The organism is Flavobacterium sp. GL_143, assembly GCF_057834355.1.
Genome location: NZ_CM174401.1, coordinates 5,075,092 through 5,190,434, shown reverse-complemented (window position 1 = coordinate 5,190,434; position 115,343 = coordinate 5,075,092). Strand labels below are relative to the sequence as shown.

The following is a 115,343-nucleotide window of genomic DNA, read 5'->3' as shown; positions in this document are numbered from 1 at the left end:
TTTGATCAATTAGGTGAAAATGAAGATTTACATATTGCTCCATCTGCAGCGCTAGCTGGTAAAATATACAAAACATTAATGTCTCAGGTTACTGCTGGTAAAAAATTCGGTGGTATCAATGAAGTTGATGGAGTAAAATTTGACCTTAAGAAAAGTGAAATTGCAAATCTTGAAAACTTAGGATTAGTTCCTATGGTAAATGAGTATGGCAAAGTGATGGCTTTCTCAGCTAAAACATTATTTAGCGGAGACAATTTAGGATTACAAACGTATTCAGTAGTTCGTGTTTTTGATTACGTAACAAAAGTATTAATGGATTTTCTTAATCGTCGTGCTTTCGAAAACTTTACAGCCAAAACTCGTAAAGAAATAATGAATCAAATTGTTGCTTTCCTTGATGGTATAACAGGACCAGACAAATTGATTGAGAACTTCGAGATTCGCAGATTCGAACAAGATCCAATTCAAAAAGACAGAATATATATGGATATCCATATGAAACCATATTTTCCAGCCAAAAATTTCCTTATAAAAATGGATGGCCAAAAAGGAGATGATGGAACAGAGTGGGATACAGATTACGAACAAAAATAGTAGCTGTATAGAAAATTATAAAAAGGAAACACATTCTTTGTGTTTCCTTTTTTAAACAAAACATTGATCTTTTGAATGGTCAAACCAAATAATTCAAATTCATGAATGCACTTAAAATTTTATTTTTAATCGTATTGTTTTCAATTTCATATTCGATTAAAGCCCAAAAAGTTAATCCGATAGATACTTTAAATTGCTCTATTTCGCAAAATGAATTATTGCTTTCAGGGAAACTTTTTGCAAGTGCACCAGCAATTTTATTACGTGTTTTTAATGAGGATTATGAATATGCCGTATTTCAATTAGGAAAAAGAAAAAGTAAGATTTTTTTATATTTTAAAATTTTTACAGATAATGTTTGTGTAAAGCAGCAACAACCTCTGGTACTTTATTTTAAAAGTGGAGAAAAGTATGTCTTGAAAAATTCTTTTGCAGTTAATTGTGATGGGACTGCTGCATTAGAACTTACAAGAAGAGATAGGAAAAAGCTAATGGCTAATAATATTAACACTATAAAGTTTTTTACACTCAAAAGAGATTATGAATTTAGCCCAAGTGCTGTAGATAATGAAAATATAAAAGAATACTTAAGTTGTTTGAAGTTGTATAGAGTTAAGAAAAAATAAGGGGAATTTATCTTTGGTCTCGAAGAGTAAATTATAAATATTTTGACCAATCTATGTCATTTTAGAAATAAAGTTAAAAAACAATTTATTAAAAAAATATAATATGCCAATTCCAGAATTAAATCTTTCACTAGGACTCACAGATAATGATGGTTCTGTTTTTTATGCAGGAAGTGGCGAAGGTAAAGTTATCGTTCGAACAGATTCTGCCTTGAAGAAGCATACTATTAGTATAACAATCTCTGAGCAGCAAGTAGGATCGGTGAATTTAAAAACGCATTTTAAAGGTGCTGAAATTCCTGCTGAAATTGAGATTCCAACCTATCAGATGATAGTTACAGATGATAAAACTGAAGAAAAAGAAATATATAAAGTTACACGAGATACTTATTTCTTTAAAGAACAAACAACAAAGAAAGGGCTATGGAGTTTCTTGGGATTAAAATTTTTGGCGACAAAAAACTTTCTTTTCGAGAATATACCTTTTGAACCTTTAAAAGAAGAAATTGAAACATTTGATATTTCTAAATATAGAAAATTGAATCATGATGTGCTTACCTATACTTTTCAGAACGAGGATAAAAATATACAAATTTTTGCAGGAGACATAAATACGTTTAAGGCCGAAAAAGGAACGAGTTATTTTATTATTGTTGATGAAAAAAAAGGACAACGCTTTATAGGGGACATTTTATATCGCGAGAAGTTTTTGAAGCTTACACCAAAAGTAAAACTTCATGTTATTAAGAGAAAACAGGTTTCGAAAGGAATGGAAACAAATAAGCAGGGACAAGCAGATAAGCTAATTTACATTTAAAAAGTAAAAGATATGAAAGGAGCTTTTTATAAACTGCCAATAGATTTTAATGCAATAATTCAGAAAAAAGAGTTAGAAAAGACATCGATTGAACATTCTATTGCTCAACAAGTAATATTGTTAGCAACAACAACTTTTGGAGAGTGTAAATTTGATGAAACCTTTGGGTCTAAAATTTGGGAAATAGACTTTGATTTATTAATGAATGAAAACACTTTAAAAGAGATAATTTCAAAGACCATGAGACAGTCTTTACTTTTTCATGAGGTTAGGATTAATGTAAATGAACTTAAAGTAGAATTGTCTGAGACAAAATATTTTGTAGATGATGTGAGTAGAGCCAAAAAAAGAGTAGATATTATTATCGAAGCAACGATAAAAAGTACCAATAGGAATTTTGATTTTAGAGGATACTTTTTTGTAGGGCCATTATCTTATAAATAAAAGTTATTTGCCTGAGTACTAAATATAAGGGTTTAGCTGTGTTTTTGAATACTGAAATCTTAAAATATTGATAATGTAAAAGAAATTTTATTAAAAAATATATTATAATAAGATTTTTTTTATATATATTTACAGGATAAATAAATAAATTAATAATTAAAAAATTTTTATTATGTCGTTTTTAACATCGTTGTCAGTAGCCGGAAAGGACTACAAAGTATTAAATGTAAGTTATGATTTAGCTCAAGAAACAGATGCTTCTGGGCGTCCATCTACAGTAACACGTGGTGGTAGAATCATGATCGAAGTAGAATCAACTGGTAGCACAGAATTGTTCGAATGGATGACCAATAATTTCGAAAGAAAAGATGGGTCAGTAAAATTCATCAAACGTGATTCGAATGCTACATTAAAAGAGTTGAAGTTTACAGAAGCTTACATGGTTAAGTACAAGGAGAACTTTGATCATAACAGTGCTACTCCGTTAACGGAAACTTTTATGATCTCAGCTCGTAGAATTTCGATGGGCGGAGGAGAATTTGATAATGCTTGGGTTTAATCCTTTGGACTTTATCAAACTTAATTAAGCTTGAATCTATTAAAGGAAGTCCATTAACTGGACTTCCTTTTTTTGTTTAATCTTTAAGATTTTGGCTTAATTCTTTCAGACTTGTTAAACTAGATTTTATATACACATAATTAAAAAATAATAAACATGAGTTTTTTAGCAAAATTAGAATTAGATAATGAAGTTTTTAATGTTTTAGAATTTGATGTAACCTTTGACCAAGGGACAGATAATAACGGAAAACCTGCAAATAAAACCAAAGGTGGACAAATTAGGCTGGTTGTTGAGAGCACACATACCGATTTATTTTCGGATTGGATGGTTTCGCACACTAGTATAAAAGATGGTAAAGTTATTTTTTACCGTAGAGACGCCATGAGTACCATGAAAAATGTAACTTTTAAGAAAGCGTATTGTATCTCTTTCCATGAAAGTTTTCGTAGCGAGGGTGCTAACCCTATGACTACAAAAATTCTTATTACATCCAATGAAATAAAAATTGGTAATACTGTATTTGAGAATAATTGGAAAAATTCTTAAAAATATACTTGTTTACTATGGCAGTTTAAAAAGTGCTAATAGAAAAAAATAGCTATCATACTTATTGGCAGATTGCCGTTTTAGATATGTATATCTGAATAAAAACAAGTATAAAATTTAGGTTATGAAAATAAACAAGGTACAATGGTTTGAGAAATTAGCTTTCTTATTGCTTCTTTTGGCATCTATTGGATGTAAAAAAGAACCAAAGCAATGGAAAGAAAAATGTATCATATATAAAGATAGTTTATATAAAATTCCTTTGGATACAATCCTTTTATTCGAAAAAGATAGCAATTACGTAAAAAAGGATGGCTATTATAGGGTGTTTTCCGGCTATAATACGGGTAATTATTCTGAGGGTAAAATTAAAAATCACAAAAAGGCTGGTTCATGGAAATTATACTTTGACGAGGCTTTGCGAAGCAAAGAAAATTATAATGATAAGGGAGAATTGGATGGTTATGTAATAGATTATGATCAGTCTAATGGTGATTTTGTTTCGGTTTACCATTTTGTAAATGGAGAGCAAGAAGGAGTCCAAAAGGAATATCATTCAAGTAACATTTTAGCCAGGGTTTACACATTACATAAGAGTTATAATTATAGAGATGAATATGTGTGTTACGACGAAAAAGGAAAAATTATTTATAAGGAGAATTTTGGAAAAGAAGGTACGGGCTATTATAAAGAATTTAAAAATGATACGATAATTAAAGAAGGAACAATACTAAAAGATAAGTATGTGGGAATGTATATTAATCGTGAATATTTATATGATGGCTCAGTAGCAATAGAACAAACTTTTTATAATAAAAATGGAGGTATGTATAAGGCAAAAAAATCTGGGAATTTAGAGTTTTATAAGTCGAAAGGAGATTCTATCGTTTATTATTATTTAAATAATAAAACCAGAATAACTACTTTTTTAAAAGGGAAAATTATTAAAAATGAGATATATAATGATACTCTTTTGTAATAAACTCTTAAAGAGTTAAGATTTGTTAATTGAATAAATAATATGATTTTATAGTAAAATAATATAGAATTATGGCAATAGAAAAAATAGCTAGTGCTGCTGAGAGGTTAGGTAATAATCCTGATATTATGAATAGTTATAGAGATTTTTATAATCTAAAAGAATATATTTTAACAAAAAATAAGGATTTGGGAGGATATCTTAAGCCATCTAAATTTCCTGCTGCCACATATTTTATTGAAGAATGGAAGAAGTATAGCCAAGCTCAGATGAAGTATTTACTTTATTTGGCAGATTTGAATGATAAAGAGATTAATCTAAAAAATTATTCAAAGTTTAAGAATGCTTATGAAAAGTGGCCTAATGGATATTACGTAATTTATTATGGTAAAAATGCGAAATGGGCCTGTAATTTATTTGTAGGTGAGGCATTACATATGGCTGGATATGAGCTGAGAAATGGAAACAAATACTATTCGGCAAAAGACATTTGGGAAGCTAAAGGGATTCTTAAAATAGTTGATAAAAAAGATGTAGAGAGAGGAGATATTGCGGTATTTGGAGGTAGTCATGTAGAGATTGTCACGAAAGTTAACAGAGGGCAAACATTCTTTGATGATGATTTTTGTTCTAGAGGTGCAGGTCGCGGGTCTTCGGATTTTGGCACAGAAAAATGTGAAGGTTTTGCTGGAAATACTAGAGAAATTGATAATGAAAACATTCGATTTTTAACTATTAGAAAATAAAACTTGATAATACTTTATTAGAAAATAATTAGAAAAACTCTTAGAAAGATAAGTTATGGGATATCGAACTCCTTTTATATTAATGCCTGACGAAGAATGTATCGATTACGAAACAGATGTAAGAGCAGGGGAACTATCTGTAAAAGATGCGTATGATTTATATCTTATAGCAAAAGGAAAAGAACCAAAGAATTATACTTTAGTGTGTTACATGAAGGTGCAGTTTTTTTTTCAGGACTCAAAGACACTTATTTGGACAAGTCAAGAAAAAAAGGATTTTGTAAGTAAATGGGAAAAGAGTATTCAATCGGTTTGGTCGCACAAAATTTTAAAGTATCTAAAAAATGGAAAAAAAATAGTTTTAGATTTTAAATTCGGAACTCAAATAGAATGGTTTGGCATATCAGAACATTGGGAAGGATATGTTATAAAAACAGATGAATATTTTGCAAGAAGTTCTGTGACTACAGACAAAAAGATAACAAGTTTAGATGATAAAGATTTAGCATTTGCGGAAAAGGATATTTATTCCCAAAGAGGAGCTGTACACGAGTTTGGCCATATGTTAGGGATAGATGACGAATACAATAAAGGTAATATTTGGATAAAAGATAAAAATTCAGTTATGCATAGTGGAGAAGTTATAAAAGCAAGACATCTAACATTTTTTGCAATATGGTTGAATAAAAAATTAACTAAATATAAAATTCAATGATAAAAAAAGTAGGCCTAGGTTTAATTATCTTATTATTGCTTTCGTGCGAAAATAAAGAGCGCCAAGTTGATGTCATTTGGCAAAATGTTATTAAAAGTAAAAATTCTTTAGAAGAAAAAGATGCTTTAGAAGAATTATGGAAGATTTTTCCTGATGAAAGAGTCGCATTTGCAGTTTCTTATAGAAATGAGAATGGAAAAATAGAAAAATTAGAAAATAAGCAAAGTAAAGATGTTGTTAAAGAAATACAAGTGAAAATTTGGATTATTGATGATAATATTAAGATAGTTAAAGAAAATAAAAAGCCTATAAATCCAGAAAATTATTATTTGTTATTTAAGAATAAATGATATTAATTACTCTAAAACAAGAACTATATAGACAATATTGAGTTATTTAGAATTAAACAACATAAATTTTAAGAAATGAGATATATTATAATTTCCGATTTGGGAGGATTGCTTTGGTAGTTGTTAATTAGATTTTGTCGAACAAATCTAAAAGATGAGCAAGATGGGGATAAATGGGCTAGAAATGTTTTTTTTACATTCGTACTATTAGTTGTAATAATGTTTATTGTAATAATGTTTTTTTTAAGATAAGCTATGAGATATCGTATACTTTTTATTTGGTTAAATAAAACGCTGGTTAAACATAGAATACAATGAAAAAATCGAGTCTAATAATACTAAGTGCGTTTTTATTATTCTCTTGTGGGTATTATAAAAATAAAGTTCTCTCTGATCATTTGGAAAGTGTTAAAAATAGTTCTTCTAGTGAAAAAGAAGCGGAAGAAATTGCTTTGCTACATGAGTTTATTGTAGAAAATGCAATCTCCTTTGAATCTGTTGTTCATACATCTTCTAAAAAAAGTATTTATTATCCTGATTTTTTTCAGGTTAAAGATATTGAAAGTATAGATATTGATTTTTATGTTTCGGAGAATGATACTGTACATTTCAAAAAATGGAAGCCAAAGGATATTGAAAATTTCTTTTATTTATATAATGAGTAAAAAAATGGCTATAGTTTCATAGTATCATAAGAACAAGAAAATACGTAGATAATGATATTTTTTTATAACAAGTCGTTCATAAATATAATAAGCTTAATTTAAACAGAATACAAATTTCGACTTATCATTATGAGAAAAATATATTTAGTATTAATCTTTTGCTTGATTGCATTGGTATGTTGTAAAGAGAAACATGAAGATTATATCGTCGATAAAAAGAGTATGGTCACAAAGGAATATGTTTCAAAAATCTCTTATGAAGAGGCGTTAAGTTACTACGGAGAACCATCTGAGACAACTGTTTTTGAGAATGCTAAACAAAATGAAATTTTCCCAGGTATAAGAGCAGGAATAGGAAAATATTATAAAGGTGGAGTCAAAATAAGTATAAAAGAAGCTATATGGAATAAAAACGATTCTATACAAATTGCGGTATGGTACACTAAAAAACAAAATCAATGGATGCCTTTTGATAGCTTAGAATACAATAGGTATACTGATTTTTAGAGAATAATAAGGTAAATTTTAATTCAACCTAGTTTTTAATAGAATATTAAAATTTAATAAATAAACATCCAAAATATTTGAAAAGCATTTTGATTTCCGATTAATTTTTGATTTTAATTCATAACTAGAATAAACTAAAAAAAAGAAATAATGGCATTACAAACAATCACAATAATAAAAATAGGCGAAACAATAATTAAGAATTTTAGCCATTTGCAGATAAATCAGGAAATTCATGACCATCATACTTTTTCGGTAGAAGTACGTCATGATATATTGGTAAACCAATTACAAAGCGTAATGCCTATTTCTCAAAAATTGATAGGAGAAAAAATAAGCATTGAGATAAAAGCAATACCAGATTTAGACGATCTTATGGTTGTAACAAATCCTAAGGACTATATCATGCAGTTTTATGGAATTGTTACCGAGATTAGTATGCAAAAATCCCGTGTTAGGGATATGGAAGAAACTATAATGATACAAGGAAAAAGTGTCTCTATAGGTATGGATTGTGGTCCCGAATCGAATTCATTTACAAAGATGACGATTGAGGATATTGTTAATAAGGTAAAATCAGATTATGAAATCGATATGGATGTAAGCCCATATCATAAAGATAATTTGGCTTATACAGTGCAGTATAACGAAAGTGATTTTGATTTTCTAAATCGTTTGGCAATGCGTTACGGGCAATGGTTTTATTACAACGGCCGTACAATGGTTTTTGGAAGTCCGGGAAGCCCTGGAGGAGAACCAAAACTTGTTTATGGAGTTAATATGCAAAACTTTAGTTATGACATAAAGTTAGCTCCTACCTTGTTTAAAACCATAGAAAATGACAATCGTAAAGGAGATCATTTCCCTGATAGTACAGCTAAATTTGGAAATGAAGTAGATGGGTTTCATCAAAATTTTATAAATAAATCCAATCAGGTTTTTAATAAAGAGACCGTGATACAACTTAACCAAAATGGAGTAGGTGGAGATGGTAAAAATGCTTCTGAAGAGTATGCTAAAAACAAGATGCGTTCTGCTTTGGGTGGGATGATGAAGATAGAAGCTTCTAGTGAGGTTCCAGGAATTACATTAGGGAATACGGTAAGAATAAGTGGTGTCGATGTACAACTTGAGAGTTCTTATAGAGTGACTCAAATAACACATACTTGTGATGACGGAGGAGGGTATGAAAATTATTTTACTGCAATAAATTTTAGTGGAGCTGTATTCTCACCAAGAACTGATCCGGATTTAATCCCACGTTGTGAGAGTCAGTCGGCAATAATCATATCTAATGACGATCCCGATGGACTTGGTGGTGTAAAAATACAAATGCCGTGGCAAGAAGCCAAAGGAGAAACAACTCCTTTTATCCCTATGATTCAACCACACGGAGGTAGTGATAAAGGCTTTTATTTTATTCCCGAAGTAGGCGAAAAAGTCTTTGTAGATTTTCAGGCTAGTAACGCCGAAATGCCTGTGGTGGTAGGAACAATGTCTAACAGAAGTGCCAAAAGCGGTTATAGTACTCCAAATAACGATATGAAAGTGATGCATAGTCGCTCTGGGACAAAAATGGCCTTTAATGATGCAGAGGGAAGTATTTTAATCGAAGACCCAAGCGGAAATACTTATGTTATGGATGGAAAAGGGAACATTAATGTAACTGCACCAAAGAACATGACTTTTAATGTAGGAGAAGATTTTACTATTAATGTAGGTAAAAATATGACAACCCAAGTAGGCGAAGATAAAACTACAGACATAGGTAAAAATAAATCGACAACTGTAACAGAAAAAATAAGTTTACAAGCTCAAGAGTATATTCAAGACATTGATAAAAATAAAACTATTACAATTGGTGGGGATTTAAAAGAAACTACATCAACAACAACCCATAATGCAACAGGTGGGGACATATTAATTAAGAGTGCTGGAGTTTCTAAATTATTAGGAGCTACTGATGCAAAAGTAAATATAGGGTAGAATGTTTAGAGGAAATATAAAAAAGCTTTTAGACACTTATATGAAAATTTGGCAATCTATTTTTGATTATAACCACTTATTATCTCGAAGTCACTTTTGGTTATTTATTACTGTCAATTTTATGAGCTCCTTTGTTATTCTAGAAATATGCAAATTTGTAGAAAACAATGATTTGACAGGATTATTTTATTGGTTGTTTATATTATCAACAATTAATGCAGGAATACAAAGAATGAATGATATAAAGAAACCGAGATACTATTTATTTGTACCATTTTACAATATTTTTTTATTGTTACAAAAGGGAGTCGTCAATGAGGAAGAACCTAAAACTCATGTAAATGGGTTTAATCTTATAAAATTACTTTTATATTCAATCCTCATTTGGGTGTTAAATGTAATTTTGGTTGTTGCTTTATATGATTCACATTCAATGAATGATATTGTATTAGTACCAATGTTTTCAGGTTTTTGGACGCTATTATTTTTAATAATTTTTGTGATACAAGTTGATCACTTTAAAAAAGAGATTTCAAATAAAAACTTATTTACTTACTTTCTTCAATTTATTCTTTCTAGTTCAATTATTACATTATTAATTATTAAGCAAAGTTGGAATAGAAATTAAAAAAATATTATTTGTATAGAATTGACTTAATCTTTAATTATTTGAGAAATATTAGAATATGAAAATATTAAAAAATCTGCAACATCAATATTCTGTTTACTAATTATAGTAGTATTGTTAACAACATTAACAAAAGCATATTAAAAAAGGTTTAAAATTTTGGAAAAGAAGAGGAGTAACAATACAAATATAAAATCATTAATAACGGCACTTATTGTATCGTTTATTATTGTTAATTATGTTTATTCAAGAAGAGGAGGATTTATAAGTTTTGGAGCTGCTATTATAGGAGGAGTTATGGCAATTGTGTTTTTTCTATTGTGTTTTATAATAGCAAAAATAATAGCTTATTTTATAGTAAGAGAAATAATTTATCCCAAAATAATATTTCGGATTTTGTTACCTTTTTTTTCAATTTTGTTTGTTTCGTTTATTGTATATGGATATATTTATTTTGAACCATTTGGAGTTTTAAAAGATTTCATCAGAATATTAAAAAACTATGCGACAGAGATTTTACCTTTTATAGCAATTTCTACTATTATTATAGGTTTGATTTTTTCTACTTTCAATGAAGAAAATGAAATTAGAAATATGGCTCTCTTTCGTAAGAATCTAATATTTTTAGTAGGTATTGGAGTCTTAAATATCCTTAGTATATATATGTTTTATTGCATTAATAAAATTAATCAACCAGAGCTAGGTGTAAAATATTCATATTATAAGAATCTAAATGAAACTATTACCTCTGAGAACTATGAAATAGAATTATTATTTTCAGACTTAGAATATCAATTTGGTAGTAAGCCTAATGTTAGTAAGCCTTATTTTCTTGTAGATAAAAATGAATTGGTAATATACTCTTCATTTGATGACATGACAAATGCCAAAAGACCAGTTAGATTCTTAGTATGCTATAAAATAAATAAAGATGGAGTTATTATAGATAAAATTAAGGACAGTGAATTAACTACTTATTATGGGGGGTATTTATTTCAAGACGGATATTTGAGAAACTCTGATTCGACTAAAGTGGTTACATGGGTTTTTGATGGTCAAAAAGATTCACTTGAGTATAGAGATTTAAAAATAAAAAAAGATTGGAAAATTGAAACACTTTTAGAAGATAAAAAAAGTTTAGAAATGATCCATTTTTTTAAAAACAATAAGTTTCATTGTAATGACATTCAAAGTGTCCAATATAATGGGACTAAATACTATAATCTTTTAAAAGAAAAAGATATTTTAAAAATTAAAATTGACAGTGTTTATTCTCATATTGATAGAATAGAGAATTGTGAAGAAAAAAAACTAGTTTACTATGATTGTAAAAGCATGAACTTTAGTTTGTTGTGTTACAATGAGCAAAAGTATTATATAATAAGAGCTAGAAAAAATGAACCAAAATGATAAAACTAATAAAAATGCTAATTTTTGGCATGTTAATAAGCTTAACCATAGCCTGTCAAAACAAACCACAAAATACAATGTTGCAAAATCATACAAAATTACCAGAATTTGAATGGGTCGAAAATCTAAACTGTCCAACAGGTTACCCTATAGCAGTATACAGAGGAGGACTGGAAGGAAATGGATTTGTGAGTTTAAGCGATAGATTCTCGGCAGGTAAGAGAGGTTGGGGCTCAAGCGGTAATGGTACCAGTTACGGAGTAAAACCCTTGCCAAGTCGTATTAATTGTATCTGGGTTTCGTATGCCGAGAATTGTACTTATTCTATAGATAGCGATATAGATTACGAAAAAATGGTGCAACTTTTTAAGGAAGGATATCAAGATAGTAGTTTCTTTTTTAATGGAGGCGGAGAGTATAAAAAAACGACCTTTAATACTGTTCTTGTTGGTTTTGCACCAGGAGGTGTAGTGGTAATTTGGGCTATGGGAGCAGGAAGAACTGTAGAGGTAGGGCGTTATAAAGGCGAAAAATATACTGTTCCGCAAGCAGAGATAGATAAATTAGATAATCATGAGCGATTATTGTTTGATGCTACCGATCGTAAAAATATTATGGACAATACCAAAGTTATCCCTCTAGAGGTACGTGAAGCCAATGCTGGCAAACCCATTCCTTATGGCTTATGGGATAATTATAGAGCAAGATATACCTGGCGACCTACTTATGTAATACGTGAAGAGGGTGGGAAAGTGCATGAAGTAAGAATAGAATGTTTTAATGGAGAAGCTGAAAATTTATTCGATGGAGAACTGGCTGAAAATAAATATAAAAAACGAGCTATTCCTATAGGCTTTGGCTTTGGCTGGAGAGATAAAAAGGGGCAAAGATATGGAGGTTCTGTTGATTTTGATGAGCAGGAAATATTCATAGCCTTTCAGGAAATATACAAAGAGGATAAAGAGGGACAAGCGGAGTTGCAATTTAGTATAAACTACGCCAACGATTATGTTACGGTATTGCTTAAACAAGGAGAGAAAGAAATACGATTGTCAAAAACTAAAGTAACCACTTATAAATCAAGTTTAGAATAATTATGGGAAAAGCATTTGTTTATAATACAGGATTGGCTGACGATGATAAAAAAGAAGATGAATTGCGTCTTACTTTCGGAATTTTTATTGATGGTACGCTTAACAATAAAAAAAACACACAATTGCGTCGTTTTTCTCGTAAGGAGACAGCAAATAGCACGATAACCGAAGAGAAAAAAAAGGATGATATAAAGAGGGAACAGGAAGATTATGAAAAAATAACAGATGGAGAACCTGTTACTATTCCTAGTGGTTTTGAAAACCTGGAGGAGTACAAAAAGTATCTGGTAGGTGTTAATCGTACTTTTTTGGACAGGCAGGGAACGGATAATAGTTACAGCAACGACGATACCAATGTGGCTCGTATGTGGAGTTGTTGCGATGAGGATTACGCCATTTATGTAGAAGGAATGGGAACAAGCGATAATAAACAAGACAGCCAGGATGGTTTTGCTTTTGGCTCTGGAACTACTGGTGTACGCGCCCGAGTACGACTCGCTTGCGAGAGAGTAGTAGAACATGTTCAGAAAAGAAAAAGTATTAGGGCAGATTCTGATAAAAAAGTAACCCAAATTACGTTTGATGTATTTGGTTTTAGTCGTGGTGCAACATCGGCACGTAATTTTGTACACGAGGTAAATACCAAAAAAGCTTATCCTGTGAAACCTATAGAAATTCCCGATGGTTATGACAGTTATACTGTTCGTGGGGAACCAAGAATGATAAAAAGACCACCAAGAAAAGCACAGGGAGACTATGATGGCCTCGAGATAGACCCAAAAGGATTAATAGATGGAAAACTACCTAAATTTGGACATTTGGGATATAGCTTGCTTAAAAGTAAAGTTGTAACTCCAAAAGAGTTTGAGGGCATTAGTATTGTTGTACGTTTTGTTGGGGTTTATGATACGGTTTCTTCTTATTACGAAAGAGGAGCGCTTGGAGCTTATAATTCTTTTGGAGAATTGGAGGACGATAATAATTTTTTAAAATTGACAACTTTTTCAGATGAAGATTTCCAAAATGATGAAAAAGAATTGGGACTTCACGAGCTGGGAGACGTGACCAAATTTGAGAAAATGGTTCATTTTACTGCTCAGGATGAACATCGAAAAAACTTTGTTCTTACCCGAATCAATCAAATCCCCGATAAAGCAATTGAAAAAAATCTGCCAGGGGTACATTGCGATATAGGTGGCGCTTATGAAAATGAGGATTATGAGATTATTAAGGAAATAGGTACTTCACTTAAAGACAGTAAGTATACTAGTAAGGTGTTTAAATGGAAAAAACCGGTTCCTTTTCCGTATTCATTGCTGCCTGAGCCTGAAGATTTGGTGGGTTTGGATGCATTAAAACAAGATTTAGTAGATCAATATTGGTATGTAGATGATGAGTTAAAAATAAGAGGCGATTGGGCAGGTTATAGTAAATTAACAGGTAAGAGAAAAGTCAAAAAAGAGTATAGTTATATAGCCCTACATTTTATGGAGGAGTATTGTAATCAAACTACTATGTGTAAGTATATTACATTACCCGTTGCGCCAAAATACCCGCTTGGTAGTTTTTTTCTTGAGGAAGTAAAAGAGCACTTGCATATGTATGTTTTCGGGAATGCTCCCGAATGGAAGTTTAAAAGCGATGGACAGCTAGCAAAAGATGCTTACGAACTTAAAGAGAAAGAAGAAGAAGAGAAAAGAGAAAATATCAGAAAAGCTTTAATAAAGCAAATTGATGATGATATTAAAAGTGGTAAATTCTTAAAGGAAGAAATGACGATGAAGACAGATAATCTTGATCCAAGTATTTATAGGCCTAAAATTTTGGAAAAAGAAATTAAAGAACAAGAACTAAAACTAGATACAGAAGTTAAACCTACCATGCTTGAGGAGGTTGTAATTTACGGCTATAGTAGGCAAAAAGCACTTAGAACATTGCGTCACGAGTATTTGCATTGGTCTTCTAATAGAAAGTGGTTTGGTATGGAACCACCTAATGATAATAGACAAAGAGAGTTTTTTCCTAGAAAATAATTTGTTATGATATTGCTAATACATTTTTTACCAGAGCATTATTTACAATCTGTTTTAAACAAAATACAGCCTTATAGGTTTGCAACAAGAACAATCGATTCTTCTAATAATAAGCGTATTATCGAGAAAAAAGTTATTAGCGAAGTAGAAGCTTACTTATTTAGGAAAAAGAAAAAAGTTGTTTGTTTCAAGTATAGCTGAAAAACTCATTAGTTAAAGAAGACGGAGTGAAAAATTATTAAATTGTATGGCTTGAAATAGTATAAGCCATGAGAAATTTAAAATAAATGAATAATAAAAGTAAAATGTATTTCGTAATTATATTATTCGGTTTATTTATCGCCTATAAATATTTGGGTTTAGATGTTTTAATAATAAATATTTTACCAAAAGGAAAATTACCCACTGAATTTGTAAGTTATCAAGATTTATCGAAAATAAAAAGTTTTAATAATCATACTGTAGAGCTTCTTAGTAAAAATGAAAAATATGGTAGAACTTTTGAAATATTTGAAGTTCCTGAAAATAAAATTGTCGTTCAAGTGGTTACAGGAAGTAAATATATCAATCATGGAGCGGGTTATGATGAGACTATTTTTACTAACGTTTTATTTAAATTAGATCAAATTGGGAATATTATTGATACAATACATTATAAAACGTCATCTTCAAATCAATCAGACTTAGGAAATATGATTTTCATTAATAATCAATTGGTAAATAAAGACTTATTATATTATTACAAAAGTTCACCATTTGAGAGAGATACTACTAAAATGAAGTTTATTCCAATAAACAAAAGTTTAGAATGGGATAATGAAAAAATAATTACTTATTTACAGAGTGTAGTGAATGATAGTAAATATATGGAATACTGTTCTTACTGGAGAGACCATTCTATACCTGCTGATAAAAGGAGTAGTATAATATTTTTATTGAAAGATCAGTGGCATATTTTATATGGAATGACTTATGATTTTTATAAAGATTCTATAAAGGATGTATTTAATATTAATAATGGAAATAGTAGTGATGCCGTGTCTTTTTATAAATTTCCAAACAACAATATAGAATTCAGATATTTCCAAAAAGTAAAATATAGCTCGACTCCGATAGGCAGTCATAATGGAAGTTCCTCGTATAACTATTATTCATGGCGCGGAATAGTTTTTTTTGATTTCATAACGGGAAAAGATACATTAAAATTTAAAAAAGAAGACGTTTCTATACCTGATTATGATACTAGTAGTAAGACAAAATATGATACAATTAGAGATAAACAAACAATTTTAAGAGAATTAGCTGAGCCATATGATTTTTACACAAATTCAAATATTAAATTTAGCTTAATCGTCGATCAAAATGATTTATACATCATTAAGGATAAAAAATAATTTGCTATGATATCATTAATACATTTTTTACCAGAGCATTATTTAGAATCTGTTTTAAATAAAATACAGCCTTATAGGTTTGCAACAAGAACAATCGATTGTTCTAATAAGCGTATTATCGAGAAAAAAATTATTCGCGAAGTAGAATTTACTTATTTAGGAAAAAGAAAAGATTTGTTTGTTTTTCATGTACTTACAACTAAAGTTATTATAGATTCTAGTAAAGCCATGCGCAATGAAAAATTATTAAAAGATGACATTTTTGCATTTGGTATTTTAGTAATAGGTGTAAACGAAAAAGGAGAAATTGTAAAAGTTTATAATCTCAAAGAAATGGAAAACAGATGGAATAAAAGAACGCGAGAATTAAGAGAGGATAATTTTGGATACGAATTTGATGCTTTTGCTAATGATATTTTAAATGTTTTGAGAGATGAAGAGAAAACACTTTTTTTCTTGAATTCTCAGAATATGTTTGGCTTGTATTTTTACAGATGGTTTGGAAAGAATGATATAAACGAAGTGCCCACAATAAGAACAGCAACTATTCTGGAATTTGATGACGTTACTGTTACCGAAGAAATTCGGGTAGATAATAGAAGTGATAAGTTTGTAATTACTGCACAAAAAAGTAATGACGAATATAAAAGAATCATTTCGAGTAACGATATAATAAAAAAATACGAAGGCGAATTGATTTATAATAAAGACAATCAATTGTTAGATGGATTTTTAGAAATAGAAAATGAAAACATTAACATAAAACATAGTGTAGTATGGGTTGGTTAGATAATATTTTTGGCGGTTTGAGTATGCCGGATTATGATAAGATGCAAAAAGAACGTCTTGAAAAAGAGCAAAAGGAAGAAGATGAAATCTTTGACATGAGCAAAAACATAGACGAGATAAAAGAACGGACACAAAATGATGCAATTGCAAATCAGGTATCGAAAAAAGCTGAACGCGAGGAAGAAGTAGAAGAGGAAAAGAAAAAAGAGGAAAAAGCAGCAGACGATTTACAAATTGTTATCGATACAGCAAAACTGAAATGTGATTTGTGTACTAACCCTGTAGGAGATTTAAAAGTAAATTTCCGTACTCCTACTATACAAGGAAAGAAAACTGCTACTGTAAAAGAGAAGGACATGAAGAGTCTTATTTTTAAAGGTAATTGCAAGAAAAGCCCACAGAGTGCCAGTCCTTGTGCCTCGGTAATGCAATTGGGAGATTGGAAAGATGTTGGAACGATAAAAGTACAGGAACAATTTCCTTTGCTGCTAAAAAGTACTGTAAAATGTAATTATGGTGGTACCGATATAAAAATTACCGATAGTGCACAGCGTAATGAGCCATCGGATATTGAAGCAGTACCAAAAGAAGCAAAAAAAGAAAAGAAAATTTTGGATGTAAAGTGGATGTGTGCAGAAATGGAAGAAGAAATTAAAACAGCTGGTACTGGAGATAAGGTAAGCCTTTTGGTAAAAACTAAAAATTATAAGGAAGGAGAAGCTTTAACAATAATTATAGATGATGAAAATGGTCATGATATAAAAGAGGGTGAAAAAGAAATGACTTTTACAGGAATAGTGATGGCGGATGGTTATGCTAAGGTGAAGAAAAAAATTGAATTAGAAGATATATAATATAAATGTTAAAGTAGGCAGGGTATAAAAAAATATTCAATTCTATGGGATAAGGGAGGAGGTAAAGATGATGTCTGAGCTGAATGAAAAGTTTATTAAAATTAGTGGCATAATGATATAGTATATATTGAGGAGAAAAGAAATTTGTGAAAAGAATATGAAAATTGGATTATGGCAGGCACAGGTACAGTTTTAAGAGTAAAGAGCATAAACGGGGATACAAAGTTTCAGAAAACAAAATTAATTGTAGCTAATCTAAAGCTGATTATTACAACTGAAATAACTGGATATACTTGTCAATTTATTTATGGAAATCAAAATGATTTAGATTATGAATCTTTTGTCGTTCCAACATATAAATTAGATATTGAGAAGAATGGAAAAATCATTGCAAACTACAATGTAACGAGAGATTCGTGGTACTCAAGAGGAGTAATTAAAGATAATTGGGGACCATATGATGATATAGAATTATCTAATAGATGTTTTGAACCATTAGAAAAAATAAATTCGTATTCGACAGTTCCTACTGCATATCCGCCAGGTGCTGGTGTAGATGCTCTCGCTTTAAGAGAAAAAAAATCTGAAAAATTAAAAGCAGTACCTCATACCAAAAGAATGCAAACTTATGTAAATGGAGACTCCATTGATGATGCTAGGAAAGACTTAGCTATAACAACTGGTGTAATGATTCATATTGGTGGCTGGTATAATAACGGTAGTAAAAATAAGCTAGGAGGATCTTATGGTTGTTTCGGGATTGTTCCTAAAGCACAGATAAGTAAAACAAAAGCAGATGCAGAAAAAATTAGAACAAGTAAAGGATATAATAATTATGAGCCTTCAAATAAGGCATATAAAATAGCACTTGATTTTATTATAAATGAATCAGAAGGTAAATCTATATATGTTGTAATTAAAAAGAGAGAAAATGTAGAACAATTAAAAACTTTAAAAGATCAATAAATATGAAGTTTTCGATACTTTTTTGTTTAATTATTTTGACACTTGGTTGTACAAGTAAACATGATTTGAAAAACGTAAATAAAATTGATGAAAAATTAACTGTTTTTAAAGATGACGGAGGTAGTTATTCAGAAAATAAAATTATTTTAATTGAAAGTAAAAAATGTGTTATTGAAGAAAAAGTAATCTATGATAATGATGGTAAATGTTTGTATTTATATACTGGAGGATCAGAGGGATTAATTCCACATTCAAAAAATTATATTAAAGGTTTTCTACCCCTTGAAGAGGAACAATTAAATTATAATATTAAGATTGATAAAAAGAATAATTGGATTTTGGATAATAATGATACAATACGAGTTTTTAAAGTTTTAAAAGATGTAATCATAGTTAATAGTGATTCAACCAATAGATTTCGTGTGTTTAAATATAAGTAGAGGGCTAAAATAAAATTTAAGTAAAAAATAAAAAGGGAAGCATGCTCGTTTTTATTCAATTGAAGATAATTAATGGCAATATATATAAAGATTATTTAGGATAGAACGCCGATAATGAAGAATGTTATTATTTAGATGAGGATAGATATGGAGGACTATTTATGAGATCCAAATGGAAAAGAAAAGTAATGACAATTTTTGAGATAATATGAAAAAAAAATTATGACGGAAATTATTGGAAGAGTTTTAAGAATAAAGAGCATAAATGGAGATACAAGGTTTGCTAATGTGACACTAGAGATAGAAGAGAAATTACTGATATTATCATTTGAAGCAAATAGTAAAGATGTAAAAAACGGAATTTTTGGCTTCGATAAATTTAAGACAAGTTTTAAGAATATATGTATAAGTGATTTTACTAAACTAGAAGAAGAATATAAACCATTGACTGTGTATGGGCAAAAGTATTATCCCGTATGGGTAAGTATGAGAAAAGGGCAAACTATAACTTTAGAACTTGATATTCTAGATAAAAAAAGCTATAAATCTTATAAAGAAATAAAGTTTGAGAATAATCCCGATTTTACTTTTGAACCAGCCAATTTAAAAGATGCCAAAGAAGTTAAAATAACCTGTAATAACAATAATCCTGAATCCTTACAATTAAAAATTGATGGTGATGGAGAAACTGTAGGTGCAATAAACTTTTTTTATCCAGAACCTAAAACCCTAGCTTTAGACTGGCGATTTGTAGAACTTATGGAAAAAAATGAAGATCAAACTAAATTAAAAAAAATTGTAAGCATTGAAAAATTAAAAGAACTTATCAAAAAATCTTTTAATCCGTCATTAATTGATATAAAAATAGAAAATAATAAGCCCAATATTGCGGATTTATCTCTTTTAAAAGATGAAATGGATAAAAAAACTAAGGTTATAATATTTAATGAAGTTGAAAGACATTATTATATAAATGATATTAGAAAACAGACTTTTGTGGCCTATGTACAAAAATATAATAAAGCTTCAGAAAAAGCGCTTACGATTTATTTTATTAACATGCGTTGTATAAAACCTTCTGAAGTAGCCAAATCACAAAATGGAGAAGGATTTAGTCTAATAGGTGGTTTTTCTCCTACAGGTACAGGTGTTGCTTATGGTGTACTAGATTCAGGTGATATTATTAAAGAAGAAAATATTATTCACGAGTTATTACATGCTGTTGGTTTGCAGCATACATTTGAAACAGAATCGAAACATCAGTTTAAGTTTTCTAAAACCAATGATTATATGGATTATAATAACTCTAAAGAAGTTACCTATTGCTGGCAATGGCAGATTATTCAAAATTGGGTAAATTCTAACAATCAATTTTTATACCATGAAAAATAAATCATTAAAGTATCAGTTTTTAATTTTTTTCTTCCTTGTATCATGTTTAGGAATTTACGCTCAAGAAAAAAAATGTTATATAGATTCTATTTTTACATTATCAAAAGAGGAAATGTTTTTTGATATCGATGCACATAGAATTGAATTAGAAAAAGGTGATTTAATTGTAATGGATAATGATACTTTTAGTAATTCTTTTTATAATGTAGGTAATATTGGTAAAGTTTCGAATAGAAAATGGTATAAGCAATTAGGGATAGATAAATATATTGGTTATTCGTTAGAAGGTAAAATCGAATATGCTTATTTTGGTGTCTCTATAGGAGAAGCAAAGCTATTTAAAGAGTATAATTTCGATGAAGAAGGCAATGTAATAAAAGAAATAGATACTGATAAAGGTTACACTATTTGTTGGCAAGAAGCAATAGAAATATGCAAAAAGCTTGTAGGTAAACGAGAATTAGAAAAATATAATATTAAAAATTTCGCATTACGACGTGCAGATTTAAATGACCGTCCTAATGACACGCCTTTATGGATTGTAAGACCAATTTCTAGAAAGAGCGACGGAAGTGATTATGAAAACAACCTTGAAGATAAATATTATAAACATAACAAAGGTGATTTGTATTATTATATAGACGGTATTACTGGTAAAGCGAAGAAAAAAATCATGAGATGGACTCTATCTACAGATGATCAATTATGATAAAATATTCTATCAATGAAATTTTAAAATGTCTGTTTTTAGTTTTTTCTTTTTCTTTAGTGAATGTGAAGGTTTATTCGCAGGAAAAAAAATGTTATAGAGATTCTATATTTAGCATATCAAAAGAAGAAATGTCTTTTTATTTTGACATTAACGATAAGAAAATAGGAGTAGTTTTGACTGATAATGAAAAACTCAATGACCGATATTCAATATTAAAAGAAGGTGTTTTTAATATAAAATATTATAAACAGTTAGAAGTAGAAAAATGGTTGTTTTATAGAAAGAATGGCAAATTAGAACAGATAAAATTTGTATATGCATATAATACTGATATTAATTTATTCAAAGAATATTTTTTTGATGATGATGGAAATATTAGTAAGATAGTTGATTATGACAAAGGATATAATATTTGTTGGGAAGAAGCTATTGAAATATGTAAAAATAAAATTGGCCAAAAAAAATTAGAAAGATTGAATATAAAGAGTTTTGAGTTGTATCGAGCAGATTTAAATAATAATCCAAATATTAAACCTTTATGGATTGTATGGCCTCTAACTAGGGTAAAAGGAGTTGAGAAACATGATGATAAATACTTAAAAGGAAAGAAAGGTAATTTATCTTATAGTATTGATGGAGTAACTGGTGAATTAATAAAATAGCTATTGAAAGAATCTTAGTAAAGTAAAAAGAACTATAGATAGATTATAATTACTTAAAAGAAGTTAGTTATTACTGACAATGGTAAATCATTTAAGATTGGGTAAATTCTAACAGTCAATTTCGATACTATGAAAAATAAATTTTTAAGATATCCACTTTTAGCTTTTCTCTTTTTTTTATCAAATATAAAAGGGTATTCACAAGAAAAAAAATGTTATGCAGATTCCATTTTTACTATATCTAAAAATGAAATGCTTTTGAATATAGATATAAATGAACTAAAAAAAGGAGAATTAGTTTTGGTTGATAATGAATTATATAGCGTTTCATATTCATTATATAGTGCTTCAAGAGGAGTTCTTAATATAAAAGTTGATAAGCAATTAGGGGTTGTTAAATATCTGGATTATTCATTAAAAGGTAAAATATCTAGGGTTTCTTTCAATAGTTCGTCTGGAGATGCAAAACTATTTAAAGAATACGATTTCGATAAAGAGGGTAATTTAATAAAAGAAATAAATACTGATAAAGGTTACACTATTTGTTGGCAAGAAGCAATAGAAATATGCAAAAAGCTGGTAGGTAAACGAGAATTAGAAAAATATAATATTAAAAATTTCGCATTACGACGTGCAGATTTAAATGACCGTCCTAATGACACGCCTTTATGGATTGTAAGACCAATTTCTAGAAAGAGCGACGGAAGTGATTATGAAAACAACCTTGAAGATAAATATTATAAACATAACAAAGGTGATTTGTATTACTATATAGACGGTATTACTGGTAAAGCGAAGAAAAAAATCATGAAATGGACTCTTTCTACAGATGATCAGTTATAACAAAGTATCGTGTCAATGTAATTTCAAGATGTCTATTTTTGGCTTTATAATAGACATAGAATAGGAAATGGTTATGTTTTTAGAATAAATTATTATCAGTAGTAAATCAAAAAGTAGAGTACTACAATAGTTTTAAAATAGAGGAGAGAAGCTAACTCATAATAAATGAGGTTTTGTATGTGATGCATGTTGTACTATGATATTTGAGTAAGTAAAAGAGAAGTAATAAGTATTTTAGAGATAATATTAAAAAATGCATTATGGCGGATAATACAGAAAGAACTTTAAGGATAAAGAGTATAGATGGAGATACAAGATTTCAGAATGAGACGTTAACAATCGTAGATAAGAAAAAATGTTTTTGTAATAGAGATTTTACCGAAGCAGAGATTACAAATGTTATAACTCAATTGAGAAAAAAAGATGATGTTCATGACGAACAGCAGTTTCACGGAAAAGATCCATTATATATAAATGATAGAGGAGTTTTACTAGTAAAAAGAGGGAAAGATGGATATTATGATCTGCAAGGAAAATTTGTACAAAAGGAAGAATGTAAAAAGTATAAAAAATCAGTAAGTAAATTTGATGATATAGGTATTAAGATTTTTAAATCGACAAGAGCAGAAAAAATACAAGATTCCGATGCAAACATTGCCACTTTTACAAAAGAATTAAATAAAGCATTTACAAAGTATAAAATAAATACTTGTATTAGAAAAATCCACTTTTTGGCTCAATGTTACCATGAATCAGGGCGTTTTGTCAATACTTATGAAGGATTAACTACTGTAAAAAGTAATTATAAAGGAGGTGTTGATTTTCAGGGGAGAGGTGTAAAGCAAATTACACATGATATGAATTATCTGGAATATTATGATAGTGTAAATAGCACAACTCTTTACAAAGATAATTACAAAGGTAGAAATAAGGCTGGCGAGGGGCTTACAGAATACATGAAAAGGGTTACGAAAAATGGATTTCCTGAGGATTTTCTAAAAACGTTAAAAACTTTTGCCAAAAAACTTTCTACAGAGCTTCATTATGCTTGTGATAGTGCAGGGTGGTTTTGGGACAAAGAAGGACTTAATAAACCTGCTGATGAGGATAACGTGACTAAAGTGACAAAAATAATTAATGGAGGGGATACAGGGCTACCAGAAAGAAAAAAATATACGACTGATTTAAAAAATATATTTGATTATGAAAACTGTAATTCTAAAAAGTAGCGCTCTGGTTTTATTTATTTTATTGGTTTCGTGTAATAAAAGAATCATAGAGTCGAAAAAAAATGAATCTACAACTACTAAAGAAAAAGTAAGTGATTCAAATTTAATTATAACAAATTCTTTAGAGCCTGGTTTTGATGAAGATTTGATAAAAACTAAAAAAGTAGCGAAAGGGGATACCATTTTATTTAGAGAATGGGCAAACTCTGTGAATAAACCAGTAATAATTTATGATAATAAAATAAAATATATTTTATCTAAAGATACAGTTTCTAAATTTTATAAAACAGGAGAAGAAATTTTTTCTAAAAATGAAATTACAATTTTAAATACTTTAACTAAACAAGGTTTTAAGATAAATGCGATTGCAGTTTTGGATAATGATGCTAAAGACATATATGATAATAACCAGCCTAGTTCATATTTGAACATAAAAAAAATATCAAAGACAATAGGTACATTTGATTTTAGTAGTGAAAGATATAAAGAATATTTTATGGATTTTAAAATAAAAGATGATGCTATTCATATCATAAAGTTATCAAATCTTGAATATTCATATTCTGAAACGTATAAGTATGAGTTGGACACACTAATTGTTTTACATAATAATAGTTGTATTTATCCTGATTCGTTGCGTTCTTTAGTGTGTAAAGAAAAAAATCGCATTCCTGTTAAAGACGTTAGAAAATGATAATCTAAAATATTTGGAAAATTTTCACCCAGATTATAGAGTAACAAGTGCTGCCAGAAGTCTAGATGAGGATAACAGTAGAGGGCTAATAGGGTCGGGATTTTAGAGGAAAAACATATCAAGTAGGGAGAAGTAAAAAAGGCATTGAGTTTTAGCCCTGATAAAGACACGTTGAGTAAAGAAGTATTAAAAGAGGGAAGATGTCCAAAAGCTATACCAATGAATTGTTATAAAAATGGTACACTTATTAAATCATCACATCAAGGGATTTTTAACGATCACCGTTAGAATATTTCTTTTATTAGTAGTATTAATCAATTTGAGTTGTAACAAAATGAATAAAAATAATTTTGAAGTTTTTGGGAAGAATCATTATTGAAAGATTGTAAAATCAATGTATATAAGAGCGGTGAAGATTTACAAATGACAAAAACTTTATTGTTTAATGGGAATCAATATGAGGTTAAATCTTCTGAAATAGATATTAGATATATTATTTATGTGTCTTACTAAATATCATAGATTATGAAAATATATTGAAGGGAGAAGAAAATCAAATTAATCATTTCTATTTATATAAAAATAAGGATGTTGTATCTTTTAAATTTGTTGGTAATGCAGAAATTTTACAAGAAATGGAAGAAAGCCCGGAGCATATTTTAATTCCTATTGATGAATATCTGATACAGAAACAATTAGATGCTAAGGAATTAAAAAATAAAGAAAAGAGATTGTTTTTTGAATTTTATGGAAAATAATTCTATCATTATTAGTTTGTTTTGCATAAAATCAAGATGTAATAGTAAGATTAATTGTTTAAATAGATTTACTTTTAATTAATGAATGATTTAGAATTATGATAAGGAAAATTAAAGTATGGATAATAAGATAAAAATAAAGGTATTAGGTATTCTTTTATTTTCGTTAATGAATCAAAATGTATTTTGTCAACAGTTCAATAATAATACTATTTTATTATTCCAAAAAATGGATAGTGTTGTTGTATCTAATATATTTTATCGAGATAAAGAATTTAATGCGCCTTTAGCTATAAATAGTATTCCAGCTAAAAAAGACAGTATTACAGGAGAATTAACGCTACCGTATAATGACTTTAAAGAAGAAAAAGATACAATTTTTGCGCAATCAAAAAAAAGATTAACAAAGAGTCAGATTACTATATTAAATAATTTTTTGCAAAATAAAAAATCATTTAGCAAGAGTGGCATTGCATTGTTAGGTCATTATGATATTGAAATTAGTTATTATCAAAAAGGGATTGTATCTCAATTTGTAAGGATGTCATCAATAACAAATAAAATAACCCTTTATAGGGAAGGATGCAAAAGAGTTACTGATAAAAATAAGCAAGAAATAGATCCATGTTTATTTTATGGTAATGCGAGTAAGAATTTAAAAAAATATATTTTGCAATTAGCGGCAAAATAAAAGTAATAGTAAAATAAAAAATACGTTCCAAAAAAAATATAATAATGAGACAAGAACGAATAAAAGATAGAGTATTAAAAAGAGCAGCGAGATCATGGGGCTTTTCGGATGTAGAGATGGAAACATCATTTGATCCTGTTGTATCAATGATGCTAAATGCATTATCGTATGAACTTGAAAAAGTAGCTCATGAACTTGAAGATTCTAAAACTCGTGTGGTCGAAAGAGTTCTTGAAATTATGTTTCCAGAAGTTAGCGCCGGAGCCAAACCATCCAGGGCAATCATGCATGCTTTACCTATAGATAACAACATGAACGTTTCTTTGCTAAACCAAATGTCGGTAAGCAGGAGAATTCATAATATTTATAATCCGTTAGCACCAATTACTAAAGAGATAACGCTTTCGCCAACATTAGAGGTGAAATTAGCTTCTTGTGAGGTTAAGTACATTGCTTACGAAAGAAATTTATACGAAGTTTCGAATCTTTTTTACAAAGACTCAGTTCGCGATTATAAAAACTCACTACCTTCAGGAATAGTGTTTTTAGGAATAGAATTAAATAATACTAGCGTAGAAGAGCTAGAGGATTTAATGTTGTTTATAGATATTAAAAACACCCACCAAAAAGAAATGTTCCATTATTATTTAAAGCAAATGAAATGCTTTCATGATGATGAGGAAATTAAGGTAGAGGAGGGATATAATGTTCCTGTAAACAATCTAGATATCGAAAGTATCATAAACAGAAATTATACTCATCTTAGCGAGTTGATGCAAGAAGTAAATGAATTTTACTTTGATAATTTTTATACGCTAAAAGGTGCATTGAAACATAAGAACATAAGAGATTATGGCTCTGAGTATAGATGTTTTGATGAGGTAACAAACAATAATGATAATTCTGTTATTTGGATTAAAATGGTTTTTCCAGAGTCATTAATTCCTCAAATAATAGACAATGTATCTTTTACAGCAAATTGCTTTCCTGTAATAAATAAGAGACGACATATCATAAATAAAACACTTGGAGGTTTCTTGTCTTATGTATCCTTAGATACTGGTAATAATATATATCTTGATGTAGATACTGTAGTAGATCCATTTGATAACCATTATGAAATAAAAGAGTTTAAAGACGGAGTTATCGAAGAAGGAAATGCTGTATTACGTACAGGTGGAGTTTCTCGATTTGATTCCAGAACGGCTTCTGAATTACTTCAGAATGTTTTAGACTTATTAAAAGACGAGAGTTCATCGTTTTCGGGTTTAGGGAAAGATTTCATGAATAGTTCATTGGTCGAAATTAATCAACTATTGGCTTCGGTAGAACAACAGGCGAAAGAAAGTAGCTTTTCTAAAAATAATGATCCGTATTTAATGATTAAACCTAAAATTGATGAATCAGTAGGGAAATCATTTATAATAAGTTATTGGTCGACTTGTGCCGAAGAAGGAAATGATATTAAAGCAGGTACAGTCTTAGAGTCTAAAGAAGATTTGTTTTTTGTGAGTAAAGAAGCGGTATTAGTTACTAATACGGTTGGCGGAATGAATAAACAGAATAACAAAGACCGTATTCTGGCTTATCGTAATGCATTATTAACACGAGGACGAATTGTAACTTTTGCAGATATAAAAGCATTTGCTTTTAACCATTTTAAAAGTTGCATTACCGATGTTAAAATAGAAAAAGGAACGCGAAAAGAAATCTCTGTAAAAGCAGGTTTCAGTCGAACAGTAGATATTTATCTAAAAATTAATGCAGCCGAAAAAGAACATTTATCGGTAACTGAGTGGGATTATTTGTGTGAGAGTTTCATGAAGAATTTAAAAAACAGATCATCAAATGTATTCCCGTATCGATTATTTATCGAGGATTAATTTAGGAAACAAATTAATACAAAAAAGCGCTAAGATATCTTAGCGCTTTTTTTGTTATAAATTAAATCAGTTATGATTTCGATCTCTTTCTCATCTTCATATTAATAAACTCAACTGCTAATGAGAATGATATAGCAAAGTACAAGTAACCTTTTGGTACGGCCCCGATATGTTCTCCTATTAAAGAAGCATTAGATAAGTGCATACTTTCAGTAATAAGCATAAACCCAATTAAGATTAAAAAAGCAAGTCCTAAAATCTGAATAGAAGGGTTTGCATTTACAAAATTCCCAACAGGAACAGCAAACAACATCATAACTGCTACCGAAATAACAACGGCAGTAATCATAATTGTTAAAGCGCCAGTAACGCCATTTGTCATTCCTACTGCAGTTAAAATAGAATCTACAGAGAAAATTAAATCGATTAGTAAAATTTGTACAATTACATTCGAGAAGGATTGTTTTGCAACATCTTTTAATGTTTTTTCTTCATCGCCTTTATGGTCAACTTTTTCGCTTATTTCTTTGGTGCTTTTATAAATCAAGAATAATCCACCACCTAATAAAATCAAGGCTTGTCCGGTAAAATCGGCATTTAGCCAGCCCCATTTAATACTAAAAACTGTTGCTTTCATAGCAATTAAGTACGAAATACCCATTAGCAAAGCAATACGCATGAACATGGCTAAAAACAAACCAATTCTAGTTGCTTTTTTACGACTCTCAGGAGGTAATTTTCCTGTTACTATCGATATGAAAATAATATTGTCGATTCCTAAAATAATTTCAAGAAAAGTCAGTGTTAATAAGGCAACCCAAGCGTCAGGGTTTAAGAATACTTCCATTTAAAAAGGTGTTAATTAAGGGGTATTAGTATAAAAAATGTAATTTAATCTACTCGAACAACTTTTCCGCGTTGTTTCTGGGTAGAACCAACCATTCCGAACTCAAAAGTATAAGAATCTTTGGTTGTACTCAAAATTTTCATTCCGATAGCTTTCTCTTCTGCTTTGTTCTTTGGATGTTTCTTTTCCAGAACATATTCGCAATCACTTACCCAGCGAATTGTTGCCGTGTCGGTTTTTCCTTCAAAAGTTTCGATTTCAATATCATCTTTTCTTTCAAAAATAGTTGTTTTTTTTACTCCATCAACTTCGTATTCAAATTTGAATTTTCCAGTTTTAAAATCCTTGCAATTGTGTTCCGTATTATAACAAGATGCAACAATAAGTAATAAAGGGAGTAATAGTAATTTTTTCATAATATATAATTTGTTTATTTGAAGCTATTTACTTCGTCAGTTCGCTTCGCTCGAGCCCTGATTGTAATTTTAAAATAAAATTATTTCAACCGTTTCAGCTCATCATCGGTAAAGTTCTTAATTTCTTTTTCTTTAGCAAACTTTCCTGCATTGTAATTTTTAGATTCTTTTCTTGGAATCGATAGGCTTTCCCAGCTGCTGTTTTTTAATTGTTTGGCATAAAATACAATTTGACCAATATGATAAGGATAATGTGCTAATTGTCTGTTGATAGCTTCAATAACCGTATGGCCTTCATTTCGAATATAAATAATGTCTGAAAGTTGATTGGGTTGTAAATCATTTAGAGCGTCAAAAAGACATTTCCAACCTTTTTCCCAAGCTGTCATTATTTCTTCTTTAGATTGGAAATCATTTTCGAATTCTTCATCGCGATTGCGCCATTCTTTTTCGCCATCGGTTGTAAGGAAATCTGTCCAGCGCGAAAGCATATTGCCCGAAAGATGCTTTACAATAGTTGCTATACTATTTGTATCTTCATTTATTGTAACAAGAAGTTGCTCTGGCTCGAGTTGTGCGATTGCTTTTTCGCCCAGTGTTTTATAATATAAAAATTGTTTTTTTACACTTTCTAAATACGCTTCGGTTGCATTCATAATTATACAATTTTAATGTCATATTTATCTAAAAGACCTAAAATTCCCTCGGTCGAGAATTGAGCTTTTTTCATGGGATTAAATTCCGGATCAATTTTAAAATTATAAGCTGTTTTAAAATTAACACCTGCCAATTGTGTTTCGTTAAAAATTGCTCCTTCCAGATTGCAGTTATCAAAAACAGAACTGGTTAAATTAGTTCCTATAAAAGTAGTTTCTTTCATAGAGCAATTTACAAATTTAGTTTTTGGCATTTTTTTATTAGAAAATAAGGCATAGTCTAAAACCGATTCTTCAAAATATACCTGGAATAAGAAATCTTCACATTCATTAAATGCAATTCCTAGCAATTTACAGTTCTTAAATGTTACATTTTTTAAACTTGTATCTTTTAGACTAGTCATAGATAAATTGCAATCGATAAATTCGCAATCTAAAAAGGTATTGTAAGCAAAATTACTATTAGAGAAATCACAATTTTTAAATACACAATCCTCAAATTCGCGGTTGTTTATTTTTTTATCAATGTAGATAACCTTATCGAATGTTTTTTGAATATGAATTAAGCTATCCATTGGAGTTTTTGAGTTTTATTTAAATATTAGTCGTTAAAGAGCCCCCTCATGATTGTTTTTAAACCATAAAAGATTAAAAACATTCCCGCTAAACAGGCAATTATGCCAATAGCCAGAACTAAGTAATGCCAAACGTTTTGTTTGTTCATAAATGCATTGTAAATTACTGCAGGGCCAATAAATAATAGGGGCAAAGAACCCGATAAGTATTTAATTCCTTTTCCTATTAACTCTTTATTTGTTCCCATTTTTTTTATTCTTAAAAGTTTAAGGTTTGAAGTTTAAAGTTACGAGAACTAAAAAACTTCTATTTGTTGTTGCATGACAGATAGTATATCCTTGCAATATTTTTATTGAGACTAGTACCAGTAACTGTGACTGAATTACTGTGACTGAAAATTATCTACTGCATTTCTTACACTTCCATATTTGTGTAATAAATCAGATGCTTGCTCGTATGTAACAGGAATTTCTCCCATAATCATTTTTACTCCACGATCAATTAATTTGCTGTTGCTTAATTGCATATCCACCATTTTGTTACCTTTTACTTTCCCGAGTTTTATCATGGTTGCTGTCGAAATCATGTTAAGAACTAATTTTTGTGCAGTTCCAGCTTTCATTCGGGAGCTTCCTGTAACAAATTCTGGACCTACAACTACTTCTATAGGATATTGAGCTGTTTGTGAAAGCGGACTTTCGGCATTACAGGTTATGCAACCTGTGATTATGTTATTTTTATTGCAAATCTCTAAACCACCAATTACATAAGGTGTTGTTCCCGAAGCAGCAATTCCTATCACAACATCATTTTCGGAGATATTATGCGCTTGCAAATCTATCCAGGCTTGTTTGGGATTATCTTCGGCATTTTCTACCGCTTGACGAATGGCTTTATCTCCTCCGGCAATGATTCCGTTTACTAAAAATGCTGGAACGCCAAAAGTAGGAGGGCACTCGGATGCATCTAAGATTCCTAAACGACCAGATGTTCCTGCACCTATATAAAATAAACGTCCACCAAGTTTTAGTTTGGCTACGATTTGATCCACCAAAGCTTCTATTTGTGGAATTGCTTTTTCTACGGCATATGGAACTGTTTTGTCTTCCTGATTTATATTAATCATTAAGTCATGAACACTCATATTTTCCAGATGTTCATATTTTGAGGACTGTTCTGTAGTTTTTGTGAAGGTCATTTTTCGTATAATATCTTGTCCAAAATTAATCTTTTTTCTCGCGATTTCGAAATTTAGAACGTAAGAATTAAAAGATAAAAAAAAACTTTTTCTCTTTTAATTTTTATGCAACGATTGCTTTCTGAAATCTTATTAAAAGAACTAAAATATTATATTTGTTAAATAATCAAAAAAATAAATGAATATAGATAGCTTTTTGGGTGTTATGGGCTGGATGTCAGTTTTTGTTTCATTATTGCTGGCATTCTTTTTACTCACTGTGAAAACCCAAAATAAATCAGCAAACCGACTGTTTGTGGCATACTTACTGCTTTTTGCAATTGATAATTCTGGAATTTTTATTAATGAAGCTTTCGTTAAAGACCATCTTAATTTAGAATTTTTCAGATGGGCTAGTTGTGCTTTGATACTTCCTGCTTTTTATCTGTATATAGTATCAGTTTGCTTCACTGATTTTCGATTAAAAACCAAGCATATAATTCATGCCATTCCATTTATAATCATAAATGCTGTTTTCATACTCAGGATTTACTTTTTAAATGATGTAGATAAAATGCAGTTTTATAATCATCGTAGTGAAATGCCCGAATTTTACGGTTTCCAGTTAATGTTAGGTATGCAAATCGTATTGTATAGTATTGGTGTATTTTGGGTTTTAAAAAAGTATAGAGAAATATATCAGGAAAATTATACCAATCCTAAAACTTCTATTTTTAAATGGTTATTTCAAATATCAATTGTACTCTTTGTTTTGTATTATTTATCAATAGCTAAGAATTTTATAAGATATACCGATTTTAATTTACTGTGGATTTGGGCAAATGTAGTAATGCAATTTTTGGCTTTAGTAGTAACCTGCTGGTTTGTCTTAAAGGCTTTAAATTATCCCGAACTTTTTAGAGGAATTGATTCTAAATTGCAATTAGCAAGAGACATTATTCCTAAGCAAAACGAAAAGAGTGTTGAGATAAAAAATAATCAAAATGACTTAGTTACGAGTCAAATTTCGACATTGAAACAATATATGATTGAAAAAGAACCTTTTCTTCATCCGTCGCTCACGATTCAGGAACTCTCCAATCAAATCGATATTCCAGTTCGGGATTTATCGGTTTTGATTAATCATCATATGGATCAGCATTTTTTTGATTTTGTAAACGAATATCGCATCCAAAAAGCCATGAGTATTTTAAAGAATCCTTTAAAAAGTGATTTAACAGTTTTAGAAATTCTATACGAGGTAGGTTTTAATTCGAAATCTTCATTTAATACTTCTTTTAAAAAATATACTAATCTTACGCCTACAGCTTACCGAAACGCTTCGTAATTAGCGGTTTGTAAAAAGTCGTACTTCAAGCTTAATAAAGTCGAACTGATTTCCTAAAAAGAAATTGGTTCGACTTTTTTTGTCGGTCGCATATCGAAAATTTCTAAGGCAACTTTGCTTCAAATTAATCAAACAAGTTAAAACTAGAAATTATGAAAAAAGTTACCCTCCTTATTTTTATGCTATTGCCTCTCTTTTGTTTAGCACAAACATCCTTTAAATTAAATGGAAAAATTGCCGATGAAAAAACAGCAGTAGCCTGGACAGATGTCGTAATCTTAAATCAAGACGGAAAAATTATAAATGGAGCAACTACAAAAGAAGATGGTAGCTTTGAATTGAATTTGAATAAAGGGTCTTATAAAGTAAAAATTAGTTCACAAGGATATTCGGAATTTGATAAAGAAATTACGATTGAAAAAGATACCAATTTGGGTTTGATTATCTTAAAGGAAAATGTAACAAATTTGGGAGAAGTTGTCATTCAATCCAGAAAAAATACGATTGAGCAAAAAACAGATCGTTTGGTCTATAATCTTGAAAATAATGTAACAAACGTTGCTGGCGATGCTTTGAGTGCTATAAATACTGCACCAGGAGTTGCGGTGCAGAATGATGTTATTAATATATTAGGAAAGGGAGTTTCTCGTGTGATGATTGATGGAAGAATGATTGAATTAACTGGAGAAGAATTAAACGATTTCTTGAAATCTATCTCGGCAAGTGATATTAAGAATATCGAAATTATAAGTAATCCTTCATCAAAATATGAGGCGGAAGGTACTGGGGGATTGATTAATGTTGTTATGAAAAAAGGTGCTCGTGATTCTTGGAAAAACACAACAACAGCATCTTATGATCAAAATAAATATGGAATTTATACTTTAAGGAATAATTTCTTTTATAATAAAAATAAATTTAGGTTTTCGGCTAGTGTTAATGGAAAAACAGGTTATAAAAATATTAATGAAACTCTGGATATGTATTTTGTTGAAGGGCCTACGAAAATGGATGTGATAACAAAATTAAATGAGGAAAATGTATCTGGAAAGTTAGCTTTAGATTATGATTTTTCAGAAAAAATGACAATTGGTTTTCAATTTTTAAAAGATAAAAGCAATCCGGATTTTGACTCGGATATTAGAATTAATAAATACAATTCTCAAAATGTATTGGATAATTATATAATCAATGAGAGCTTTTTAGACAGGAAATCCGGCAATCAAACGTATAATTTACATTTGATTACAAAACTGGATTCTCTCAACAGAAAATTATCATTTGATGTTGATTACTTTGATTATAATTCAAAATTTGATAGAGATTTTATAGCAAACAATTATTCATCAGATGAAACCTTTATCGATGTAGATCAATCAGGACGTAATCTTTCGAATCAGGATATTGATAATTTAAGCTTTAAGGCTGATATGGAACATCCGCTTAAAGCCGTAAACTTATCTTATGGGGCGAAAGTAAGTTTTACAAAAAGCAATAGCGATGTCATTTTCTTTAATACGATTACTGGAACTCCAGAATTAGATATAAACCAAACAAACCAATTTAAATACACCGAAAACAATCAGGCGGTTTATATTAGTGCAGATAAAAAAATCAATGAAAAATGGAATTTTCAAGCAGGATTGCGATTAGAAAATACGCAAACAAATGGTTTTTCGGAAAACCTGAATCAGGAAACGATAAACAATTATCTTAAGTTATTTCCAACGTTTTATGCTTCTTATAATAAAAATGAAAACAACAGTTTTAGTTTAAACTACGGAAGAAGAATCCGCAGGCCGAGTTTTTCTTTATTGAATCCGTTTCGAGTTTATATTAGTAGTAATAGTTATTCTGAAGGAAATCCGTTTTTGAAACCTTCTTTTAGTGACAATTTTGAATTTTCTCATTCGTATAAAAAAATATTGCGAACTAGTGTTTTCTTAAATGCGATTACGGATGGTTATGGTGTGATATTTACTGCAAACCCTGAAACATTTACTCAAGTTGTATCGAGAGAAAATTATTTTAAAGGCATTAATTATGGAGTTGGAGAAACGTATTCGGCTAGTTTTACAGATTGGTGGCAGAGCGAGAACTCTTTATATTTTTTAGGATCTGATATTAAATTTACAAAAGATATTAATGCAACACCTGTAAATAGTCTTCAAGTCGATTTTTCGACAAATAATACATTTTCATTGAGCAAAGCGACTAAATTGCAAATAAATTTTAACTATACTTCGCCTTACAAAAGCGGTTTGTATGAAACTGGGTATACGTCTAGTCTGAATATTGGTTTTAAACAAGATTTGTTAAACAAAACAATGCAGATTGCCTTTTTGGTAAATGATATTTTTAATACATCTTATCTAAAAGATGATGTTTCGATTGTGAATGGCGTAAAACAAGTTTATAGCCAAAATGAAAGCAACCGATTTGCTCGTTTATCTGTAGTTTATAATTTCGGAAACAAAAAGATTAATGTTAATCAACGTGATTTTGGAAATGAAGATGAGAAGAAGAGAGCTAATTAGATAATTTGTCAATTAGATAATTCTGGAATTTACTGTTCTGTTAAAAAATAATCTTTTATTTATGATGTAGTATCCTAACAAGTTTTTCAACCTGTTAGGTTTGTTCATTAATGCTTTGAGGATTTACAGTAAGCATTTGATTAATTTCATCTAGTATCTCAAATTCATCAGCAGGAAACATTTCTAACACCATTTCTAAAACGAGCGCCACATTAATAGGTGAGTTTTTAATGGTATCCGAAGTTTTATGTGCTTCGTGATCCAGCGCAACAATGCATAACTTCAGGGTTTCGGTAATAACACAACCAAGTTCAGAATAATTTGACAGTTTAATTTGAGCCGTATAAGTACCTGTTTTATCCGGAGATGGTTTTAAGGTGTTGAAATATCGCATAGTTAGTTCTCTAAGATTTTCCATTTTTTAGTTTTATTTATTTTTATTTTGATGTTTTTTCTTTCAAAATCAAATGTACGAAAAATTCTAAATAACATATGATAGTATGTTAAAAAGAATAAATAAAAAACGCAAATTGTCTCAAATTAAAAAAAGTGGATAAATCAGATGAATTAAAGCGTTTAGGTGCTCGAATTAAAGAGCTTAGAAATGCCAAAGGATTGACACAAAATAAATTGGGATTACTGATACTTAAAGATCAGCAATCTATACATAAGGTTGAAGCAGGTGAATTCAATCCTACATATTTATATTTACTTGCACTGGCTAAAGGTTTAGGAATATCAGTAAAAGAATTGCTTGATTTTGAATAAAACTGATAAGATGGATTTACAATCCGTGCTTGTAAACAATATAAAAGACTTTTCTACTTCTTAGCTTTTTACATTTTTGGCATCTATTATAGAGTATTCTAACATGTTTTAATCCAGAGGTTTCGGGTAATGTTATTAAATTAAGGAAAAATCTATAATAGTGTATCGAATAAATTTATCGCAAAGGCGTGAATTTTTTATAAACATCAATTATCCACACTGTTTGTCATTTCGACGAAGGAGAAATCTCCACAAGAAACTCCGCAACGAGAGTCCTAGCTTTGTAGAGTTGCTCACGAAGATTTCTCCTTCGTCGAAATGACAAGATTGTGTTTAAGCTTTGCGTTTTACATCTTTACAAGATTAATGTTGCTTTCTAATAAGCTTAACTTAATAACATTGGACTTCGGAACTGTTAGATGTTTTTTGAAAACGATAAGTTCTAGTTTTTGCGTGAGGGATAGGAGCTAACTACCGAAGTAGTGCGGATAGCCCGACCGTATTTACAGAAGGCGCATATAAGCGGTTTGCTAAATAGCGCCTTTTGTAAATGTGGTCACGCCCAAACTATATAAAATATGCCAAAGCGATTCCGAATATAATCATCGAAATTTTGGCAATATTAAATTTGTGTCCTTCGCTACTTTCAAAGATTATAGTTGATGAAATATGGAATAATATCCCGATTACTACGGCTGTGATTTCGGTGTAATAATCATTTAAAAATGGTAAATATTCCGATGCAATAGTTCCTAGAGGTGTCATGATTGCAAAGGTTATCATAAATGCGAAAATGGCTTTTTTGTTAAGCTCGGCATTGATGAAAAAAGTGGTCAAGATAATTGCAATAGGCAAGTGATGTATGGCAATTCCTATGACGATATCGTGGTGGTGACTCACAGGAAATCCTTCTAGGAAAGCATGAATACATAAACTTATAAAGAGCAGCCACGGAATTTGGTGCATTTTGGCATGACCATGTACATGCCCGTGCTCAGCTCCTTTAGAGAAAAACTCAAGTATGATTTGGAATAAAATTCCGAGCATTATAAATAACCCAATATTGTGGTTGTGGGATTCGTAAACTTCTGGCAACAGATGCATTACTGTAAGTGATAGCAGGAATGATCCGCTAAAAGCCAATAAAAGTTTAAGATTGGTTTTGTCTTTTGGTTTAAGTACCAATGCAACAATATATCCTAGTAATACAGAAAGTAGGGGTAATAGATAATTCATCTTTTTGTTTAATCGGTTTTTTGTTTAATCGTTTTGTCGATTTTGTTACTTTGCTTAATCGATTAAACAAATTAACAGTTAAACGATTGAACCTATTTAAAAATCATGATTAATCGTTCGCTATCAGTTTTATGGAATTTCTTTAGTTTATAATCACCAAATGTATCCAAAAGGAAAATACCTGCTTGTTCCATTAAGTCTTCGAAATCTTTTAATGTTAGGGCTTTTACTTTTTCGGTAAAATGAAATTTACGTCCTTGGTCTTCAAAATCTATTTCTTTAAAGATATGTCCGTCCTCTACGTATCGTTTGATATGGAAATCAATATCGTCGACAGTTTTTACTTCTTCGGGAACTAGTGTTTCGATTACTTGTGTTACGTTCATAAAATCGATTACGGCAAAACCATACTCGCTTAAACTTGCTTTTATAGCTTTTAGCGTGGTAAGATTATCGTCGTCACTTTCGAAATAACCAAAACTGGTAAACAAATTAAAAATAGCATCAAATTTTTCTTCGAATGGTTCGCGCATATCGTGCACTTTAAAATGCAAAGTTTCATTGCTATTCTTGCTAGCTTCGGCAATACTGTTTTCGGATAAATCGGCTCCTAGAACATTAAATCCTAGTTGATTTAAATAAATAGAATGGCGTCCTTTTCCGCAAGCTAAATCAAGTACATTGGCTTTTTCTGGAAGATTAAGATAATGTGTAAGATTATCCATGAAAATTTGCGCTTCTCTATAATTTCTGTCTTTATATAGTATATGATAATAGGGTGTGTCGAACCAAGAAGTGAACCAGTTTTCGGACGGTTGGTTTGTATTTGGGGTAGATGGGTTATGTGCTTCAGACATTTATTCTTTTTCAATTAATTCAAGTCCCGCAAATTTAGTGTATTTTTGCTGAAAAATAACTATTTTGCAAGTGATAGACTAACAATGTCGCTGTGTAAATTCGAAAATTTTTTATTACAGATTGATTTTAGTTTAAATAAATCTGTTTTAATTTAAATATAAAAATGGAAGATAATTTTAAAATGGTGGCCAAAACCTTTTTTGGCTTTGAAGAAATTTTAGCAAAAGAACTACAATTGCTAGGAGCACAAGATGTTGAACAAGGTGTGAGAATGGTAAGTTTTAAGGGGGACAAAGGGTTTATGTACAAAGCCAACTTGTCGTTGCGTACAGCATTGAAGGTGCTAAAACCAATTTACTTTTTTAGAGCAAATAATGAACAAGCTTTATATAAAGGTATTTCGGGGGTAAACTGGTCTAAGCTTATAAACGCTAATCAGACTTTTGTGATTGATGCAACTGTGCATTCAGAACATTTTAATCACTCTGAATTTGTTTCTCAAAAGTGTAAAGATGCTATTGTAGATCAATTTAGAGAACGTACCGGACAAAGACCAAGTATTGATAAAGCACATCCGGATTTAAGGATTAATGTGCATATCGATAAAGATCAGGTTTCGGTTGCTTTGGATACTTCTGGTAATTCATTACACCAACGTGGGTATAGAACGGCTACAAATATTGCTCCTATAAATGAAGTATTGGCAGCAGGAATTTTATTGCTGTCTGGTTGGGAAGGTCAAGGTCATTTTCTAGACCCGATGTGTGGTTCGGGAACTTTTCTTGCTGAAGCGGCTATGATTGCATGTAATATTCCAGCGAATATTAACAGAAAAGAGTTTGCTTTTGAAAAATGGAACGATTGGGATAATGATTTATTTGATCAGATTGTAAGCAGTTTGATGAAAAAAACTAAAGAGTTTCATTATACTATAAAAGGTTTTGATAAAGCACCAAGTGCTGTTAGCAAAGCTAAAGACAATATTAAGAATGCTAACTTGGAGGATTATGTCACTATTGAAGAGAATAACTTTTTTGATACTGAAAAAACAACTCAAGGAACTTTACACATGGTATTTAATCCGCCTTATGATGAGCGTTTGGATATTCATATGGAAGAATTCTATAAAAACATTGGCGATACATTAAAGAAAAATTACCCAGCAACTAATGCTTGGTTTATTACTGCCAATCTTGAAGCCTTGAAATACGTTGGGCTTAAACCATCTCGTAAAATCAAACTTTTTAACGCAAGTTTAGAAGCCAGATTAGTAAAATACGAAATGTACGAAGGAAGTAAGAGAACTAAGTTTCAGGTAACTGAATAATTTAAGGTTCTAAGTAACTAAGATACTAAGTTGCTGAGTTTTTTTAAGCTCAGGATCTTAGAGCCTTAGTAAGCTTAAAAGAAAATAATAATTTAAGGTTGTAAGTGGCTAAGATACTAAATTGCTGAGTTTTTAAGCTCAGGATCTTAGAGCCTCAGAACCTCAGTAACTTTAAAAAAAAATGACAAAATTACAAGTAAGAGCTTTTTTATATCAGTTGGGCTGTTTTGCTATATTATTTATATTAGCTCGATTTTTGGTAGCTGAATACTCAGGATTAACAGGATTTTGGGTTCCTATGACAGCATTTGTTATTGGAACTCTTTTGTCTCCAAAATTTCAAGCCGCTAAAACTAAAGATGGTGAGAAACTTTTTATGAAATGGATTTTCATGAAAGGAATTAAAGAAATAGGGTAGTGCCTATTTATATTTTACAATTTGGTTATTGTTATATGAATAACCAAATTGTAAGATTATATTATTTTTTGGTTTCTATTTCTGGGATTACTACCTTTTTCTTATAAATAGGAATAAAGTAAGAAACTGTATAGTTGAAACCAATTCCGAAATTACCGTTATATGTTCGGTTGAATCCAGGAATATAAAGATTATCGAAGTTGTCTGGTTTTTTGTTTGTAACCAATGTTTTTAATTGCACGCTGAAGCCTACAAATATATTATTGATTACTTTTACTTTTACTCCTGCATTTACTTCTAGCCAACTAGCAGATAAACCACTATACTTTGTGCCTGAAACCTCAGGAGGAAGTTCTCCCCAATATCTATCTGAATTGTATATTTTATATGTATTTAATTCTTGGCTAAATGTGCTGAAACCATAACGCAAACCGACTGATATTATGTTTTCCATATCAAGCCAGTTTTCATACAAATTGTAATCAAATCCTGCTTTTATGTAGGTGCCATTTGTTGTTGAATTAAGCCTGTCATCATCGGTAGTTTTATCTTCTATACCTATTTCGGCAGCCAGATAATATTTTTTGGATAATCGATAATCTCCTACGAATTCTACACCTTTATAGTCTGAATCATATAAGCTGCGAGTCAATTTATACAAATCGACACCAAAACGTACTCCATAACGATCAGTTTTTGCAGGAATGCTATCTTTTTTAGCTTCTTGTGTAGCTGCTTTTTTGGGAGTAGTCTTTACAGGTTTTGTTTCAGTTTTGTTTGTTAGCGTAGTTTTGGTTGTAGGTGTTTCTTGGGCTTGAACCAAAAACAAAGACAACATAAGGCAAAAACTAAAAATATACTTTGATGTGTGTCTCATTTTCTAATTCAATATTAAACTTTTCTACATTAACAACCTGCATCCAAAATCCTTCTGCAAGATCAGAATCGGTGTGTATAAATGGTATATTCCGATCTAATTCAAAAGTGGTTTTATAGCCACATGCTCTTGAAACAAAAATATTTTGATGGGTATAATTAAATTTCAATCTATCTTCGTTTATCAAAGCCGTATTTGGATCATTGTAATTTAAAATAAAACGATACGTTGTGCTTTCGGCATTTGTTTTAAGCGGTATAGAAATAGTATTTCCATTAGCGATGTATTTGTCTGCCTCGAGAAGAGCATTTTCATTAAAGACAATACCTTCAGTCATCCCTTCGCCAATCACTTTTAGGTTTCTTACATTTTTAGGAACAGAAGTGTTACCGCGGTCAAAAAAAGAAATTACCAATCGAGGTGTCGTAGGTGTATTAGCATCACAAATATCATCTTTTTCACATCCTGAAAAAGTGAAGGCAATTATGATTATTATAAAAAGTATTTTTTTCATTTATTGTTTGTGATTTATGCTTCACACGTTTTTGTTTACTAGAACTTAGCGAAGTTCCAAAAGTACAACATTTTCTACGTGATGTGTCTGCGGGAACATATCTACTGGTCTTACGCGAGTTACTTTGTATTTTTCATCCATTAATGCCAAATCACGTGCTTGTGTAGCCGAGTTACAGCTTACATAAACTACCTTTTCTGGAGCAATTTTCATAATTTGTTCAATTACATCTTTATGCATTCCGTCACGAGGTGGATCAGTAATAATAACATCTGGTTTACCATGTGTAGCGATAAAACTTTCGTTAAATACAACTTTCATGTCTCCAACAAAAAACTCACAATTGGTAATATTATTGCGTTCTGCATTTGCTTTAGCATCTAGAATTGCTTCTGGAACACTTTCTACACCAATTACTTTTTTAGCTTTTTTAGATACGAACTGTGCTATTGTTCCAGTCCCTGTGTAAAGGTCATATACTGTTTCGTGACCAGAAAGACCTGCAAAATCACGAGTGATTTTGTATAACTCATATGCTTGATCAGAATTGGTTTGGTAAAAAGATTTTGCATTGATGCTAAATTTTAAACCTTCCATTTCTTCCAGAATGTAATTTCTACCTTTATATAGTTTTACATCCTGATCATAAATTGTATCATTAGCTTTTCCGTTTACAACATATTGTAGCGATGTTATTTCTGGAAATTTATCATAAAGATGATCTAAAAGTAATTCTCGGTTAGCCTTATCTTCTTCAAAAAACTGAATCAATACCATGATCTCTCCAGTTGAAGCAGTACGAATCATAAATGTTCTTAATAAACCAGAATGTTCTCTTGGATTAAAAAAAGCTAAGTTATGTTCATTAGCAAAAGCTCTGATTTCGTTTCTAATTGCATTTGATGGATCTTCTTGCAGATGACATTTATTAATGTCTAGAATTTTATCCCACATTTTAGGAATATGAAAACCTAATGCATTACGATTCCCTAAATCTTCGGTACTATCAATTTCTTTTTCGGTTAACCAACGGCTATTCGAAAATGAAAATTCCATTTTGTTTCTGTAAAAAAACTGTTTTTCTGAACCTAAAATATTTTCAAATTCTGGAAGTTCAATTTTTCCTATACGTTGTAAGTGATTTTTAACCTCATTTTGCTTGTAGTACAACTGTTGGCTGTACTTCATGTTTTGCCATTTACATCCTCCACAAACACCAAAATGCTCACAAATTGGTTCTATGCGATGTTCTGAATATTCGTGAAAACGAACTGCTTTTCCTTCATAATACGCTTTGCGTTTCTTAAAGGTTTGTACATCTACCACATCTCCCGGAACTACGTTCGGGATAAATATTACTTTTCCGTCGGGAGCTTTTGCTACCGATACGCCTTTTGCTCCAGCATCAAGGACTTGTATTTGATGAAAGACAACTTTGTCTGTATTTTTTCTTCCCATAGCGCAAAAATAAGGGTTTGTAAACTTTTATAAATTTAATTTCGGAAAAATTTTATCAATTTCTTTTATTTAACATTTATTTTGTGTTTAAAAGTTAACTTTGTTTTAATCTAGAACCCCAAATTCTATGGCTTATCAGGAACTTACACTATTTTTATGAAGTTGTATCACATCTTGTCGAAGATTAGTTTTTTGAAGAAAAGCTATGCGTTTAAATTTCTTTTTGTTGCTTTTATAGGCATTCATATTCCGTTAATCGGAATTTTGTTTTTTGTCCTTTATGGTAACAATACAATTTCGGCCAATTCTATTTTGATTTTTTCTTTAATCATGACCTTATTTGCTACTTTGGTTACATTGGTGGTAATAACTCAATTAATAAAACCAATTGTTGTTGCATCTAAAGCATTGGATAATTATAGAACAGCCCGAAAGTTATCTGTTTTGCCATCTCTATACGAGGATGAAGCTGGATTACTAATGCGTAATATTCAGGAATCTATTGATGAAGCGGAGAGTTTTATAAATGAAAAGCAAGATTTGATATATATGATTTCTCATGATTTAAGAAATTTTGCAGGAAACCCTCAGGGATTAGCAAAGCTTATTATAGAAGAGAATCCGTCAGAATCGGTTAAAAATATGGCCGAATTAATTTGTGAATCGACAGATTTACAGTTTCGATATATCGAAAATTTTATTAAATTATTAAAACAACAAGATGAAATTGCTAAATCGAGTTCGGTAATCAAAACAATTCAAATAGCGCCAATTCTTCCAGCTGTAAGAGAACAAGTATCACAGCTTTTGGCACAAAAAAATATTAAGTTGGTTTCGGATATTACAGTTGACGAAGCTGTACTTAAAATAGATGAAGGGTTGCTAATTCAGGTTCTTGTGAACTTGATTAGTAATGCCATAAAGTTTTCTTATTCTGGAAGCGAAATCTTATTGCGTATTTTTGAGGATAATGAGGAGTTGGTTTTTACTGTTTCGGATAATGGGACTGGTTTTGACCAGAGTCAAATCGAAGAGTTGTTTAAAAAATTCACGAAAATGAGTAAATTAGGAACTGCCAATGAAACTTCTACAGGAATTGGATTGTATTTATGTAAAAAGATAATCGATAAGAATGGAGGTAAACTAAGTGCAATGAGCCTTGGGAGAAATAAAGGAGCGACTTTTACAATTGTCTTTTCTTATAACAATTCTGAGAAACTTAGTTTTTAAGGTTCAAAGGTTCTGAGTAACAAAGGTTCAAAGTTTTTTTGTGTCAAGTTCAGAGTCTTTGCAATTTTGTATCTTTTTTTAAGGTTCTAAGAAAACAAAATTGCAAAGATTTTTTTGTAGCAAGCTTTTAAAACCTTAGTACCTCAGTCCCGAAGCTTCGGGATTGCAACTTTGAACCTTTTTTCTATCAATCAAATAAATCTGAAGATAGATAACGATCACCACGATCACAGATTACAGCAACAATTACCCCAGACTCTAGTTGGTTAGCAATTTTTAGAGCTACAGCTACAGAGCCTCCGCTACTCATTCCTGCAAAGACACCTTCTTCTAGCGCTAATCTTTTTGTCATATCGCGTGCTTCTTGTTCGCTTACATCTACAATAGTATCTACTTTTTTAGCATCAAATATTTTTGGTAAATATTCTATTGGCCATTTTCTTATTCCTGGAATTTGAGAACCATCGCTTGGTTGTGCTCCAATAATTTGAATATTGGTGTTTTTCTCTTTAAGATAAGTTGATGTGCCAATAATAGTTCCAGTGGTTCCCATTGCCGAAACAAAATGAGTTACTTTTCCATCGGTATCATTCCAGATTTCTGGACCAGTGGTTTTGTAATGTGCTTTCCAGTTATCATCGTTTGCAAACTGATTTAGCATAATGTAACCACCTTCGGCAACTTTTCTTTCGGCATAATCTCTTGAGCCGATTATTCCTTCGCTAGCAGGCGTTAAAATAACTGTAGCGCCATAAGCCCGCATAGTTTGTACACGTTCTTTGGTAGAATCCTCAGGAAGGATTAATTCGATATCAATACCCATTAATTGTGCGATCATTGCAAGTGCAATTCCGGTATTACCACTTGTAGGTTCGATAAGTTTATCACCTTTTTTAATATCGCCTCTCTCCATAGCTGAAAAGATCATATTATATGCTGCTCTATCTTTTACACTGCCGCCAGGGTTATTTCCTTCAAGCTTTAATAAAAGTTTGACGTTTTTATTTTTGACTAAATTCACTGTTTCCATCAAGGGAGTATTTCCTATCAGGTTTACTAATGTATGAGTGTTCATAATTATCTTTTTTCTTTTACTTTTACTTCGGTTGTGGTGGTATTGGTTACAATAGATTTTTCTGGGATAGATTTAGTAATCCACGCATTTCCGCCAATAATACTGTCTTTGCCAATAGTGGTTTCGCCTCCTAATATTGTAGCGTTGGCATAAATGCAAACATTTTCTTCAACAGTAGGATGTCTTTTTGCATTTTTCATTTCCTTGGCTATGCTTAATGCACCTAAAGTTACACCTTGGTATATTTTTACGTGTTTTTTTATAACTGTTGTTTCGCCAATTACAATTCCTGTTGCGTGATCGATAAAAAACGGAGAAGCAATCGTTGCTCCCGCATGAATATCAGTTCCCGTAATTCGATGCGCATATTCACTCATTAATCTTGAAAACAGCAATAAGTCTAGTTTATATAATTCGTGACTTAGTCTATATATGGCAATAGCGTAAAAACCGGGATAAGCCAAGTATACTTCTTCGATGCTATTTGATGCAGGATCATTCTCTAAAATATATGTTGCGTCTTGAATTAATTTTTCCAAAACAGTAGGTAGTTTTTCCAGAAACTGTTCCCAAATCGATTCACAGGAATTTTCTGATTTTTTGCAAGCTATTATCGCAATTTCTTTAAAGCATTTTTCAAGTTCATTGATGCTTTTGTCTAAAGGAGCATTAGAGTCGAATAAAGTATAAAATAGCTTCTCTGTAAAATCTTCCGTCTTAGTTTTGATTCCGTAGTTTATAGTAGTGTGGCTCTTTAAAGCATTTATATTTTGGATAATCATATTTTTTGTCACAATTATAAAATTGAATTGTTAGTTTGAAATGTTAAAAGTAATGTGTTTTTTGTAAATAGAGGTAGTAATTGGTTAAAGAAATTTAGTCATTAACATTCTGTTTGCAATAATTAAAAAAAATTAAGCAGCGCTAAAGTTGTTAGTATAAAGCGAATTAAAAGAGTAAATTAGCTTATAAAATTATTAAAATGAAAACAAACGGAATGTTTAAAAGTACACTTTCACATATTTCTTATCCTGAGAGTGAAAAAGTATCAGGAAAATCCATTCAGAGCCCAATTTTCGCATTAATTGTTGCTGCTTATCCGTTATTTACCCGAGAAGGATATATTTCGATACATGAATTAAATGTATTTCGAGAAAAATATATTTCGAATTATTTATCTGAAGAGATTGGAGTACTTTCTAATCTTGAAAAGAATGTAATTGGATCTTTAACGGATGAAAAACTTTTAGTAAGTGCTGTTGAAGATGATATGGGGCCAAGAAGTTTTGGTCAAAAAATAGCAGATAAAGTTGCTGATTTTGGAGGAAGCTGGACTTTCATTATTCTGTTTGTAGTTTTTATAATGTTATGGATTTCCATTAATATTTATATTTTGACAAATAAAGGTTTTGATCCCTATCCGTTTATTTTACTTAATTTGATTTTGTCATGTGTTGCTGCTTTGCAAGCTCCAGTAATTATGATGAGCCAAAATCGTCAGGAGGAAAAAGATCGTGACAGAGCTAAAAAGGATTATATGATTAACCTAAAATCAGAATTAGAAATAAGAATGATGCATGAAAAATTAGACCATTTAATTTTGCATCAACAACAAGAATTAATCGAAATTCAGAAAGTGCAAATTGAAATGATTAATGATATTTTGAATCAGATAAAAAAATAATTATTCTGATTTGTGAAGAATTAATAATAGTGCTTGTACGCATAACCTAATATCATTATCACGCTATTTGTGATGCCAAAAATCCAAAGAGGTTTTTTGTAATTTCGACTTTTATCAAAAAAATATAAAGCAATAATCACCAAGAATAATAGGCTTGTATAAAGCGCTGGATACATCTCAAAAGTTGCTTTAAAATCACCTTTAAAAAGTAGGAATAAAGCGCGCTGGAAACCACATCCTAAACACTCTATTCCAAAGAGTGTTTTGCTTAAGCATGGCAGCATATATTTTTCTAGATTCAAGAGATTTGGTTTTTACAATTTTACAAAAAATATTCGAATGCGTTTCAAGAATAATTAGATCGTATTTTAAAGTTGATTACTTTTGGAATCTGATAACGTATTAAAATGAAAAAACTAAGAATCCCAATAATGATAATTGCAATTTTGATTGCATTATATGAACAGTCATCTGCGGATAAAAATATTTATATTACAATTATTGCGATTGTAATTTTTATGATAGGGATGATGCAGTTAAGTGCAAAAACGCCAAGTAAAAATCAAGATAAAGAAGAGGAAGATGTTGAATAAAGGAGATAAGGTTTCGGTTCTGGACGAGGCTATAAATGGAGTAGTGTTATCGACTAAAAATAACGAGGTAACGATAGAAACTGAGGATGGATTTATGATGACATTTTTTGTCAACGAGTTAATTAAGATTCATGATTCCAGTAACTTAATGAATTCTATTAAAAGAATTGATATAAGTGAGGTTTCAAAAGAAAAAGAAGAGCCAAAAGCAAGGAGTTTTGTGAAAGAACGCAAGGATAAACGCGAAATTCCTGCCCCTGAATTTGATTTGCATATCGAAAAATTAGTGCCAAATAAACGCGGAATGTCTAACTATGATATTTTGACTTTGCAGACAGAAACGGCAAAACGACACATTGAGTTTGCAATTAGAAATCGTATTCCTAAAATTGTTTTTATTCATGGTGTTGGCGAAGGGATTTTAAAAGCCGAACTTGATTTTTTGTTAGGACGTTATGACGGAATCAATTTTCAGGACGCCAATTATCAAAAATATGGCTTAGGAGCAACTGAAGTTTATTTTTTGCAAAATGCTAAATAAAGTATATTTTAAGGCATAAAATAAATTAGTATTAAGCATAAAAAAAACGTCTGTTTTTAAAGAGAATTTCAATTTGAAACTCAATTTAAAAACAGACGTTTTTGTAAGAATTATTTTTTCTAAGTATGGGTAGTAACATTCGAAAAAGGGATTTTTTGAATGTTGTTTTTTTGTTTTATTTACTGGTTGTTATTTCGCCTAAGACAAAAGCATCACCTAGTTTGAACACATTAGTTCCTTTCTGTAAAGAAACTTTTTTAAGTGTTATTGTATGTAAAAAACCTGTGCTTCCTATACCTGTAGTCTTAACTTCTATAATACCACTTTGTTCAGCAATACCATTTATACCTGCCCAAATTTGAGTTACTGAAGGAGTAGTTGGAGGGATGGCTTTACAGAAATAATCTTTTGTTAAAACACCTCCTTTATAAGTACGATATATTACTTTGTTTGTTGTGTCATTGATTAATCCAGTTCTAGGAGCATCAGGAGGAGTAACTTCGTTTACTATTAAACTAGGGTCAATATTATCGATAGTAATTGATTCACTAGATCCAGCATTATAATTGTATACTTGTTTTAACTCAGTGCATTGTCCTGCGTTTGACGCAAGAAAAGGTTGTGCTAAAGTAGCAGGTGTAACGGTCGTATTATAATCTCCGAATGAAAATGTTTGATAAGTTTGAGGCCCACTAGGTTTATCAAATGTAATATTATTAAAAACGATGTTATAGTTGTATCCTGTTATACGAGTACTATTATTGGTTTCATTGGTTACAATAATAGGAGATGTGAGAACTCTAATTAACCCTGAAGTTGCTATCCATTCTTCAATTACATTAGGAGTTGCGGGCGGGATAACAGCGCAAATATTATTTTCCTCAATTTTACCATTATAGGCGCGATAAATAACACGATGATCGGTAAGGTTGATGTCGTAAAATTTTGGTACTATATTTGGCTCTCCTCCAAAAATGGTTTTAGGTACGTAGAGTAATAATGATTCCTTCTCTTTTAGTTTAAAAAGTAGAGAGCTTAGAACTGTATCATCAGTAGGACAATTTAATGTTTTAGTATCTTCAAAATTAATGAGATCAACCGATAAATCTCCATCGTCACAACCGTTTAATAGAAAGGCAAATAATAGTATGCTTGCAATTTTTTTCATTATGTTTTTATTTGGGTCAAAAATAGTGAAAAAAATGATAATTGATATTTAAGAATAGACAATTGATATTTCATAACTTTGCCCCAATGAAAAAAGTATACCTCGATAACGCCTCTACAACTGCCATACGTCCAGAAGTCATTCAGGAAATGACAAAAGTAATGACAGAAGATTATGGAAATGCATCATCGCCACACAGTTCTGGACGTAATGCTAAGACAATTTTAGAACTTTCAAGAAAAAGTATAGCTAAACAATTTAATTGTTCGGCACAAGAGATTATTTTTACCTCTGGTGGTACCGAAGCTAATAATTGGATACTTCGTTCGGCTGTAAAGGATCTAAAAGTTGAACGTATTATTACTACCAAAATCGAGCATCATGCCGTTTTGCATACTGTTTTGGTATTAGAATCAGAATATAATATTCAGGTTGATTATGTAAATATTAATTCTGATGGTTCTATAGATTTAACTCATTTGTCAAATTTACTTTCAGCTGAGAAAAAAACATTGGTGAGTTTAATGCACGTTAATAACGAAACTGGGACTGTTTTAGACTTAGAAAGAGTAAGTGTTATATGTAAGCAATATGATGTGCTATTTCATTCGGATACGGTGCAATCTGTAGGTAAGGCAAAAATTGATTTACAAAGCAATTTGCTAGATTTTATTGTTGCAAGCGCTCATAAATTTCATGGGCCAAAAGGAATTGGTTTTGCTTTTGTTCGAAAAAATTCGGGATTACAACCATTACTTTTTGGAGGAGAGCAAGAAAAAGGCTTGCGAGCAGGGACAGAGGCTGTACATCAGATTGCAGGTATGGCTAAAGCTTTGACACTTTCTTATGAAAACTTAGATAATGAAAAAGAATATATTTTAGGATTAAAAACCTATTTAATTACTCAATTAGAGAAAGAATTACCAGGTTTTAGAATTAACGGAACAAAAGATGATTTCTATACAATCCTGAATGTAATATTGCCTTTTTCGGTAGACAAAACATCGATGTTGTTGTTTAATCTAGATATGAAAGGAATTGCAGTTTCTAGAGGAAGTGCTTGCCAATCGGGGAGTATTAGACCATCCCATGTTTTAAAAGAAATGCTTTCGGAAGCTGATTTAAAACTTCCGAATTTGCGAATTTCTTTAAGTCATTATAATACCAAGGAAGATATCGATTGGTTAATAGAAAGTTTGAAACTAATTGATAATTAACAATTGTTAATTATCAATTAGTTCTAAATTACTTACGGATTACTTTTACTTGAGAATCACTTGTAAGTTTTATAATTGTAGATGGTTTTCCTGCTACTTTATCGTGATATAGGTTTACTACATAATCAACTCCCTTAATGATTTCAGGATTAATGTCTTTGAAAGCTATTGGTGTAGGTTGTCCAGAAATATTAGCCGAAGTTGATACTAGAGGCTTTTTCATTCGCTCTAAAAGCTTAAAACAAAAAGGCTCTTTTACTATTCTAATTCCCAAAGAATTATCTGGAGCAATAATATTTGGAGCTACATTTCGGGGTTTGTCTAAGATAATCGTTGTTGGTTTTTCAGACAAATCCATAATTTGCCAAGCTACTTCAGGAATATCTTTAAATACATTATACATCATTTTTTCGCCATTCATTAGGCAAATCATGCTTTGAGTTTCGGCTCTTTGTTTCAGTTTGTATATTTTGGCAACAGCTTCAGGATTTGTTGCATCACAACCAATTCCCCAAACAGTATCGGTTGGGTAAAGTATAATTCCGCCATTTTTAATGACTTCGTATGCGTTGAGAATTTCGGTGTTTATGTCTTGACTCATAAAGTTTGGATATTAAATGAGAGATAAATTTTCATGATAGCAGCGTATAACTGATACTATGATACTTCTTTGTTTATAATTTGAACAATTTTTTCTAAATCTTCAGGAGTAAGTCCTACGTAAAGTGGTAAACAAACTATTCTTGATGCAATAGATTCAGATATTGGCATTGCATCGCCTTTTGTGTAATCAATGGTGTTTAGCGATGGGTAAAAATAACGTCTTGGAATTATATTTTCTTTTTGTAATTCTTCCTGAACTCTCAATAATGTTGTTTCAGAATCAAAAAGTAAAGGATAATAACTATGGTTCCATTCTGTGTTTTCTCTAATTTTTATGCTTTTTAAGTTGCTGAAATTTAGATTTTCATTGTAAAAATCAGTTACTTTTTTTCTTTCGGCAATAATGTGTTCCATATATGGGAAAATCGCTAATCCCATAGCCGATTGTAATTCAGAAATTTTAGCATTAATTCCAAGGCCATGAAAAGCAAGAGGTCCATTGTGGCCAAAATTATGACTGTAAAATAATTGATGATGTATTTCTTTGTCATTACAGAACATTGCTCCACCTTCTCCTGTGTGAAATAATTTTGTTGCATGAAAACTACAAGTGCTTACATCTCCAAAATTAAAAAGAGATTGATTGTTGTATTTAACGCCAAAACAATGTGCAGCATCATAAATAACCTTGAGGTTATGTTTTTTTGCAATAGATTCTATAGCAGTTACGTGACATGGATTTCCGAAAACATGAGTGGCTAATATTGCCGTAGTTCTTGGAGTTATTGCAGCTTCGATTTTGGTTTCATCTATAGTTAGATATTCAGGATGAATGTCTACAAAAAAAGGTTTGCAATTTTCCCACACAATTGCAGCCGAAGTGGCAACATATGAAAAAGGAGTTGTTATTATTTCGCCTCCTTTGCCAAATAATTTTAATGCAATTTGTATCGGGATTGTACCGTTATTAGTAATTGTTAGGTTAGAAACACTAAGATAATCTTTAAGTTTTTGTTCTAATTCTAATGTCAGTTCACCACGGTTTGTGAGCCAAGCTTTATCCCACGCACGTTTTACATAAGAATTGTATTCTTCTTGTGGAGGTAAAAAAGTTTTGGTTACAGGAATCATTTTAATTATGGATTTAGTGAGTTTAATTAACCGTTAAGGGTAAACTATTGTTATATTTGCGGGGTAAAAATAGGAAAAGAAACCTAATTTATTAGTATAAGTCAATATTATAAAAGAAGAAGAAATATTCTTAATGTCAGACTTGTTTGAAGAACAATATTTTAAGAGTAGTTTTTTCCTGTACAACAAGAATATTTTTTATAAACTTATTACAGAATTTAGATACATAATAAACCCAAAATAAAATTAAGAATAATATGGAAATCAACACTTTTTTGCAAAATTTTGCAGATATTTTAGATGATACGGATGCAACATTAATAAAACAAGAAACTGTTTTTAGAGATTTAGAGGAATGGGATTCATTAACAGCCTTATCATTAATTGCTATGGCGGATGAAGAATATTCAGTAAAATTAACTGGAGATGATATTAAATCTTCAAATACATTAAACGATATCTTCGAAATAATAAAAAATAAAGGGTAATTGAAATGGCTACTTTTTCAGTAAATAATATTGCAATAAAAGGTATTTCATGTTGCGTTCCTAAAAACACAGAACGTAATATTGATTTAGATATATTGACACAAGAAGAAATTCAGAAATTCATTGATGCAACAGGCGTTGAAGAACGACGTATTGCAACTAAGGAAATTTGTACTTCTGATTTATGTTGTGAGGCTGCTGAAAAATTAATCAAAGATTTAAATTGGCAGAAAGAAGAAATAGAAATCTTAGTTTTTGTTTCTCAAACTGCTGATTATATTTTACCCGTTTCTGCGGCTATACTTCAGGACAGATTAGGATTATCGACAAATTGTATTGCTTTTGATGTGCCATTAGGATGTTCAGGGTATGTTTATGGTATGTCGATAATTGCTAGTATGATGAATTCAACAGGAATTAAAAAAGGATTGCTTTTGGCTGGAGATACCAGTAGTAAATTGCTTTCAAAATCAGATAAAAGTACCGTTCCACTTTTTGGAGATGGAGGTAGTGCTACAGCATTTGAGCTTGATGAAAAAGCAGAGCGTTTGCTTTTTGATTTAGGTACAGATGGTTCAGGTTATAAAACGATAATCGTAAATGATGGAGGTTCTAGAAACAGAACAAATTCTGAGTCCTTGACCTATCATACTATTTCGCCAGGAATCGAAAGAAATGCTTGTCAGCTAATTTTAGACGGAATGGATGTTTTTAGTTTTGGGATCTCACAGGCTCCTAAGACCGTAAATAAACTTATCGAAAAATTTGAGATTGATAAAGATGCTATAAATCATTTTGTATTTCATCAGGCAAATTTGATGATGAACAAAATGATTGTTAAAAAACTAAAACTACCCGTTGAGAAAGTTCCTTATTCTTTGAAAGAATTTGGAAACACATCTTCTACAACAATTCCTTTAACAATAGTAACGGAATTAAAAGATAGTCTTGCTAATACTAGTCAGGATTTGATTTTATGCGGATTTGGAGTTGGTTTATCTTGGGGAACAGCCAAAATAAGGTTGGATAATGTTATGATTTCAGATTTAATAGAAATATGACAAAAAATTTAAATTACATAGACGAAGCCGTTTATCAAAAAGAGAAATCTTTGTTTTTTGATGAATCCTGGATATTAGTTGCTCATAAAAATGAATTATTAAACAATAATGATTTTGTAACTTTTGAGTACTATGGAGATAAAATTTTTATCCAAAACTTTAATGGTACAATAAAGTCTTTTCAAAATGTGTGTTTACACAGATTTAATACAATACATCAGGAACCTTATGGAAATAGAGTTTCTTCTTGCTTATACCATAATTGGACCTATGGCAAAAAAGGTAATGTAGTAGGTCTTATGTGTCGAAACTCATTCGAGAAAGATAATATAAATGAATTAAGGCTTAAAGAATACGAAGTTGGTTATTGTGGTGATTTTATTTTTATAAAATTAAATAATCAGCTAGATAAAAATTTAGAAGAGTATTTAGGGAATATATTTACTCCGTTAGAAGATATAAGCAAGCATTTTGGGACAAAAACAATCGATTATACAATTGAACACAATGTAAATTGGAAACTTTTGGTCGAAAATGTTTTAGAGTGCTACCATTGTACATCTGTACATGAAAATTCATTTGCAAAAATGGGATTTGGTTCAGTATCTCCCGAAAAATTTGATTTTTATAATGCACATAGCTGGTGCGAATTTCCAAAAGGAGAAAGCGCAAAACAGAGTAAAATTATTGAAAAGTCATTATCAGGCAGAACATTTAAAACACAGGGATATTTACATTTTTATATCTATCCTAATGCATTTATAAGTTCGGTAGAAGGAAAAGGGTTTTATTTTGGCTTTATGCTTCCCGAGTCACCTTCTAAAACAAATTTAAGAGTACGTTATTTCTCTCCAAAATTTGATAAAGACCTAAGCGAGTCAGAGCAAAATATTATTGATTTTATTAATAATAGTTCAAATGAATCCTTAGATTTAGTTTTAAATGAAGATAAAAAAATCATTGAAAATATTCAGTCGAATTTAGTGAATTTTAAAGACAGTTCCCCAATATTTGGAGATGAAGAATTTAGAATTTTAAAGTTTTATGAATATTTTAATGGTAAAAAAGAATTAAAAGATATATAATGAATCCATTTGATTTATCAGGAAAAAAAATAGTAGTAACCGGAGCCTCTTCGGGTATTGGTTATGAAACTTGTTTAGCAATAACAAGACAAGGAGGGACTTTTATAGCTATAGCAAGACGCAAAGATTTTCTCGAAAAATTAATTGAGGAATGCGGTAATGAAAACAGCTTTATAGTTGCAGATTTATCTAAAATGGAAGATATCAAAGCTATTGTAGATACCATCGAGAATATAGATGGAATTGTGCATTCAGCAGGAGTTGTAACATTAGCCCCAGCTAAATTTTATTCAGAAGAATTAATGAATGAGATGCGATCGATAAATTTTGACTCAATTGTATATCTGATTAATTTAATTTTTAAAAAGAAAAAAATAAATAAAGGAAGTTCAATTGTTTTGGTTTCATCGATTGCTGGTTTGTTTGGCATGAAAGGAAACGGAATTTATGCAGCAAGCAAAGGAGCATTAATTGCTATCTCAAAAGTTTGGGCAGCTGAATTTGCTACAAGTAAAACGCGTGTAAATTGTGTTTCACCAGGAATGGTTAAAACAGAAATAACATCCAAGTCTATTGAAGATTTATCTTTAGAAGTAATTCAGCAAGATGAAAAGAAATACCCTTTAGGTTATGGAGATCCAATTCAGGTTGCAAATCCAATTGTCTTTTTATTATCTGATGCAAGTAGTTGGATTACGGGACAAAATATAGTTTTAGACGGAGGAAGAACATCAACGATATAATTCTGACAATGAAAGCTAATATAAAAGCCATTTCGTATTATTTACCCGAAGCTATTTTATCTAATGATTTAATTAATCAGGAATTTCCAGAATGGGATATTGAAAAAATCAGTTCAAAAACTGGAATCAATTCTCGTCATATAAGTGCAAATGATGAATTTTCATCAGATATGGCCGTAAAAGCTGCCGAGAAATTATTTGCTGAGCATAATATAGATAAATCGACTATTGATTTTTTATTATTTTGCACACAGAGTCCTGATTATTTCTTACCAACTACAGCCTGTATTATTCAGGAAAAATTAGACTTAAATACTACTATAGGAGCCTTAGATTTTAATTTAGGATGCTCAGGGTTTGTGTATGGTTTGAGTTTAGCAAAAGGACTAATTGCAGGAGGAATGGCAAAAAATGTTTTGTTGATTACTTCGGAAACCTATTCGAAATTTATTCATCCTAAAGACAAAAGCAATAAAACAATTTTTGGAGATGCTGCAGCTGCAACATTAATAAGTAGTGAAGAAGGATTTTGTACTATTGGTAACTTTATCTTTGGAACGGACGGAAAAGGAGCAGAGAATCTAATTGTAAAACAAGGAGGAATGCGTTTTCCTGTTTCAAACAATAATGAAGATATTTCTGATGAGTTTGGAAATGTCCGAAATGACAAAAATTTATTCATGAATGGAACCGAAATCTTCAACTTTACAGGAGAGTTTGTTCCAAAGCTTACAGAGGCAATTTTAGAAAAATCTAGTCTGACAAAAGATGATATAGATTTGTTTATTTTTCATCAAGCGAATAAGTATATGCTTAATCATTTGAGAAAAAAAATCAAAATACCAGAAGAAAAATTCTTTATCTCAATGCAACATTGTGGTAATACCGTTTCATCTACAATTCCGATAGCATTGTATGAAGCCCAAAAAGAAAATAGATTAGTAAATTGTCATAATTTGATAATAGCCGGTTTTGGAGTAGGATATTCTTGGGCAGCATGTAATTTAATAATTGAGTAATGAAGAATTTAATAATAATAGGAGCAAGAGGATATGGTCGTGAGGTTCATGACTTAGCAAAACAATGTTCGGGATATAATACTGAATATGTTTTAAAAGGTTTTTTGGATGATAAATCTGATGCGCTTGCAGGTTTTGAAAATTATCCAGAAATTATTTCATCAGTCGAGAGTTATGAAATTCAAGAGAATGATGTTTTTGTTTGCGCATTAGGAAGTGTAAAATGGAAAAAACATTATGTAGAACTAATTCTAGACAAAGGAGGAAAGTTTATTAACTTAATTCACCCTTCGGTAATTTTAAACACGAATGCAGTTATAGGTAATGGATTAATAGCTTTTATGAACTCCAATATAAGTAATGATTGTGTGATAGAAGATTTTGTTACAATACAAGGTTTTGTAGGATTAGGACATGATACAAAGTTAGGCAAATGGTCTCATTTAAACGCTTATTGTTTTACGGGAGGGTTTGTGGTGTTAGAAGAAGAAGTTTGTTTAAATACAAGAGCTACAATATTACCAAATGTAGTTGTACGCAAAGGAGCTACAGTTGGTGCGGCAAGTTTAGTTATTAGGAATGTAAAAGAGAATACAACAGTTTTTGGAGTTCCTGCCAAAAAACTTGAATTTTAAATTAAATACAAAAGAAAACGTAGGCTTTTAATAGAGATATTAAGCAGATAGTTAACTACATTTTAGATATAATTTCATGAGAGATCAACATAATATTATTTTAAATTGGAAAGGTAATCCAGAACAACCTTTGGTAAGTATTTTGTGTGATACATACAATCACGAAGGATTTATTCAGGAAACTCTTGAAGGTTTTTTAAGCCAAGAAACGACATTCCCTTTTGAGATAATTATACATGATGATGCTTCTACAGATAAAACTGCGACTATCGTAAAAGAGTTTGTAGATAGATATCCATTGATCATTAAGCCTATCTTTCAGAAAGAAAATCAATATTCTAAAAAAGTTAATTTTTGGAGTGATCTTACTTTTCCGATGGCACAAGGAAAATATATTGCTTTGTGTGAAGGAGATGATTATTGGATTGATGCATCGAAGTTACAAAAGCAAGTTGATTTTTTAGAAAGCAATGATGATTATGTAATAACATGGACTGATTTTTTTACTAAAAAAGGAACGGAATTAGTTCCAAATGATTTTAAGGATACTTTGCCTTCAGTTTATACTATTGATTTTGATAATCTTTTTGTTCCTTATTGTACCTATACTTTAACTTGTCTTTTTAGAAAATCGGCGGTTGATCCACTTGATTATAAAAAGTTTACTTACGGAAAGGATAATACACTTTATTCTTTGGCATTATGTCACGGAAAAGGTGCTTATATGAATTTTCAAAGTGCCGTTTATAGATGGCATCCAGGAGGAATATATTCTTTAAAATCTGCTTTCTTTCAGCGATATTCATCATATCTCAATCTAAAAGAAATATACGAATGTATTCCAGAAGCCAGAACAAAGAATGTGGCAAAAATTATGAATTCATTATTGAAATATTCAGCACAGGAAGCTTTGAAATTAGTTAAAGATAAAAATCAAGATAAAACAGAACCTAAAAAAGCAATCAAAGCATTTTTAGCGAATGCTGGTTTTTTAACTAAAATAAAATTTCTTTGGCGTTATATTAAAACCTAATTATTTCTTCAGGTTAATTATAGATTTAAATAAAAGAACAATTTTGTCCAGCCCATTTATTTTCTGGAAAAGTTTATTCTCATTTTTTCTTAAATGATTATAATAGGAAATATTATAGTTGCTAGCATTACGAATTGTACGTATTAATGTCCTGTTTATGTGTTCTTCAAGTTGAGGATGATCAAAGTTTTTTAGTTTTTCATTTTGTGAAAGTAAAAATTTAGAAGCATTTATAACTTCAATTACTTCGTCAGTAACGAGTCCTCTTTTTATAGAAAGTGCATTTATGTAAAAATCTATTTTAGGATCAGCAGGATTTATCCCAAATTCTGTCATTTGGTTTGCTTTTACTCTTTTTATAGATTTATTTACATTGTCAATTTTTGTCTTGCTAATGTTATTATTATGCTGTCTATAATTTAATAAAGATTCTTGGATATTGTGAAACTTAGTTTTAGGCAACAACCTGCTCCATAAATCATAATCTTCAACAGGGACATAATCATTATTAAATTCTAAATTATTTAAAGCGTCTTTTTTTAGCATAACTGTTGGGTTTCCGATACCGCAGCTATGTAAAAATGAAATTTTTATGTGGTCATGATCTTCACCATGTCTGATAACTTTATTTTGCTTTGATCCAAAAAAGGTAAACCACGTTCCGCATACTCCAATCTCGGGATTGTTTTTTAGAACTTCTACTTGTTTCTCAAAGCGATTTGGTAAAGCAATATCATCGGCATCCATAAGGGCAATAAAATCACCTTTTGCAATCTGCATTCCTTCATTTCTAAGGTTTGCAGGGCCAACGTTTATTTTTTTGTCAATTATAATAATTCTTGAATCTTTCTGCTGGCATTGTTTAATTACTTCTAAACTATTATCGGTAGATTTATCATTCAGGATTAGTAATTCAAAGTCAGTATATGTTTGGTTCAGAATGCTTTCTATGCTTTCTTTTAAAAAAGGCTCTGCATTATATACGGGCATTATAACAGAGATTTTTGGAGTGTGCATGATATTTGTTATTAACAGAAAAACGCAAATATATAATATTACTTTTTCAATTGAGGTTAGCTCTAAAAATAATTTTAATTAATATTAGTACATTTGTACCTTTAAATATAGATAAATGAAAAAAATTCAAGTTGGCTTTTTGGTTTCTTATGATTATAGTTATCTTAAAACTGCTCTTCCTCAAGTATATAAAGAATCAGATTCAATTTTTTTAGCAATTGATAAAGAAAGAAAAACTTGGAAAGGGGAGTCTTTTATTATAGAAGACGAATTTTTTCAATGGATTAAAGCAGTAGACGTAGATTCGAAAATTCAGATTATAGAAGAGAATTTTTATTGCCCAGAACTAAACAGTATGGAATGTGAAGTTCGTGAACGTAAAATATTATCTGAAAAAATGGGTATTGGTAATTGGTTAATCCAATTAGATTGTGATGAGTATTTTTTAAAATTTAAAGAATTTGTTGCTTTTTTAAGAACTAAAGATCATTTTCTTGACAACCCTGAGAAAAATCAAGTTCAAATATCTCCTTATCTGATAAATCTTTATAAGAGAGTTGATAGTGGTATGTTGTATGTTGAAAAAACATCAAAAGTTATTGTAGCTACAAACTATCCGAGTTATAAGATTGGAAGAAGAACACGTAAGAGGGTAATTTATTATAAAGGATTGGTTCTTCACGAATGTGTATCGCGCTCAAAGGAAGAATTAGAGATGAAGTTCAGCAATTGGGGGCACGACTTTGAGATTAATAAAAAGGCGCTTATAGAAAAATGGGAAAGTGTAAATGAGAATAATTACAAAACTATATTCGATTTTTATTATTTAGAGCCAGAAAGATGGAAAAGACTAGAATTTGTTAAAGGAACTACGTTTGAAGAAATAAAAGAGAATCTGGATCTTGAAAAGATAATGCCTACCTCTTTTTTTATATGGAAAAAGAACTTTGGACAATGGTTTAAAGATTTCTTTGTATAATCGTACTATGTATAAAATTTAAAAAGTAGCAGCAAGTTTTTATTCAAGACTTGCTGTTTCTTTATACTTTATTTATGAAAACAGGATATTAATTTGAAGTGTTAACTTCTATGCGTATTTTTGTTTTTTTATAAAAATCTACTAAATGAATTTCAAAATAAATCCAGTTTTTGCTAACGAAACGACATCAATACTTGATAAAATTAAAGCATTTAATAGCTCAGGTACCCTTTTAGGGAATGGTCAGCGTAATGTTATTAAATTATTTGATTTAAATGATAAGGTAGTCAATATAAAGTCATTTAAAATCCCCAATTTAATAAATAAAATTGCTTACAAATACTTTCGAAAATCGAAAGCAAGGCGTTCTTTTGAGTATGCTACAATTTTATTAGAAAAAGGTATCGGAACTCCAATGCCGATTGCTTATTTGGAGAATTATAATTGGTTAGGACTTAGGGATAGTTATTATGCAAGTGAGCATTTAATAACCGAGCTTACTTTTAGAGAACTTGTAGAGATTCCGGATTATCCAGATCATGAAAATATACTAAGGCAATTTACCAGATTTAGTTTTGGTCTACATGAAAAAGGAATTGAGTTTTTGGATCACTCTCCAGGCAATACATTAATCAAAAAAAATGCAGATGGTAATTATAGTTTTTTCTTGGTAGATTTAAATAGAATGGAATTTCATGATTCTATGAGTTTTGAGATGCGAATGAAAAATTTATGTAGATTGACACCTGTTAAGGAAATGGTTGCTGTAATGAGTAATGAATATGCTAAACTATATGGCAAATCTGAGCAAAAGATATTTGATACTTTATGGAAGTATACTTCAGACTTTCAGGAGCATTTTTATAGAAAAAAACGTTTAAAAAAGAAACTTAAATTCTGGAAGAAATAATTAATACAATTTATTTCGCTTATACTTCATAAAATTAATATTGGAAAACATTATCGTATATTACTTTTTTTTCTTAATCATAATCGATTTTTACTGGACAAATAAGCTTTTTCTAAAAATAATTTACAAACTATTTTTAGAGAGACATAATTGTAACAAAAGATTAAGGATTGAATAATCAAAAAAGTTATATTTTTGTGTTTCATATATTAAATTTTAAAATGAAAATTAGTGGATTGATTATTACTTTCAATGAAGAAAAAAATATAGGAAGATGTATTGATGCTTTATTCAGAATTTGCGATGAGGTAATTGTTGTAGATTCTTTTAGTAAAGATAAAACAGCTTCTATTGCAAAAGAAAAAGGAGCAATTGTTATTGAACAATCTTTTTTAGGAGATGGACCACAACGTACATATGGTTTACCATATTGCAAGAATGATTGGGTTCTTAATCTTGATGCAGATGAATTTTTAGATAAAGACGCTGAAGACTTTATTTTAAAAGAAAAGTATTTAGAAGGCAGTTATGATGCTTTTAGTTTTAGAGTAAAAAACTTTTTAGGAGATAAACTTATAGATTTCTCAGGTTGGTATCCAGATTATAAAGTTCGTTTTTTTAATAAAAAATCAGCCCATCCTTCTAACTCGATTGTACATCAAAGCGTAGTAACTCAAAGAGAGAAAAAAGTTCCTGTACATATTTTACATTATGGTTGGGAATCATTAGAGCAAATTATTTCAAAGAAAAATCAATATTCTACTTGGCATGCACAACAACTTTTTGACCAAGGAATAAGAATTTGTTTTTTTAAACCTGTCCTTAACGGAACTGTCGCTTTTGTTCGTTGTTATTTTTTTAAGAAAGGTATTTTTAACGGAATAGACGGATTGTCAATTGCAATGATTCAGAGTTTTTTTTCTTATATGAAATATGCTAAACTTTTAAAGCTTCAAAAACGAAAAATATAAAATTCATCAGATTTTTAAAGATTTCGTGTCATGAAAAAATGAATCTGACTCTTAAATAATTCAGGATTTAAATCTTGATAGAATAAAGCTGAATTGCTTTTAATTTCCTTGTGTAGAATGTTGTTAATTAATTCAGGTTTAAAGTCATTTAAATGTACCGAAATATTTTGCAATCCATCCTCAAAGGTTGCCCAGTCATTTTTCGTTACATAAGGTGAAAATATTGTAAAAGTAGGTTTGTTTAGCGCTTTTGCCATATTAATTGCTCCACCATCATTTCCTATAATTATATCGCACTGATTCATTATACCAATGAATGATCTTAGATTACTTCCTAATAAATCGAAATGTATTTTCTCTTGTGTGCTTTTAGAGCATAAATTGAATACTTTTTGAGCATCCTCAATTTGATTTGGAAAATAATTAAAAAGGATGGTTACGTCTTTATTTTCTGCAACATAGTCTACTACTTTTGCCATATAATCTAGAGGGTACGTTTTTGACTTCTCGCTTCCCAAAAGACTTATCATTACAATTTTTCGGTCCTTGCTTACTTTATGTTTGTTTAATAACGCAATTGCTTCTTGGTCCTCTTCTTTACTTACATATAATTTCGGAAAAGGGTCTATTAATGCGTTATCGATATTTAGGGGGCTAAGCAATAAAATCCTATTGTCTATTGCAAATCCATAATTTGTTTCGTCATTATTCTCCAATCGTTTTATATTGTGATTATAAAATAAAGAAGAATACCATTTATGATATGATATTTTATAATCGGCACCAGAGAAAATAGTTATTAAATTAGTCTCTAATTTGCCGTATACATCGATTAATATATCATACTTATTAGATCTCATTTTAAAAATAAATTTAAACAATGATAAGTATGATTTTCTTATTTTTTCTTCTAATACAATTACAGAATCAATATTTGGATTACCTATTAAAACATCTGTGCAATTAGAATAACACATAAAATCGATAGTCGATTCTGGGTATTTCTTTTTTAGATTGTTACAAAGAATTGTACTAATAAGTACATCACCAATTCTTTTCTGTTGTATAACTAATATTTTCATTATTGGGGACAAGTTTAATAAAAAACTGTATTGTGTTTTTTGTTGGATTCTAGATGTCAAAAATAGCTATTTAAAAGCTATTATTCCATTTTATTGTGAGTTAACCAAAGAATCAAATAGCGTTTTAATACTGCAAATGAGTTTATGTAAGCAAGAATGTAACCTTCTTTACCATCAAGAAATCCTAATCGAATAAAATATTGATTTATAAAACAAAAAAAAGGTTTCATTAAAAAATGATAGAAATTTGGTTTTACTTTTTTATCATACAATTCTTGAGCTTCTTTTTTACTTAATAGACTTAGCTGATAATTGTATTCATCGAAACTCTTATAAGCATAAGAGTCTATTCTGTTTTTTAATATGTTAGATTTTCCAAATAATGTAATAGATGGATTACTTTCTTCATTGCCAGAATAAGAGTGTCTTTTTTTATCAAAAAGAAAAACTCTTTTTCGGTTATTAAATTCTCCATGCTTTATTTTCTTTTTAAAGAAAAACAGGGTTTGTTTAATGTAATAAAGATCATTGCTTTTTGGATTAGAAATTTTGGTCAAAATTTCATCCTTAAGTTCGGGAGAAATATATTCGTTTATGTCCAACAACAAGATCCAATCATTTTGCGCCTGATTAATAGCTAGATTGTGTTGTAGTGTTTTATCAGCAGTCGTTTGTTTAATAATTGTTGCGCCAAGCTCTTTCGCAATAGCAACTGTTTTGTCTGTACTATTGTTGTCGATAATGATAATTTCATGAGCAAACGACACATTCTCAATAAGTTTCTTGATGTTGTTTTCTTCATTAAAACAAAATGCCAAAATACTAATTTTGGGAACTATTACATTTTGAGGCATAAAATCAATTTTGTGCAATATTAATAATTTTAGATTTATAACTTTGTAAAAAATCAAACAAAATGTCAAGACTCCCAATTTTAATGTATCATAATATTTGTCAATCTGAAAATGAAAGTAATAAGTTGACTATTTCAGTGCAAAAACTGGAGCAACAACTTCAGTATCTGAAAGATAATAATTATGAAACATTTCATTTTGCAGAATTAGAAAAAATGAAATCTATTCCTAAAAAGAGTATTGTTCTTACTTTTGATGATGTAACTGAAAATCAGCTTGTTTTTGCAGCACCGTTATTAGAAAAATTTAATTTAAAAGCTAGTTTTTTTATTCCTTTTTCATACATAGGAAAGACAGATTTATGGAATGGTAAGTCTGAATCCTTGGGAGAAAAAATAATGACAATTGAACAATTAAAGGGGTTAAACAATAAAATAGAATTAGGCTATCATTCCTATGAGCATAAAAAATATAGTTTATTATCAGCCTCAGAAATAGAAAATGATTTTCTAAAATGTGAGGAGGTGATTAAAAACAACGATTTAAGAGTATATCCGGCTTTGGCTTATCCATATGGGAATTATCCTAAAAAGGGTGATGAAAATGAGCAATTTAAACAAATAGTCGCTAAGAATAAAATAAAGTTTGGTTTAAAAATAGGGAATCGTCCAAATAATTTTCCTTTTAAAGATAACTACGAAATCAAACGAATAGACATTAAAGGTCAGGATAGCTTGATGACTTTTAGGTTAAAAATAAAATTTGGAAAATTAAAGCTATTCTAAATCTTTTTCGATTAGCATCATTTTTGCATATCTGGAGAATACTCCATAGGCATCTATAGCAGCAGCAGCAAGACCAGGAACTCCATCTAGGTAGACTCTTTTTACGATATATGTATGAAAAAATCGGTAAAATGGTTTAAAAAAGAGTAGAAACAGTGTTACTTTCTTTCCCTTATTGGTACACATCTTTGCCTGAAACCAAGCGTATTTGTCTTTTTTACCTATAAAGTGAAATAATCCTTTGTAGGTGTAGTGTACCATATAATTTTTTAATACACCAGGTTTTGATTTTATGATTAATTTTTCATGTACTTCATTTTCAAAAACTAACTTTTCATTTTTCATTAAACGAACAACTTTGTCGGTATAATGAAATAAAAAGCGATTCATGAAAAAATGAGGAAACCAGATTTTATAGGTGTCAAATTCATCCCATTCGATGCTTTTTAAAATTTCAGCTTGAAGTTTATCTGTAACCCTTTCGTCTGCATCTAGAAACAATATCCAGTCACCAGTTGCAAAACTTATTGCATGGTTTCTCTGATTACAGTAATTGTCAAATTTTCTAGAAAAAAGTTTAACGCCTAAATCTGTAGCAATTTTTTGTGTAGCATCAGTACTATTAGAGTCTAAAACAATAATCTCATCAGCAAATGAAACAGATTTTATTGCATCGGCAATATAAAACTCTTCATTATAAGTAAGTATGATAACGGATAGTTTTTTCATTTCTTTACTTAACATACTTACTTATAATTATGGAGTTTAATAAAATAATATTATACTGCAACATCGTACTCCCGAAGTGCATTATTTAATGACGTTTTTAAATCTGTAGATGGTTTACGAGTACCAATAATTAAGGCACATGGAACTTGAAATTCTCCAGCAGCAAATTTTTTGGTATAACTTCCAGGAATAACTACTGAGCGAGCAGGAACATATCCTTTCATTTCTACAGGAGTATCTCCAGTTACATCGATAATTTTTGTAGAAGCAGTTAAGCATACGTTTGCTCCTAAAACAGCTTCTTTCCCAACGTGTACACCTTCTACAACAATACAACGAGAACCTACAAATGCTCCGTCTTCTATAATTACAGGCGCTGCTTGTAAAGGTTCTAATACTCCACCAATACCTACACCACCGCTTAAGTGTACATTTTTACCAATTTGAGCACAGCTTCCTACAGTCGCCCATGTGTCTACCATAGTTCCTTCGTCTACATATGCGCCAATATTTACATAACTAGGCATTAAGATAACACCGCTAGAAATATAAGCTCCATAACGCGCTACAGCATTAGGTACTACACGGATTCCTTTTTCGGCATATCCTTTTTTTAGCAACATTTTATCATGATACTCAAAAATACCAGATTCTAAAGTTTCCATTTTTTGAATAGGGAAATACATTACAACTGCTTTTTTTACCCATTCGTTTACTTGCCAAGCATCACCAACTGGTTCTGCAACACGTAATTTTCCTGTATCCAAAAGTTCAATAACTTCTCTGATAGCATCAGTTGTTGTAGTTTCTTGTAACAAAGCCCTGTTTTCCCAAGCTTGTTCTATAATAGTTTGTAAAGGATTCATAGTACTAAAGATTTTAGGCAAATATAATTCGATTTTTTTTTAAAACAACCCTCATTTCTTTATAGTAACATTTTTATAAAAAAATATTATTTTTTTATTGTTGTATAAGATTAAGTCTTTTTATTTTAAATAATTTTTCCTACATAAAATATTTTTTATCTTATTCCCTGATAAATATCAATTTTTAACTTTTCTTATAAAATTACTTTTGTAAGACAATTTAACAACAACATAAGGTGATTTTAAATTGATTGAATTCAATAATTTAATTAGTATATTAACAATGAATCAAGAAAACGAGTCGTTTCACAGACCTACACCAATTGATAAAGAAGTTTCTTGGGATAAAACCCAAGTTATCATGAGTAAAACAAACCCATTTGGGATTATCGAATACGCCAATGAAATTTTTGTTGATGTTTGCGGATATGAAGATTATGAATTAATGGGGCAACCGCATAGTATCATAAGACATCCAGATATGCCACGAGTGATATTTAAAGTATTATGGGAAAATCTTAAAAAAGGAAATAACTTTCATGCTGTTGTTAAAAATCTAGCTAAATCTGGAAGATATTATTGGGTTGTTACCGATTTTGAAATTGCAAAAGATTCAAATGGAGCAATAGCAAATTATTTTGGACGCAGACGTTCTGTGCCACAAGAAGTAATCGCGATGCATATTGAACCTTTGTACAAAAAGTTGCTTCAAATAGAATCTGCTAGTGGAATGGAATTTAGTGAGAAATATTTGATTGGATTTCTAGAAGAGAAAAAACGAACTTATGTTGAGTATATTAAAGAATTAATGTACGAACATGAAAAAGCACAGTCTGCAAATCAACAAACGGAGATTCATGTAGAGGAAGAGGAGGAAAGAGGTTTCTTTAGTCGTTTTTTTGGTAGATAGGATATAAGCAGGGTAATTAAAAGCCTTAAGTTTTTAAAATAAATGGGGTTTAACTTTTTAATTAAGGTTAGACCCTTTTCTTGCGAATATAGGTTGGTAGTTATTGACTTTATTTCCTGATTCTAGATAATTTTATGTATAAATATTGATGTGGTTATCTAAATCAGACTGTGCAGAATTATAATTAAACAAAAAAAGGAAAGAGGTTTTAAAACCTCTTTCCTTTTTCGTATTATTAAATCGCTAATTTATTATTGACTACTCTTTCATTGAAAGATTGTATGTATGCTTTTAAGAATTTTTCAGACTCTTCAACTTTAGCTTTATCCTTTAGCATCAAATTGTTTTTTAATAAAGGGTCATTTTTCCAGTTATATAATCCAATTGTTTTATTATTTGCAAAGGCAAGATAATAATCATCTTTGATGTAATGATATGTTCCTTGAAGGTAATAAACCACATAGTTTTCTTTAGATTTATAACTTTTACCAAAACTAACCATGTCAGTTTTTATATTTAAGTAATCTAGAATACTAGGCATGATGTCAATTTGCTGAAAGTTTTTTTCGTTAACACCTGTTAATTCAGGATTAGATGGATCAAAAAACAAAATCGGAATGTGGAATTTTCCAATATTAGTTTTGTCAATATCTTTATCTCCTCCAGACGAAGTATGGTCAGAAGAAATAACAAATAGTGTGTTTTTGTACCATCCTTGTTTTTTTGCTGTGTCAAAAAATCTTCGCAATGCAAAATCAGTATATGCTATGCTTTCTTGAATTTCAGTAGTTCCCTTAGGGAATTTTCCTTTGTATTTTTCTGGAATAGTATATGGGCTATGAGAAGAAATGGTAAATAACGAACTAAAGAAAGGTTGTTTAAACGAAGTTAATTTAGCAGCGTAAAATTGTAGAAAATCTTCATCAAAAATCCCCCATTTACCATCAAAAGATTCTTCTCCTGTATATTGGTCTTTTCCAAAATACTGGTCAAATCCTGCTACTTGAGCATATTGGTCAAAGTTCTGACTACCATTAAAGGCACCATGAAAGAATGAAGTAGTATAGCCTTCTTTCTTGAAAATTTTAGGAAGACCATTTATTTTATTTAAAGAGTAACTAGATGTTATAAAAGAGTTATTCATTAAACTAGGAATACTTGAAAGAATGGATGGAACGGCATCAATTGAAACTTTTCCGTTTGCAAACCCATTCTTAAAGTAGTACGATTTTGTTATTAGAGAATCTAAGAAAGGAGTTTGTCCACGACCAATGTTTTCATTACCGAAACTTTCCAAAATTAAAATGACTACATTCTTTTTAATAGTTGGTTCGCTTGATTTTAAAGAAATGACAGGGTTGTAAATTGAAGCTAACTCTTTTTCATTAAAATAATTTACTTTCTCAATATCTTCTTTTTTAACAGCAGATTTTAAGATGCAAAAAGGGGTATTTAAGACTAATGCAGAATTATTTAATGCCCCATATTCTGCAGCATCTACAATTTTAATTGGTTTTTTTCGGAACCCACCACGTCCCATAAGTAAAATTATAACTATCGAAAGAATAAAATAAGAGTATTGTTTATAGTAGTCTTTTTTGGTTGATTTTTCGTGTATTAAATGTGTTTTTAAATTCGGAATCAATTTCCAAAATATAATACTAACGATAAGAAATAGTACAAAGATGTACCAGAATTCTTTTAAGAAAGAAGGAATTAAACCTAAGGCTTCGTGTTCCATTCCTTTGGCAGTAATCATCCCAAAAGTACTTCTTCTACCAGTAAAACGATAGTAAATAATGTCTATGAAGTTGGTAGCAATAAAGATAAGGTTAACAGCATAAAAGGAAACTTTTAGGATGCTTTGATATCTTGGTTTGTATTTGAAATTTCCTGGAATCAAATGCGCTAACAAAAAAACAATATTTATATAAGCTATAGCTGCAAAATCAAAAAGAAGACCTCCTAGAAAAGTTTGAAATGTAAAAGGTTCGAATAATTTTGAGTTCATAAGATAGAATAGAACTCTAGAGAATTGATAAATTATGACAATTAAAAAGAATCTTTTTAGAAATAAAATAATGCTATTTTTATAATTATTCATTTGGTATTTAGTGAATTTGGGTATTTGTTTTTGAGTAATTTTCTATAATATGTGGGAAATTTGAAGCAAAAGAACTATTTTTTTTTCAAATTACGATTACTTGGTCAATCTAATTTTATAACAATATAACTCTGATTTAAAATATTTTAAACTTTAATTTTTTGTAATTATTTGGTTTTTAAATTGTTAATTGATTTATGTGTGCTATTAAGTGTTGTGAATAAATATCTATAATACGTTAATTCTTTCTTTTGTTCGATGATAATTATCATGAATTAGGGATGTAATTAGGCCTACTTTTGAATTGAAATTATATGCAAGAATATTTTAAAGAGCAAAGTTCTATTTATGGATTGTTTAAAATCTGTGAATTAGTATAAATAGATGGTTAGTAGGTTTTTAAATTATTTTTTTTGATATCGTTTTAATTTTTTTTTTGGAAAAAAGTTTAATTAATCCGTTCTGGAATATAGAACGGATTAATTTTTTTAAGGCACAAGGTTTTTACTTTATGTATCTTTGTTCCATTAATATTTAATAAGATGCCAAGAATTCTCGCTATAGATTACGGACAAAAAAGAACAGGAATTGCTGTTACTGATGAACTGCAAATTATTGCCTCGGGTTTAACTACAATTCCATCTAATACAACTATCGATTTTTTAAAAGATTATTTTGCTAAAGAAAAGGTGGAAGCGGTCTTAATAGGTGAGCCAAAACAAATGAATGGAGAGCCATCACAAAGTGCTTCAATTATAAAAGGTTTTGTAACTCATTTTTCGAATATTTTTCCGGATATGAAAGTGGTTCGGGTTGATGAAAGATTTACTTCTAAAATGGCATTTCAAACAATGATAGACAGTGGACTTAGCAAAAAACAACGTCAAAATAAAGGTTTGATCGATGAAATCTCAGCAACGATAATGCTTCAGGACTATTTGTCTCGTAAAATGTTTTAAAATATCAAAGGATTTAGCTCGCAAACGTTTTAGAAAACTATAACTTTTAAGGTGAAATTTATAGTTTTTTTTTGCAATTTTATGAAGTACCTTTGCACTTTAAAATTTTCTTACTATGTCCGACAAAACCATACGTTCAAATACCGAAGTAGTACTTATTGGTGCTGGAATTATGAGTGCAACTCTTGGGTTAATCTTAAAAGAATTACAGCCAGATTTAAAAATTGAAATTTACGAAAGATTAGATGTTGCTGCAGCCGAAAGCTCTGATGCTTGGAATAACGCAGGAACAGGGCACTCAGCCTTTTGTGAATTAAATTATACACCAGAAAAGAATGGTAGTATAGATCCTAAAAAAGCAATTAGTATTGCTGAATCCTTTGAAGTTTCTCGTCAGTTTTGGTCTTACTTAGTACAGCAAAACAAAATTACATCTCCTGATAATTTTATAAAAAGTGTTCCTCACATGAGTTTTGTTTGGGGAGAAAAAAATGTGGATTATCTTAAGAAAAGATTTGAAGCACTACAAAAAAATCCAATCTTTAAAGAGATGGTTTTTAGTACCGATTTTGCTCAATTAAAAGAATGGATGCCATTGGTAATGGAAGGAAGAGATGCTACAGATAAATTTGCAGCAACTTCTATGGCAATAGGAACCGATGTGAATTTTGGAGAGTTAACACGAAGTATGTTTAACTATCTTGGGAAATTAGATGGTGTAACAATACATTTTAATCACGAAGTAAAAAAATTAAAGCAGCGTGAAGATAAATCGTGGAGAATTAAAATCACAGATTTAGCCACCGGACAAACTAGAAAAGTATATACTAAATTTGTTTTTATTGGTGCAGGAGGAGGTTCATTGCCTTTGTTAGAAAAAGCAAATGTTGCCGAAGGAAAAGGATTTGGAGGTTTTCCTGTGAGCGGACAATGGTTAAAATGTACTAATCCAGAAGTTATTCTTCAGCATCAAGCCAAAGTTTACGGAAAAGCTAGTGTTGGTGCGCCACCAATGTCAGTTCCTCATATTGATACACGAATGATAAATGGAGAAAGAGCATTGCTTTTTGGACCATTTGCTGGTTTTTCGACTCGATTTTTAAAGAACGGATCTTATATGGATTTGCCTTTATCAATAAAAACAGACAATATAATGCCAATGTTGGCAGCTGGTTATCATAATATCCCACTTACTAAATACTTAATCGAGCAAGTAAGACAATCACCAAAAGATAGAATGAACGCTTTACGCGAATACTTGCCAAATGCAAAATCTAAAGATTGGAAATTAGAGCGAGCAGGACAACGTGTTCAGGTTATCAAAAAAGATGAAAAAGAAGGTGGGATTCTTGAATTTGGTACAGAGGTAATTAATACAGATGATGGTACATTGGCTGTTTTATTAGGAGCTTCACCAGGAGCTTCAACTGCAGTTTCTATCATGGTTGGATTAATAGGGAAATGTTTTAAGGATAAAATTAAAACACCAGAATGGGATGAAAAGCTTAAAGCAATGATTCCTTCTTATGGTCAGACTTTAAATGATAAACCAGAATTGTTATCTGAAATTAGAAAAAATACCGCTGCAACTTTAAAGTTAGATAACTAAGTAGGGCATACATAATAAGAATAAAAACAAAATCCAGATTAATTTAATCTGGATTTTGTGCTATAAACTCTTTTGTAATCGTTACTATTTTTTCAGACAAATCAGTCATCCATATTAATTGTTCGATTACCAATTGGGCTTCCTGCATTTTGGTTTCTCTTGCACTATCATCGAGTTCATTATCATTTTCTAATCGACTGAAATTTTTTCTTTTTAATTCCTCAAAATGAAAAGTTAGTTGTTCTTTATTAATGTCTTTGTTTTTATATTCAGCGGTGCTTTCATGTCTTAAGATTGCAATAGAATAATTTAAGTTATAAACAACAACGCCAATTACAAAATTAAAAGACTCAGATGCCGATGTCGTTTTATGAGATTGTATATATGTGCCTAGTGATGCCGCAGACGAAAGTAAAGAATGATTTAGTACCGCAAGCTTGTTTATTTGCGGAAGCTGTTTTTGCTTCGATTTAGGTTCTTGTACCATTCTTTGGAAAGAAGTCATAAGATTTCCTATTTCTATAAAAGCATTTTTTCTTGCCAAGCGATAGGATGTAGGTAATGTTCCTTTCTTATTATAATATTCGGCAATTTCTCTTAAATAGTTTCTGTTAGCTTCAATAGATTTTTCTAAAAATGATGCAGCATTTAAGAACTCCCAAGCAGGCCATAAATAATAATTTGCCAAAAAGGCTAACGTAGCACCTACAAGTGAATCCAGAATTCTAAACTGAATTACCTCAAGAATGTTAGGTGTTAATATCCCGTACACAAAAACCACATACATGGTAACAAGTGTAGTGCTTATTTTGTAATTGCTCTGCGTAAAAGAAATACCGATAAGCATACAGACAATAGCAAATATGCTTATTGCTACATGATTGTGTACCAAAGAGACAATCCCAAAGGCTATTAATCCGCCTAAAATAGTACCAAAAACACGATTATAAGAGCGCTCTTTGGTTAAACCATAACCAGGACGCATAATTACTACGATTGTCAATAAAATCCAATATACGTTTTGGAAAGGAAGTAATTTACCAATTATAAAACCGACCATAATAGTTATGGTAAGTCGCAACGAGTGCCTGAAAAATGTTGACGAAAAACTAAAATTTTCGATTAAAGTGCGTATCGGATAATATTGTGGAGTCAGGAATTTTTCAAGTTCTTTATCCTTGTCTTTAAAATCAAAAGATTTAATAGCTAATGAAAAAGCCATTTCTACGATTTTTATTTTTTCGACTTGCTTTTGAGCATATTTCAGCATATTAGTAAGCATCCAAACCCCTTCAGAAGCTTCTATTTTTCCTAAATTATTTTGATACACATCAATAGCAGATTGTAATCCGTCAAGTTCCTTTTTTAAATCATTTATCGAGATATATTTAGAGGCTTTATGAACACTTTTAGATAGTTTTTTTAAAGTCGATGCAAGTTTATAAGCAAGGTTTTGATAAGAACGCAGAACCTCAGGATGATCACTAAATTTTTTGTGTAATTTATCATGGTCAAATGATGTCGATAAAGCCAATTCCTGAATTTCGACTAGTGTTATAAAAACAATCAGCATTTTTCGGTTTTGGCTAGAATCGCCAGAAGTGGCTCTGTTGCCAATAAGCACTTGTCGTAAATTTTCGTGAATTTGGTTTAACTCAACCTGAAGATGCAACTGTTTTTCGATAATCTTTTTTCTATCGGCTTCAGGATTCCATAAATCACCTCTTAGTTTTAAGTATTTTGCAGTTAATCGTATTCCGTCGGCAGTTTGTAATTCTATATAACGATACGGTTTTATATAATGAAAGATAAGTGAAACTATTAAATAGAATAATCCACCAGCAAAAATATAGCTAGAATGTAATACGGCTTCCCAGCCTTCGTGTAAATGTGCAAATGATAAAGAAATCGAAAGTAGGGCAGAGAATGATGCCATAGTCGCTCTTTGTCCGTAAACAGAGATCATAGAGGACAAGAAAAGTAATATGCCTAAAAACGGATAAAATAGCCAAGGATAAGGATAAACAAGATTAACTAGTAGGTTAACACCAGAAACAATAAGAGCAGTAACTACAATTCCTTTTATTTTGTGTTTAAGATTACTCGGGATATCACTCGGATAAGTATAAAAAGCACCGAGAGCAATCGTAAAACCAATTTCAAAATAACCTAAAAAGTTAAAAAACAATACAGGAACTACTGATGCAATTGTAACTTTTGAAGCATTGGTAAAAGAAGTACTGTCTGTGAATTTAACGATGCGATCTAACATAGAAATAGGTTTACTAGCAAAGATAAGAATTGTAAGAGTTATTTAGTAATAATAGTGAGTTTGATTTAAATAGAAATCAAAAAGTAGATAATCTGGTTAATAGAATTATTCATTGACTATTTTTTACTATTTTTGCCAACCTAATTCAGAATAATGAAATTCTGGATTAATAGTCGTTAATACATAATACAACAAGAATGATTTTACCAATTATAGGATATGGTGATCCTGTTTTAAGAAAAGTTGGGGAGGCAGTATCGCCAGAACATCCAAATTTGAAAGAAACAATAGCTAACATGTACGAAACAATGTACAATGCTTATGGAGTGGGTCTTGCTGCGCCACAAGTTGGTTTGGCCTTGCGTTTATTTGTAATTGACACAACTCCTTTTAGTGATGATGAGGATTTACCAGCAGATGAACAAAAAGAATTAAAAGGATTTAAGAGAACTTTTATCAATGCCAAAATATTAAAAGAAGATGGCGAAGAGTGGAGTTTTAACGAAGGTTGCCTGAGTATTCCAGATGTTCGTGAGGATGTTTACAGACACGAAAGAATTACAATTGAATATTGTGAAGAAGATTTTGTCGTAAAAACCGAAGTATTTGATGGGTTAATTGCCAGAGTAATTCAGCATGAATATGATCACATCGAAGGAATTTTGTTTACAGATAAAATTTCATCATTAAAAAAACGTTTAATTCAAAAGAAATTAAAAAATATCACCGAAGGCAAAACTTTTCAAGAATACAGAATGAAATTTGCTGCTGCTAAAAAAGGAAGATAGTTTTTGAAGTTCTTTAGATAAAAAATAAAATAACCGAATTCTTAATACTAATTATAATAAACATGAATTTAGAAAAAATATTAGCTATTTCTGGGAAACCAGGTTTATACGCATTAAAAGTACAAACGCGTACAGGATTTGTAGCTGAATCATTAATTGATGGAAAAAAAATCACTGTTAGCTTAAAGAGTAATGTAAGTTTATTGTCAGAAATTTCAATTTATACTTACGAAGGAGAAAAACCTTTGTCTGAAGTAATGCAATTAATTGCAGTAAAAGAAAACAAAGGACCAGCTATTTCTCATAAAGAAGATAATGCTACTTTAGGAGCTTATTTTAAAGAAATTTTACCTCAATATGACGAAGAGAGAGTTTATCCTTCGGATATTAAAAAAGTATTGAACTGGTACAATATGCTTCAGGCAAAAGGATTAGTTACTGATTTAGCACCTGCACCTGCAGCAGCTAAAGAAGAAACTCCAGTTCTTGAGGAAACAAAAAAAGCACCAGCAAAAAAAGCTAAAGCAGCTGCTGAAAAAAAATAGTTTCAATTAATTGAACGATATTTAATCCTGTTGAGATGATTTCTTGACAGGATTTTTTACTTTTACATGAATTCGTTACCAACTTAAAATTACTTCAAAAATGAGTAAAGAACTGCAATTACAAGCCTTCGAGAGATTATTAAATATAATGGATGATTTGCGTGAAAAATGCCCTTGGGATATGAAGCAGACTATACAGAGTTTACGCCATCTTACTATTGAAGAAACATATGAACTAGGTGATGCAATTCTGGATAATGATCTGAATGAAGTAAAAAAAGAATTAGGAGATTTGTTGTTGCATATTGTTTTTTATGCCAAAATAGGCAGCGAAACAAATGATTTTGATATAGCAGATGTATGTAATGAAATTTGTGAAAAGCTCATTCATCGTCATCCTCATATTTATAGCGATACAGTTGTAAAAGATGAAGAAGAAGTAAAACAAAACTGGGAAAAACTAAAACTAAAAGAAGGTAAAAAATCTGTTTTAGAAGGTGTTCCAAGGAGTTTACCAGCATTAGTTAAAGCAAGCAGAATACAAGATAAAGTAAAAGGAGTAGGTTTTGATTGGGAAGAACCACACCAAGTTTGGGATAAAGTACAAGAAGAATTACAGGAACTACAAGTAGAAGTAGAGGCTGGAAATCAAGATAAAATTGAAGCAGAGTTTGGAGATGTATTATTCTCGATGATTAATTATGCGCGATTTTTAAATGTAAATCCCGAAGATGCACTAGAACGCACCAATAAAAAATTTATAAAACGTTTTCAATACCTTGAAAGCAAAGCAGGAGAATTAGGAAAGCCATTAATGGACATGACTTTGGCAGAAATGGATGTTTTTTGGAACGAAGCAAAGAAGCTTTAATTATTCGGCCATTTTCTTTAAGGCACTAATATTTTTAAGGACAATTTTCTTTCCAACTAATTCAATAACTTTTAGTTTATTAAAGTCAGATAATAGCCTGATGCAGCTTTCTGTAGCAGTACCAATCATGCTTGCTAGTTCATCTCTGGAAAGTTGAATTTGTAACGTGTTGTCTTTGTTCTCGCCAAATGTGTCATGTAAGTATAATAACGTTTCGGCTAAACGAGATTTAACGGTTTTTTGGGCTAATGAAACAGTATGATTGTCTGATTCTTTTAAATCATCACAAATTGTTTTCATCACATTCATAGAAAACTGATTGTTTTGATTAAAGAAATTGATAATTTCTGTTTTAGGAATAAAACATACTTCCATGTCATCTAAAGCTTTAGCACTTAAATTAGCAGGTTCGTTACTAATCATAGAGCGTTGACCTAAAAGTTCTCCAGATTTTACAAGCTTTACAATTTGATCTTTACCATTGGCGCTTAGTTTAGAAAGTTTACCAATACCATCTTTTACACAGAAAACACCATTAGTAACTTCGCCTTCTTCAAAAATAGAATCGCCTTTTCTAATAGTGTAGGTAGTTTTACTATTAGCTAATTTTATAACTTCATCTTTGTTTAAAGCTTTTAACGAAGTAAGTTGTCTTACGATACATTGGTCACATTTATTCATAGCAAAGTTATTTGTTTGCAAAATTAGGTATAATTATGATTTTTTTATCCTATTTTTTTATAATAATAACAGAAAAATGATTTCTATAAGTTTATTCCCAATTTATTTTATTAAATTTAAAAATGTAATTTATAGGCTATGATAATTGTCATGTTTTTTAACTAGGCTGTTTGTGACCTTTGCAAAAGCATAAAATGGTTAAATTATGAGTGTACAAAATTGTTTTCATTGCGGTTTGATTATTCCAAAAAATGAAGTAATTGTTTTTGATGAAAAAGAATTTTGTTGCAGCGGATGTAAGACAGTTTATGAGATTTTTAGTCTTAATGACCTAACTTGTTATTATGATTTCGAAAAATCTCCAGGAGCAACACCACAAGATATTCAGGGCAAATATGATTTTCTGGATAATGAAAGTATTCAGGTAAAGTTATTAGAATTCCAAGAGGATACAACAGCTATTGTCTCGCTAAATATTCCACATATTCATTGTAGTTCTTGTATTTGGATTTTAGAAAATTTAAATCGTCTAAAACCAGGAATTAGTGCTTCTCAGGTTAATTTTCCTGAAAAGAAAGTTAGAATTACTTATAATCCAGAAAAAATCAGTTTTAAAGATATTGCTTATACCTTAAGTTCAATAGGATATGAGCCATATATAAGTTTAGAAAACTATGAAGCTGGAAAAAATAATGTAGACAGAAGTTTGACATATAAATTAGGTGTCGCTTTTTTCTGTTTTGGGAACATTATGTTACTTTCTTTCCCAGAATATTTTGAAGTAAAAGAATTTTGGCTAGATAATTACAAACCCTTTTTTCGTTGGTTGATATTAATTCTGGCAATGCCAAGTTTTTTGTATTCAGCAAGTGGTTATTATGTTTCGGCTTATAAAAGTATCAAAAGTAAAATGCTGAATATCGATATTCCTATCGCTTTAGGAATTATTGTTATGTTTATTCGAAGCACTTTTGATATCATCATGGATTATGGAGGAGGTTTTTTTGATAGCTTAACAGGATTGATTTTCTTCATGTTGTTAGGGAAAATGTTTCAGATTAAAACCTATAGTTTTTTAAGCTTCGAAAGAGATTTTAAGTCTTATTTTCCTATTGCAGTAACCCGAATAAATCCTAATACTAAAGAAGAAAGTATTCCTATTTATGATATTGATAAAGGGGATCGATTATTAATTAGAAATCAAGAATTAATTCCAGTAGATGGAATCTTGATAAGTGATAAAGCCGAAATAGATTATAGTTTTGTAACTGGTGAGGCAGTTCCTATTACCAAAAAATCAGGAGATAAGGTTTTTGCAGGAGGAAAGCAAATAGGTAAAGTGATAGAGATGGAAGTATTGCATACTGTTTCTCAGAGTTACTTGACACAATTGTGGGGAAATGATATTTTCCAGAAAGATGTTCAGCAAAAACACAAGACGATAACCGATACTATAAGTCGTTATTTTACACCAATTTTATTATTAATTGCGTTTGCAGGTTTTGGTTATTGGATATTTATAGACGCTAATACAGCTTTTAATGTTTTTACAGCGGTACTTATTGTAGCATGTCCATGTGCACTGGCATTGACGGCACCATTTACATTTGGTAATATCTTAAGGATTTTAGGAAAACAGAAATTTTATTTAAAAAATGCTTTAGTTATTGAACAGCTTGCTAAAGTCGATACATTGGTTTTTGATAAAACTGGAACTATTACAACTAATAAAAAATCGAATATTACATACGAAGGAGATGCACTTTCTGATGTAAACCTTGTAATGCTTAAAAATGTACTTCGAGCTTCAAATCACCCTTTGAGTCGAATGTTATATGAGTTCCTGCCTGAATCAAGCCGAATAAAATTGGATGATTTTAAAGAAATAACAGGAAAAGGAATCTTGGCGGAAATCGAAAATCATCAATTTCAGATTGGATCATTTTCTTTTGTTGCAAATCAAGAAGAAAACTCAATTCAGCAAACATCACTTCATATTAAAATAGATGGAGTCTATTACGGTAAATATATTTTTAATAACCAATATCGAGAAGGGTTAGGGGATTTATTTAAAGAGTTAAGTCTTAATTATAAAATCAAAGTATTATCGGGTGATAATGATGGAGAGCGAGAAACTTTAGAAAGTCTTTTACCTAAAGGAACTGAGCTTGTTTTTAATCAAAAACCGGAACAAAAACTAAACTTTATTAAAGAACTACAAGACCAGGGTCATAATGTAATGATGGTTGGGGATGGATTAAACGATGCGGGAGCATTAGCACAAAGTAATGTAGGAATATCTATTTCAGAGAATGTAAATGTTTTTTCTCCTGCTTGTGATGCAATTCTGGATGCAACTGAATTCCAGCGTTTAAATTATTTTTTAAAACTCTCCAAGAACGCTATTAAAATCATTAAGATGAGTTTTGTTTTATCACTACTTTATAATGTTGTAGGACTTTCTTTCGCTATTACAGGTAACTTATTGCCTCTGGTGGCGGCTATTATAATGCCTTTGAGTACTATTACGATAGTGAGTTTTGTAACATTAGCATCTAACTATTTCAGTAATAGTAGTTTAAAATGATTATAAATAATTCAAAGGTTATTTTTTCATAAATTTAACATAACTAGCTAAGGTATGATAAATGTCATATTTTAAAAGAATGTATAAAAGTAATTTTGTTTAACAAATTTCTTAAGTTATGAGCGTAATTTATTTATTAATCTCAGTTAGTATCATCATTGCCATTGGTTTTTTTATAGCATTCGTAATAGCTGTAAAATCAGGACAGTATGATGATGATTACACTCCTTCCGTTCGAATGCTTTTTGATGATGAAATCAAAAAAACTCCCAATAATAAAATAAAAACAACCACAGAAAAACAAATCTAGATTATGGAAATGCAACAATTTTATTACGACAACAAAATTGTAAAGAAATTCATTTATGCTACCATTCTTTTTGGTGTAGTAGGGATGCTGGTCGGTCTTACATTGGCCGTTATGTACCTCTTTCCTAATATTACCGACGGAATCTCATGGTTAAGCTATGGACGATTAAGACCTTTACACACCAACGCAGTTATTTTTGCCTTTGTAGGGAACGCGTTTTTTGCAGGAATGTATTATTCTTTGCAGCGACTCTTAAAAGCCAGAATGTTCAGTGACTTTTTAAGTAATGTACATTTTTGGGGATGGCAATTAATTATTGTAGCGGCAGCAATTTCATTGCCTTTAGGTTATACATCATCTAAAGAATATGCCGAATTAGAGTGGCCAATAGATATTGCTATTACTTTAATTTGGGTTGTAATGGGTATCAACATGATTGGTACAATTTTACGTCGTAGAGAGCGCCATTTATATGTTGCAATTTGGTTCTATCTAGCCACATTTGTTACTGTTGCAGTATTACATATTTTTAATAATATAGAGATACCAGTTTCTGCAATGAAAAGTTATTCTGTTTACGCAGGAGTTCAGGATGCTTTAGTGCAGTGGTGGTATGGTCATAATGCAGTTGCATTCTTTTTAACAACTCCGTTCTTAGGTTTAATGTATTACTTTGTACCTAAAATAGCTAACCGTCCAGTGTATTCTTATAGACTATCGATTATACATTTCTGGTCATTAATTTTTATATACATCTGGGCTGGTCCTCACCACTTATTATATTCAGCGTTACCAAACTGGGCGCAAAATTTAGGAGTTGCTTTCTCTATTATGTTACTTGCTCCATCTTGGGGAGGTATGATAAACGGGCTTTTAACATTAAGAGGTGCGTGGGACAAGGTTCGTGAAGAACCAGTTTTAAAATTCTTTGTTGTTGCAATTACAGGTTATGGTATGGCAACTTTTGAAGGACCAATGCTTTCTTTTAAAAATGTAAATGCTATCGCGCATTATACAGACTGGATTATTGCTCACGTACACGTTGGAGCATTAGCATGGAATGGATTTATGACCTTTGGTATGATTTATTGGTTGATACCAAGAATGACAAAAAGTACTTTATTTTCTAAAAAATTAGCCAACTTCCATTTTTGGATTGGTACGTTAGGAATTATATTATATACATTACCAATGTACGTTGCTGGTTTTCAACAAGCGTCGATGTGGAAACAGTTTAATCCAGATGGTACTTTAACTTACGGAAACTTCCTGGAAACAGTTACAGCGATTATGCCATTATATTGGATGAGAGCTATTGGAGGTACTTTATATCTTGTAGGGATGTTTGTATTGGTTTACAACATAATTCAAACAATACGAGTAGGTAACCCAATTGAAGATGAATTGGCAGAAGCACCAGCATTAGAAAGAATTAGTAGTAGTAGAGTTCGTGGAGAAAAATTCCACTCATGGTTAGAAAGAAAACCTATCCAGTTAACAATTTTGGCTACAATTGCTATTTTAATTGGAGGAATTATTCAAATCGTACCTACGATTATGGTAAAATCAAATATTCCTACGATTACAAGTGTAAAACCATATTCACCGTTAGAATTAGAAGGTCGTGATATATACATTCGTGAAGGATGTGTTGGATGTCACTCACAATCAGTACGTCCGTTCAGAAGTGAAGTTGAACGTTATGGACCACAATCTAAAGCGGGAGAATTTGTATACGATCATCCATTCTTGTGGGGGTCTAAACGTACAGGACCAGATTTATTAAGAGTAGGTGGTAAGTATAATGATAACTGGCACTTTAATCACTTCTGGAATCCACAAAGTATATCGGCAGGTTCAATCATGCCAGGATACAAATGGTTGTTTGATAATAAGCCAATGGATATTTCATTGACACAGAAGAAAATGGAAGTAATGGTTCAACTAGGAGTTCCATATTCTGCTGAAGAAGTAGCAAATGCTCAAAAATTATTAAGAGCACAAGCTTTAAAAATCGAAAAGAATTTAGAAAACGATCCAGACTATGTTGCTAGTTATGCAGATAGTAAGAAAAAAGCTGAGGCAAAAGGAGAGAAATTCATTCCGATGAATGAAAGAGAAATCGTAGCGCTTATTGCTTACATGCAAAGATTAGGAACAGATATCAAAGTAAAAGAGACTTCAAAATAGAGAAATTATGTTTGAACAAGTAAAACACAACTTAGAAACTATTGCGGGCGTACAGATCTTCCCAATACTTTCCTTACTAATATTTTTTATCTTTTTTGTTTGCCTGGGAATTTGGGTGTTTTCATACAAGAAAGAAAAGATTGAAGAAATGAGTCATATACCATTAGACGAAAATTAAATTGTAGAATTAAAAATAATATATAAAATGAAAAAATTAATTCCAGTATATGTACGATTACCACTAATTTTCTTCATCGTTTTTGGTGCAATGGAATATTTTATAGACTCAGGTGATAGGCCAGCATTTATAAAATACCCAATGGTTTCTGTCTTCTTGTTTGTATTTCTTTTCCTTTTAATAGCAATAGAAATTACTGTAAGTGCAATAGATAGCATAACATATAGTTTGCTAACAGATGAACAAAAGGCTAAGCTTGAAATTGATAGCAAGTTGAGTTTAAAAGAAAGAGCCTGGTATAAAAATTTGATGCAAAAATTAACAAAGACAGAACCGATGGAAACGGAAGGAACTTTGTTATTGAATCACGATTATGATGGTATCAAAGAGTTAGATAATAACTTACCGCCATGGTGGATTTATTTATTCTACATTACTATTGTTTTTGCCGTAGTTTATATGGCACGTTACGAGTTGTTTGGTGCAGATAACCAAGAAATGGAGTTGCAAAAGGAAATGGCTCAAGCTAAGATAGATGTTGATGAGTATCTTAAAACTGCTCCGGATTTAATGGATGAGAAAACGGTTACCTTGCTAACAGATGCTGCTGATATTGCTGCAGGAAAAGAAATATTCACGACCAATTGTGCTGCTTGTCACAGAGCTGATGGAGGAGGGCAAATTGGACCAAACTTAACCGATGATCATTGGATCTTAGGGGGAGGAATAAAAGAAATTTTCCATACAGTAACTAATGGAGGACGTGACGGAAAAGGGATGATAGCATGGAAAGGAACGTTAAAGCCGAAAGAGATACAAAAAGTATCGAGTTACATCTTATCATTAAAAGGTAGTAATCCTAAAGATCCGAAAGAACCAGAAGGAGATATTTGGATAGATAAAGATGCACCCAAAACAGACGCAGCAGTAGTTGCAACACAAACAGACACTACACAAGTTAAAAAATAATACAATGTCAAATTTACCAGACGAAGCTTTTAGAGATACCATTGGAACGATTGATGAAGGAGGTAACAGAAAATTTATTTTTCCTAAAAAACCGTCTGGTAAGTTTTACGAATACAGGAAATGGGTTAGTTATGTTTTACTAGCTATTTTAGTTGCAAATCCATTTATAAAAGTAAATGGAAATCAATTTATGATGTTCAATATATTAGAACGTCGTTTTAATATATTTGGATTCCCTTTTTGGCCTCAGGATTTTTACCTTTTTGTAATTTCGATGCTGGTAGGTATCGTATTTATACTATTGTTCACGGTCGTATTCGGTCGTATTTTCTGCGGATGGATTTGTCCACAAACTATTTTTCTAGAACTCGTTTTCCGTCGAATCGAATATTGGATTGATGGAGATAGAGGAGCTCAAACCCGATTAGCAAAACAAGAGTGGAATGGAGAGAAAATTAGAAAGCGCTTAACAAAATGGTTCATTTTTTTTGTGATTTCTTTTTTAATAGCCAATGTTTTTTTAGCTTATTTGGTGGGAAGTGATCAATTATTTTTAATGATTGAGGAAGGACCAATTAAACAGTCCAGTAACTTTATTGCATTATTGATATTTACAGCAGTTTTCTATTTTGTATTTGTATGGTTTCGTGAGCAAGTATGTATTATAGCTTGTCCATACGGAAGATTACAAGGTGTACTTTTGGATAATAAATCCATTAATGTCGCTTATGATTTTGTACGAGGAGAAAAAGAATTAGGTAGAGCTAAATATAATAAACAAGAAGATAGAGCAGCAACAGGAAAAGGAGATTGTATCGACTGTAAACAATGTGTACATGTTTGCCCAATGGGAATCGATATAAGAAACGGAACTCAACTAGAATGTACTAATTGTACGGCTTGTATTGATGAGTGTGATACTATAATGGAAAATGTTGGTTTACCAAAAGGACTTATTCGATATGCATCTGAAGATGAAATAGAGAAAAAAGAACCTTTTAAGTTTACTGCAAGAATGAAAGGTTATACAGCAGTATTGATTATCTTGCTTGGAATTTTTGTTGGAATGCTATTTTTAAGAAATGATGTTCAAGCTATAGTTTTACGTTTACCAGGACAACTTTTTCAACATAAAGGAGATAAGATAAGTAATATTTATACGTACAAAATAGTCAATAAAACAATGAATGATTTTACAGACATTCATTTTGGTTTAATTGATCAAAAGGGAACTATAAAAAACGTTGGAAATCAAAAATTTAAAGTTCCAAAACAAGGGATATCACAAGGAACTCTCTTTATAGAAATTGATAAAGCACTTTTAGAGGGTGACAAAACCAAGGTTCAAATAGGAGTTTATAATGGAGATAAGTTAATCGAAACAACATCAACAAACTTTTTAGGGCCAAGAAGTTTTAATTAAAAAAAAACAATATTATGAAAATTAACTGGGGAACAGCAATTGTAATTGCATTCGGATTGTTTATGACTTTCATTTTATACTTTGTTTTTAAAGTACAATCAGATAGTAAATATGATAATGATTTGGTTGTAGAAGAGTATTATAAGCATGATTCACATTTTGGAGAAGAAATGGAGCGTGTTCAAAATGCGCATGATTTAAAACAAAAACCAACAATTATTACGATGAAAGATGGAGTAAAAATTGTTTTTCCAAATACTTTTGAAAGTAAAAAAATTAAAGGGGAAGTATTAATGTACCGCCCATCAAATAAAAAACTAGATTTTAATACAGCAATAGCCTTAACAAATTCTGAATTATTGATTCCTCAAAAGAAATTGATAAAAGGACGTTGGGATGTTAATATGGAATGGCAATATAATGGTAAACAGTATTTAACCAAAGAAGTTGTTTATATTAACTAAAAAGATTTTTGCATAATTATCTAAATATAGAAAACAATGCTCTATTCTGCTTTTATATTCGGTTTAATCAGTAGTTTTCATTGTATTGGTATGTGTGGTCCTATTGCTATGATGTTGCCAGTAGATAAGCATAATCAAGTAAAAAAAGCACTACAGGTTACAGTTTACCACTTAGGAAGATTAACTGCATATGGAACGATAGGATTAGTTTTTGGATTATTAGGAAAAGGTTTTTTCCTGGCAGGAATCCAGCAAAAACTATCTATTCTTATCGGTGTGATTATGATAATAGTAGTTTTAACACCCGAAAACATATTTGCCAGGTATAATTTTTCAAAACCTATTTACAGACTTATCTCAAGAATAAAGTCGAACCTAGGAAAACATTTTAGAAACAAAAGTTACAAGTCTCTTTTTATTATAGGAATGCTCAATGGTTTTTTACCATGCGGAATGGTATATGTGGCTTTATTTGGTGCGATTGCAATGCAAAGTGCCGAGTTTGGTGTTCTATATATGGTTTTGTTTGGACTAGGAACAGTTCCTTTAATGACCAGTGTAGTATATTTTAATTCCTTTTTAACGCAATCTACTCGAAATAAATTTCAAAAAGTAATTCCTTATGTTGCTATTTTTATTGGAGTATTGTTTATTTTGAGAGGATTAGGATTGGGGATTCCATATCTTTCTCCATCTAATATGAGCTTATTTATACAAGAAACTCCTAATTGTCATTAGGAGTTTTTTTTATTAAATAGTCATTGAGAATAAACTTGTTTCAGGAGCTTTTCTTTTTAAATGTAAATCAAAAGCCATACAGATATTGCGTACAAAAGGTTTACCAGTTTCAGTAACCTTTATTGTTTCATTTGTAATAGTAAGTAATCCATCATTCTCCATTTCTTTTAACTGAATTAGAATTTCAGGTATTTCTTTAAAGTAATTACTTTCTTCGCTCCATGTTGTTTCAAAATTGCACATCAAGTTTAAGATGTGTTTTCTAATAATAAGGTCCTCTTCGGTAAGTATATGCCCTTTTACAACAGGAAGTTTGTCCCATTCTAATAATTGATAGTAGTCTTCTATGCTTTTTACATTTTGAGCAAAACTATACCAGCTATCGCTTATAGATGAAACTCCCAAGCCAATCATTAATTGTGTTTTAGATGCACTATATCCCATAAAATTACGATGTAATTTACCGTCTTTAAAAGCAGTATATAAATGGTCAGATTTTAGGGCAAAATGATCCATACCAATTTCATGATATTCGTTTTTATATAATAATTGTTTTCCAATTTCATATAATTTTCTTTTTTCGGCATCTTTAGGAACGTTTTCATCACTAAATCCTCTTTGTCCGTTACCTTTAATCCAAGGAACATGGGCATAGCTATAAAAAGCAAGACGGTCAGGTTGTAATGAATTTGTTTTTTCTATTGTGTCAATTATGTCTTCAACTTTCTGAAAAGGTAAACCAAAAATTAAATCATGACTTATAGAGGTATAACCAATTTCTTTAGCCCAAAAAGTTACTTTGGCAACATTATGAAAAGACTGCTCGCGATGAATTGCTTTTTGTACTTTTTGAGAATAGTCCTGAACACCATAGCTAACTCTTCGGAAACCTAAATTATAAAGCTTTTGTAAATGCTCATAAGTTGTATTGTTAGGATGACCTTCAAAGCTAAATTCGTGTTCTTTGGCTTTATCAGCATAAGAAAAAATACCGTTTATTAAATCTTCAAGATTCTTAGGGGAGAAGAAAGTAGGTGTTCCGCCCCCCAGATGAATCTCTTTTATTATTGGTCTTTCGTTAAGAAGTTTGCAGTATATACTCCATTCTTTAATTACTGCTTCTATATATGGATTCTCTACATCATGATTTTTTGTAATTCGCTTATTGCAACCACAAAAAGTACACATGCTTTCGCAAAAAGGCAAATGAATATATAGACTAATTCCGTCTTTTTGATTGCTTTCGGCAAATGATCTCTGTAGAGATTCAATCCAAAGTTGATAAGTAAAATCATTTTCATTCCAATATGGAACCGTTGGATAGCTAGTGTATCTTGGTCCTGGAACATTATATTTTTGTATCAACGAATTTTTCATAGCACATTATTTAAGCGAAATCAAAATTAATTAGAATACAAAGAGATTAAAATGATAATTATCATAATGTAATCCAAAAAAAAGAGGCTCATGAAGAACCTCTTTAGCGAATTAAGAACTAACTAGAAATACAATCTTGGATGATTTGCACCCATTTTTTACCTAATTGTTGATCTTCATGCAAGCAAACTTGCCTTATTTGATCGTCTTCAATGTTGTAAAATGGAATTACAATTTTTTGTCCTGATATCTTGTCTTGAAACTCAAAATCAACTTTTACGATAGTATCGTCTACTTCGGTAGTAGGAACTAATCGACAAGATTTTACATGATTTAAATCTATAAATGAAGCTTCTTCTTTTCCTTTATTAAAGTTCATTACTAAAAAGCCTTTGTTTTTTTTATCTATAGTTAGAATTCTTTTGTTTTGTGATTCTGTTAAATCAAAATCAAAAGCTCCATTTAGGCTATGTTTTTCTTTTATTGCTTTGATTTTTGCTTTGTTTAACGAATTAGAACGTAAAGAAAAATAAAGAGGTAATAGTGTGATTATGGCAAGTGCAATGCCTATTATAGTTACAGATGTATCCATTATTGTTTGTATTTAAGATTTAATTATATAACATGAAATAATAAACCGAATGCAGTTTGCAAACCGGTTGTAGTAGAAGAAACTAATCTTCTGTAGCTAGAATCATGTGATTAAATCACCAGAAATAATGGAAAGGGTAGAGCAATATTGAAATTTTTTTGCTCTGATTTAAAGTTTGATTTGCAAAATTGGATATACTTCTTTGAATTTTGCAATCTGGGATTACAATTAAAAAAGTATCAAACCATTTGTTAAGAGTAGGACTCGGATAGTTTGTTTTTACATCGGCTACAACATGAAATCCAGCTTGTGGTTGTATAAAAGCTGAAGTATGGATGCTGTCGTGGGTGAAATTCGAATCTGTTTTTTGAGGTTGAATTACGTCAATAGCAACTTTGTCTGCATTATAAGCAGATAAAAAGAGCATTAAAAGCCCAACAAATACGATGGTCTTACGAATCCAATTCATGCTGCAAATTTAAATCATAAAAGGCAATTTATATGCCCTTTTAGGAAAAAAAACGCATAACATAAGACAAATGTTGTTGTTTTAATGTGTTATTGTTGTATTTTAAAATAATAATCGGCAGAATGTTTTCCACTGCCGTAAAAAAAGAAAAATAAACAAACAATAAAGACACAAATTGCTAATAGTAAATTTTGAGAATGCATTTCGCCCATAAAATTTACTAAAATTGCTCCTAATAAGATTGGTAATTGTGCACCAATTGCCCATCGGGTAAGCAATCCAAAAACAATCATGATACCTCCAATCATGTGTGCTGGTGCTATGTAATGTAAAAGGAACATTCCGCCACCAAATTTATCAATTGGAGATATTAAATCATGTAAGTATTGGATGTTTGTTACGAAGAAAACACCTTTCATAAATAAAAATACACCCAAAGCAATACGTAATAAATCTACAGGTAAATAAGTGTGCGCATTTGCCCATTTATTTAAATTTTTTACATTTTCCATGATATTATGTTATTTAAAATAATAGTACTAAGTTACTAATTTTTAACGACATAGTTATTTCTTGGACTGCAAAATTGATTTGGGTAATTTTATCTTTTTGAGAATTAAAATGTGTTTATACCTGAATAACGCCTAGATTAAATGGTTTTAAAATAGGAGCGTGGTTCGCTGCTTCAATCCCCATAGAAATCCATGTTCGGGTATCTAGAGGGTCGATAATAGCATCTGTCCATAATCGGGAAGCTGCATAATATGGAGAAACTTGTTCATCGTAACGCGCTTTTATTTTTGCAAATAATTCAGCTTCTTTGGCTTCGTCTACAATTTCTCCTTTTGATTTTAAAGAAGAAGCTTCGATTTGTGCCAATACTTTTGCTGCTTGAGTTCCGCCCATTACTGCCAGTTCGGCACTTGGCCATGCAAATATTAGTCTTGGATCGTAGGCTTTACCACACATAGCATAGTTTCCTGCACCATATGAATTACCAACGATAACGGTAAATTTTGGTACTACTGAATTACTTACGGCATTTACCATTTTGGCACCATCTTTTATAATTCCTCCATGTTCAGATTTAGATCCTACCATGAAACCAGTAACATCTTGTACAAAAACTAGTGGAATTTTTTTCTGATTACAATTAGCAATAAAACGAGTTGCTTTATCTGCGCTATCTGAGTAAATAACTCCACCAAATTGCATTTCGCCTTTGGCTGTTTTTACTACTTTTCTTTGATTGGCTACAATTCCTACTGCCCAACCATCTATTCGGGCATAACCTGTAATTAATGATTGACCATAACCTTCTTTATAGGCTTCAAATTCCGAATTATCAACCATACGCTTGATGATTTCCATCATATCGTATTGCTCATTTCGGGCTTTTGGCAAAATACCATAAATTTCTTTTGGATCTAAAGCTGGTTTTTCTGCTTTAATGCGGTTGTAACCCGCTTTATCATAATCACCAATTTTATCTACAATGTTTTTTATTTTATCTAATGCGTCTTTATCGTCTTTGGCTTTATAATCCGTAACACCCGAAATTTCGCAGTGAGTTGTTGCTCCACCCAGAGTTTCATTGTCGATTGTTTCTCCAATAGCTGCTTTTACCAAATAACTTCCTGCAAGAAATATACTTCCTGTTTTATCTACAATCAATGCTTCATCGCTCATGATTGGCAAATAAGCTCCACCAGCGACACAACTACCCATTACAGCAGCGATTTGAGTTATACCCATACTGCTCATTATGGCATTGTTTCTAAAAATACGTCCGAAATGTTCTTTGTCTGGAAAGATTTCATCTTGCAACGGCAAATAAACTCCAGCACTATCTACAAGATATATAATAGGTAATCTGTTTTCCATTGCTATTTCTTGTGCGCGTAGATTTTTTTTGGCAGTAATAGGAAACCAGGCACCAGCTTTTACAGTAGCATCATTGGCAACAACTACACATTGTTTTCCTCGTACATAACCTATTTTTACAACAACACCGCCAGATGGGCAACCACCGTGTTCTGCATACATTCCTTCTCCAACAAAACCTCCAATTTCTATATTTTTTGAATTTTCATCAAGTAAATAATTAATTCGCTCTCTTGCTGTCATTTTACCTTCGGCATGAAGTTTTTCGATGCGTTTTTCGCCACCACCTAATTTTACTTTGGCAAATTTTTGTTTTAGTTCAGAAAGTAAGAGTTTATTGTGATCTTCGTTTTTATTGAAGTTTAAATCCATAATAATATAGTTTTTTAACAAAATAGTGTGTGCTAATTTACGAAATCGATCGAAATAAACAGTATAATTAATTTGTTTTAAAAAATGTAACTGTAAAGTGTTCAGAAACAGTTATAAGCAAAAAAAAACAGAAGCGAACTTCTGTTTTTTTATATATGAGGAATATTGTTTTATTTTTTAGAATCGCAAACTAATCGTTTTAAGATTGCCCATTGTTTTAAAGCATCACGAGCTTCTACAGCAGGATATCCTAACATAGTTTTGCCAGCAGGAATATCTCCGGTAACTCCAGATCCTGCACCAACAATTGCACCATCTCCAATAGTTGTATGGTCTTTTATCGAGGCACTACCACCAATGATAACTCCGTTTCCTAGTGTTACAGATCCGGCTAAACCACTATTTCCAGCCATGATACAAAACTTACCTAGTTTACTATTATGACCAATTTGAACTAAATTATCAATTTTACAGCCATCTCCAAGAACTGTAGAACTAAATTTACCACGGTCAACACATGAATTTGCTCCAATCTCAACTCCGTTTCCTATAATTACATTTCCGATTTGCGGAATTTTAACTAATCCTTTTTCACTACATGGACGAAATCCGAAACCGTCGGCTCCAATAGTTGCATTAGGATGTATGATACAGTCATTACCAATATGACAACGCTCACGGATTACTGTTCCTGACCAAATAATAGTATTTTTTCCGATAGTAGATTCATCAAGAATAGTCACATTTGGGTAAATAGTTACATTGTCTGCTAGTTTTACTTTTGGGCCTATATAGCATCCTGCACCAATACGAACGCCTTCGCCAATAATTGCAGACTCATCTACAACTGCTCTAACATGGATGTTATTATGGAATATAGGTGTAGGTGGGGCAAAAAGAGCTAAGATTTGTGACATTGCCAAATCAGCATTCTTTACTTTTATAAATGCACGGTTTTCTCCTGGTTCTATCGAAATATCTTCATTAACAACAGCTACGCTTGCTTTGGAGTCTTGCCAGTGTTTTTCGTATTTTTTATTTCCAATGAACGAAATTTCGGTATTGGTGGCTTTGTCTAATTGTTCAGTTGCGGTAATGTTCTGTGAAGTATTACCATAAATAACACCATTAATTACTTCATTCAGCTCTTGGATAGAATAGGATTTCATTTATTGTTTTATAGTTTTAGGGGGTTAGCGGTATTTTTTGCCAAATAAAATCAATTAGTATTTAATTACCTAATTATATTTTGATGTATTTTAATAAAAAGATATAATAACAATTCTATTATTATAAAAACGTTATTAAATCTATTAAATTGTTAACAGTTTTTTGATTTGCTAACTTTAATGGTTCTTTTTTGGTTTATCTAGAGATTAGTACTGATATATGGGAAATCGTATATAAATAGAGCACGAATGATATAATATTTTAATGTAAAAATGTAAGTGTAATGGTTCTTTAAACAGTATTTTTATGATAAAATTTAACCAAACAGTCATGAAAATATTTTCTATAAAAAACATACTTTTTTTCCTGTTATTTAATTCCTTATTTGCTTATTCTCAGGTTAAAGACTTGTTTAGTAAGCCTAATAAACTTCATACAATATCCGAGAGATGGGAGTTAACTCCTGAGTCATCTAACGGAACATTTTTAATAACGCCATATAAGTCTATTTATATTTTGCCTGCTAATTGGTATAGTTCGCCAAATGAGCAACCATACTCAGGAAATGGTAAGCCCGAATATGTTGCACCACCAGGAACGAACTATAATAATATTGAAACTAAATTTCAGCTTAGTTTTAAAACAAAAATATTTCACAATCTGCTTTTTGGAAAAGGCGATTTATGGGTTGGATATACGCAAGCATCGCAATGGCAGATTTATAACGAGAGTTTGTCAAGGCCATTTAGAGAAATTAATTATGAGCCAGAAGTTATTTTTAATTACCCACTTAACTTTAATATTTTAGGGTTTAATATGCGAATGGCTGGTGTTGCATTTAATCATGAATCAAATGGTAAAGGTTTGCCTTTTTCCAGAAGTTGGAACAGGATTATATTTCATTTAGGATTTGACCGTGATAATTGGAGTGTTTATGTGAGGCCTTGGCTAAGGCTTCGTTCGGAAAAAGATGATAACCCGGATATTGCTCAATATATAGGTCGTGGAGATATAAATATTATTTATACTAACAATAAGAGCATTTTTACTTTTACAGGAAGTAATAATTTAAATTTTGATAGAAATAGGGGGAATGCCGCATTCTCGTGGTCATATCCAATTGCAGGAAATTTAAAAGGATTTCTTTTGGTTTCGCACGGGTACGGAGAAACTCTAATTGATTATAATAATTTGCAAACTACAGTAGGTGTTGGTGTTTCTTTAGTTGGGCCACTATAGTAAAAGAAAAACCCAGCAAAAATGCTGGGTTAACTATTCGTTTGAGATTAAGATTCTTCTTCTTTTTGTCCCATCATCATTAAGAATGCTTTAAGGAAAGGGTCGATTTCACCATTCATTACGCCATCGACATCGCTGGTTTCATAACCTGTACGAACATCTTTGACTAATTTATACGGTTGCATCACATAGTTTCTAATTTGTGATCCCCATTCTATCTTCATTTTTCCAGCTTCGATATCGGCACGTTGTGCTTGCTGTTTCTTTAATTCGATTTCGTATAACTGAGATCGTAACATTTGCATGGCACGTTGTCTGTTGTCTTGTTGAGATCTTGTTTCAGAACATTGAATTTGAATTCCTGTTGGTTTGTGGACCAATTGTACTTTGGTTTCAACCTTATTTACGTTTTGCCCTCCTGCGCCACTAGAACGAGAAGTTGTAATTTCAATATCGGCAGGATTAATATCAATTTCGATACTATCATCGACAAGCGGATAAACGTAAACAGATGCAAATGAGGTATGACGCTTAGCATTACTATCAAAAGGGGAAATTCGAACTAAACGATGTACGCCGTTTTCTCCTTTTAAATAACCAAAAGAATAATCTCCTTCAAACTCTAAAGTAACGGTTTTGATACCTGCAACCTCACCAGCCTGAAAGTTAAGTTCTTTTATTTTGTAGCCATAACTTTCGCCCCACATCATATACATACGCATAAGCATTCCTGCCCAATCGCAACTTTCGGTTCCTCCGGCGCCAGCAGTAATTTGTACTACGGCACTTAAGCTATCACCTTCGTCTGAAAGCATGTTTTTAAACTCGATATTTTCGATATGTAATTGCGCAGCTTTATAATGCTCGTCTAATTCTTCAGCCGAAAGCCCTCCTTCTCTGTAAAAATCATAGGCAATTTGCAACTCATCAGTAAGTTCGATGGCTTTGTTATAATCTTCGATCCATTTTTTCTTGTTTCTTAGATTTTTTACAATAATCTCGGCTTCTTTTGCATTGTTCCAGAAATCAGGTGCAAAAGTCTTTTCTTCTTCGTTGGCGATTTCAATTAATTTGGCATCAACGTCAAAGATACCTCCTCAACGCACCAAGGCGCTCCACAATACCTTTTATTTGTTCGGTAGTTGTCATAAATTAATAGTAGTTTTATATTTTATAAATAGTACGCTAATTCGGTTTTATGTTACTTATAGATTAGATTTTACAGAAAAGTGTTTTTAAAAAAAACTATTAGTAAATACGTAATTATGCTGGACAAAAATAAGATATAGTTTTTAGAATATGGAAATAAATTTCATTGGAGAAAAAAGAATACTAAAAGTTTATATTATAGCGTAATAGCACAAATAATAATGAAAAATATAACTTACGTGAATATGTTTTTTAAAATTAGTTAGCCGATTTTAAAATTTATTTAAAACTATTAATGTGTGTTTATATGTTTTTTATAAATAATACGTTAATTTGGTTCTGATGTTATTTACAAGTTAAATTTTACTAAAACTTGCTTAAAATAACTATTAGTAATACGTAATTTTGTTGTGTAAAATTAAGATACAGTTTTTAGAATATGGAAATAAATTTAATTAGCGATACCATTACCAAACCTAGTATTGAAATGTTGCAATACATGTTCAATGCTAAAGTAGGAGATGATGTTTACAAGCAAGACCCGACGGTTATTGAACTTGAAGCTGGAGTAGCAGAAATGTTCGGTATGGAAGCAGGGTTATTTTTTCCATCTGGAACCATGGCAAATCAAACCGCAATAAAATTACATACACAACCAGGAGAGCAATTAATTGCCGATAAATATGCACACGTTTTTCATTATGAAGGAGGAGGAGCTTCGTTTAATAGCGGTGTTTCTTGTTGTTTATTAGATGGGCATCGTGGTATGATTACCGCCGAGCAGGTTGCAGCAGCAATTAATGACCCTGAGTTTTATCATAGTCCATTAACGAGTTTAGTATGTGTAGAAAATACTACTAATAAAGGTGGAGGGGCATGTTATGAACTTGAAGATTTAAGGAAGATAAAACAAGTTTGTGATGCTAATAATTTGAAATTCCACTTAGATGGAGCCAGAATTTGGAATGCTTTAGTTGCAAAAAGACAAGATCCGAAAGAATTTGGAAAAATATTCGATACCATTTCGGTTTGTTTCTCAAAAGGATTGGGTGCTCCAATTGGTTCTATGTTATTAGGAACTAAAGCCGATATAAAAAGAGCATTAAGAATCCGAAAAATGTTGGGAGGAGGAATGCGTCAGGTTGGTTATTTGGCGGCAGCTGCAATTTTTTCCTTAGAAAATAACTTAGAAAGATTGGCAGAAGATCATAGAAGAGCCAAAGAAATCGAAGCGGTTTTGCTAACAAAACATTGGGTTGCTTCAGTAGAACCTGTAGAGACGAATATTCTAATTTTCTCATTGCAGCCAAACTTCAGTGATCAGCTTTTGATAGAAAAATTAAAACAAAAAAATATTTCGATAAGTTCAATGGGTAACGGAAAACTTAGGATTGTTACGCATCTTGATTATAGACAAGTAATGCATACATATGTTTTAGAAACGCTTCAGAAGTTTTAAAAAAAAAGGTTTAAGAAAGGTACAGAGAAACAAAGGTTCAGAGGTTCAAAGTTTACTAATTAGTGTAAATATTTGAGTCTTTGAGCTTTTTTTATTTATTTAAAAGATTATCTATTTTGCAATAGCATAAATTTTTAAAAGTCTTAGAAATAAAAAAGGTTCAAAGTTTACTAATGATGTAAAACCTTTGAACCTTTGTAGCTTTTTTGAACCTTTGTACCTTACTTAAACAAATCATCCATTCCAGGAATCATTGGCATATCCATTTTTGCGACAGCATCAAGCTCGGTTTGGTTAACATCTGTAGCTTTTTCTATTGCTTTATTTAATGTTACAATCAGGTAATCTTCTAATTGCTCTTTATCTTCTAATAAAGAATCAGCAATTGTAATTGATTTTATTTTTCGGTTAGCTGTCAAAGTAACTTTTAATAATCCATCAGCACTTTGTTCATCTATTAAAACCGTATCTAATCGTTTCTTTGTATCTTCAATTTTTTGTTGGGTTTCTTTAAGCTTTCCCATCATTCCCATTAAATCCATTTTCGGTTGTTTTTAAATTATAGAACGAAATTACTAATTCAAATTTAAATTCAAGTGTTAATTAGATAAAAAAGCATTTAGTTACCCGTTCGTTTATGTTATTTTTGTACTTTCATTTTAAAATTAAAATCCAAAAAATGCCAAATAAAATTGCTGCCCCCATAGCTAAAGAAATTCCTAAGTCATTAAAGAAACATAAAGAAGTTAGAATTGATAATTATTTTTGGCTGAATGATAGAGAAAATCCTGAAGTTATTGACTATCTAAATCAAGAGAATGCTTACTACGAAAGTATGACAGCGCATACTAAAGATCTACAGAAAGCATTATATGAGGAGATGAAAGCCAGGATTAAGGAAGATGATGAGTCGGTTCCTTATTTTTATAATGGATATTTTTATATTACTCGTTTTGAAACGGGCAAAGATTACCCAATTTATTCTCGTAAAAAAGGAAGTTTAACTGCCGATGAAGAAATCTTATTTAATTGTAATGAGTTATCAGTAGGACATAATTACTTTAAATTAGGCGGATTGAGTATAAGTCCTGATAATAAATTTGTATCTTTTGCGCAGGATTTAGTTGGAAGAAGAATCTATACCATTCAGATTAAAAACTTAGAAACTGGCGAAATTCTTTCGGATAAAATCGAAAATGCAACAGGAAGTTCAGTTTGGGCAAATGATAACAAAACTATGTTTTATACGAAACAAGATGAGGTTACATTGCGTGCTGATAAAGTTTTTAAACATAAATTAAATACAGATTCTATAAATGATGTTTTGGTTTTTGAAGAAACGGATGATACTTTTAATGTTTCTGTAGGTAAAGAGAAATCCCGTAAATATATTGTAATTAGTTCAGGAAGTACACTTACTACCGAATATAGAACACTAAATTCTGATAATCCAGATGGAGAGTTTGTTGTTTTTCAGCCTCGTGTTCGTGGTTTAGAATACAGTATTTCGCATTTTGAGGACCATTTTTATATTCTGACCAATAAAGATAAGGCGACGAACTTTAAGTTGATGAAAACGCCTGAAAATGCTACTGGAAAGAAAAACTGGAAAGATCTTATTCCGCATAGAGAAGATGTTTTATTAGAAGACATTGAAATTTTCAAGAATTATTTAGTTGTAGAGGAGCGTTCGAATGGGTTAAACCACATCCGAATCATGCCTTGGAATGGGGAACCAGATTATTATTTGCCTTTTGGCAGTGAGACCTACAGTGCTTATACCACAACAAATATCGATTTTGACACGGATATTTTACGTTATGGTTACCAATCGTTAGCAACACCATCTTCGGTTATCGATTTTAATATGAAAACGAAAACCAAAGAAATCCTAAAAGAACAACAAGTTCTAGGAGGGAAGTTTGATAAGGATAACTACATCGAAGAACGTATTTGGGCTACTGCTACAGATGGTGTAAAAGTGCCAATTTCTATGGTTTACCGTAAAGGATTGGAGAAAAATGGTAAAAACCCGTTATTACTTTATGCATACGGATCATACGGAATTACAATGGATACTTATTTTTCTTCAACACGATTATCATTACTAGATAGAGGTTTTGTTTTTGCAATAGCACATATTCGTGGAGGAGAAGATTTAGGAAGACAATGGTATGAAGATGGGAAATTATTGAAAAAGAAGAATACTTTTACAGATTTTATAGATTGCTCTAAACACGTAATTGAGCAAAAATATACTTCACCAGAACACTTATATGCCGAAGGAGGCTCTGCTGGCGGGCTTTTAATGGGTGTTATTGTAAATTGGGCACCCGAATTATATAACGGTGTAATTGCTCAAGTACCATTTGTAGATGTCATGACCACAATGTTAGATAGTAGTATTCCGTTAACTACTGGAGAGTATGATGAGTGGGGAAATCCCAATACAAAGAAATATTATGACTATATGTTGTCTTATTCACCATATGATAACATAAGTGCTCAAAAATACCCTAATATGTACATTTCTACTGGTTTACATGATTCTCAGGTGCAATATTGGGAACCTGCTAAATGGGTAGCTAAATTAAGAAATAAAAAAACTAATAATAATTTATTATTCCTTCATACAAACATGGATGCGGGTCATGGCGGTGCTTCCGGGCGTTTTGAAGCCCTAAAGGAACTTGCCAAAGAGTTTAGTTTTTTATTAGATTTAGAGAAAATTAAAAGGTAATTAGAATTTTTTTGTTAAATTTGCAACCTGTCGAGGTTAATTTAAAAATACCCTCGATTAACTATTTTTTTATGAAAGAAGAAATAACTGCTTACAACAACGTTTTAGAACTAATAGGCAATACACCGCTTATTAAACTAAATAAAATCACTGAAGAGTTAGAAGGCAATTTCTACGCAAAGGTAGAAGCTTTTAATCCGGGACATTCCTCAAAAGATAGAATCGCATTATATATTATTGAAGAGGCCGAAAAGAAAGGAATTTTATCTCCAGGAGATACAATTATAGAAACTACTTCGGGCAATACAGGTTTTAGCTTAGCAATGGTAAGCATTATAAAAGGATATAATTGCATTCTAGCTGTTAGCTCAAAATCATCCAAAGACAAAATCGATATGTTACGAAGTCTAGGAGCCAAAGTATACGTTTGCCCAGCGCACGTTTCTGCAGATGATGAGCGTTCTTATTATAATGTTGCCAAGAGACTACATGAAGAGACCAAAGGTTCGGTTTATATTAATCAATATTTTAATCAATTAAATGTTGATGCACATTATAACACTACAGGACCAGAAATTTGGGAACAAACCAAAGGTCAGATTACACACCTTGTAGCCTGTAGCGGAACTGGAGGAACAATCTCGGGAACTGCAAAATACTTAAAGGAACAAAACCCAAACATTCGAATTCTAGGAGTTGATGCTTTTGGATCGGTATTAAAAAAATACCACGAAACAAGAGAATTCGATAATAAAGAAATTTATCCATACCGTATAGAAGGTTTAGGTAAAAATCTTATCCCTTCGGCTACAGACTTTGATATCATCGATAAATTTATAAAAGTTACCGATGAAGAAAGCGCTCACTCAGCCAGAGAAATTACCAGAAAAGAAGGTTTATTTGTAGGATATACATCTGGAGCGGTAATGCAAGCGATCAAACAATATGCAGAAGAAGGTGAGTTTACAAAAGACAGCAATATAATTGCAATATTTCCTGATCACGGTTCACGTTACATGAGTAAAGTATTTAGTGATGACTGGATGAATGAACAAGGTTTCTTTGACAGTGTCAATGAAGAAGAAGTTCAAAAAATTGAATTTGTAAAATAGATAAAATATTATTTTAGATATATAGAAAAACTCCAGAGATATCTCTGGAGTTTTTTGTGTTTTAAGGGGTAGTTGAGAGTTGGGTTGTTTTTTTAATTTTACAGTTTGTACCACAATTAGAATAACGGTATAATTACCGTGCATTTGGTGTGTTTTATGTTTTATTGTGGTGTGGTTCAGATATTGTAGATTGGATTTAGAGTTTCTAATTTCATTTTTAGTTTTTCATAATAAGGTATCCAACTTTCATATCCAACTTCACTAAACTTTAAATTCATTTTTTTTATTTTACTTTCAAAATTTTGATCATTACATAATTTAGATATAATTAAACCTCTAAAATATGCATCTAGGCTTCCTGATAAAATCCCTTGATCTTTGTGATTCCAATTTAAACCTTCATTTTCTAATCTATCCATTTCAGTTAAAATATTTGGCAAATAACTATATTTTTCAATGAATTTTTCACCATCAGTTTCTAAATAATTAATCATCCAATCAGTAAAAAAAAACAATTGTTCTTCTGTTTCTACGTCGTAGCCTATACCGCGAAAATATTCTGCTGGCATTGTTGTAATTTTATCGTCAACTGTGATTAAAAAATATTTCTTATTATCTAAAAATGAATAATCTTGATTTGGCTTCTTTATTTCAAACATTACATCCTCTACCGCATTTAGAGTTATTTGTATTTTTGAAAAATCAATTTGGCCCATATCTTTAAAATTTAAAAAGAATGAAATGACTTTCTCTTTTTCTTTTAAAACAAATGTCGGATCTAATCCAGTTTTTACCAAGTAAAAATTTTGAGACTTTAATGTTTCTAATATTTTTTTAAAAACAAAATCTTTTTTTTCTATTTTTTTCATTTTATGTTAGTTATTTTGTTGATTGTAACATTGGCAATATTATCTGTTCCGGCATCAGATATTTTAAAAATTTTGTCTTTAGTTATTTTTAAGGGACCTTCATTCACTCCCAATCCAGGTACACCATATTTAATTTTCATACTTTCCTGTCCATTAATTATTGCTCCAAATCCTTCTTTTTGTCTTTTAGTAAAAGCAGTACCTGATGAAAGTTTATTTTCAATTATAATCGTGTCAGTAATTATGCCATCTGCATTTTTCTTGATTAGCATCACATCAGCTCTCATAAAACCTCCTGTAGTTTCAAGAGGAACTTCACTTAACAGATCATAGAGTTTTAGTTCTTCGGTTGTTAATCCAAGCGTTTGTGCTAAGTCAGTAAATAATTTTCCAGATTTTAGTTTTATTGCATTTGTGATGTTTTTACTTAATCTATTCCCTAAAGCTACGACTTCTCCAAAATTAGATAATTTTGAACTTCTGTTAATCCAAAGTTCTAATTTTTCTTTTGATGCTGATTTGGTCAATTCTCCAATCTCATCTGCAAAATCTTCATAATCAGCTTTAGTAAAATTGTTTTTATGTCCGACTATTGCTTCAGAATATTGTTTGTCTGAATTTAGTAATGTGATAAAATCAGAATCGCAGTCATCAAGAAATTTACTAAGGGTTTCGCCAGCTTTATTATCTGTTAATTTTGCAATGAATTGTTGTGCTTCAGGAGTTAATTTTTCAAATTTCTTAAGATATGTTGTGTTTTTTAAGACATAATTGCTTCCTCCATCATACAAGCGTTTATAGGTTCCCATACCATCTTCGCTCTCACCTATAAATTTTTTAAAATCTGCACTTCCAGTTTCAAAGTCTTTTTGGAATTGAATATACCAGCATTGTGCTTGAATACTACAAATGCTTAATAAGTTTATTAATATAAAAATAAATATTTTTTTCATTTCGTTTATTATTGATTACATAAAATTGTTAATGGATTTTTCTTTCTATATTTTGTCCATCCTTTTATTAATTCAGAATCTTCTTTTTGTAGTGCTTTTATAAGTTCTTCACTGGCATTAGCAAAATCATCGTTAAATTGTTTTCGTAAATTTGCAGGTACTCGATTCGAGATTAAATTGATCTGGTCTGTAAAACTTCCTGGAATTTTTGTTTGATTTTCAATATTCTCTTTATATAATTCCTGTAAAATATTTATTATCTGAGGAAGGTAAATTGTTTGTAAAAACTAATTTACTTTTATTAGGATAGTATTTTATTGATTCTTCGTTCATTACTTATTTAAAATAAAGTTTATGTCTTTAGTTGAGTAGAAACAATTTATATTTATGCCTGTTTAGCCTATCATTGTCTCTACGAAGTCGGGATACTTTGCCAATCATTTTATCTGAGTTATCATTGTATGCAACATGTACTCCAACAATATATTTAATTATGTCTGGTAATTGATTTTGTTTAATTGCTTTATCAAGGAGGTTATTCTGTAAATTGAAATATTGCTTAAATTCCTGTTCTTCGTTAAATAATTCGTTATTCATTTAATGAGATAGATCTACTCGGCAAGCTACTAATGTAGTATTTAAAAAATCAATAAAATGTATATAGGGCATAATTAGTAATATCTTTAAAAGATTAAATTGACCTTTATCAGTAATGTATTTCCTGTCTTTGAATTCGATATAGAATCTTTTCCACAAATCTAGCGAACTTAGTTCAAAATTTTTGATTACTTCTACCCAAGTTTCACAATGCAAGCTAAATATTAAGCAGAATAGGCGTTGATATTAATGATTTGAGGCTAGAGTGTTTTTTTGTAGATAAATCAACAGGAGAGCTTTAAAAAGGTCTTAGATAGCGAGTATTGTTGAGGTTGTGAATGAAAATGTAATGAAACAATTGAATGTGTAGCTAATAGACAGAAAATAATGGCTAATAAATAGCTCTATATGTTCCGTAAACAAAAAAACTCCAGATTTCTCTGGAGTTTAGTATATAGTATAAAAGTAAAAATTACTCTTCTTTCATCGTATGATATACGTTCATAACGTCATCATCTTCTTCGATCTTTTCGATAAGTTTTTCTACATCAGCAATTTGAGCTTCAGTAAGTTCTTTCGTTATTTGTGGGATACGTTCAAAACCAGAAGATAAGATTTCAAGACCTCTATTTTCTAGTTCTTTTTGGATAGTTCCAAAACTTCCAAAAGGAGCATAGATTAAAATTCCGTCTTCATCTTCAAAAACCTCTTCAGCACCAAAATCGATTAATTCTAATTCCAATTCCTCAGGATCAAGATTACCTTTAGGGATTCGGAAATTACAAGTATGGTCAAACATAAATTCAACAGAACCTTGTGTTCCCATAGTTCCATTACATTTGTTAAAGTAACTACGAATATTGGCTACAGTACGATTATTGTTATCAGATGCGGTTTCTATTAATATTGCAATTCCGTGAGGAGCATAACCTTCAAATAAAATTTCTTTATAGTTGGCAGTATCTTTATTGCTGGCATTTTTTATAGCGCGCTCAACGTTGTCTTTAGGCATGTTGGCTGCTTTGGCATTTTGTATAACCGCTCTTAGTCTAGAGTTGGCATCCGGATTAGGACCACCTTCTTTAACGGCCATTACGATATCTTTACCAATACGGGTAAATGTTTTGGCCATTGCCGACCAACGTTTCATTTTTCTACCTTTTCTAAATTCAAACGCTCTTCCCATTGCTAATTTTTTATTTTGAGTTGCAAAAATACAGTTATTAGTTATTTTACAAAAACAAACACTATATTTTTTTTGGTGAAATGTAAACTGGTGACAGTAAAATGTAAATTGAGAATATATACTACATTGTAAGTAGTCAATAATTTCAGTATTCAGTTTTAAAATGGCACCAAATACTGAGACTAAACAGTGCCACTGAATACTGTAAACGGAGACCGAATACTAATTAGCTGCATTAAAATCATTAATAATATTTACAGCCTCATTTAAGTACGGATTAGTTTTAAGATTATTAATTTGATATTGATTCATAACTTTTTCGGTAGGATAAATACCTAGCAGAAATTGGTTAACGGTCGAATTATAAATCTCAAGTGGACTATTCTTGCTATTAAAAGCGTTTATTTCTTCCCACAAAATACTTTTTGATTTTTTCTGATTAAAAACAGCATCCAAAGTCATCGGAATTTCAGTTTGAGGAATATTAATAAGCTGGTCTATTTTTTGATTTATCTGGATAATATTATTAAAATAATCACTTGCAGCAACCCTAATACTACTATCATCTGCTAAGCTATTTATAAGACTTCTTTTTACATAAGGTCTAAATCTTAAAACAGGAACAATACTATCGTTTTTAATTGCCGTGGGGAAATTTTTCTCCTTCTGGATAATGTTTTCGTAAAACTCAGGAAGAACCACATCGGGAGTTATACCTATATATTGATGACTCTTTCCTGTTATTCTGTAAAATTTATTGATAGTTATTTTCAGGAAGTCGGTATTTTTTTTCTCATCCAGAGATTGTATAGTTTGCATTGTAGCTTTTCCTAGCGTAGTACTACCCAATAATAAAGCCCTGTTGTAATCCTGCATAATTGCAGCAAAGAACTCACTAGCCGAAGCCGTGTTGCCATTTACCAAAACCACAACAATACCTTTATAAAGCATACCTTTATAAGGATCATTTATAACCGATTGCTCCTTTTTATTATCAACCACAATCGAGATAGGGCCGCTATCTATAAACATTCCGGCTAGTTTTATGGCTTCCTCCATAGAGCCACCACCATTATCTATTAAATCGATAACCAGACCTTTAATATTATCTTTTTGTAGCTTAATAATTTCTTTCGCAGTATCATCTGCACAACCTTTTCCACTATTTCCTTCTAAATCGGCATAAAAACTAGGGATTTTTATATAACCAATCTTACTTTCTTTACCAATTATAAAGCTAAAAACAGAGTTCTCCTCATCCTTCATAATTTGTTTCTCTATGCTTACTTCAAAACTTTTTCCAGAATTTCTTTTAAGAGTCAGAACGATAGTTTTATTCAGCTCAGATAATATCATGGTCGAAATAGATTCAAGCGTGGCACACGAAACCTTTAAAGTTTCTTTTTGGTTAGAGATAGAGATAATTTGATCTCCCTTTTTTATCTGACCAGTTTTAAAAGCAGGACCATTAGGGTCTAATTCATCTACAATAATCTCATTTTTTTCATTCAAATTCACATTTAAACCCAGAGATAAATGCTCTTTGGATAAAGAAGCTACAAAACTAGATTTTGAATCATCGCTAAAATAGGCAGTATGAGGATCAAAATACGTACAGAAATAGTTATATAGTTTTTCTTGAGGATTTTTTCCCGTTTGCAAAAGCGTATTAATTCGACATATTTCGTTATCAAGAACAGTTTTTTTATGAATCGGTTCAAGAGAAGTGAAATTCGTTTTAAGCGAGTCCAGATTAGAACTTACTTCAGAGATTTCATCCAGAATTTCGTAGCGCATTTTTTTACGCCAAACCTTCTCGATTTCAGTTTCCTTCATATATACAGGAAAAGATTTTTTGTAAAACCGAATCGTATCTTTTGCAGAATAATCAATAGGCTGAGTCAGGATTTTTTCTAAGGCAGCTTTGTTTCTTATAAGACCATTACGATATTTAGTAACAATATCATTCAGGAAACTACAATCTTTATTCAAAATAAGATTGTCAATATTCAAGCGGTATTTTTTGGCAAGCGCATCGTATTCCGATTTCAGGAATATATTTCGGGAAGGGTCAAGGTCATCGATAAAGTTATCAAAAACAAAAACCGATAGACTATCATCTACCGGTTTTGGCTGAATATGCTCGCTTTGAATAAGCGCATTTATTTTAGTTAATATTTCACATGTAGAGTCACTATTTTGACCAAACAGAGAGAAACCAACAAGCAGAAATACTAATGAAAATTTTTTCATAAATCGGGTATCAACATTTAAACTAAAATTACGCTAATTTTTTTTATAAAAAGAGTATAATCTCACTAAAATATCGATGCCAGAAAGTATTATTTCTTATAGAAAGGAAGTTTTACCACTTTCGCAGGAACATCATTTTTTCTAATTCTAATAAAGATATCGCTATCTACAGCACTGTTTGAGATAGTTACGTATCCTAACCCAATACCAATACCCATAGATGGAGACATAGTTCCAGATGTTACCACCCCGATTACATTTCCTGAACCATCAACAATTTCATAATCTTGTCTAGGTACAGCACGTTCCTGCATCTCAAAACCAACAAGTTTTTTAGTAACACCAGCTTCTTTTTGTTTTTTCAGGTTCTCAGAGTTCGTAAAATCTTTAGTAAACTTTGTAATCCAACCCAATCCAGCTTCAAGAGGCGAAGTAGTATCGTTAATATCATTTCCGTATAAACAGAAACCCATTTCTAGACGCAACGTATCACGAGCCGCTAATCCTATTGGCTTAATACCAAAAGCAGCACCAGCTTCAAACACTTTATTCCAGATAAGTTCAACCTCATCATTTTTGCAATAAATCTCAAAACCACCAGAACCAGTATAACCCGTAGCCGAAATAATTACATTATCGATTCCTGCAAAAGTACCAATCTCAAAATGGTAATAAGGAATAGCCGATAAATCAACCGAAGTCAAACTTTGCATAGCCTCAACAGCTTTAGGCCCTTGTATTGCCAACAAAGAATAATCATCCGAAAGGTTTTTCATATCCACACCCAAATCATTGTGCGAAGAAATCCAATTCCAGTCCTTATCAATATTCGAAGCATTTACAACAAGTAAATACTCTTCATCTTTCATTTTATAAATAATCAAATCATCTACAATTCCGCCATCATTATTAGGTAAACAAGAATATTGAGCTCTACCAATAGTAAGCGTCGATGCATCATTCGAAGTTACTTTCTGAATCAAAGCCAAAGCATTTGGACCAGATAATAAAAATTCTCCCATGTGCGAAACGTCAAAAACGCCCACACTAGTACGAACCGTCTCGTGTTCAGCATTTACACCCTCGTATAAAATAGGCATATTATAACCAGCAAAAGGTAGCATTTTCGCTCCCAAACCCTCATGTATGTGCGTTAGCGCAGTATTTTTCATTGTGTATGTTTATAAAAGTTAATCGCAAATTTATTCAAAAAATGTTGTAAACAAGTACTCAAAATTATAAAAATCGCAAAAATTAGTAGCTGTTTCCTGCTATTCGCTATATCTTTATGTCCGCCGCGGCGGAACATAAAGGATGCCGCTATTATCAGGGCTAGAGCTTACCAGGTAATATTAATGATTTTTGAATCATGGTTTTTTGTAATTTTAATAAAAATACCCATTTCATGAAAATACCCATTCCCATAACCCAAGCCGATATTCACCAGATTTACAAGCCTATAGATCCCAAAACACACAAAGGAATACAAGGGCATGCAGCAATAATTGCAGGAAGTTATGGCAAGATTGGAGCAGCCGTTTTAGCATCCAAAGCCTGTATAAAATCAGGCTGCGGACTCGTAACGACACACATTCCAAAATGTGGCTACGAAATCCTCCAATCTACAATTCCCGAAGTTATGGTGGTAACCACAACACATGAAAAATACATATCCGAAATCATATTCGATATAAAACCACAAGCCATAGGAATAGGCCCAGGAATAGGGAAGGAGCCCAACACACAAAAAGCATTTTATGAGTTTTTAAAAACAAATAAAACTCCACTAGTTATCGATGCCGATGCACTAAATATCCTATCACAGAATAAAGGATGGTATGATTTGTTACAACCAGATACGATACTAACACCACATCCGAAAGAACTAGAACGCTTAATAGGAAATTGGACTTCAGACAGCGGAAAATTTGAAAAAACCATAGAATTCTCCAAACAATATAAAGTAATCATAGTCATAAAAGGTGCTCCAACACATATAGTAAATGGCGAATCGATTTATCAAAATACCACAGGAAATGCAGCATTGGCAACCGCAGGAAGCGGAGATGTCCTAACAGGAATAATCACAAGTTTACTGGCGCAAGGATATTTACCAATTCAAACTGCTCAATTAGGAGTTTACATACATGGTTTAACCGCCGATATTGCCTTACCCGAAACAGGATATCAGTCATTCATAGCATCCGATATCATTACAAATCTTGGAAAAGCATTTTTGACATTAGATTAGTTAGATTTTTAGACTTCTTAGAGGCAAGGCTTAAAGAATCAAGATTTTACGATTTAATGATTTATTGTATGTTACTCAGTTTGTCCTCCTGAGCGTCCCGAAACTTCGGGAGAAGAACCACAATATAATTTCGAAAAGATAAACACACGCAATGTAGAGACGCACCGCAGTGCGTGTCCCGTAATATATTCCACAAACTAAGCCTTAAAAGCAAACCAAACCAGAAAAAAATCCGCTGAATCTGCCAAATCTGCGTGAAATATCTGTGTGAAATAAAATTAACATAACGTTTTGCATCTTTATGGAATACATTGTGTGAGACGCACTGCGGTGCGTCTCTACAGCCATGGCGTGATAAATGTTGGCTCAGCATGACAAATCGATAAAAAATCCGCTGAATCCGCTGAATCTGCGTGAAACAAAATTAGCGCAATGGCCATCTTTACAGAATACATTGCGGGAGACGCACTACGGTGTGCCTCTACAGCCATGACGTGATTAACTTCAGATGTAATCTAAAAATCTAACTAATCTAAGAAGACTAACAAATCTAAATTAGTAAGTTTGTATTCCAGTAAAAGCTGACTATGAAAAACAAACTCGATCTAAGAACGGTAAACGTAACGCGATATATAAGTCCGTTGCGCGAAGGCGGTTCGTTACCCGCTTTAGCCGAAGCAGATGACGATTTTAAATACGTCCTAAAATTTAAAGGAGCAGGACATGGTGTAAAAGCCCTAATTGCCGAATTAATAGGAGGTGAAATTGCCAATGTCTTAAAACTTCAAATCCCCGAATTAGTATTTGCTAATCTCGACGAAGCATTTGGCAGAAGCGAAGGCGATGAAGAAATTCAGGATTTACTACAAGGAAGTCAAGGACTTAATTTGGCTTTACATTTTTTATCGGGAGCAATTACTTTCGATCCAGTTGTAACAGTAGTTGATCCTAAACTAGCTTCGCAAATTGTATGGCTAGATGCTTTTATTACCAATGTCGATCGTACGTTCAGGAATACCAATATGCTTATATGGCACAAAGAACTATGGTTAATAGATCACGGAGCATGTTTGTATTTTCATCATTCATGGAACAATTGGGAACAACATGCCAAAAGTCCTTTTGCATTAATAAAAGATCACGTATTGTTACCACAGGCATCACTTATAAAAGAAGTTGATTCAGAATATAAAGCAGTTTTAACTCCCGAATTATTACAGGAAATTGTAGGGCTTATTCCAGACGAATGGCTTAATTGGGAAGATACCGATGAAACGCCTGAAGCATTGCGAAATGTATATTTGCAATTTTTGCAAACACGATTAAACCATTCTGAAATTTTTGTAAAAGAAGCCGAAAATGCAAGATAACCACTTATATGAATATGCCGTAATTCGTGTTGTGCCAAGAGTAGAACGCGAAGAATTCCTAAATATAGGTATCATATTATTTTGTAAAAGAGCCAAATTTATAAAAGTATTGTATCATATAAATGATACGAGAATTCAAGCACTTTCAGCCGATTTTGATATCGAACAATTACATTGTAATTTAACCTCGCTAGAAAAAATAGCCAATGGAGCCAAAGACGGCGGACCAATTGGACAAATGGAAATTCCGGAACGTTTTCGTTGGTTAACGGCGATTCGTAGTTCGGCAATTCAAACCTCAAGACCGCATCCGGGTTTATGCCAGGATTTAGATAAAACAATTAAAAGATTGTTTGAGGAGTTAGTTCTCTAAATTTAAGGGACAAAGGTGCAGAGGTTCAAAGTGACAAAGGTTCAAAGGTACAGAGGTTGAAAAGGTACAGAGGTTGAAAAAGTAAATAAACCTATAGCTTTTTCTTTGCGACTTAGCGCCTTTACGAGAAAAACTTTTGCGTTTTTTGTGTATCCCGAAGCTTCGGGATTGCGAACTTTGCGGTTAAATCCTTAGTTTATATAAAAAAAATAAAACCATATAAGTCATATAAGAAAATCTAAATGCTCTTACATAACTTATATGGGTTAAAAAATAATTCAGTTTTTAATTAAAAAGAACCACAAGTATTACCTGTAAATGTAGCACCAGCTCCAGCAGTAACATCCGCTTTAACCGCAGATGCAGCAAGAGTCACAATAGAATATGGTGGCGTAAAAGCAGTATTACTTCCTGCAGTATTTCCAGTTGTACTTGTAAAAATATTTCCAACAGCAGTTACAGCTGTATAGCCAGTCATTAAGTCAATAGGAGTTTTTACACCTTCGAATACGTTGTTTTCTACACGAATATTAGCTTCAAAACCAGCTGCAACACATTTATTGCTAACCGTACTATTAAAATAGCTATTTATGATATGCACTTGACCAAAACGAACTCTTGGCATTCTTTCCTTACATCCTGGAGCCCACCAACAACGAGCAAAAGTAATTTTCAGATTTCCACGGTCAGCCGTTGCGCCATCGCTAGAACCAATTAAGTTAGAGTATCTATGATCGTCTGATCCTCCAGAACCACCAGCTTTAGGAGGTTTTAAGTACCCAAATTTTGTGTAAGAAACAGTAACGTAATTCGACTTGTTTTTTATATCAAGATTACCATCTACACCATCTCTAAACTCACAATGATCTACCCAAACATTTCGGCAGTCATCTATAATAGCATTATCCCAACCATCAGTATCATAAGCACCGGGACCTTCAAAAATTAAATTTCTGATAATAATATTGGTACACCTTTTAATATTAATAATACCAGAATTTGCCTGAGTTTGATCTGTAGAGACCAATTTAGCTCCGCTAGCACCATAAATTGTTTTGCCAGATTGATCCTGAAAAGATAACCTTGTTGTAATTGTAATAGTACCAGTAACCTTTACCACTTTTACAGCGCTGTTTTCAATAGCGGCTTTTAGTTGTGCGTAGGTAGTTACAACAGTTTCTGCTGCGCTTCCGCCTCCTGTAGTTCCTCCGTTTTGCGACGCCCATCCAGGAACCTCAGCACAATTACCCACTTTGGCAGTCAGATTTTGACTTGTTGATAAAGCTGTACTTGCATTGCTATCACCATTTTGTGTAGCAGTAATTTCTTCGTTGTTGCAACTTGCAAAGCCGAAAATCAGAGTTAATAATAACGCTGATAATGTAGATTTAATCTTCATAATAGATATTTTGGGGTTAATTAATACGCCAAAAGTCTTTATAAAATATTTTAAAAAAATTGAACTAGTTCTATCTTTTTTATTAATTTAGTAATCGATTACATTTATTTTTTATTATCTATAAATATATTGTAAATTAAATAGTTATAATGTTTTTGCTAAAAATGAAAAATAACCATATGTATAAACTATTAAGGGATAATATTGAGCGCAAAATTACCCTTACAGATACTGAATGGGATATAATTATAGAAAAAACAGAATTTATTAAACTGAAGAAAAACGAGTTTCTACAAATTCAGGATTCTAATAGTGTATATGAAGGTTTTATTTTAAAAGGAGCATTTAAAATCTATATCCTAAACGAAAGCGGAAGTGAAAGTGTGCTCTTTTTTGCTTTCGAGAATGACTGGATGTGTGATATTGAAAGTTTCTATCATCAGAAACCAACCAAATACAATATAAAGGCAATAGAAGACAGCGAAATATTGGTAATTAATAAATCGAATAAAACGCTATTATTTAAAGAAGTGCCAAAGCTAATTCAGTTTCATATAGCAATGGTAGAAAGAGCCAATATCCTTATACAAAATAGACTTCTTGACGTTTTAAACAAAACATCCAAACAGCGATATCTTGAATTTATAAAGACTCATCCAGACAAAACACAGAAAATAAATAACAAAAATTTATCCTCATACCTTGGAGTTTCACATGAGTTTTTATCGAAGATAAAGAGAAATGTTTAGCTCTTTTTTTAGGTTCAAAGTGGCAAAGGCTCTAAGGTTCTAAGGTTTGAACGGCATAATGTTAATGATTCTCAAAGCTTTTTTTCTTTGCGACTTAGCGTCTTAGCGAGATAACATCTTAGCGAACTTCGCGGTTAAATTTTAAAATCTAATATTCCAAAGAGACATTCATTTGAAAAGGCAAGCATTATATGTTCCTTTTTTTGATTTTCAATAACTAATAAATGTTTAGGTTTTTGAGAGGTTCAGAGGCTTTTTTAAGGTTCAAAGTGGCAAAGGCTCTAAGGTTTGAACGGCATAATGTTAATGATTCTCAAAACTTTTTTTCTTTGCGACTTAGCGTCTTAGTGAGATAACATCTTAGCGAACTTTGCGGTTAAATTTTAAAAATCCAATATTCCATAGAGGCATTCATCAGAAAAATGAAGCATTATATTCTCCTTTTTTTGATTTTCAATGACTAATAAATCATAAGGATTTAGGTTGTATGGCTTCTCATTAATTTTAATAACTGTTGTATGTAGAGAAAATAAAATTATTATCTGAGCATTACAACTCTGATTACTATTCGTTATTTTCAGTTTGTGATGGGAAATTTTTTCAGAAACCATCCAATTAAAATCAATACCTTTTGTATAAGAAGTTACTTCATCATCCGAATTAAATTCCATGATTTCATATTTCTCATATGATTTTTTTTCTTTGTTTACCTCAATATGCAAGCCGTTATCAAGCATAACTAAGTATCGGTAGTAACCCTTAAATTTGGTAAACTCTGAAGGTTCTTTCTCTATTGTAGCACTGCTTATCCTGAATATAAAATTCCTATCGGTATAGTTTGCTGCTTTCGGATATATCAGATATTCATATGTCAATCCACCACTCCAAATAGAGGCTGTACAATCTTTTTTAGGCAAAAGGTGTATGTTCATTATTTATTTTTAATAAGAAATCAATATTTTTTCTAGGTTCAAAGGTTTTCTGTAGAGACGCACCGCAGTGCGTCTAAAGGTTCAAAGGTTCAAAGGTTCAAAGGTTCAAAGGTTCAAAGGTTCAAAGGTTCAAAGGTTCAAAGGTTCAAAGGTTCAAAGGTTCAAAGGTTCAAAGGAACTAAGGTTTGAAAGGCACAAAGTTACTGATAACCAAAGCTTTTTTTCTTTGCGACTTAGTGTGTTAGCGAGATAACACTAATATCTTAGCGAACTTCGCGTATCTCTTTGCGACCTTTGCGGTTAATTTTTTCGGGTGACTTATAAACTTTGTGGTTAAACAATTAAACCTTTTTCTCTAATACAACAAACTCCAAAGGTTCTTCTGCAACAGTAACATGAACATCACTTTCAGGGAAAGGTTCTCTTACGCCCGTATCTACATAACCATTACGTTTGTACCAAGCAACGAGTTCTTCTCTAACAGATATCACTGTCATTATGATTTTAGGTAAACCCAATTCTTTAGCGTGAATTTCGGCCTGATGTAATAGTTTTTTACCAATACCGCTATTTTGTAACTCAGGCGAAACCGTAAGCATTCCTAAATAGAGTTTATCCTCTTTTTCTACTAACAAAACGCAACCGATAATCAGGTTATTCTCTGTGAATTTTAAGATAGTATTCTTGGAGTTTTGTATAGTTTCAGTTAATTCTTCTTCAGTAGTTCTTTTTCCTTCTAATAAGTTAGCTTCAGTTGTCCATCCTTTTTTAGAAGATTCGCCGCGATAAGCAGAGTTTATTAATGTATTTAATGCTGGAATATCTTGTAATGTTGCTTTTGTAATCATGAGGTTTTTTATTCTTGAGATTGGTTTTCAAAGATAAAAAAAAGCTACAAAATTATAGTTGTAGCTTTTAGTTTAATCTTATGGAAATCGGTTATAAATTCAAACAGTTATTGAAATTATTCGTAAGTGTATAGTGTTTTCATAACTAAAGGACGATCAGGCTGCGATGCTCGAGTTGTCGTTTGTTTAGACTCTTTTAGGTATCCATTCGAGTCATACACATATTCATAATCATATCTCAATTCATATTCTGTCACACCTTCAGATACCGCCTTAACTTTCCAATCTAATATATGCATCCAATTATAAATGTAACATCTAAAGATAGGTTCACTAGAATATATACCAGCTTTCGCATAATCTATGGTAAGTTCGTATGTAATCTCAGTAATTTTATCTTTAACAACATATTCAATTCCAGTAGGAGTTTCTTTAGCTGTAGAGTAGTTTTTTTCAGTCAAGAGAATATTAACAAATACTTTATTATCAACATAGTTGTATAAATAAGTAGCGGTTTTAGGATTGGTAACAGTTTCGTATGTATAATTACCATCAGGTTCTTGATGTTCAATCTCCTGCTCATAAGTTCCTGTTTCAACTTCTTTTGCAAGACGCCCGATTTCGTCGTAATAAATATCCATTATTCCTCCATCATTGCCAGTTGTTTTTGTGATATACCCACCACTATTAATTTCAACAGGATTATTACCATGAAAGGCTTTTGTAACTTTATCTGCAGCATCAAACTCATATTTAGAAATTATTCCGATGAATTTGTCTTTGATGTATCTGTCTATTGAATACAATCGACCTTTTGAATCATACAAATATCTATTTTCTTTCAACTCATTTTGAACCTCATTCCCAAGTTGATCTTTGGTAACTCTAAAAATTAATTCTTTGACAATACGCTGTTTTGTTGCGGTTGATTTTCCAGTAACTTTTCCAGTAAGGGATTTAGGAACCAATTGTATTGCGGGTTTAAAAACTTCTTGATTAGGTAATCTTGGATCTGGTGTTTGGGCAGTTTGAGGTGGAGTAACTGTAGTACTTTCGTCCTTAGAGCAATTAATAAATAACATTGGTAAAGCGATAAGTAGTATTCCTAAAGTAGTTTTCTTCATTTTTAGTATTGGGTTAGTTAATTATAAGTGGTTTCTAAAATAGATAATTTAAGAGAAAAGACAGGTTATTATTATTTTATCTAAGTGAATAAGCTGCTATGGTTTTTTTGAAAAGGGAAGGGACATAGACTATTCTTTTCTCATTGTCGAGTCCTATATCCGCCGAGTAATATTCTTCTTTTCTGGTATCCGAAAGAATTTCTTTTGAGCCATCTTTATTTACATAATAAATAATTCCAGTCCAGCAACTCACAATAAACTCTCCTTTTGCTATTTGCTCAATTCCATCTGTATTTTCATCCATACCGTCTGTCAAAAGGTGCTTGTTCTTTTTATTATCCATTTTGTATAATGAACCATTGTCTAAAAAATACAAATCATTATCGATGAATTTTAGACCATTTGGCTTGTTTAAGTTTTCTAAATAAACAGTTGCTATATCATTTTCTAATTTGAAAATTTTACCAACTTTTGGATCAGACACATAAACAACTCCTTTTTTATCAACAGTTACATCGTTTAATATTTTGGAATCATCAACGGTTATTTTTTTTAGTATTTTTTGTTGTTTTATATCAATAATTACAATTTCTGTAAGGTCGGCTACAAATAATTTATCTTTGAATTTTGCCATTCCTTTTGGAGCATTTAAGCCTGATATCCAATTTAAATTAATGATTTCACCATCGGTAGTTAATTTCCCTATACTTCCTTTTCCGTCACGTTCAGCCGGTGAACCATCCATTAAAGAGGTATA

At 31.1% G+C, this 115,343-nt stretch carries 119 protein-coding genes (2 of these 119 only partly in view); 74 read left to right on the top strand and 45 right to left on the bottom strand.

Features of this window, described 5'->3' with window-relative positions; genetic code table 11:
• The 31 genes from AC3IPI_RS21955 to AC3IPI_RS21805 all read left to right on the top strand — a co-directional run.
• On the top strand, positions 1 to 594 hold the end of the coding sequence (locus AC3IPI_RS21955) for a DUF5458 family protein (protein ID WP_086895169.1). Its footprint begins 780 nt before the window's first position; only the last 594 of its 1,374 coding nucleotides appear in the window; its start codon lies beyond the left edge, outside the window; the stop codon is at positions 592 to 594.
• A 101-nt stretch (positions 595 to 695) separates the two neighbouring features.
• On the top strand, positions 696 to 1,220 hold the full coding sequence (locus AC3IPI_RS21950) for a hypothetical protein (protein ID WP_489155751.1): 525 nt from the start codon (positions 696 to 698) through the stop codon (positions 1,218 to 1,220).
• A gap of 103 nt (positions 1,221 to 1,323) precedes the next feature.
• Complete coding sequence (locus AC3IPI_RS21945; RefSeq protein ID WP_086896434.1) at positions 1,324 to 2,037, top strand: hypothetical protein; 714 nt, start codon at positions 1,324 to 1,326, stop codon at positions 2,035 to 2,037.
• Between the two features lie 12 nt (positions 2,038 to 2,049).
• Positions 2,050 to 2,481: a GPW/gp25 family protein gene (locus AC3IPI_RS21940; protein WP_086896435.1), complete on the top strand. Its 432-nt coding sequence runs from the start codon at positions 2,050 to 2,052 to the stop codon at positions 2,479 to 2,481.
• A 172-nt stretch (positions 2,482 to 2,653) separates the two neighbouring features.
• Positions 2,654 to 3,040, top strand: coding sequence for a type VI secretion system tube protein TssD (gene tssD, locus AC3IPI_RS21935; protein WP_035627552.1), 387 nt, complete (start codon positions 2,654 to 2,656; stop codon positions 3,038 to 3,040).
• 156 nt (positions 3,041 to 3,196) lie between these two features.
• Complete coding sequence (gene tssD / locus AC3IPI_RS21930; RefSeq protein WP_086896140.1) at positions 3,197 to 3,589, top strand: type VI secretion system tube protein TssD; 393 nt, start codon at positions 3,197 to 3,199, stop codon at positions 3,587 to 3,589.
• 124 nt (positions 3,590 to 3,713) lie between these two features.
• Positions 3,714 to 4,568, top strand: coding sequence for a hypothetical protein (locus AC3IPI_RS21925; protein WP_489155748.1), 855 nt, complete (start codon positions 3,714 to 3,716; stop codon positions 4,566 to 4,568).
• Between the two features lie 71 nt (positions 4,569 to 4,639).
• Positions 4,640 to 5,314 carry a hypothetical protein gene (locus tag AC3IPI_RS21920; protein WP_489155747.1) on the top strand — a complete coding sequence of 225 codons (675 nt, stop codon included), beginning with the start codon at positions 4,640 to 4,642 and terminating at the stop codon, positions 5,312 to 5,314.
• A gap of 55 nt (positions 5,315 to 5,369) precedes the next feature.
• Complete coding sequence (locus tag AC3IPI_RS21915) at positions 5,370 to 6,029, top strand: hypothetical protein (RefSeq protein WP_489155745.1); 660 nt, start codon at positions 5,370 to 5,372, stop codon at positions 6,027 to 6,029.
• Entirely contained in the window at positions 6,026 to 6,379 is a 354-nt protein-coding gene (locus tag AC3IPI_RS21910; RefSeq protein ID WP_489155743.1) for a hypothetical protein, read from the top strand. The genes AC3IPI_RS21915 and AC3IPI_RS21910 overlap by 4 nt, the downstream gene beginning before the upstream one ends.
• Positions 6,380 to 6,693: 314 nt before the next feature.
• A complete protein-coding gene (locus tag AC3IPI_RS21905; RefSeq protein ID WP_489155741.1) occupies positions 6,694 to 7,044 on the top strand; it encodes a hypothetical protein in 351 nt (116 codons plus the stop codon).
• Between the two features lie 222 nt (positions 7,045 to 7,266).
• On the top strand, positions 7,267 to 7,551 hold the full coding sequence (locus AC3IPI_RS21900) for a hypothetical protein (RefSeq protein ID WP_489155739.1): 285 nt from the start codon (positions 7,267 to 7,269) through the stop codon (positions 7,549 to 7,551).
• 150 nt (positions 7,552 to 7,701) lie between these two features.
• Positions 7,702 to 9,537 (top strand): type VI secretion system Vgr family protein, encoded by a 1,836-nt coding sequence (locus AC3IPI_RS21895; RefSeq protein ID WP_489155737.1) that lies wholly within the window; start codon positions 7,702 to 7,704, stop codon positions 9,535 to 9,537.
• Between the two features lies 1 nt (position 9,538).
• On the top strand, positions 9,539 to 10,165 hold the full coding sequence (locus AC3IPI_RS21890; protein WP_489155735.1) for a DUF805 domain-containing protein: 627 nt from the start codon (positions 9,539 to 9,541) through the stop codon (positions 10,163 to 10,165).
• A 159-nt stretch (positions 10,166 to 10,324) separates the two neighbouring features.
• Positions 10,325 to 11,575: a hypothetical protein gene (locus tag AC3IPI_RS21885; protein WP_489155733.1), complete on the top strand. Its 1,251-nt coding sequence runs from the start codon at positions 10,325 to 10,327 to the stop codon at positions 11,573 to 11,575.
• Positions 11,572 to 12,669: a DUF2931 family protein gene (locus AC3IPI_RS21880; RefSeq protein ID WP_489155731.1), complete on the top strand. Its 1,098-nt coding sequence runs from the start codon at positions 11,572 to 11,574 to the stop codon at positions 12,667 to 12,669. Before AC3IPI_RS21885 ends, AC3IPI_RS21880 begins: the two co-directional genes overlap by 4 nt.
• Positions 12,670 to 12,671: 2 nt before the next feature.
• On the top strand, positions 12,672 to 14,702 hold the full coding sequence (locus AC3IPI_RS21875) for a T6SS phospholipase effector Tle1-like catalytic domain-containing protein (RefSeq protein ID WP_489155729.1): 2,031 nt from the start codon (positions 12,672 to 12,674) through the stop codon (positions 14,700 to 14,702).
• A gap of 305 nt (positions 14,703 to 15,007) precedes the next feature.
• Positions 15,008 to 16,096, top strand: a complete 1,089-nt coding sequence (locus tag AC3IPI_RS21870) for a hypothetical protein (RefSeq protein ID WP_489155727.1) — start codon at positions 15,008 to 15,010, stop codon at positions 16,094 to 16,096.
• A gap of 6 nt (positions 16,097 to 16,102) precedes the next feature.
• Positions 16,103 to 16,885, top strand: coding sequence for a hypothetical protein (locus AC3IPI_RS21865; RefSeq protein WP_489155725.1), 783 nt, complete (start codon positions 16,103 to 16,105; stop codon positions 16,883 to 16,885).
• Complete coding sequence (locus tag AC3IPI_RS21860; protein ID WP_489155723.1) at positions 16,873 to 17,739, top strand: DUF4280 domain-containing protein; 867 nt, start codon at positions 16,873 to 16,875, stop codon at positions 17,737 to 17,739. The genes AC3IPI_RS21865 and AC3IPI_RS21860 overlap by 13 nt, the downstream gene beginning before the upstream one ends.
• Positions 17,740 to 17,910: 171 nt before the next feature.
• On the top strand, positions 17,911 to 18,705 hold the full coding sequence (locus tag AC3IPI_RS21855) for a hypothetical protein (protein WP_489155721.1): 795 nt from the start codon (positions 17,911 to 17,913) through the stop codon (positions 18,703 to 18,705).
• Between the two features lie 2 nt (positions 18,706 to 18,707).
• On the top strand, positions 18,708 to 19,145 hold the full coding sequence (locus tag AC3IPI_RS21850; protein ID WP_489155719.1) for a hypothetical protein: 438 nt from the start codon (positions 18,708 to 18,710) through the stop codon (positions 19,143 to 19,145).
• Positions 19,146 to 19,367: 222 nt separating this feature from the next.
• The gene (locus tag AC3IPI_RS21845; protein ID WP_489155717.1) at positions 19,368 to 20,537 is read left to right on the top strand and encodes a zinc metalloprotease; all 1,170 of its coding nucleotides are present in this window, start codon (positions 19,368 to 19,370) and stop codon (positions 20,535 to 20,537) included.
• On the top strand, positions 20,527 to 21,246 hold the full coding sequence (locus AC3IPI_RS21840) for a hypothetical protein (protein ID WP_489155715.1): 720 nt from the start codon (positions 20,527 to 20,529) through the stop codon (positions 21,244 to 21,246). Before AC3IPI_RS21845 ends, AC3IPI_RS21840 begins: the two co-directional genes overlap by 11 nt.
• A complete protein-coding gene (locus AC3IPI_RS21835) occupies positions 21,243 to 21,911 on the top strand; it encodes a hypothetical protein (RefSeq protein WP_489155713.1) in 669 nt (222 codons plus the stop codon). Before AC3IPI_RS21840 ends, AC3IPI_RS21835 begins: the two co-directional genes overlap by 4 nt.
• Before the next feature lie 258 nt (positions 21,912 to 22,169).
• Entirely contained in the window at positions 22,170 to 22,754 is a 585-nt protein-coding gene (locus AC3IPI_RS21830; RefSeq protein ID WP_489155711.1) for a hypothetical protein, read from the top strand.
• A 260-nt stretch (positions 22,755 to 23,014) separates the two neighbouring features.
• Entirely contained in the window at positions 23,015 to 23,983 is a 969-nt protein-coding gene (locus AC3IPI_RS21825) for a glycoside hydrolase family 19 protein (RefSeq protein ID WP_489155709.1), read from the top strand.
• Complete coding sequence (locus tag AC3IPI_RS21820) at positions 23,958 to 24,677, top strand: hypothetical protein (protein ID WP_489155707.1); 720 nt, start codon at positions 23,958 to 23,960, stop codon at positions 24,675 to 24,677. Before AC3IPI_RS21825 ends, AC3IPI_RS21820 begins: the two co-directional genes overlap by 26 nt.
• Positions 24,678 to 25,213: 536 nt before the next feature.
• Entirely contained in the window at positions 25,214 to 25,435 is a 222-nt protein-coding gene (locus tag AC3IPI_RS21815; protein WP_489155705.1) for a hypothetical protein, read from the top strand.
• 118 nt (positions 25,436 to 25,553) lie between these two features.
• Positions 25,554 to 26,126 (top strand): hypothetical protein, encoded by a 573-nt coding sequence (locus AC3IPI_RS21810; RefSeq protein ID WP_489155703.1) that lies wholly within the window; start codon positions 25,554 to 25,556, stop codon positions 26,124 to 26,126.
• A gap of 44 nt (positions 26,127 to 26,170) precedes the next feature.
• On the top strand, positions 26,171 to 28,009 hold the full coding sequence (locus AC3IPI_RS21805; RefSeq protein WP_489155701.1) for a type VI secretion system baseplate subunit TssF: 1,839 nt from the start codon (positions 26,171 to 26,173) through the stop codon (positions 28,007 to 28,009).
• 70 nt (positions 28,010 to 28,079) lie between these two features.
• Here AC3IPI_RS21805 and AC3IPI_RS21800 read toward each other — a convergent pair whose 3' ends face one another.
• From AC3IPI_RS21800 to murQ, 6 genes are all read right to left on the bottom strand, one after another.
• Positions 28,080 to 28,856, bottom strand: coding sequence for a TerC family protein (locus AC3IPI_RS21800; RefSeq protein WP_039112712.1), 777 nt, complete (start codon positions 28,854 to 28,856; stop codon positions 28,080 to 28,082).
• Positions 28,857 to 28,900: 44 nt separating this feature from the next.
• A complete protein-coding gene (locus AC3IPI_RS21795) occupies positions 28,901 to 29,272 on the bottom strand; it encodes a hypothetical protein (protein WP_039112713.1) in 372 nt (123 codons plus the stop codon).
• A gap of 80 nt (positions 29,273 to 29,352) precedes the next feature.
• Positions 29,353 to 29,928 carry a DUF1572 domain-containing protein gene (locus AC3IPI_RS21790; RefSeq protein WP_489155698.1) on the bottom strand — a complete coding sequence of 192 codons (576 nt, stop codon included), beginning with the start codon at positions 29,926 to 29,928 and terminating at the stop codon, positions 29,353 to 29,355.
• Positions 29,929 to 29,930: 2 nt separating this feature from the next.
• Complete coding sequence (locus AC3IPI_RS21785) at positions 29,931 to 30,503, bottom strand: pentapeptide repeat-containing protein (protein ID WP_489155696.1); 573 nt, start codon at positions 30,501 to 30,503, stop codon at positions 29,931 to 29,933.
• A 26-nt stretch (positions 30,504 to 30,529) separates the two neighbouring features.
• Complete coding sequence (locus AC3IPI_RS21780) at positions 30,530 to 30,751, bottom strand: DUF6095 family protein (protein ID WP_039112716.1); 222 nt, start codon at positions 30,749 to 30,751, stop codon at positions 30,530 to 30,532.
• Between the two features lie 135 nt (positions 30,752 to 30,886).
• Entirely contained in the window at positions 30,887 to 31,702 is an 816-nt protein-coding gene (gene murQ / locus AC3IPI_RS21775) for an N-acetylmuramic acid 6-phosphate etherase (protein WP_039118829.1), read from the bottom strand.
• Between the two features lie 178 nt (positions 31,703 to 31,880).
• Here murQ and AC3IPI_RS21770 point away from each other — a divergent pair, with 178 nt between their 5' ends.
• Together AC3IPI_RS21770 and AC3IPI_RS21765 are read left to right on the top strand one after the other, a co-directional pair.
• Positions 31,881 to 33,029, top strand: a complete 1,149-nt coding sequence (locus AC3IPI_RS21770) for a helix-turn-helix domain-containing protein (RefSeq protein WP_489155693.1) — start codon at positions 31,881 to 31,883, stop codon at positions 33,027 to 33,029.
• 152 nt (positions 33,030 to 33,181) lie between these two features.
• Positions 33,182 to 35,566, top strand: coding sequence for a TonB-dependent receptor domain-containing protein (locus tag AC3IPI_RS21765; RefSeq protein ID WP_489155691.1), 2,385 nt, complete (start codon positions 33,182 to 33,184; stop codon positions 35,564 to 35,566).
• A 94-nt stretch (positions 35,567 to 35,660) separates the two neighbouring features.
• On the opposite strand, the gene AC3IPI_RS21760 is transcribed toward AC3IPI_RS21765, so the two are convergent.
• Positions 35,661 to 35,984, bottom strand: a complete 324-nt coding sequence (locus AC3IPI_RS21760; RefSeq protein WP_489155689.1) for a hypothetical protein — start codon at positions 35,982 to 35,984, stop codon at positions 35,661 to 35,663.
• Between the two features lie 131 nt (positions 35,985 to 36,115).
• Between AC3IPI_RS21760 and AC3IPI_RS21755 the strand changes: the two genes are divergently transcribed.
• On the top strand, positions 36,116 to 36,334 hold the full coding sequence (locus tag AC3IPI_RS21755; RefSeq protein WP_323489153.1) for a helix-turn-helix domain-containing protein: 219 nt from the start codon (positions 36,116 to 36,118) through the stop codon (positions 36,332 to 36,334).
• 567 nt (positions 36,335 to 36,901) lie between these two features.
• Here the strand turns inward: AC3IPI_RS21755 and AC3IPI_RS21750 are convergent.
• Together AC3IPI_RS21750 and AC3IPI_RS21745 are read right to left on the bottom strand one after the other, a co-directional pair.
• Positions 36,902 to 37,570 carry a ZIP family metal transporter gene (locus AC3IPI_RS21750; RefSeq protein WP_489155687.1) on the bottom strand — a complete coding sequence of 223 codons (669 nt, stop codon included), beginning with the start codon at positions 37,568 to 37,570 and terminating at the stop codon, positions 36,902 to 36,904.
• Between the two features lie 92 nt (positions 37,571 to 37,662).
• Positions 37,663 to 38,427 carry a class I SAM-dependent methyltransferase gene (locus AC3IPI_RS21745; protein WP_039115147.1) on the bottom strand — a complete coding sequence of 255 codons (765 nt, stop codon included), beginning with the start codon at positions 38,425 to 38,427 and terminating at the stop codon, positions 37,663 to 37,665.
• Between the two features lie 164 nt (positions 38,428 to 38,591).
• On the opposite strand from AC3IPI_RS21745, the gene AC3IPI_RS21740 reads away from it, so the two are divergent.
• Together AC3IPI_RS21740 and AC3IPI_RS21735 are read left to right on the top strand one after the other, a co-directional pair.
• The gene (locus AC3IPI_RS21740; protein ID WP_039118826.1) at positions 38,592 to 39,755 is read left to right on the top strand and encodes a THUMP domain-containing class I SAM-dependent RNA methyltransferase; all 1,164 of its coding nucleotides are present in this window, start codon (positions 38,592 to 38,594) and stop codon (positions 39,753 to 39,755) included.
• A gap of 181 nt (positions 39,756 to 39,936) precedes the next feature.
• Positions 39,937 to 40,173 (top strand): hypothetical protein, encoded by a 237-nt coding sequence (locus AC3IPI_RS21735; protein ID WP_039115145.1) that lies wholly within the window; start codon positions 39,937 to 39,939, stop codon positions 40,171 to 40,173.
• A 61-nt stretch (positions 40,174 to 40,234) separates the two neighbouring features.
• Here the strand turns inward: AC3IPI_RS21735 and AC3IPI_RS21730 are convergent, their stop codons facing one another.
• Genes AC3IPI_RS21730 through rlmD form a run of 3 tightly spaced genes read right to left on the bottom strand, consistent with a single transcriptional unit; the run spans position 40,235 to position 43,022 of the window.
• Positions 40,235 to 41,050: a DUF6048 family protein gene (locus AC3IPI_RS21730; RefSeq protein ID WP_489155683.1), complete on the bottom strand. Its 816-nt coding sequence runs from the start codon at positions 41,048 to 41,050 to the stop codon at positions 40,235 to 40,237.
• Entirely contained in the window at positions 41,022 to 41,564 is a 543-nt protein-coding gene (locus AC3IPI_RS21725; protein WP_489155681.1) for a DUF6452 family protein, read from the bottom strand. Before AC3IPI_RS21725 ends, AC3IPI_RS21730 begins: the two co-directional genes overlap by 29 nt.
• A 45-nt stretch (positions 41,565 to 41,609) precedes the next feature.
• Positions 41,610 to 43,022: a 23S rRNA (uracil(1939)-C(5))-methyltransferase RlmD gene (rlmD, locus tag AC3IPI_RS21720; RefSeq protein ID WP_039118823.1), complete on the bottom strand. Its 1,413-nt coding sequence runs from the start codon at positions 43,020 to 43,022 to the stop codon at positions 41,610 to 41,612.
• Between the two features lie 192 nt (positions 43,023 to 43,214).
• Between rlmD and AC3IPI_RS21715 the strand changes: the two genes are divergently transcribed.
• Entirely contained in the window at positions 43,215 to 44,252 is a 1,038-nt protein-coding gene (locus AC3IPI_RS21715; protein ID WP_489155679.1) for a sensor histidine kinase, read from the top strand.
• Between the two features lie 187 nt (positions 44,253 to 44,439).
• Here AC3IPI_RS21715 and cysM read toward each other — a convergent pair whose 3' ends face one another.
• On the bottom strand, positions 44,440 to 45,327 hold the full coding sequence (gene cysM, locus AC3IPI_RS21710) for a cysteine synthase CysM (RefSeq protein ID WP_039118821.1): 888 nt from the start codon (positions 45,325 to 45,327) through the stop codon (positions 44,440 to 44,442).
• A gap of 2 nt (positions 45,328 to 45,329) precedes the next feature.
• Complete coding sequence (epsC, locus tag AC3IPI_RS21705; protein ID WP_489155676.1) at positions 45,330 to 46,121, bottom strand: serine O-acetyltransferase EpsC; 792 nt, start codon at positions 46,119 to 46,121, stop codon at positions 45,330 to 45,332.
• A gap of 188 nt (positions 46,122 to 46,309) precedes the next feature.
• On the opposite strand from epsC, the gene AC3IPI_RS21700 reads away from it, so the two are divergent.
• Entirely contained in the window at positions 46,310 to 47,011 is a 702-nt protein-coding gene (locus AC3IPI_RS21700) for a DUF1003 domain-containing protein (protein WP_039115134.1), read from the top strand.
• A 20-nt stretch (positions 47,012 to 47,031) separates the two neighbouring features.
• Here AC3IPI_RS21700 and AC3IPI_RS21695 read toward each other — a convergent pair whose 3' ends face one another.
• On the bottom strand, positions 47,032 to 47,295 hold the full coding sequence (locus tag AC3IPI_RS21695) for a DUF2752 domain-containing protein (protein WP_489159247.1): 264 nt from the start codon (positions 47,293 to 47,295) through the stop codon (positions 47,032 to 47,034).
• Positions 47,296 to 47,418: 123 nt separating this feature from the next.
• Here AC3IPI_RS21695 and AC3IPI_RS21690 point away from each other — a divergent pair, with 123 nt between their 5' ends.
• Both AC3IPI_RS21690 and AC3IPI_RS21685 read left to right on the top strand, forming a co-directional pair.
• Entirely contained in the window at positions 47,419 to 47,604 is a 186-nt protein-coding gene (locus AC3IPI_RS21690) for a hypothetical protein (protein WP_039115131.1), read from the top strand.
• The gene (locus tag AC3IPI_RS21685; protein WP_489155674.1) at positions 47,594 to 48,145 is read left to right on the top strand and encodes a DUF8465 domain-containing protein; all 552 of its coding nucleotides are present in this window, start codon (positions 47,594 to 47,596) and stop codon (positions 48,143 to 48,145) included. The genes AC3IPI_RS21690 and AC3IPI_RS21685 overlap by 11 nt, the downstream gene beginning before the upstream one ends.
• Before the next feature lie 175 nt (positions 48,146 to 48,320).
• Here the strand turns inward: AC3IPI_RS21685 and AC3IPI_RS21680 are convergent, their stop codons facing one another.
• Entirely contained in the window at positions 48,321 to 49,313 is a 993-nt protein-coding gene (locus AC3IPI_RS21680; RefSeq protein ID WP_489155672.1) for a hypothetical protein, read from the bottom strand.
• Positions 49,314 to 49,399: 86 nt separating this feature from the next.
• On the opposite strand from AC3IPI_RS21680, the gene AC3IPI_RS21675 reads away from it, so the two are divergent.
• The gene (locus AC3IPI_RS21675; RefSeq protein ID WP_489155670.1) at positions 49,400 to 50,530 is read left to right on the top strand and encodes a cysteine desulfurase family protein; all 1,131 of its coding nucleotides are present in this window, start codon (positions 49,400 to 49,402) and stop codon (positions 50,528 to 50,530) included.
• Between the two features lie 28 nt (positions 50,531 to 50,558).
• Here the strand turns inward: AC3IPI_RS21675 and AC3IPI_RS21670 are convergent, their stop codons facing one another.
• Complete coding sequence (locus AC3IPI_RS21670; RefSeq protein ID WP_039115124.1) at positions 50,559 to 51,131, bottom strand: L-threonylcarbamoyladenylate synthase; 573 nt, start codon at positions 51,129 to 51,131, stop codon at positions 50,559 to 50,561.
• 56 nt (positions 51,132 to 51,187) lie between these two features.
• Positions 51,188 to 52,264, bottom strand: a complete 1,077-nt coding sequence (locus AC3IPI_RS21665) for a DegT/DnrJ/EryC1/StrS family aminotransferase (protein WP_489155668.1) — start codon at positions 52,262 to 52,264, stop codon at positions 51,188 to 51,190.
• 257 nt (positions 52,265 to 52,521) lie between these two features.
• Between AC3IPI_RS21665 and AC3IPI_RS21660 the strand changes: the two genes are divergently transcribed.
• The 7 genes from AC3IPI_RS21660 to AC3IPI_RS21630 all read left to right on the top strand — a co-directional run bounded on the left by AC3IPI_RS21660 (position 52,522) and on the right by AC3IPI_RS21630 (position 58,328).
• Positions 52,522 to 52,752, top strand: a complete 231-nt coding sequence (locus AC3IPI_RS21660; RefSeq protein ID WP_035621212.1) for a phosphopantetheine-binding protein — start codon at positions 52,522 to 52,524, stop codon at positions 52,750 to 52,752.
• Between the two features lie 5 nt (positions 52,753 to 52,757).
• Complete coding sequence (locus AC3IPI_RS21655; protein ID WP_489155665.1) at positions 52,758 to 53,813, top strand: 3-oxoacyl-ACP synthase III family protein; 1,056 nt, start codon at positions 52,758 to 52,760, stop codon at positions 53,811 to 53,813.
• A complete protein-coding gene (locus AC3IPI_RS21650; protein ID WP_489155663.1) occupies positions 53,810 to 54,898 on the top strand; it encodes an aromatic ring-hydroxylating oxygenase subunit alpha in 1,089 nt (362 codons plus the stop codon). The genes AC3IPI_RS21655 and AC3IPI_RS21650 overlap by 4 nt, the downstream gene beginning before the upstream one ends.
• Positions 54,898 to 55,641 (top strand): SDR family NAD(P)-dependent oxidoreductase, encoded by a 744-nt coding sequence (locus AC3IPI_RS21645; RefSeq protein ID WP_489155661.1) that lies wholly within the window; start codon positions 54,898 to 54,900, stop codon positions 55,639 to 55,641. The genes AC3IPI_RS21650 and AC3IPI_RS21645 overlap by 1 nt, the downstream gene beginning before the upstream one ends.
• Positions 55,642 to 55,649: 8 nt before the next feature.
• A complete protein-coding gene (locus tag AC3IPI_RS21640; protein WP_489155659.1) occupies positions 55,650 to 56,660 on the top strand; it encodes a ketoacyl-ACP synthase III in 1,011 nt (336 codons plus the stop codon).
• Positions 56,660 to 57,295 (top strand): acetyltransferase, encoded by a 636-nt coding sequence (locus AC3IPI_RS21635; RefSeq protein WP_086893932.1) that lies wholly within the window; start codon positions 56,660 to 56,662, stop codon positions 57,293 to 57,295. Before AC3IPI_RS21640 ends, AC3IPI_RS21635 begins: the two co-directional genes overlap by 1 nt.
• 76 nt (positions 57,296 to 57,371) lie before the next feature.
• Complete coding sequence (locus AC3IPI_RS21630; protein WP_489155657.1) at positions 57,372 to 58,328, top strand: glycosyltransferase; 957 nt, start codon at positions 57,372 to 57,374, stop codon at positions 58,326 to 58,328.
• On the opposite strand, the gene AC3IPI_RS21625 is transcribed toward AC3IPI_RS21630, so the two are convergent.
• Entirely contained in the window at positions 58,329 to 59,345 is a 1,017-nt protein-coding gene (locus AC3IPI_RS21625; protein WP_489155655.1) for a glycosyltransferase family 2 protein, read from the bottom strand.
• A 115-nt stretch (positions 59,346 to 59,460) separates the two neighbouring features.
• On the opposite strand from AC3IPI_RS21625, the gene AC3IPI_RS21620 reads away from it, so the two are divergent.
• The 3 genes from AC3IPI_RS21620 to AC3IPI_RS21610 all read left to right on the top strand — a co-directional run bounded on the left by AC3IPI_RS21620 (position 59,461) and on the right by AC3IPI_RS21610 (position 62,205).
• On the top strand, positions 59,461 to 60,324 hold the full coding sequence (locus AC3IPI_RS21620) for a hypothetical protein (RefSeq protein WP_039115122.1): 864 nt from the start codon (positions 59,461 to 59,463) through the stop codon (positions 60,322 to 60,324).
• A gap of 145 nt (positions 60,325 to 60,469) precedes the next feature.
• The gene (locus AC3IPI_RS21615) at positions 60,470 to 61,234 is read left to right on the top strand and encodes a Kdo domain containing protein (RefSeq protein WP_489155653.1); all 765 of its coding nucleotides are present in this window, start codon (positions 60,470 to 60,472) and stop codon (positions 61,232 to 61,234) included.
• Positions 61,235 to 61,455: 221 nt separating this feature from the next.
• The gene (locus tag AC3IPI_RS21610; RefSeq protein ID WP_039118799.1) at positions 61,456 to 62,205 is read left to right on the top strand and encodes a glycosyltransferase family 2 protein; all 750 of its coding nucleotides are present in this window, start codon (positions 61,456 to 61,458) and stop codon (positions 62,203 to 62,205) included.
• A gap of 14 nt (positions 62,206 to 62,219) precedes the next feature.
• On the opposite strand, the gene AC3IPI_RS21605 is transcribed toward AC3IPI_RS21610, so the two are convergent.
• Both AC3IPI_RS21605 and AC3IPI_RS21600 read right to left on the bottom strand, forming a co-directional pair.
• Positions 62,220 to 63,287 (bottom strand): glycosyltransferase family 9 protein, encoded by a 1,068-nt coding sequence (locus AC3IPI_RS21605; RefSeq protein ID WP_489155651.1) that lies wholly within the window; start codon positions 63,285 to 63,287, stop codon positions 62,220 to 62,222.
• An 80-nt stretch (positions 63,288 to 63,367) separates the two neighbouring features.
• Positions 63,368 to 64,159, bottom strand: coding sequence for a glycosyltransferase family 2 protein (locus AC3IPI_RS21600; protein ID WP_489155648.1), 792 nt, complete (start codon positions 64,157 to 64,159; stop codon positions 63,368 to 63,370).
• A 44-nt stretch (positions 64,160 to 64,203) separates the two neighbouring features.
• On the opposite strand from AC3IPI_RS21600, the gene AC3IPI_RS21595 reads away from it, so the two are divergent.
• Positions 64,204 to 64,926 carry a polysaccharide deacetylase family protein gene (locus tag AC3IPI_RS21595; protein WP_489155646.1) on the top strand — a complete coding sequence of 241 codons (723 nt, stop codon included), beginning with the start codon at positions 64,204 to 64,206 and terminating at the stop codon, positions 64,924 to 64,926.
• Here AC3IPI_RS21595 and AC3IPI_RS21590 read toward each other — a convergent pair.
• Together AC3IPI_RS21590 and AC3IPI_RS21585 are read right to left on the bottom strand one after the other, a co-directional pair.
• Positions 64,918 to 65,655: a glycosyltransferase family 2 protein gene (locus tag AC3IPI_RS21590; protein ID WP_489155644.1), complete on the bottom strand. Its 738-nt coding sequence runs from the start codon at positions 65,653 to 65,655 to the stop codon at positions 64,918 to 64,920. The two genes, AC3IPI_RS21595 and AC3IPI_RS21590, sit on opposite strands and share 9 nt — an antisense overlap.
• Positions 65,656 to 65,705: 50 nt before the next feature.
• Entirely contained in the window at positions 65,706 to 66,521 is an 816-nt protein-coding gene (locus AC3IPI_RS21585) for a 2,3,4,5-tetrahydropyridine-2,6-dicarboxylate N-succinyltransferase (protein ID WP_039115113.1), read from the bottom strand.
• 283 nt (positions 66,522 to 66,804) lie between these two features.
• Between AC3IPI_RS21585 and AC3IPI_RS21580 the strand changes: the two genes are divergently transcribed.
• The gene (locus tag AC3IPI_RS21580) at positions 66,805 to 67,431 is read left to right on the top strand and encodes a PAS domain-containing protein (protein WP_489155642.1); all 627 of its coding nucleotides are present in this window, start codon (positions 66,805 to 66,807) and stop codon (positions 67,429 to 67,431) included.
• 235 nt (positions 67,432 to 67,666) lie between these two features.
• Here the strand turns inward: AC3IPI_RS21580 and AC3IPI_RS21575 are convergent, their stop codons facing one another.
• Positions 67,667 to 69,442 (bottom strand): LTA synthase family protein, encoded by a 1,776-nt coding sequence (locus tag AC3IPI_RS21575; RefSeq protein WP_489155640.1) that lies wholly within the window; start codon positions 69,440 to 69,442, stop codon positions 67,667 to 67,669.
• Positions 69,443 to 70,077: 635 nt separating this feature from the next.
• Here AC3IPI_RS21575 and ruvX point away from each other — a divergent pair.
• On the top strand, positions 70,078 to 70,494 hold the full coding sequence (gene ruvX, locus AC3IPI_RS21570; RefSeq protein ID WP_039115109.1) for a Holliday junction resolvase RuvX: 417 nt from the start codon (positions 70,078 to 70,080) through the stop codon (positions 70,492 to 70,494).
• Positions 70,495 to 70,609: 115 nt separating this feature from the next.
• Positions 70,610 to 72,103 carry a malate:quinone oxidoreductase gene (locus AC3IPI_RS21565; RefSeq protein WP_039118791.1) on the top strand — a complete coding sequence of 498 codons (1,494 nt, stop codon included), beginning with the start codon at positions 70,610 to 70,612 and terminating at the stop codon, positions 72,101 to 72,103.
• 43 nt (positions 72,104 to 72,146) lie between these two features.
• Here AC3IPI_RS21565 and AC3IPI_RS21560 read toward each other — a convergent pair whose 3' ends face one another.
• Positions 72,147 to 74,375, bottom strand: coding sequence for an FUSC family protein (locus AC3IPI_RS21560; protein ID WP_489155637.1), 2,229 nt, complete (start codon positions 74,373 to 74,375; stop codon positions 72,147 to 72,149).
• Between the two features lie 197 nt (positions 74,376 to 74,572).
• Between AC3IPI_RS21560 and def the strand changes: the two genes are divergently transcribed.
• The 3 genes from def to mazG all read left to right on the top strand — a co-directional run bounded on the left by def (position 74,573) and on the right by mazG (position 76,579).
• Positions 74,573 to 75,163: a peptide deformylase gene (gene def, locus AC3IPI_RS21555; protein ID WP_035621249.1), complete on the top strand. Its 591-nt coding sequence runs from the start codon at positions 74,573 to 74,575 to the stop codon at positions 75,161 to 75,163.
• A gap of 62 nt (positions 75,164 to 75,225) precedes the next feature.
• Positions 75,226 to 75,708 carry a DUF5606 family protein gene (locus AC3IPI_RS21550; RefSeq protein WP_039118789.1) on the top strand — a complete coding sequence of 161 codons (483 nt, stop codon included), beginning with the start codon at positions 75,226 to 75,228 and terminating at the stop codon, positions 75,706 to 75,708.
• Positions 75,709 to 75,808: 100 nt separating this feature from the next.
• Complete coding sequence (mazG, locus tag AC3IPI_RS21545; RefSeq protein ID WP_489155634.1) at positions 75,809 to 76,579, top strand: nucleoside triphosphate pyrophosphohydrolase; 771 nt, start codon at positions 75,809 to 75,811, stop codon at positions 76,577 to 76,579.
• Here the strand turns inward: mazG and AC3IPI_RS21540 are convergent, their stop codons facing one another.
• The gene (locus AC3IPI_RS21540; RefSeq protein ID WP_035621253.1) at positions 76,580 to 77,260 is read right to left on the bottom strand and encodes a Crp/Fnr family transcriptional regulator; all 681 of its coding nucleotides are present in this window, start codon (positions 77,258 to 77,260) and stop codon (positions 76,580 to 76,582) included.
• A gap of 205 nt (positions 77,261 to 77,465) precedes the next feature.
• Between AC3IPI_RS21540 and AC3IPI_RS21535 the strand changes: the two genes are divergently transcribed.
• From AC3IPI_RS21535 to AC3IPI_RS21500, 8 genes are all read left to right on the top strand, one after another.
• A complete protein-coding gene (locus AC3IPI_RS21535) occupies positions 77,466 to 79,847 on the top strand; it encodes a heavy metal translocating P-type ATPase (protein WP_489155631.1) in 2,382 nt (793 codons plus the stop codon).
• A 118-nt stretch (positions 79,848 to 79,965) separates the two neighbouring features.
• The gene (gene ccoS / locus AC3IPI_RS21530) at positions 79,966 to 80,157 is read left to right on the top strand and encodes a cbb3-type cytochrome oxidase assembly protein CcoS (protein ID WP_039115094.1); all 192 of its coding nucleotides are present in this window, start codon (positions 79,966 to 79,968) and stop codon (positions 80,155 to 80,157) included.
• Positions 80,158 to 80,160: 3 nt separating this feature from the next.
• Positions 80,161 to 82,347, top strand: coding sequence for a cytochrome-c oxidase, cbb3-type subunit I (gene ccoN / locus AC3IPI_RS21525; protein ID WP_409416984.1), 2,187 nt, complete (start codon positions 80,161 to 80,163; stop codon positions 82,345 to 82,347).
• Positions 82,348 to 82,354: 7 nt separating this feature from the next.
• On the top strand, positions 82,355 to 82,525 hold the full coding sequence (locus AC3IPI_RS21520) for a CcoQ/FixQ family Cbb3-type cytochrome c oxidase assembly chaperone (RefSeq protein ID WP_082001838.1): 171 nt from the start codon (positions 82,355 to 82,357) through the stop codon (positions 82,523 to 82,525).
• A gap of 27 nt (positions 82,526 to 82,552) precedes the next feature.
• Complete coding sequence (locus AC3IPI_RS21515; protein ID WP_489155627.1) at positions 82,553 to 83,494, top strand: cbb3-type cytochrome c oxidase N-terminal domain-containing protein; 942 nt, start codon at positions 82,553 to 82,555, stop codon at positions 83,492 to 83,494.
• A 4-nt stretch (positions 83,495 to 83,498) separates the two neighbouring features.
• On the top strand, positions 83,499 to 84,917 hold the full coding sequence (gene ccoG, locus AC3IPI_RS21510) for a cytochrome c oxidase accessory protein CcoG (protein ID WP_086895258.1): 1,419 nt from the start codon (positions 83,499 to 83,501) through the stop codon (positions 84,915 to 84,917).
• Between the two features lie 14 nt (positions 84,918 to 84,931).
• The gene (locus tag AC3IPI_RS21505; protein ID WP_489155625.1) at positions 84,932 to 85,381 is read left to right on the top strand and encodes a FixH family protein; all 450 of its coding nucleotides are present in this window, start codon (positions 84,932 to 84,934) and stop codon (positions 85,379 to 85,381) included.
• Positions 85,382 to 85,417: 36 nt separating this feature from the next.
• The gene (locus tag AC3IPI_RS21500) at positions 85,418 to 86,119 is read left to right on the top strand and encodes a sulfite exporter TauE/SafE family protein (RefSeq protein WP_489155623.1); all 702 of its coding nucleotides are present in this window, start codon (positions 85,418 to 85,420) and stop codon (positions 86,117 to 86,119) included.
• A 12-nt stretch (positions 86,120 to 86,131) separates the two neighbouring features.
• Here the strand turns inward: AC3IPI_RS21500 and hemN are convergent, their stop codons facing one another.
• The 6 genes from hemN to lpxD form a co-directional block, all read right to left on the bottom strand.
• Positions 86,132 to 87,496, bottom strand: coding sequence for an oxygen-independent coproporphyrinogen III oxidase (gene hemN, locus AC3IPI_RS21495; RefSeq protein ID WP_489155621.1), 1,365 nt, complete (start codon positions 87,494 to 87,496; stop codon positions 86,132 to 86,134).
• Positions 87,497 to 87,614: 118 nt separating this feature from the next.
• The gene (locus AC3IPI_RS21490; protein WP_039115078.1) at positions 87,615 to 88,088 is read right to left on the bottom strand and encodes a hypothetical protein; all 474 of its coding nucleotides are present in this window, start codon (positions 88,086 to 88,088) and stop codon (positions 87,615 to 87,617) included.
• 115 nt (positions 88,089 to 88,203) lie between these two features.
• Positions 88,204 to 88,557 carry a hypothetical protein gene (locus AC3IPI_RS21485; protein WP_039115077.1) on the bottom strand — a complete coding sequence of 118 codons (354 nt, stop codon included), beginning with the start codon at positions 88,555 to 88,557 and terminating at the stop codon, positions 88,204 to 88,206.
• 89 nt (positions 88,558 to 88,646) lie between these two features.
• The gene (locus AC3IPI_RS21480) at positions 88,647 to 89,069 is read right to left on the bottom strand and encodes a DoxX family protein (protein WP_489155618.1); all 423 of its coding nucleotides are present in this window, start codon (positions 89,067 to 89,069) and stop codon (positions 88,647 to 88,649) included.
• 115 nt (positions 89,070 to 89,184) lie between these two features.
• Entirely contained in the window at positions 89,185 to 90,813 is a 1,629-nt protein-coding gene (locus AC3IPI_RS21475; protein WP_039115071.1) for an acyl-CoA carboxylase subunit beta, read from the bottom strand.
• A 170-nt stretch (positions 90,814 to 90,983) separates the two neighbouring features.
• Positions 90,984 to 91,982 (bottom strand): UDP-3-O-(3-hydroxymyristoyl)glucosamine N-acyltransferase, encoded by a 999-nt coding sequence (gene lpxD / locus AC3IPI_RS21470; protein ID WP_039115069.1) that lies wholly within the window; start codon positions 91,980 to 91,982, stop codon positions 90,984 to 90,986.
• Between the two features lie 307 nt (positions 91,983 to 92,289).
• Here lpxD and AC3IPI_RS21465 point away from each other — a divergent pair, with 307 nt between their 5' ends.
• Positions 92,290 to 93,222, top strand: a complete 933-nt coding sequence (locus AC3IPI_RS21465; RefSeq protein WP_489155615.1) for a phospholipase A — start codon at positions 92,290 to 92,292, stop codon at positions 93,220 to 93,222.
• A 47-nt stretch (positions 93,223 to 93,269) separates the two neighbouring features.
• Here AC3IPI_RS21465 and prfB read toward each other — a convergent pair.
• Positions 93,270 to 94,371, bottom strand: a protein-coding gene (gene prfB, locus AC3IPI_RS21460; protein ID WP_117590113.1) for a peptide chain release factor 2 whose coding sequence is annotated in 2 segments (ribosomal slippage) — positions 93,270 to 94,307 and positions 94,309 to 94,371 — 1,101 coding nt in all. Because the reading frame shifts where the segments join, the coding sequence is not laid out codon by codon here.
• Positions 94,372 to 94,810: 439 nt separating this feature from the next.
• Here prfB and AC3IPI_RS21455 point away from each other — a divergent pair.
• Positions 94,811 to 95,830 (top strand): threonine aldolase family protein, encoded by a 1,020-nt coding sequence (locus tag AC3IPI_RS21455; protein WP_039115063.1) that lies wholly within the window; start codon positions 94,811 to 94,813, stop codon positions 95,828 to 95,830.
• Positions 95,831 to 96,051: 221 nt separating this feature from the next.
• Here the strand turns inward: AC3IPI_RS21455 and AC3IPI_RS21450 are convergent, their stop codons facing one another.
• A complete protein-coding gene (locus tag AC3IPI_RS21450; RefSeq protein ID WP_039115062.1) occupies positions 96,052 to 96,372 on the bottom strand; it encodes a YbaB/EbfC family nucleoid-associated protein in 321 nt (106 codons plus the stop codon).
• A 137-nt stretch (positions 96,373 to 96,509) separates the two neighbouring features.
• Here AC3IPI_RS21450 and AC3IPI_RS21445 point away from each other — a divergent pair, with 137 nt between their 5' ends.
• Together AC3IPI_RS21445 and capA are read left to right on the top strand one after the other, a co-directional pair.
• Positions 96,510 to 98,570, top strand: a complete 2,061-nt coding sequence (locus AC3IPI_RS21445; protein ID WP_086895264.1) for a S9 family peptidase — start codon at positions 96,510 to 96,512, stop codon at positions 98,568 to 98,570.
• 71 nt (positions 98,571 to 98,641) lie between these two features.
• Positions 98,642 to 99,682 carry a cysteate synthase gene (gene capA / locus AC3IPI_RS21440; protein ID WP_039115060.1) on the top strand — a complete coding sequence of 347 codons (1,041 nt, stop codon included), beginning with the start codon at positions 98,642 to 98,644 and terminating at the stop codon, positions 99,680 to 99,682.
• A gap of 176 nt (positions 99,683 to 99,858) precedes the next feature.
• Here capA and AC3IPI_RS21435 read toward each other — a convergent pair whose 3' ends face one another.
• The 6 genes from AC3IPI_RS21435 to gcvT all read right to left on the bottom strand — a co-directional run bounded on the left by AC3IPI_RS21435 (position 99,859) and on the right by gcvT (position 106,712).
• Entirely contained in the window at positions 99,859 to 100,551 is a 693-nt protein-coding gene (locus AC3IPI_RS21435; RefSeq protein ID WP_489155611.1) for a hypothetical protein, read from the bottom strand.
• Complete coding sequence (locus AC3IPI_RS21430; RefSeq protein WP_489155609.1) at positions 100,548 to 101,504, bottom strand: hypothetical protein; 957 nt, start codon at positions 101,502 to 101,504, stop codon at positions 100,548 to 100,550. Before AC3IPI_RS21430 ends, AC3IPI_RS21435 begins: the two co-directional genes overlap by 4 nt.
• Positions 101,505 to 101,864: 360 nt before the next feature.
• Positions 101,865 to 102,101: a hypothetical protein gene (locus tag AC3IPI_RS21425; RefSeq protein WP_489155606.1), complete on the bottom strand. Its 237-nt coding sequence runs from the start codon at positions 102,099 to 102,101 to the stop codon at positions 101,865 to 101,867.
• Between the two features lie 472 nt (positions 102,102 to 102,573).
• Positions 102,574 to 103,287, bottom strand: coding sequence for a YebC/PmpR family DNA-binding transcriptional regulator (locus AC3IPI_RS21420; RefSeq protein WP_035621292.1), 714 nt, complete (start codon positions 103,285 to 103,287; stop codon positions 102,574 to 102,576).
• Positions 103,288 to 103,509: 222 nt separating this feature from the next.
• Positions 103,510 to 105,540, bottom strand: coding sequence for a S41 family peptidase (locus tag AC3IPI_RS21415; RefSeq protein ID WP_489155603.1), 2,031 nt, complete (start codon positions 105,538 to 105,540; stop codon positions 103,510 to 103,512).
• Between the two features lie 89 nt (positions 105,541 to 105,629).
• The gene (gene gcvT / locus AC3IPI_RS21410; RefSeq protein WP_039119580.1) at positions 105,630 to 106,712 is read right to left on the bottom strand and encodes a glycine cleavage system aminomethyltransferase GcvT; all 1,083 of its coding nucleotides are present in this window, start codon (positions 106,710 to 106,712) and stop codon (positions 105,630 to 105,632) included.
• Between the two features lie 233 nt (positions 106,713 to 106,945).
• Between gcvT and AC3IPI_RS21405 the strand changes: the two genes are divergently transcribed.
• The 3 genes from AC3IPI_RS21405 (at position 106,946) to AC3IPI_RS21395 (ending at position 109,534) form a co-directional block, all read left to right on the top strand.
• On the top strand, positions 106,946 to 107,791 hold the full coding sequence (locus tag AC3IPI_RS21405) for an NAD(P)H-hydrate dehydratase (protein ID WP_489155601.1): 846 nt from the start codon (positions 106,946 to 106,948) through the stop codon (positions 107,789 to 107,791).
• Positions 107,792 to 108,378: 587 nt separating this feature from the next.
• A complete protein-coding gene (locus AC3IPI_RS21400) occupies positions 108,379 to 109,161 on the top strand; it encodes a HipA family kinase (protein WP_489155599.1) in 783 nt (260 codons plus the stop codon).
• Complete coding sequence (locus AC3IPI_RS21395) at positions 109,151 to 109,534, top strand: DUF3037 domain-containing protein (RefSeq protein WP_489155597.1); 384 nt, start codon at positions 109,151 to 109,153, stop codon at positions 109,532 to 109,534. The genes AC3IPI_RS21400 and AC3IPI_RS21395 overlap by 11 nt, the downstream gene beginning before the upstream one ends.
• A gap of 289 nt (positions 109,535 to 109,823) precedes the next feature.
• Here the strand turns inward: AC3IPI_RS21395 and AC3IPI_RS21390 are convergent, their stop codons facing one another.
• Positions 109,824 to 110,933 (bottom strand): pectate lyase family protein, encoded by a 1,110-nt coding sequence (locus tag AC3IPI_RS21390; RefSeq protein WP_039119587.1) that lies wholly within the window; start codon positions 110,931 to 110,933, stop codon positions 109,824 to 109,826.
• Positions 110,934 to 111,097: 164 nt separating this feature from the next.
• Here AC3IPI_RS21390 and AC3IPI_RS21385 point away from each other — a divergent pair, with 164 nt between their 5' ends.
• Positions 111,098 to 111,682 (top strand): Crp/Fnr family transcriptional regulator, encoded by a 585-nt coding sequence (locus AC3IPI_RS21385; RefSeq protein ID WP_489155594.1) that lies wholly within the window; start codon positions 111,098 to 111,100, stop codon positions 111,680 to 111,682.
• Positions 111,683 to 112,065: 383 nt separating this feature from the next.
• On the opposite strand, the gene AC3IPI_RS21380 is transcribed toward AC3IPI_RS21385, so the two are convergent.
• The 4 genes from AC3IPI_RS21380 to AC3IPI_RS21365 form a co-directional block, all read right to left on the bottom strand.
• Positions 112,066 to 112,614 (bottom strand): HutD family protein, encoded by a 549-nt coding sequence (locus AC3IPI_RS21380; RefSeq protein ID WP_489155592.1) that lies wholly within the window; start codon positions 112,612 to 112,614, stop codon positions 112,066 to 112,068.
• A gap of 341 nt (positions 112,615 to 112,955) precedes the next feature.
• A complete protein-coding gene (locus AC3IPI_RS21375; RefSeq protein WP_489155590.1) occupies positions 112,956 to 113,462 on the bottom strand; it encodes a GNAT family N-acetyltransferase in 507 nt (168 codons plus the stop codon).
• 116 nt (positions 113,463 to 113,578) lie between these two features.
• Positions 113,579 to 114,586: a hypothetical protein gene (locus AC3IPI_RS21370; RefSeq protein ID WP_489155588.1), complete on the bottom strand. Its 1,008-nt coding sequence runs from the start codon at positions 114,584 to 114,586 to the stop codon at positions 113,579 to 113,581.
• Between the two features lie 76 nt (positions 114,587 to 114,662).
• Positions 114,663 to 115,343 carry the 3' portion of an SMP-30/gluconolactonase/LRE family protein gene (locus AC3IPI_RS21365; protein WP_489155586.1) on the bottom strand. The gene runs 147 nt beyond the window's last position, so the window shows 681 of its 828 coding nt (coding positions 148–828); its start codon lies off the right edge, out of view; it ends in the stop codon at positions 114,663 to 114,665.

Bases quoted from the DNA above. Each gene is read 5' to 3' on its own strand.
- AC3IPI_RS21895 (WP_489155737.1), top strand. From the start codon at position 7,702: ATGGCATTACAAACAATCACAATAATAAAAATAGGCGAAACAATAATT.
- AC3IPI_RS21910 (WP_489155743.1), top strand. From the start codon at position 6,026: ATGATAAAAAAAGTAGGCCTAGGTTTAATTATCTTATTATTGCTTTCG.
- AC3IPI_RS21385 (WP_489155594.1), top strand. From the start codon at position 111,098: ATGAAAAATAACCATATGTATAAACTATTAAGGGATAATATTGAGCGC.
- AC3IPI_RS21690 (WP_039115131.1), top strand. From the start codon at position 47,419: ATGAAAAAACTAAGAATCCCAATAATGATAATTGCAATTTTGATTGCA.
- AC3IPI_RS21870 (WP_489155727.1), top strand. From the start codon at position 15,008: ATGTATTTCGTAATTATATTATTCGGTTTATTTATCGCCTATAAATAT.
- AC3IPI_RS21540 (WP_035621253.1), bottom strand. From the start codon at position 77,260: ATGAATAAATGTGACCAATGTATCGTAAGACAACTTACTTCGTTAAAA.
- AC3IPI_RS21880 (WP_489155731.1), top strand. From the start codon at position 11,572: ATGATAAAACTAATAAAAATGCTAATTTTTGGCATGTTAATAAGCTTA.
- AC3IPI_RS21455 (WP_039115063.1), top strand. From the start codon at position 94,811: ATGGAAATAAATTTAATTAGCGATACCATTACCAAACCTAGTATTGAA.
- AC3IPI_RS21390 (WP_039119587.1), bottom strand. From the start codon at position 110,933: ATGAAGATTAAATCTACATTATCAGCGTTATTATTAACTCTGATTTTC.
- AC3IPI_RS21855 (WP_489155721.1), top strand. From the start codon at position 17,911: ATGGCAGGCACAGGTACAGTTTTAAGAGTAAAGAGCATAAACGGGGAT.
- AC3IPI_RS21650 (WP_489155663.1), top strand. From the start codon at position 53,810: ATGACAAAAAATTTAAATTACATAGACGAAGCCGTTTATCAAAAAGAG.
- AC3IPI_RS21675 (WP_489155670.1), top strand. From the start codon at position 49,400: ATGAAAAAAGTATACCTCGATAACGCCTCTACAACTGCCATACGTCCA.
- AC3IPI_RS21735 (WP_039115145.1), top strand. From the start codon at position 39,937: ATGACAAAATTACAAGTAAGAGCTTTTTTATATCAGTTGGGCTGTTTT.
- AC3IPI_RS21490 (WP_039115078.1), bottom strand. From the start codon at position 88,088: ATGGATACATCTGTAACTATAATAGGCATTGCACTTGCCATAATCACA.
- ccoS (WP_039115094.1), top strand. From the start codon at position 79,966: ATGAGCGTAATTTATTTATTAATCTCAGTTAGTATCATCATTGCCATT.
- AC3IPI_RS21640 (WP_489155659.1), top strand. From the start codon at position 55,650: ATGAAAGCTAATATAAAAGCCATTTCGTATTATTTACCCGAAGCTATT.
- AC3IPI_RS21940 (WP_086896435.1), top strand. From the start codon at position 2,050: ATGAAAGGAGCTTTTTATAAACTGCCAATAGATTTTAATGCAATAATT.
- AC3IPI_RS21730 (WP_489155683.1), bottom strand. From the start codon at position 41,050: ATGAGACACACATCAAAGTATATTTTTAGTTTTTGCCTTATGTTGTCT.
- AC3IPI_RS21630 (WP_489155657.1), top strand. From the start codon at position 57,372: ATGAGAGATCAACATAATATTATTTTAAATTGGAAAGGTAATCCAGAA.
- AC3IPI_RS21375 (WP_489155590.1), bottom strand. From the start codon at position 113,462: ATGATTACAAAAGCAACATTACAAGATATTCCAGCATTAAATACATTA.
- AC3IPI_RS21485 (WP_039115077.1), bottom strand. From the start codon at position 88,557: ATGAATTGGATTCGTAAGACCATCGTATTTGTTGGGCTTTTAATGCTC.
- AC3IPI_RS21825 (WP_489155709.1), top strand. From the start codon at position 23,015: ATGGCGGATAATACAGAAAGAACTTTAAGGATAAAGAGTATAGATGGA.
- AC3IPI_RS21785 (WP_489155696.1), bottom strand. From the start codon at position 30,503: ATGGATAGCTTAATTCATATTCAAAAAACATTCGATAAGGTTATCTAC.
- AC3IPI_RS21835 (WP_489155713.1), top strand. From the start codon at position 21,243: ATGATAAAATATTCTATCAATGAAATTTTAAAATGTCTGTTTTTAGTT.
- AC3IPI_RS21445 (WP_086895264.1), top strand. From the start codon at position 96,510: ATGCCAAATAAAATTGCTGCCCCCATAGCTAAAGAAATTCCTAAGTCA.
- AC3IPI_RS21655 (WP_489155665.1), top strand. From the start codon at position 52,758: ATGGCTACTTTTTCAGTAAATAATATTGCAATAAAAGGTATTTCATGT.
- AC3IPI_RS21820 (WP_489155707.1), top strand. From the start codon at position 23,958: ATGAAAACTGTAATTCTAAAAAGTAGCGCTCTGGTTTTATTTATTTTA.
- AC3IPI_RS21670 (WP_039115124.1), bottom strand. From the start codon at position 51,131: ATGAGTCAAGACATAAACACCGAAATTCTCAACGCATACGAAGTCATT.
- AC3IPI_RS21850 (WP_489155719.1), top strand. From the start codon at position 18,708: ATGAAGTTTTCGATACTTTTTTGTTTAATTATTTTGACACTTGGTTGT.
- AC3IPI_RS21425 (WP_489155606.1), bottom strand. From the start codon at position 102,101: ATGAATAACGAATTATTTAACGAAGAACAGGAATTTAAGCAATATTTC.
- AC3IPI_RS21515 (WP_489155627.1), top strand. From the start codon at position 82,553: ATGAAAAAATTAATTCCAGTATATGTACGATTACCACTAATTTTCTTC.
- AC3IPI_RS21890 (WP_489155735.1), top strand. From the start codon at position 9,539: ATGTTTAGAGGAAATATAAAAAAGCTTTTAGACACTTATATGAAAATT.
- capA (WP_039115060.1), top strand. From the start codon at position 98,642: ATGAAAGAAGAAATAACTGCTTACAACAACGTTTTAGAACTAATAGGC.
- AC3IPI_RS21745 (WP_039115147.1), bottom strand. From the start codon at position 38,427: ATGTCTGAAGCACATAACCCATCTACCCCAAATACAAACCAACCGTCC.
- AC3IPI_RS21665 (WP_489155668.1), bottom strand. From the start codon at position 52,264: ATGATTCCTGTAACCAAAACTTTTTTACCTCCACAAGAAGAATACAAT.
- rlmD (WP_039118823.1), bottom strand. From the start codon at position 43,022: ATGGGAAGAAAAAATACAGACAAAGTTGTCTTTCATCAAATACAAGTC.
- AC3IPI_RS21875 (WP_489155729.1), top strand. From the start codon at position 12,672: ATGGGAAAAGCATTTGTTTATAATACAGGATTGGCTGACGATGATAAA.
- AC3IPI_RS21565 (WP_039118791.1), top strand. From the start codon at position 70,610: ATGTCCGACAAAACCATACGTTCAAATACCGAAGTAGTACTTATTGGT.
- AC3IPI_RS21605 (WP_489155651.1), bottom strand. From the start codon at position 63,287: ATGAAAATATTAGTTATACAACAGAAAAGAATTGGTGATGTACTTATT.
- AC3IPI_RS21725 (WP_489155681.1), bottom strand. From the start codon at position 41,564: ATGAAAAAAATACTTTTTATAATAATCATAATTGCCTTCACTTTTTCA.
- AC3IPI_RS21435 (WP_489155611.1), bottom strand. From the start codon at position 100,551: ATGAAAAAAATAGAAAAAAAAGATTTTGTTTTTAAAAAAATATTAGAA.
- AC3IPI_RS21380 (WP_489155592.1), bottom strand. From the start codon at position 112,614: ATGAACATACACCTTTTGCCTAAAAAAGATTGTACAGCCTCTATTTGG.
- ruvX (WP_039115109.1), top strand. From the start codon at position 70,078: ATGCCAAGAATTCTCGCTATAGATTACGGACAAAAAAGAACAGGAATT.
- AC3IPI_RS21740 (WP_039118826.1), top strand. From the start codon at position 38,592: ATGGAAGATAATTTTAAAATGGTGGCCAAAACCTTTTTTGGCTTTGAA.
- AC3IPI_RS21415 (WP_489155603.1), bottom strand. From the start codon at position 105,540: ATGAAAAAATTTTCATTAGTATTTCTGCTTGTTGGTTTCTCTCTGTTT.
- AC3IPI_RS21590 (WP_489155644.1), bottom strand. From the start codon at position 65,655: ATGAAAAAACTATCCGTTATCATACTTACTTATAATGAAGAGTTTTAT.
- AC3IPI_RS21395 (WP_489155597.1), top strand. From the start codon at position 109,151: ATGCAAGATAACCACTTATATGAATATGCCGTAATTCGTGTTGTGCCA.
- mazG (WP_489155634.1), top strand. From the start codon at position 75,809: ATGAGTAAAGAACTGCAATTACAAGCCTTCGAGAGATTATTAAATATA.
- AC3IPI_RS21695 (WP_489159247.1), bottom strand. From the start codon at position 47,295: ATGCTGCCATGCTTAAGCAAAACACTCTTTGGAATAGAGTGTTTAGGA.
- AC3IPI_RS21550 (WP_039118789.1), top strand. From the start codon at position 75,226: ATGAATTTAGAAAAAATATTAGCTATTTCTGGGAAACCAGGTTTATAC.
- AC3IPI_RS21860 (WP_489155723.1), top strand. From the start codon at position 16,873: ATGGGTTGGTTAGATAATATTTTTGGCGGTTTGAGTATGCCGGATTAT.
- AC3IPI_RS21625 (WP_489155655.1), bottom strand. From the start codon at position 59,345: ATGCACACTCCAAAAATCTCTGTTATAATGCCCGTATATAATGCAGAG.
- AC3IPI_RS21780 (WP_039112716.1), bottom strand. From the start codon at position 30,751: ATGGGAACAAATAAAGAGTTAATAGGAAAAGGAATTAAATACTTATCG.
- AC3IPI_RS21685 (WP_489155674.1), top strand. From the start codon at position 47,594: ATGTTGAATAAAGGAGATAAGGTTTCGGTTCTGGACGAGGCTATAAAT.
- AC3IPI_RS21900 (WP_489155739.1), top strand. From the start codon at position 7,267: ATGGTCACAAAGGAATATGTTTCAAAAATCTCTTATGAAGAGGCGTTA.
- AC3IPI_RS21805 (WP_489155701.1), top strand. From the start codon at position 26,171: ATGAGACAAGAACGAATAAAAGATAGAGTATTAAAAAGAGCAGCGAGA.
- AC3IPI_RS21950 (WP_489155751.1), top strand. From the start codon at position 696: ATGAATGCACTTAAAATTTTATTTTTAATCGTATTGTTTTCAATTTCA.
- AC3IPI_RS21865 (WP_489155725.1), top strand. From the start codon at position 16,103: ATGATATCATTAATACATTTTTTACCAGAGCATTATTTAGAATCTGTT.
- cysM (WP_039118821.1), bottom strand. From the start codon at position 45,327: ATGAACACTCATACATTAGTAAACCTGATAGGAAATACTCCCTTGATG.
- AC3IPI_RS21575 (WP_489155640.1), bottom strand. From the start codon at position 69,442: ATGAACTCAAAATTATTCGAACCTTTTACATTTCAAACTTTTCTAGGA.
- AC3IPI_RS21580 (WP_489155642.1), top strand. From the start codon at position 66,805: ATGAATCAAGAAAACGAGTCGTTTCACAGACCTACACCAATTGATAAA.
- AC3IPI_RS21560 (WP_489155637.1), bottom strand. From the start codon at position 74,375: ATGTTAGATCGCATCGTTAAATTCACAGACAGTACTTCTTTTACCAAT.
- def (WP_035621249.1), top strand. From the start codon at position 74,573: ATGATTTTACCAATTATAGGATATGGTGATCCTGTTTTAAGAAAAGTT.
- AC3IPI_RS21915 (WP_489155745.1), top strand. From the start codon at position 5,370: ATGGGATATCGAACTCCTTTTATATTAATGCCTGACGAAGAATGTATC.
- AC3IPI_RS21505 (WP_489155625.1), top strand. From the start codon at position 84,932: ATGAAAATTAACTGGGGAACAGCAATTGTAATTGCATTCGGATTGTTT.
- gcvT (WP_039119580.1), bottom strand. From the start codon at position 106,712: ATGAAAAATACTGCGCTAACGCACATACATGAGGGTTTGGGAGCGAAA.
- AC3IPI_RS21945 (WP_086896434.1), top strand. From the start codon at position 1,324: ATGCCAATTCCAGAATTAAATCTTTCACTAGGACTCACAGATAATGAT.
- AC3IPI_RS21905 (WP_489155741.1), top strand. From the start codon at position 6,694: ATGAAAAAATCGAGTCTAATAATACTAAGTGCGTTTTTATTATTCTCT.
- AC3IPI_RS21620 (WP_039115122.1), top strand. From the start codon at position 59,461: ATGAAAAAAATTCAAGTTGGCTTTTTGGTTTCTTATGATTATAGTTAT.
- AC3IPI_RS21450 (WP_039115062.1), bottom strand. From the start codon at position 96,372: ATGGATTTAATGGGAATGATGGGAAAGCTTAAAGAAACCCAACAAAAA.
- AC3IPI_RS21660 (WP_035621212.1), top strand. From the start codon at position 52,522: ATGGAAATCAACACTTTTTTGCAAAATTTTGCAGATATTTTAGATGAT.
- tssD (WP_035627552.1), top strand. From the start codon at position 2,654: ATGTCGTTTTTAACATCGTTGTCAGTAGCCGGAAAGGACTACAAAGTA.
- AC3IPI_RS21585 (WP_039115113.1), bottom strand. From the start codon at position 66,521: ATGAATCCTTTACAAACTATTATAGAACAAGCTTGGGAAAACAGGGCT.
- AC3IPI_RS21420 (WP_035621292.1), bottom strand. From the start codon at position 103,287: ATGGGAAGAGCGTTTGAATTTAGAAAAGGTAGAAAAATGAAACGTTGG.
- AC3IPI_RS21645 (WP_489155661.1), top strand. From the start codon at position 54,898: ATGAATCCATTTGATTTATCAGGAAAAAAAATAGTAGTAACCGGAGCC.
- AC3IPI_RS21920 (WP_489155747.1), top strand. From the start codon at position 4,640: ATGGCAATAGAAAAAATAGCTAGTGCTGCTGAGAGGTTAGGTAATAAT.
- AC3IPI_RS21400 (WP_489155599.1), top strand. From the start codon at position 108,379: ATGAAAAACAAACTCGATCTAAGAACGGTAAACGTAACGCGATATATA.
- AC3IPI_RS21765 (WP_489155691.1), top strand. From the start codon at position 33,182: ATGAAAAAAGTTACCCTCCTTATTTTTATGCTATTGCCTCTCTTTTGT.
- AC3IPI_RS21370 (WP_489155588.1), bottom strand. From the start codon at position 114,586: ATGAAGAAAACTACTTTAGGAATACTACTTATCGCTTTACCAATGTTA.
- lpxD (WP_039115069.1), bottom strand. From the start codon at position 91,982: ATGAAATCCTATTCTATCCAAGAGCTGAATGAAGTAATTAATGGTGTT.
- AC3IPI_RS21680 (WP_489155672.1), bottom strand. From the start codon at position 49,313: ATGAAAAAAATTGCAAGCATACTATTATTTGCCTTTCTATTAAACGGT.
- AC3IPI_RS21405 (WP_489155601.1), top strand. From the start codon at position 106,946: ATGAAAATACCCATTCCCATAACCCAAGCCGATATTCACCAGATTTAC.
- tssD (WP_086896140.1), top strand. From the start codon at position 3,197: ATGAGTTTTTTAGCAAAATTAGAATTAGATAATGAAGTTTTTAATGTT.
- AC3IPI_RS21535 (WP_489155631.1), top strand. From the start codon at position 77,466: ATGAGTGTACAAAATTGTTTTCATTGCGGTTTGATTATTCCAAAAAAT.
- AC3IPI_RS21750 (WP_489155687.1), bottom strand. From the start codon at position 37,570: ATGAATTATCTATTACCCCTACTTTCTGTATTACTAGGATATATTGTT.
- hemN (WP_489155621.1), bottom strand. From the start codon at position 87,496: ATGAAAAATTCGTTGATACAAAAATATAATGTTCCAGGACCAAGATAC.
- AC3IPI_RS21520 (WP_082001838.1), top strand. From the start codon at position 82,355: ATGTTTGAACAAGTAAAACACAACTTAGAAACTATTGCGGGCGTACAG.
- AC3IPI_RS21810 (WP_489155703.1), top strand. From the start codon at position 25,554: ATGGATAATAAGATAAAAATAAAGGTATTAGGTATTCTTTTATTTTCG.
- AC3IPI_RS21465 (WP_489155615.1), top strand. From the start codon at position 92,290: ATGATAAAATTTAACCAAACAGTCATGAAAATATTTTCTATAAAAAAC.
- AC3IPI_RS21615 (WP_489155653.1), top strand. From the start codon at position 60,470: ATGAATTTCAAAATAAATCCAGTTTTTGCTAACGAAACGACATCAATA.
- AC3IPI_RS21480 (WP_489155618.1), bottom strand. From the start codon at position 89,069: ATGGAAAATGTAAAAAATTTAAATAAATGGGCAAATGCGCACACTTAT.
- AC3IPI_RS21760 (WP_489155689.1), bottom strand. From the start codon at position 35,984: ATGGAAAATCTTAGAGAACTAACTATGCGATATTTCAACACCTTAAAA.
- ccoN (WP_409416984.1), top strand. From the start codon at position 80,161: ATGGAAATGCAACAATTTTATTACGACAACAAAATTGTAAAGAAATTC.
- AC3IPI_RS21500 (WP_489155623.1), top strand. From the start codon at position 85,418: ATGCTCTATTCTGCTTTTATATTCGGTTTAATCAGTAGTTTTCATTGT.
- ccoG (WP_086895258.1), top strand. From the start codon at position 83,499: ATGTCAAATTTACCAGACGAAGCTTTTAGAGATACCATTGGAACGATT.
- AC3IPI_RS21475 (WP_039115071.1), bottom strand. From the start codon at position 90,813: ATGGATTTAAACTTCAATAAAAACGAAGATCACAATAAACTCTTACTT.
- AC3IPI_RS21790 (WP_489155698.1), bottom strand. From the start codon at position 29,928: ATGAATGCAACCGAAGCGTATTTAGAAAGTGTAAAAAAACAATTTTTA.
- AC3IPI_RS21430 (WP_489155609.1), bottom strand. From the start codon at position 101,504: ATGAAAAAAATATTTATTTTTATATTAATAAACTTATTAAGCATTTGT.
- murQ (WP_039118829.1), bottom strand. From the start codon at position 31,702: ATGACCTTCACAAAAACTACAGAACAGTCCTCAAAATATGAACATCTG.
- AC3IPI_RS21800 (WP_039112712.1), bottom strand. From the start codon at position 28,856: ATGGAAGTATTCTTAAACCCTGACGCTTGGGTTGCCTTATTAACACTG.
- AC3IPI_RS21925 (WP_489155748.1), top strand. From the start codon at position 3,714: ATGAAAATAAACAAGGTACAATGGTTTGAGAAATTAGCTTTCTTATTG.
- AC3IPI_RS21610 (WP_039118799.1), top strand. From the start codon at position 61,456: ATGAAAATTAGTGGATTGATTATTACTTTCAATGAAGAAAAAAATATA.
- AC3IPI_RS21795 (WP_039112713.1), bottom strand. From the start codon at position 29,272: ATGAAAAAATTACTATTACTCCCTTTATTACTTATTGTTGCATCTTGT.
- AC3IPI_RS21845 (WP_489155717.1), top strand. From the start codon at position 19,368: ATGACGGAAATTATTGGAAGAGTTTTAAGAATAAAGAGCATAAATGGA.
- AC3IPI_RS21700 (WP_039115134.1), top strand. From the start codon at position 46,310: ATGAAAACAAACGGAATGTTTAAAAGTACACTTTCACATATTTCTTAT.
- AC3IPI_RS21595 (WP_489155646.1), top strand. From the start codon at position 64,204: ATGTCAAGACTCCCAATTTTAATGTATCATAATATTTGTCAATCTGAA.
- AC3IPI_RS21840 (WP_489155715.1), top strand. From the start codon at position 20,527: ATGAAAAATAAATCATTAAAGTATCAGTTTTTAATTTTTTTCTTCCTT.
- AC3IPI_RS21635 (WP_086893932.1), top strand. From the start codon at position 56,660: ATGAAGAATTTAATAATAATAGGAGCAAGAGGATATGGTCGTGAGGTT.
- AC3IPI_RS21770 (WP_489155693.1), top strand. From the start codon at position 31,881: ATGAATATAGATAGCTTTTTGGGTGTTATGGGCTGGATGTCAGTTTTT.